Genomic DNA, 86,005 nt, shown 5'->3' with positions numbered 1-86,005 from the left:
TGTCCGAGACCGGGGTCGCCGGTTTTCGCCCTGGCGGTTGCCGCTCATCGACTGGACTATAGTCGATCACCAGCACAGGCCGAGCTTTGCCTCCATGCTGGCGCGCCAGCCCGTCGCGCCAGGACGCGCAAGGTTGGCCGGGGGTCAGTCCACCGGTTTCATCGATATAGATGGGCGCTTCGTGCAGTTTTCCCAGCGCGAACGAGGACCGCGACCATTCGTCATCGGTCGGGCGTCCGCTGCGCACCCGATGCGAATCAGGGCGTCCGATCGACACCAGCATCCCGCATCCCGCCAGTTGCGTGCCCCCATTTCCATCGAGAATATTTCCACCGGCAGACCGAAGTCTCGACCGCCGGTTTTCGGCAATGTTCAGCGCAAAGGCGGTTTTTCCATCGACGGCCTTCCAGCGACGATGATCAGATCGCCCGATTACCGAAGCCGGATGTCATCGGTCAAGATCAACGTAGCCGGTGGGAACACCGGTGATATCCGACAGGTTGTCGCGGTCGATGCAGTTCCTGGATGCGTTCGACGACCTGGGTCAGCAAGGATTACAGTGTGGACGAAACCATCGCTGCTGACCGGCACCGGCTTCGGCAATGGCGAAGATCTTGGATTCCGCCTCGTCGAGCGGGGGTATCAGCATCCCGCCCAAGCGGGTTCGGCGCATCGGCGGCTTAATTTCGTCGGCCGTGGCGACCAGTTGGCGCAGGACAGCCGTTCGCGGACAATCGGCGTAACGCCTGATATTTTGCAGCCGAAGCAGCGTGTTCGCAGCAAGTTCTCCCAAGATAGGCCAGCCCACCGGTCTGATCGCCTTCGCCTGCGGCGTCGAGAGCTTCGGCGACCGACGACGTCCAGCCGGCCTCGACTTTCGAGCAGGTTGCGAATCTGCCGGAAGATACGCCGATGCTCGTCGCGATAGAAATCACTGTCGGTAGCCAGATCGCCCATCAGGTCCCAGGCCTGGTTTGTCGAGCAACAACCACCCGGGACCGGGCTGCTCCACGCCTCAATCAGGTGCGGTGGCACCCGCAACTGGGCAAGCGCAGAGTCGCCCAGCAGAAACACTGCCAGCAAGCGCTGATTCATGTGGCCAAGTTTAAATTAAAAGGCCCCGCGATTTGCGAGGCCTTTGGTCGCAATGGACAGCCTGGATTAGCCGGAAACCACTGCCACGGAGATGTTTGCCACCACGTCGGCGTGCACCACAACATCAAGCAGGAATTCGCCAATCGTCTTCAGTGGGCCCATCCGGCATACGGATGGCCGACTTGTCGACGTCAAAGCCGGCGAGCTTCAGGCGCCTCGGCAATATCGGCATTGCTGACCGACCCGAACAGACGGCCGTCCATGCCGGCCTACGGGCGAGGGAAACCGAGAGACCGGCCATCTTGTCGGCGATGCCTTGTGCCGCGCCCGCTTTTCGGCGGCAACCCGTTCCAGCTCCGCACGCCGGGCCTCGAACTCAGCCAGGGTAGCCGGCGTGGCACGCTTCGCCATGTGCTTAGGGATCAGGAAGTTGCGGGCGTAGCCGTCCCTGACCTTGACGATGTCGCCAAGGTTGCCGAGGTTGATTATCGTCTCGAGCAGAATGATTTGCATGTTTCGTCTCCCCGGGAATTATTGATGGTTGTCGGTGTAGGGCGGCAGTGCCAGAAACCGGGCACGCTTGATCGCGGTGCCCAACTGGCGCTGATAACCCGCCTTGGTGCCCGTCAGCCGTGCCGGCATGATCTTGGCGTTTTCCTGGATGTATTCTTTCAAGACATCCACATCCTTGTAGTCGATCTGTTCGACTTTTTCCGCCGTAAAACGGCAGAACTTGCGGCGCTTGAAGAGACCGCTACCGCGTTTTTTCTTGTCGTCTTCCTTCTTCTTGAAGAATCGAGCCATTTCATTTCCTTCCAAAAATTCGATTGAATTCACTGCAGCACAGGTGTCTTGCTGTTGCGGCTCCTGGCTACCAGAAAGCCAGTCACATTGACTGCCCGCCGATCGATACCGCCTGAAGCCAGCGGGCGGGTTCGCCCATAGCCACTACAGCAATTTCCACCTCGACCAAGCGCTCCGTACCGCTTTCGATCTGCGTCGACCCGTGTTTCAGCAATCCTTCACTGACCGGTACTCCTGCCGGGGTATAGCGCAGGGCTTTGCGCTCGACCAGCCTTCCCGAGGTTCGACGCGGTTCAGCCGTCTTTCCCGTACGAATTGCCGTCAGGCAACAGCCGCTTCGGCCGACTCCGCCGGAGTCGTGTCCCGAGCATCATTGACCTGGACTTCTCATCCTTCATCATCGGGGAGGGGAGTCGTCACCGCAGCCTTCATCTTGACGGTGAGATGGCGCAGGACGGCATCGTTGAACTTGAACGAGTGTTCGAGTTCGTTCAGCGTCTCGCCGTCGCACTCGATGTTCATCAGGACGTAGTGAGCCTTGTGGATTTTCTGGATCAGGTAGGCCAGCTGGCGCCGGCCCCAGTCTTCCAGACGATGAATCCTGCCGCTCTTGGCGGCAATGATGGCGCGATAGCGCTCAACCATGCCGGGCACCTGTTCGCTTTGGTCCGGATGGACGATAAAGCAGATTTCGTAATGACGCATGCAAACTCCTTCTGGGTTAAACCCCCGCCATGCGGATGCGGTGGGGCAAGGTTGAAAAGCCCACGATTATAACAACTATCGCAGGCTTTCACTCAAAACGGGGAATTTGTCCAGAAGCTGTCGTCGGCCATTTCCAGCGCCCTGGCGCGCCGCCGATGATGGATTCCGCTAGGCCGGCTGCCTGGGTCAGGCAATGATCGGCGAAGAAGCGGGTCGTCGCCAACTGGCTGACCAGAACGGGTCGTCGTCGCCGGCCGCGATTCGCGCCCGGGCGATTACCGCCGCCCGCCCCATCTGCCAACCGCCGGCAACGGTGCCGAACAGGTGGAGAAAGGGTACCGCCCCGGCATGAACCACCTTCGGATCACTGGCGAAATTAGCCACAATCCAGAAAACAGCCCTTTCCAGCGCGTCGACCGCGGCAAGCTGGCGGCCTCCGATCATTGCCAGATCACCGTCCAAACCGGCGGCAGCGGTGCGCATTTCGCGGATCACCGCGTTGATGGTGGCCCCCTGCTCCCGGGCAATCTTGCGACCGATCAGATCGTTGGCCTGGATTGCCGTCGTTCCTTCGTAGATCGTCGTGATACGGGCATCGCGCAGGTGTTGGGCAGCGCCGGTTTCCTCAACGTAGCCCATGCCCCCGTGCACCTGGACGCCTAGGGAAGCGATGTCGATCGAACTCTCGGTGCTCCAGCCCTTGACCACCGGAATCATCAGGTCGGCGAATGCATGCGCCTGAGCACGCGCGGCGCCATCCGGATTCTGGTGCGCATTGTCAAGCGCGGCTGCGGTGACGTAGGCCAGCGCCCGCATCGCCTCGATGCGGGCGCGCATCGACATCAGCATGCGACGGACATCAGGGTGACGGATGATCGCTACCTTGGGGCCGCCCCGGACTCCAACTTCGCCGCCCTGGACACGATCCCTGGCATAGCCCACGGCGCGCTGATACGCCCTTTCGGCATCGCCCAGTCCTTCCAGACCGACATTGAAGCGGGCGGCGTTCATCATGATGAACATGTATTCGAGGCCGCGATTCTCTTCGCCAACCAGCGTACCAATGGCACCGCCGTGGTCGCCGAAGGCCAACACCGCCGTCGGGCTGCCATGGATGCCAAGCTTGTGCTCTATCGAAACACGGTGAACGTCATTGCGCTCGCCCAGCTTGCCATCGGCCGTTAGCACAAACTTGGAGACGACGAACAGCGAGATGCCCTTGACGCCTTCCGGTGCATCGGGGTGCGCGCCAGCACGAGATGAACGATGTTTTCCGTCATGTCGTGCTCGCCGTAGGTGATGAAAATCTTCTGGCCGAAAATCCGGTAGGTGCCGTCGCCTACTGGCTCGGCACGACTGCGCACAGCCGCCAGATCGGAACCCGCGGACGGTTCGGTCAGGTTCATCGTTCCAGCCCATTCACCGGATACGAGGTTCGGCAGGTAAGCCGCCTTCTGTTCGTCGCTGCCAGCGATCATCAGCGCCTCGATGGCTCCCTGGGTCAGCATCGGACATAGCGAGAAAGCATGATTGGACGCCTTCCACATCTCGCTGACCGCGGTAGACAACAATCGCGGCAGTCCCTGCCCGCCGAAGTCCGGGTCGCAGCCAAGCGCGTTCCAGCCGTTGTCCTGAACTGCCGATAAGCCTCCTTGAACCCAGCCGGGGTAGTGACGATGGTATCCTTCCATCGGGCACCGTCCCTGTCGCCTACCTGATTGAGAGGAGAAAGAACTCCACCGGCAAACTTCGCGGCTTCTTCGAGAATTGCATCCACGACATCCGGTGTCGCTTCCTCGTAACCCGGCAAGGACACGATCTGGTCAAGACCGGCCAGATCCTGCATGACAAACCGGATGTCCTTCAATGGGGCCTGATACTCACTCATGATGGTGTGGACTCGCTTTCAATATTGTTTGACAATTCTTTCAACTCGACCAGAAACAGGATGTCGCTGATGACCGGCAAAGAGAAGCCCAGGCGCGTCCCGCCCCGGTTGTCGCGCAGCAGTTGATTCATGTATTCGATGACGCTGCCGTCGTTCCAGCGCATGAGAACCTGCTCCGTGATCGCCGGCATGCCCTCGATTCCTTCAATCTTGCCTTCGGCAAGCCGGTTGCCTGTGGCCACCGGCTCGGTATCGAGGATCACGTCAACCGGTCCCTCGCTCTCGGGCTCGACCGTCTGCTCCCACCTCTGCACCTCAACGTTGAAATTCTTGTTGAGGTCACGGGCAACCTTCTCGAATTCCTTGCGCATTCCCGCCATCCGGTAGACTTCCATAAGCCTGATCCATGGCTTGAGGGCTTCCTGCGGATTGCTGTCGATATACTCCTGAAGCGCCTGTGCCGCACCCTTCACACGCCCGAAAGAGAGCATTATTTCAGCCAGTTCCATGACCGGATTGGCCTCGAAATGCTCGTCGACCGTGGCTGCCGAGACCGACATGATCGAGTCCAGCCGCGACGGCGCTTCGGCACCGACATCGAGCTTCATCGGCATCCTCATGGCAGCGGACCCTACCGGCAGGTCAACGCCGCCCCGCTCCTCGCGCTCTTCCTTGCGTTGCGGGTCGACTTCGACATCCACAACATTGCCGTTCGCACCCCGATCATCGCGCTCCCGGGAATTCCTCCAGAACAGCCAGCCAGCAACGGCCACAAGCGCGCCAATCAGCGCCCCCGTAAAGGGTATTGTTCGAACCATCGGAACCTCCGCTGACAGGTGCTGCCGTGACGATCGCTTCAGGCGCCGGGACCGGCGTTACCGGCTTGACCTCGGGCTGAGCCGGTTGCCCCGCGGCCGGGGTAGCAGCCGCCAGTTCCAGTTTCTGCGTCAGCTCGGCCGCGCGCTGCTGCAAGTCGGCAACCGTGGCCTCCATGCTCTTGATCTTGTCGTCTGCCGGCGCCACGTCAGCCTCGGCGACCTGAACCTTCGCCGGCCCGGCCGGTTGACCGGTCACCGGGGCAGGCGCTGATAACGGACGGGTAATCGCTCGTTGCGGAGCCCCCGCAGTGCGAGCCGCTCCAGCCTGCCTTCGCGGCGCCGGCGTCGCCGCCGGCACCCTGCCCCGAGGCGACGTGTCCACAGCGCGGCCGATCGGTGGTGACGCAAAAACGACGTACTCCCGGACGATGTCATGCCCACATGAGACATTCACCACCACCGCAAACACGGGGTCCGCAAGCGGCACACCAGGACGAATCTCGAGTACCGGCGGATAGCCCCTGCGAACCGAGAGCGTCGCCTGCTTCAACCAGGGAAGATCATCGTCGCCGGCGGGCTTCGTGAGCCGGAAACAGCTGGAATCCAGCAAACCCGCCCCCGCACCCAGAATATCGACCTCGAAGCGCGGCTTGTCGCCCAGAGCCGCCTTCCCTCTGAGTTCCCCGAGGCCGATTGCCGCCGCCTCCCCCGCCAGCGCAATCATCGCTGCAATCAGGGAAGAACGGAATATGGAATTTTTCAATACTTTAGACCCCAATGACATGAATTTTTTCGAATTGTAGTACCTATTTGTTGGCGAGATAACTGGAATCGTCAAAAGTCACAACCCACTCCGGACGATAGATTACGAAGAGGGTCATCAACATGCCGCTGAGCCAGGCTTCCGAAAACCCGAGGAGGATAAAATACGGCAGATACTCGCTGGCCAGATGGTCCCAGGGGTAAGCGCCGGCCATCGCCAGCAGGCAAGTCGCCGCGATTCCCACGCCCAGCACCGTCAGGAACGAGCCAAGGAAGCCATTGATGAAGACATAGATGCAGAAGTGCCGTGGCAGGAAGCCCAAGACCAGCCTATGGACGGCTTGACTGATGGTCACCCCGACACCCGCCATCACGAGTGCGTTGATTGCAAAGGCCAAGTACCCGCCATCGCCATTCAGGGTGACACCCAGAAGGACCAGCGAAAGGCCGATGAACGCAAGATGTGGACCGAAGCTGAGGGTAAAGACCGTCGCTCCCAGAAGATGCAGCGACAGACCAGGCTTGACCCCTCCTTGAGACTCCACATCAGCGCCAGCAGCACGATCATGCCGAGCCACACGTTCAACTGCTCGGACTTCTTGAGCAGTGCCCACGGCGCCCTGAACAGACTGCGGGCGAAGAGTGGCAGCCAGACAGCCCAGGCAGCCCAGTACCAACCCTCGCCCAGCAAAGTATCAGGCAGATTCACTCGGCCATTCTAGCCGACGGCTGCCTCGAGCTGCGGAACCACTTCGAACAGATCGCCGACCAGTCCGTAATCTGCCACCTGGAAGATGGGTGCATCGGGATCCTTGTTGATGGCGACGATGACCTTCGAGTCCTTCATCCCGGCCAGGTGCTGTATGGCTCCGGAGATGCCGATCGCCAGATACAGTTGCGGCGCGACGATCTTGCCGGTCTGGCCGACCTGGTAGTCGTTCGGCACGAATCCGGCGTCGACCGCGGCCCTTGAAGCCCCCAGCGCGGCACCGAGTTTGTCGGCAAGCGGTTCGAGCAGCCTGTGATAATTCTCGCCACTGCCCATGCCGCGCCCACCAGCAACGATGATCTTGGCGGCGCCAAGTTCCGGACGTTCGGACTTGGCCAGTTCGCGGTTGATCAGCGTCGTCTGCGCAGTATCGGCTGCGGCGGCGATGTATTCCACCTCGGCCGAGCCGCCACCGGCGACCGCATCGAAGGCAGTGGTGCGGACGGTGATCACCTTGACCGGGTCGGCGCTCTTCACCGTGGCCAGTGCGCTTCCGGCGTAGATCGGGCGGGTGAAGGTATCGGCGGATTCAACAGCGCTAATTTCGGATATCTGGCCAACGTCGAGCAGCGCCGCGACACGCGGCAGGATATTCTTGCCGAAGGGGCTGGCCGCCGTGAGAATATGAGTGTAGCCCGTCGCATTCGCGATAACCAGTGCGGCAAGGTTCTCGGCGGTCTGGGATGCATAGTGAGGCGCATCGGCTACCTTGACTCTGGCGACACCCTGCAGGCCTGCGGCTTCCTGGACGGCGCCGTCGCAGTCAGATCCGGCGACGAGAACATGGATCTCGCCACCGATCTTGCCGGCAGCGGCGACCGCGTTGAGTGTGGCGGCCTTGAGGCCCTGATGGTCATGTTCAGCGATAACGAGAATGGTCATTTAGATCACCTTGGCTTCGTTCTTGAGTTTATTGACGAGTTCGGCGACGTCGGCAACCTTGACGCCGGCCGAGCGCTTGGGCGGCTCGCTGACCTTGAGTACCGTCAGACGTGGAGCAACATCGACGCCAAGTTCGGCTGGCTTGACAGTGTCAAGCTTCTTCTTCTTGGCCTTCATGATGTTCGGCAGCGTTGCATAGCGCGGCTCGTTCAGACGAAGGTCGGAAGTAACCACTGCTGGCAGCAACATCTCGAGGGTTTCGAGACCGCCGTCGATTTCGCGCGTGACCATGGCCTTGCCGTCGGCGATGACGACCTTGGAGGCAAAGGTGGCCTGCGGCCAGCCTGCCAGCGCCGCCAGCATCTGGCCGGTCTGGTTGGCATCGTCGTCGATGGCCTGCTTGCCGCAAATGACGAGTTTCGGCTGTTCCCTGTCGCAGAGGGCTTTCAGCAACTTGGCGACAGCGATCGGTTCCAGTTCGACGTCGGTTTGGACGAGGATCCCGCGGTCGGCGCCGATGGCCATTGCCGTGCGCAGGGTTTCCTGGCAGGCGGCGAGCCCGCAGGAAACGGCGATGACTTCGGTGGCAACGCCCGCCTCCTTGAGCCGGACCGCCTCTTCAATGGCGATTTCGTCAAAGGGGTTCATGCTCATCTTGACGTTGGCCAGATCCACACCCGTGCCATCCGCCTTCAGACGAATCTTGACGTTGTAGTCCACTACCCGTTTCACGGGGACGAGAATCTTCACAAAGCGCTCCTTTCCGGTCAGTTGATTTTGTCAGTGCCTTTTTACTACAGATTGCCACCAGTTTGACAGAGCGCACAACATTGCGCACAATGACCATACCGTCTCGTATGGAGTACATACGGTAGCGTATGGAAACACCTTCTGTCAACCCCCGGATCCAACCGGCCCGCCGCAAACTGGCGAGCCCGCGGGTGCAGCTTGACCGCGGAAACTGGATCGAAGGCGCCATCGACGTACTGGCCCGCGACGGCCTCAGCGGACTCCGCATCGAAGTCCTCGCCAAACGTTGCGGTGTCACCAAGGGCAGCTTCTACTGGCATTTCAAGGACCGCCAGGATCTGCTCACGGCGATGCTCGAATACTGGAAGGAAGGCCGCATCCGTGACATCGAGAAGACCACGTCGGTGACGCCGGGGAGGGAGCGCGAACAGCTTCACTTTGCCGTCGAGGTCTATGGCGCCAGTCGCAATCGCAAGGGAATGGCGATCGAACTCGCGGTTCGCGACTGGGCCCGCCGTGACCCGCAAGCGGCGACATTCGTCGAAGCGGTCGATCTCTATCGACTGGACTGTACCCGCAAGCTTTTCGTCGCCGCCGGCATGACGGATACCGAGGCCAAGAGCCGCAGCCTGCTGCTCTATGCCTGCGTCTTCGGGCTGTCACTGATGCACTGCACCCATTTCGACGACCATCTTGAAGACCTGAAACAGCGGATCGCCGAATACATAGTCTCAGCTTGAACAGTCAGCACCCTTGCCCGCGCTCCAGGCGGACTTTTCCCAGACCGCAAGCTCGCGCGCCAGTTGATCGACCGCCTCGGCCAGGGCGGCAACCCCGCCGCGCGAATCGGCGCTTGGCGCGTAATTCTCGATACTGAACTCGTAGATCATCAGGAGTGCCCGCGTCGAATCGAGGAGTTGCGCCCTGCCCCGCAACTGACCGCGACTCGTCGCTGGATCACTGAAGACCTGAGCAAAGGAATCGACGTCGATTCGCAGCACGCAGCGCGTCCTGCCCTGACCCGATGGCCGCATGCCGAGCTGCTGAATCAGTCGTTGCTGAATGAGCTGTGCCGGCGGGCCAGCCCAGCGTGCCCGAGTGTATTCGCGCAGGCGCGCCGGCTCGTCATAGGCGAGCCGGTACTCGATGCCCATCGAGTCCATCCAGAGGGGCGCCCGCACCTCAAGCGCCAGTTCGCGGCGCTTGAGCATGGCCGCCACGTGAACGGCAGGCGGACCAAGATCGTAGATGGCCAGCGCACTATCGCCTCCCCTCTTCCCGGCCGAATAACAGGCCGCAAGGAGCAGGCAGCAAAAGGCGATCAGCGGACGGCGCACGTCAGCGGCCCCCAGCAGAAGAGAACCCTGGCTCTCCGGGTCCCGGCGTCGCAGCCGGCACCCCGAAGACGAGCCCCTGGGGCGAGTCCTCGAGCAGGCGCAGGACGCGGCTCAACTGCCTGGAGGTCAGCGAGAAATCCGCCGCCAGTTCATTGAGCCGCGGCATCAGCGCCGAGGTCCCGCCAGCGGAGGCGTCGCCGATGGCCACGTCGAGTTTGTCGGCGGTCGCCTGCATCCTGCTCACCAGTTGCCGCGTATCGGCGAGCAACGGGCCGACTTCGCCGGCAGCCTGTGAAAGACCCCGCACATTGCGGTCATCGAGCAGCTTGCGTACCTGGAGCAGCGACGCGTTCATGTTGTCGAGCGCTGGCTTCATGCTGGCCGACGCCGCTTCCAGATTGACCAGGGTCGCCGCGAAGCGCCGGCGGTTTTCCTCGTTCAGCAGATCGCTGGCCGCCGTCATGATTTCCTGCGCCTGGTGCAGCGCCGTGGTGCCACTCTCGCTGACCTCGTCGAACAACGACGGACTCATGGCGATACGCGGCAGATTGCCGTCAATGGCAACCAGCGGTTCGCGATTCTTGCCGTTATCGACCAGCAGAACATGAGCGATTCCGGTGACCCCCTGATATGAAAGCGTGGCGACCGTACCCTTGGTTAGCGGAATGTCGTCGGCGATGGATATCTTGATCAGGATGTCGCTGGGGTTGTCGCGATCGAGCCGGATATCCGTCACCTTGCCGACACGAATCCCGCGATAACGCACCTGGGCCTGGGGATTAAGGCCGCCGATGCTGTGTTTGGTGACCACGACGTAGTCACGCAGATTTTCCTGCGTACCGCGTAACCAGAACAGGGCGAAGATCACCGCCGCACCGAGGACAAGCGCGAAGAGACCGGCGATAAAGGCATGCGACTTGTTTTCCATTGCCGAATCCTACAACAACCTTGACTTATCGCCATCCCGGAAACCGGCAACGACCGGATGATCGCCGGCCATGACTTCCGCAGCGGGGCCAAAATTGACGATATGCTGGTCGGCCAGCACGGCGATATGGGTCGCCAGGCCGGCAAGCGTTTCCGGATCGTGGGTCACCATGATCACCGTCAGGCCAAGTTCGCCCTGCAACTGCCCGAGCAGTTTGATGAAGCTTCTGCTGCGATCCGGATCGAGACCCGCCGTCGGCTCGTCGAGCAGCAGCAATTCAGGTTCGAGCGCCAGGGCACGGGCCAGCGCCACGCGCTTGACCATGCCGCCGGAAAGTTCGGCGGGCATCAGTCGGCCGTGCTCCGCCTCCATCTCGACCAGTGCCAGCTTGAGATTGACCAGGCGGCGAATCCAGTCTGCGTCGAGGAGCTTCAACTCGCGCAAGGGAAAGGCGACGTTGTCGAATACCGGCAACGCCGAGAACAATGCACCAGCCTGGAACAGCATGCCGAGCCGACGCAGGATGGCGGTCTGCTCTTCCGGGCGGGCGGCGACGAGATCCCGCCCGAACAGGCGAACCGTGCCGGCCGCCGGCTGCAGCAGCCCGAGGATCTGGCGCAGCAATGTCGTCTTGCCGCTGCCCGAGCCGCCGACCAGACCGACCACCTGTCCGCGTTCGACCCGCAGGTCGAGATTGCGATGTATGTAACGATCACCAATGCGCGTGCTCAGGCCGCGCATCTCGACAACAGCGGTTGGCAAAGCGTCGCTCATAGTTGCGGGATGCCCATGTTGCGGGTGGCAATCGCAAACACCGCATCGACCAGAATGACCAGGGTGATCGCCGTGACCACAGAGGTGGTCGTGTTGGCCGACAGGCTCTCGGTATTGGGCTTGACGCGCAAGCCGAAATGACAGGCGACCCAAGCGATGATGAAGCCGAAAACCAGTCCTTTGGCCAGGCCGATGACAAGGTTGGCGACCGGGACCGCGCGCTGCAGGTTTTCGACGAAATAGATCAGCGAAATATCGAGTTGCAGCATCGCCGACAGCATGCCGCCGATCAGGGCGATGGCCGAAGCCCACAGCACGAGCAATGGCATTACCACGGTCAACGCCAATAATTTGGGCAAAATGACGCGAATGCTGCGCGAAATTCCCATGGCCGACAAGGCGTCGATTTCCTCGGTCACCCGCATCACGCCGATCTGCGCCGTCATTGCTGAACCCGAACGGCCGGCGACGAGCACCGCGACCAGTACTGGCCCAAGTTCGCGAATGATCGAAATGCCGAGGATATTGATGATGAACAGGTCGGCACCGACGCTGCGCAACTGTAAGGCGGACAGGTAGCTGATCGTCACGCCGATCAGGAAACCGACCAGTCCGGTGACCGGCAAGGCCAGCGCACCGGCCTTGTAGATATTTGCCGCAATTTCCTTCCACGGCATTTGCGCGGGGTGACGAGCGAGATACAAGACATCGAGCAGCATTTGCCCATACAGCGTCACCAGCCCACGGCCGTTGTCGATGACCGCAAGCACGAGGTAGCCGATCCGCTCGACCAGCCCCGACCCCGCGTCCTGCCCGGAATCGGCATCCGCCGGGGCAGCCGCGACGCGTTCAAGGGCATGCCGGCAGCTATCGGAAACGCTCAGTTCGGCCGGCCAGCACTCATTCCACGTCCGCCAGAGGAGCACCGCTGCCGCGCTGTCCAGCCGGTCGACGGCCGAGAGATCCCACGACAAGTCGCCCAGCCCGCCCACCACCAGCCTCGACCGCAATTGCGAAAGCTCAGGAAGCAGCGCGGCTAGCGTCCATTCCCCACTCAGCACGACCTTCCCCGGCTCGATCAGCAGACGGGGCGGGTTGCTCATGCCGGCCCCCTCTCTGCGGTCGACTTCACCGCGTAATCGTGGCCGATTTCCTTCCACACTGCCGCCTCCTCACTAAAGGCCGCCGCCGTCCATGGATTTTCCGCCAGCCATCTCGCCGGCAGATCAAGTCGAAAGCCATCGGATGTTGCCGCCACCCTCCATGCCGGCAGCGCACGATCGTTGCGTGCCCGGTGCAGCAGAACCGCCAGCCGCAGACTGAAAATCAGCTTCCAGATACTGTCGACCGCAGGCAGGGCCCGCAGCTTGTCAAGCGTTCCGCGGTGGGCGAGGACCAGCATCGCCAGACGGGCCTGATCCCGCTTCGAAAAGCCCGGCATGTCAGCGTAGGTCAGAATGTAGGCGCCGTGCTTGTGGTAGGCGCTGTGCGCCACTGAAATACCAATTTCATGGAGACGCGCCGCCCACGACAGAAACTGTAGGTCGCCCGTGCCGGGCGCGGCCTCGTCAAGCTGCGTAAGCGCCGACAGGGCAGTGGCTTCGACCCGCTCGCTCTGGTCAACCTCGACCTGATAACGGCGGCGGAACTGCTCCACCGTCGAATCACGCATGTCGTGGTCGCGATATCGGCCGAGAAGATCGTAGAGAACGCCGAGGCGCAGGGCGCCATCGGCATACGACATCGTCTCGATCCCGATCTCCGCGAAAACCGCCGACATGATGGCAATTCCACCCGCCATGACCGGTATGCGATCCGCCTTGATGCCCTGCAGATCGAGGGCCTCGGCCGAGCCGGCCTCGACCAGCAGGTCACACAACATGTCGAGTCCTTCCCGGGTAATGCCGAACCGGCCACCCGGGTTCAACTGGTTCAGCTCCAGCACATCGGCAATCGCCCGCGCCGACCCGGAAGAACCGACCGCCTCCTTCCACCCAAGCCTCTTGTAGTCATGGGCGATAAGCTCGATTTCCTTTGCTGCGGCGACCTGCGCGTCGCGTAAGCGCTTCCGGTTGACCTTGCCATCCGGGAAAAAGCGCAACGTGTAGCTGACGCAGCCCATGTACAGCGATTCCATCAGTTGCGGTCGATGCCTCTTGCCAATGATGAACTCGGTTGATCCGCCGCCGATATCGACGACCAGTCGCCTGTGCGCGGCAGCCGGGAGCGAATGCGCGGCACCAAGGTAGATCAGGCGCGCCTCTTCGCGGCCGGCGATAATCTCGATGGGAAAGCCGAGCGCCTCCTCGGCCAGCGGCAGAAACTCAGCCGCATTCTTGGCCACGCGCATAGTATTGGTCGCCACCGCCCGTACCGCGCCCTGATCCAGTCCGCGCAGGCGCTCGCCGAAACAGCGCAAAGCCTTGAGGGCGCGCTCCTGCGACTCGAGATCGAGACGCTTGTCCACCATCAGCCCGGACGCCAGACGCACTGGCTCTTTGAGCGAGTCCAGGGCATAGATCTGGTCATCGACCACCCGGCCCAACTGCAGGCGGAAGCTGTTGGAACCTATATCGACAGCAGCAATGGTTTCGTAAATCATTTGCTCGCGATCACTGAATTGTGCATCTGGCCGGCATTCTAACATTCGCCAACGGCGCTCATTCCTACGGCCCAAACACAAAAAACCCGCCGGGTTTCCCCGGCGGGTCCGTGCAGGAAATTGCAGGCGTGATTAGCTGTCCAGCACCCTCTTGATCTGTTCCAGCGTCGACGCATCGTCGATCGTCGGCAGATCACCGACATCGCGGCCTTCAGCCAGCGCCTGCAGCGAACGGCGCAGCATCTTGCCGGAACGGGTCTTGGGCAGACCGCTCACGAAATAGACACGGCCCGGACGCGCAATGGCGCCGAGAATGCCGTCGACCGTTCCCATGACCGCCTTCTCCAGCGCCTTGGTCAGTTCGGGAGTCGCGATCTTCGAGCTATCCTTGACCACGGCGAAGGCCATCGGCATCTGGCCCTTCAACTTGTCCTCGACACCGACCACGGCGACTTCGGCGATGGCCGGATGGTTCTGGATCGCCTCCTCGATTTCACGCGTGCCGAGACGGTGGCCGGCGACGTTGATCACGTCGTCGGTGCGGCCAAGGATCGTGAAGTAACCGTCGTCGTCCCGGATCGCCCAGTCGAAAGACGAGTACACCAGCGGCTCCTTGAACAGGGTGAAATAGGTGCTGACGAAGCGGTCGTCCTGGCCCCAGACGGTGGTCAAGCAGCCCGGTGGCAGCGGCGGGACCACGGCGGCGATGCCCTTCTCGTTCGCATCGCACTCGGAACCGTCCTCACGGTAAATCTTCAGGTTGTATCCATATACCGGGAAACTCGGCGAACCGTACTTGATCGGCGTCTTCTCAACACCAGGCACGCCGGACAGCATCGGCCAGCCAGTTTCGGTCTGCCAGTAGTTGTCGATGATCGGCTTCTGCAACTCGGTCATGAACCACTCGTGTGTCGGCTGATCGAGCGGCTCGCCAGCCATGAAGATGTGTTTGAGCGAGGACAGGTCGTATTTGTGCATGTACGCCGGATCCTGCTTCTTCAGGACGCGCGCCGCAGTCGGCGCCGTGAACATGACATTGACCTTGTACTTCTCGATAATATGCCACCAGATACCGGCGTCCGGACGCAGCGGCGTGCCTTCATACATGACTGTCGCCATGCCGGCGATCAGCGGACCGTAGATGATGTAGGAGTGGCCAACCACCCAGCCGATGTCCGAGGTCGAGAAGTAGGTTTCACCCTCGCCGCCACAATAGATGTTCTTCATCGAAGAGGCCAGAGCCACCGCATAGCCGCCGGTATCGCGCTGCACCCCCTTGGGCTTACCGGTCGTCCCGGAGGTATAAAGAATATAGGACGGCTCGGAGGATTCTATCCACTCGCACGGCACCTGGGCATCCATGAACTGGGCGCGCAGGGTCGCGTAGTCCTGATCACGACCGGCAACCTTGTTGAAGCCCTTGTCGATGCCGCGGTCGATCATCAGGACCTTGGCTGGCTTGTACTCGGCCAGATCAATGCCTTCGTCAAGCAGATGCTTGTAGGGCACGGCCCTGCCGCCGCGCATGCCGGCATCGGAAGAAACGATCAGGGTCGGCTTCGCATCGTCGATACGCGTCGCCAGCGACCCGGACGCGAAACCGCCGAAAACGACTGAGTGAATGGCGCCAATCCGGGCTGACGCGAGGATCGCGAAGCAGGCCTCGGCAATCATCGGCATGTAGATCAGCACGCGGTCACCGCGCTTGACGCCGAGGCTCAGATAGATCGCCGCCATGCGTTCGACTTCGCGCTGCAGCTCGGCAAAGCTGTAAATCTTTTCCTCGTCGGTCTCGGTCGAGACAAAGATCAGCGCCCGATCGTTCGGACGCTTGGCGGCGTGACGGTCAACCGCGTTGTAGCAAAGATTTGTCTTGCCGCCGACGAACCATTTGGCGAACGGCGGGCGCGAATAATCGCACACTTGGGTGAATGGCTCTTTCCAGTCGATGAGTTTGGCTTGCTCGGTCCAGAATTCGTCCGGCTTTTCGATGGAGTATTGATGGAATTCCTTGTATGTCGTCATATGTCATCCTCTAGATTGTTTTCCTGCACATGGAAAGAATGCCGGATTATTTTTTCTCGCTTGCCCGGTCACGAAAGCGGCGTTCAATGTCCGCCAGCGGTAGATTCAACCCCAAATCCTGATTCATCAGATGCAGCAGCGGCAACAGTTCGACGCCAAGGTGACCAAGATGCGGGCGCACGACTTCGCCGCGCCGCGCGGCGATCAGTTCCAGTGCTCTTTGCACCTTTATCTGATGGGGCTTCGCCGGCCCGCCGTCGCCGGCAACGATGCGGTTGCCACCAGCCCGCATGCCTTCGCGCATCCGCCGACCCGCAAGTTCCAGCAATGCCAGCGCCGAATCCACGTTATCGAGCGGCACGCTGGCCACGCCAATACTCACGGTCAGCGAAACCGGTTGCCCCTGAACCGGGACATGAGCGACCTCGACGGCTTCCCGGACGCGCTCGGCGAACGTGGTGAACAGCGGCGGCGAAGTCCCCGGGGCAACGATGGCGAACTGACCGGGCCCGAAATGTCCCAGCGAATCCTCGGTTCGCACCTTGCCGGCGAGCATCTTGGCAAAACGAGCACCGACGCGCTCGGCCAGATCCTGCCCGAGCCGCTCGCACACCCGGTCGAAGGCATCAAAGCCAAGAACCATGATGCAAAGGTCGATCCCCGAGCGCACCGCGTGCGACAGCGCCTGCGAAGCCTGGTGCTCCAGATACTTGCGCGAAAAGAGGCCGGTTGACGGATCCTGAACCATGCTCTCGCGCCCGGCTTCAAGATTCTCGCGGGCAGCCGACAGCGCAAGCAGGTTGTTAAGGCGGGTCAGGATCACCGCGCTGCCGGCACCCTTGGTCACGAAGTCGGAGGCTCCCAGCACCCGTACCCGCTCACGCTCCTCTTCGGTTTCCTCGCCGGAAACGACGATAAAAGGCATCTCCTGCAGGCGGCGCTGCTTGGATGCCCTGACCCTTTGCAGCAGTCCGGCACCATCGAGCTTGGGCATTTGCAGATCGGAGATCACGGCCCGGATCGAATGGTCGAGCAAGAGTTGCTGCCAGGCTGCCTCGCCGTCGCCCTCCTCGTGAACATCGAAAGTTCCCTTAAGGTTTCGGGCAAGCGCCATCCGCACCAGTCGTGAATCATCGACAACCAGAATACGGACCGGATCCGTCATCTCACTCTCCGCCTATCTCCACGACAACCCGCCCCTTGGCACGGCCGGCGATGTATTCATTGAAAGCAGCCGGCAGATCTGCAAAACCGATCCTGCGCGACATCCTGGACAGATGCGGCGGTCGCATGTCGCTGGCCAGGCGCTGCCACACCCCGCTCCGATAGGGTTCTCGAATATACCCCGAATCGATACCGAGCAGCGACACCCCGCGCAGGATGAACGGCGCGACCGTCGTATTCAGACTCATGCTCGCCGCCAGGCCAATGCTGGCGATCGTCCCACCCTGAGCCATCGTACTGGCAATCCACGCCAGAACGTCTCCACCCAGGTTGTCGACCGCGCCAGCCCAGCGCGCCTTGTCGAGCGGACGAATTTTCGCCAGGTCGAGACTGCTGCGCGGCATCACCTCGACGGCACCCAGGCCACGCAGGTAATCCGCCTCGCTCTCCTTGCCAGTCAAGGCGACGACGTGGTACCCGCGCTTGGCCAGAATATCGACGGCCAGACTGCCGACACCACCGGTCGCGCCGGTGACGATCACCGAGCCGTTTTCCGGCGCCAGCCGGTTCTCCTCCATCCGCACGACGGCCAGCGCCGCCGTGAAGCCAGCCGTTCCCAGCGCCATGGCGTCAAACAGCGACAGCCCTACCGGGAGGGGAACGACCCAATCGCCAGGAACCCGGGCAATCTCGGAATAACCCCCATGATGTGCCACGCCGATGTCGAAACTGGTAGCAATCACCGGATCGCCCGCCGCGAAGCGCGAGTCGGTGCTCTCGATGACGGTACCCGAGAGATCGATACCGCCGATGCAGGGGAAGCGCCGGATGATCTTGCCAGCCCCAGTCGCCGCCAGGGCATCCTTGTAGTTCACACTTGAATAGGCGACGCGAATGGTCACGGCGCCAAGGTCGAGGTCCGCCTCTTCCAGTGTCGCGAAGGCACTGGCGACTTTGCCGTCAACTTCCTCGATCAATAGTGCCTTGAAGGATTGCATGGCGTTCCTCGCTCCCGGGAGAGCAAATTGTATTCATAATTATGGGCTATGAACATAGTCCCGCAGCCGGATTCGCCGCGTTTTGATCATCTTAATTCGCCAAACTCGCTTTACAGCCAATGGCATTTCAAATATATTTCGTCGCTATGCTTAAAATTCTCCCCCCCCTTTTTCTCGCCGTAAGCCTAGCGTCTGTCACCCTTACGGCTTCGGCAACTGAGTCGGCCCGCAAGGCTGACGACCCGCAAACCTTCTTCGAACGCTATACTAATGTGGCTCAGGACGTCATCCTGCAAGGCCTGAAACTGGTCGGCGTTCGCTATCGTTTCGGTGGCAATGACGAAGACAGCGGCCTCGACTGCAGCGGATTCGTCCGCCTCGTGTTCAAGAACAGCCTGGGCGCGCAATTGCCGCGTACCGCGCTTGAAATGAGTCAGGTTGGCCAGCGCATCGATTCCAGCCAGCTCAAGCCGGGCGATCTGGTGTTTTTCAACACCATGCGCCGCGCCTTCTCGCACGTCGGCATCTATCTCGGTGACAACCATTTCCTGCACGCCCCGCGTACCGGTTCCGAAGTTCGCGTCGAGAGCATGGAAGACAGCTACTGGACCAAGCGCTACAACGGCGCCCGGCGGATCATCGACGGCAACTGAGCAACAAGGCGGCGTTTGCGCCGCTTTTTTTCCACCTCCATTCAATAACAATTCTCATTTACATAACAATACCGAAGCATTAGAATGGTAGCCGTTCTCATTTGCTTGACGGGGTTTGCCGCATGAAGCCGATTGCCCGCCTGATCGCCACCGCCCTTGCCGCACTCTCCTTCGCGGTTCACGCCGATGACAAGGTGCTCAACCTGTACTCGGCCCGTCACTATCAGATCGACGAAGCGCTTTACGCCAACTTCACGAAGCAGACCGGGATCAAGATCAACCGCATCGAGGGCAAGGAAGACGAACTGCTGGAACGTATCAAGAATGAGGGCAGCAACAGCCCGGCTGATGTGTTCCTGACGGTCGACGCCGCCCGCCTCGCCAAGGCGCATGAACTCGGCCTCTTCGCACCGGTCGCCGCGAAAGCGCTGAACTCGCGCATCCCCGCCCATCTGCATACCAACGACTGGTTTTCCTTTTCGACGCGGGCCCGGGTCATCGTTTTCAACAAGGCAGAGATCAAGGCCGAGGATATCCAGACCTACAGCGATCTCGCCAACCCCCGGCTCAAGGGACGGCTATGTTCGCGCTCGGGCTCTCACCCCTACAATCTGTCGCTGATGGCATCGATCATTGCCCACGAAGGCGAGGCCAAGGCCGAAACCTGGGCTCGCGGCATGGTCGCCAACTTTGCGCGCGCACCAAAAGGCGGCGATACGGACCAGATCAAGGCGGTCGCCGCCGGTGAATGCGGCGTCGCGCTGGCCAACAGCTACTATGTCGCCCGTCTGTTGCGGTCGACCAAGCCGGAAGACATAAAAATGATTGAGAAGGTCGGCATCGTCTGGCCTAACCAGGCCACCACCGGCACCCATATCAATGTTTCCGGCGGCGGCATGCTGAAAACGGCGCCGCACAAAGTAGCCGCTGTCAAGTTCCTCGAATACCTGGCCTCGGACGATGCACAACGCTATTTCGCCGACGGCAACAACGAATGGCCGGTCGTCGAAAGCGTCAAGGTGAGCAACCCGGCGCTCGAAAAAATGGGCAAGTTCAAGGCCGACAATCTGCCGGTCGGCAATCTCGCAATGTACCAGGTCAAGGCGCAGATGATCTTTGATCGCGCCGGTTTCAAGTAAACATCCGCGACAGCCATGACGCCCCGCGCCGCCGGGGCGTTTTCTTATTCTCGGGCCCGCGAAACCTGCCGCGACAGGGCGATCAGCGGCAACAGGCCGACGGCGACGATTGCCAGCGATGCAGTCGACGCCTCGGCCAGGCGTTCATCCGAAGCCAGGGTATAAACCTGTGTTGCCAGCGTGTCGAAATTGAACGGACGCATGACCAGCGTTGCCGGCAGTTCCTTCATCACATCGACAAAGACCAGCAGGCCGGCGGTAAGCAGGCTGCCGCGCAACAAGGGCGCATGCACCCGGCGCAGCGTCGCGACCTCCCCAAGACCCAGACAGCGTGCCGCATCGTCCATATTCGGAGTGATCTTGGCCAGGCTCGATTCGACCGTGTGCAGCGCCACCGCCAAAAAGCGCACCAGATAGGCGTAGACCAGCGCGGCAATGCCGCCGGTCAACAGCAGCCCCGGGTTATTGCCGAACCACTGCGCCCACTGGCCGGCCAGCCAATTGTCGAGGCGCGTCACCGGAATCAGTACGCCGACCGCGATGACCGCACCCGGTACGGCATAGCCGAGGCCGACCAGCCGGTTGAGGCTGGTCGCCAGCGTGCTCTTCGAGAGGCGTGCGCCATACGCCATCAACAACGCCAGCAAAACGCCGATCAGGGCGGTGATTCCGGCGAGCACAAAACTATTGCGCGCCAGCAGCAGGAAATGCTCGCCAAACTGGACGTCGCCCTCGACCAAGGCCATCTTGAGCAGCAGCACCGCCGGCAGCACGAAGCCGAGCAGTAGCGGTAGCAGACAGGCGGTGACGGCGAGAACGGCGGCGAATCCGCGCAGGTGCGCTCCGGCCAGTGGGCGATTGCGCCCGGTCGTGTTGTGGTAGCGCGCCCGGCCGCGCGAGATGCGCTCGGCCATCAACAGAAAAAGAACGAAGGAGAGCAGCATCGCCGCCAGCTGCGCTGCCGCGACCCGGTCGCCCAACGAAAACCAGGCACGGTAAATGCCGGTCGTGAAAGTATTGACACCGAAATAGGCCACCGTGCCGTAATCGGCCAGCGTTTCCATCAGCGCCAGCGCGACGCCGGCAACGATCGCCGGTCGCGCCAGCGGCAGCGACACCGCGAAGAAGGCGCGCCACGGCCCCATGCCCAGGGTTCGCGCCGCCTCGAGCATGCCGCTCGCGCGTTCGAGAAAAGCCGCCCTGGCCAGCAGGTAAACATAAGGATAGAGGACGAAGACGAACATCAACATCGCGCCGGGTAGCGTCCGGATGTCGGGAAACCAGTAGTCGCCGTATTTCAATTCGAATGTCTCACGCAATAGCGTCTGCAACGGCCCGACGAACTGCAGGAAATCGGTATAGACGTAAGCGAGCACGTAGGCTGGCACGGCCAGCGGCAGCACCAGCGCCCATTCGAAAAAGTGCCGGCCGGGAAAATCGTGCATGGCGGTGAGCCAGGCGGTCGCCACGCCGACCAGCGCGACACCAATCCCGACGCCAAGGCACAGCCACAGCGAGTTCAGGATATATTCCGGCAACACCGTCTGCGCCAGATGCGACCATGTCGCGCTGGTTCCGCCGACGAAGATGTTGAGTCCGACACTGGCCACCGGCAAGGCCGCCAGCACCGCGACGAACAAAGCAACAGCGATGAGCGGGAATTGTTTGGCGGCACGCATGACGGTGAATGCGAATTATAATTGACTGCCATGTGGCAACTTGAACTGAATGGCATCGTTCAGCGCTATGGCAAACATACCGTCGTCGATGGTGTCGGTTTTTGTCTGGCACGCGGCCGGATCGCCTGCCTGCTTGGCCCGTCCGGATGCGGCAAGACGACACTGCTGCGCTGCATTGCCGGCTTCGAGGAGATCGCCGCCGGCGAGATTCGCCTGCATGGCAAGATCGTCAGCCAGGCCGGATACCGCGTGGCGCCGGAAAAGCGGCGGGTCGGCATGGTCTTCCAGGATTACGCGCTGTTCCCGCATCTGACGGTTGACCAGAACGTCGCTTTCGGTCTCGGTGGCAAACCCCAGAAAGAAGCCCAACTCCGGGTTCGCCAGTTGCTGGCGACGGTCAGCCTGCATGGCCAGGGCGACAAATTCCCGCACGAACTTTCCGGCGGTCAGCAGCAGCGCGTCGCCCTCGCCCGCGCTTTGGCGCCGCGCCCGGAACTGATCCTGCTCGACGAGCCCTTCTCCAACCTCGATGTCGGCCTGCGCGAACGCCTGTCGCTTGAAGTCAGGGAAATTCTAAAGCGCGAGGGGTCGACCGCAATCCTCGTCACCCACGACCAGAACGAAGCCTTCGCGATCGCCGACGAGATCGGCGTCATGTATGGCGGGCGTATCCAGCAATGGGACACGCCGTACAACCTCTATCACCGCCCGGCCAACCGTTTCGTCGCCGACTTCATCGGCCAGGGCGTGCTGCTACCTGGCACCGTCGCGGCCGGCACCCACGTCGAGACGGAACTCGGCAATCTGGTCTCCGACATTCCAGTCGCATGCAGCGGAACCTGTACCGATTGCCATGACGGCTGCGCGGTCGACGTGCTGCTCCGCCCCGATGACATCGTCCATGACGACCGCAGTCCGCTGCAGGCCGAGGTGGTGCACAAGGCCTTTCGCGGCGCTGATATCCTCTACACCCTGCGCCTGGAGAGCGGCGCCCAGGTCCTGTCGCTGGTACCGTCGCACCACAACCATGCGCTCGGCGAGAAAATCGGCATCCGGCTCGATGCCGACCATGTGATCGCTTTCAAGAGGGCGGCACGGTGAGCCGTTCGATCATTCCCTTTCTCGGACCGCTGGACTCCTTTCCGCCGGTCGCAATGGCCCGTGCGGACATGGGCGGCCTGCTCGCCGTCGGCGCGGATCTCTCACCCGCCCGCATTCTCAACGCTTATCGACACGGTATTTTTCCCTGGGGGACGGTCGAGCACCAGCCGCTGTGGTACAGCCCCGATCCGCGCATGGTGCTGTTTCCCGACGAGTTCCGCCTCACCGCCTCGTTGCGCAAGATGCTGCGCGCCCGGCGCTATGAAATCCGCTTCGACCACGACTTTCCAGCCGTGATCGGCGCCTGCGCCAAGATGCCGCGCCCCGGCCAAGACGGCACCTGGATCACACCGGACATGATGGACGCCTACATCCGCCTGTATGAACTCGGCTGGGCGCACTCGGTCGAAGTTTATGTGGAAGGCGATCTGACTGGCGGATTGTACGGCATCGGGATCGGCCGCATGTTCTATGGCGAGTCGATGTTCTCCCGGCGCAGTAACGCTTCGAAGATCGCCTTCGCCCATCTCGTCCGCCATCTCCTCGCCAATGACTACAGGATGATCGACTGCCAGATGCGCACCGAACACCTCGCCTCGCTGGGCGGAAGGGAAATCCCGCGCGGCGATTTTCTTGCCCGGCTGCAGCAGCTGATCCGACCGGATCAACGGCGCGGCCGCTGGACCGCCGACGCTCCGGGTGTAGACTGGTAGGCATGGCCCTCCCCGACGATTCCGCCCTGCCCTATTCGCTGTTGCAGTTCTACGCGACCTCGCCCTATCCGTGCAGTTATCTGCCCGGCCGTGAGGCGCGTTCGCAGGTCGCCACGCCAACCCACCTGATCGACACCGAGGTCTACAGCACGCTGGTCCGCCGTGGCTTCCGGCGCAGCGGCGCCTTCACCTACCGGCCGCACTGCGACAACTGCACGGCCTGCATCCCCGTCCGTCTGCCGGTGGCCGAGCTGCAATACAGCCGGACCCAGCGCCGCGCGATCCGCAACCATGCCGCGCTGACCATCCGCCAGCAGCCGCTGGCTTTCTTCACCGAGCACTTCGCGCTATACACCCGTTACCAGAATGTCCGCCACGCCGGCGGCGGCATGGACGAAGACGGCGAGGAAAACTACGCGCACTTTCTGCTGCAAAGCCGTGTCGACACACGCCTGATTGAGTTCTCCGAGGGCGACACGCTGCGCATGGTCAGCATCATCGACGTCCTCGAAGACGGCCTGTCGTCGGTCTATACCTTCTACGACCCGGATGTTGCCGGCGCCAGCTTCGGCACCTACAACGTCCTCTGGCAGGCATTGCAGTGCAGCAGCCTCGGCCTGCCCTACCTCTACCTCGGCTACTGGATCGCCAACAGCCGCAAGATGAACTACAAATCGCGTTTCAAGCCCATCGAAGGGCTCGTCGATGGTCACTGGCAACCCCTCGACCTTTCTGCTTGCGACCAATGAAATCAATTCTGCTCCCAGTGCTCTCCCTCTTCATGCTCACCCTGGCGCACGCCGGCAACGAACGCCTCACCTATAAATGCGACGACGGCAGCAGCTTCCAGGCCGAATTCATGGCCTCTGGTGACGGAGTACCACAAGCCACCGTATTCATGGGCATGATGAAAATCGTACTGCCGCAGGTGCCGGCTGCTTCCGGCGCCCTTTACCGGGCCGACGCCATTTCGCTGCACACCAAGGGCGACGACGCCCTCTTCGACGATGGCAGGAATCCCCTGCGCCGCTGCACCAGCGGCGAGCTGCCGACCTCGGCAAACCTCGCCCAGTCGCCGGCTGCATCGGCCAATTTCGTCGAATTCTCGGGCAGCGTCGCCTACGTGGCGCGCGGGGCGCTGCCGCCCGACGCCGTGCTGATCATCCGTATCCAGGACACTGCGCGCGCCGACGGCAAGGCATTGACGCTGGCCGAACAGCGCATCGAACTGGCCGGCCAGCAGGTGCCAATTCCGTTCAAAATGACGGTCGACCGTGACCTTTTGCCCAAACGGGCGCGCATCACCGTCGCCGCCCGCATCCAGCGCGGCAACACCCTGCTGTTCATCAACGACACCGCCTATCCGGCATTGAAGGACGGCAAACCGCAGCATGTCGACATGACCCTCAAGCCGGTCGCCCAAACCAAAAAGCGCTGACCGGCGATCTGTCCTGGATCAAGGCCTCCGCGCGCGCTCTGTGCGACAGTGCATCCTTCACCTGAAAGCCCGAACGCCATGTTCTCTCGCACGCATCCCCTCTGGCTGGTCGGTTTCCGGCCCTTCTTCTCCCTCGCCTGCCTCGCCGGGCTGAGCCTGCCGGTCGCCTGGATCCTGATTTTCAAGGGTGTCCTGCCCGCCCCGTCACAGCATTTCTCACCGGTCCAGTGGCATGCCCACGAAATGTTTTTCGGTTTTGGCTGGGCCGTTCTCGGCGGCTTCCTGCTGACGGCAAGCAAAAACTGGGTCGGCGTGCGCGGCTACCATGGCGGCACCCTGATGTTTCTTGCCGCCGCCTGGATATTCGAGCGCATCGGCATGAGCTTCGGCGGTAGCTGGCCGACTGCGTTGTTCCTGCTCAGCAACAACCTTTTCCTGTTCACCATCGTCGCCCTGCTGCTCGCCACGCTGATCGTCCATCGCGACAAGGATAGCTACCGGCGCGACAACATCCTGTTCCTGTTCGTCCTGCCGCTGTTCTGGATCGCCAAGACCCTGCTCCTTGAGCCGGATCACTTCAATATTGGCTGGACCATGACCCTCGGCCTGTTCCGCGTCGCCTTCCTGATCATGCTCGAACGCACGCAATCGCCGTTCATGCAGTCGGCGTTCAAGGTCGAGATCCTGCGCCAGCCGGTGCTCGACGCAGCGATCAAGGGGCTCGCCGTCGTCCTCGTCTTTGGCGCGCTGCTACCGCCGGAACTGAGCCACAATCTTGAACTGGCGCTCGCCGTGCTGCTGCTCAGCCGCCTCGCCTTCTGGTATCCGCACAAGGCATTCAGGCGCCTCGACATCGGCATCATGTACCTCGGCTACCTGGCCATCGCCGGGCAGTTGCTGATCGACGCCCTGCCGCCGCCAGGCGTTACCGGCTGGGTCGGCACGGTGTCGGTGCACGTGTTCACCTTCGGCGCCATGGGCCTGATCATTCCAGCCATGATGATCCGCATCGCCAACGGCCACACCGGGCGCAAGGTCGTTTTCGGACGCTTCGAAAAGACCGTCCTGTGGATCATGATCGCCGCCTTCTTCCTGCGTCTGGTCGGCCCGCAATTCGCTCCCGGCGCCTACCTGCGCTGGCTCGACCTCGCCGCTACCTGCTGGTTCGTTGCCTTCAGCCTGCTCGCCTGGCGCTTCATTCCCCAGCTTTTGCGCCCGCGCATCGATGGGCGTGAGCACTGAACACCTCCGGCTGGCGGCCATCGTCTCGACGGCGCTGACCTGCTGCCCAGCGCATGCCGATCAAGTCGCCTGCCACGTCACCTACGGTGGTGAAACGCGGGTCATCGGCGCCGCAGCGACGACCCGGCCACTTGCGGTCGCGCCGGTTCCCATCGGGTCCTATTTCCTCTTCCGCATCGTCTTCCGCAAGGAGCCGGCCGACCTCGCCGGTATCAAGCTCTCGACCTACGCCGACCACGACGAAGGCGTGACCATCATTCATCAGGCCACCTACGCCTATCCGCCACCGCCCGCCACACCCAGTGTGCACTTCGCGCCGGGCGCAACCACCGGCTTCACCGGGCTCAATTTTGTCTATGAACCGGTGCGCGACGGCGAACTCCAGTACTGGTGCGAGATGAAGGATTCACCGTGAAAACTGTCCGCTTTTCCCGGTCGACCGCGCCGCACTACAAGTACTCCTGGGGGGCGATTGCCGTTCTGTTCTTCGTGCTCGCCGGAGCCGCCCGCGCCGAACCGCTGACCCTCATCTTCGCCGGCGACATTCTGCTCGACGATGGTCCCGGCCGCACCATCGCCGCCGGCGGCGACCCGCTCGCTCCCTTTTCCGCTATCCTGGCCGAGGCCGACTACCGCATCGGCAATCTCGAATGCCCCGTCGCCAGCGGCGGCCGGCCGCTTCCGGCCAAGATCATCACCTTCCGTGCCGATCCGCGCACCCTGTCCGTCCTGCGCGGCCGCTTCGACGCCGTGTCGCTGGCCAACAACCATTCCGGCGACTACGGCCAGCCGGCATTCGTAGAAACCATGCAGCACCTGGACCGGGCCGGCATCGCCTGGTTCGGTGGAGGCCACGATCTCACCCAGGCGCACGAGCCGCTGTGGGTCGAGCGCAAGGGCCTGAAGCTAGCCATCCTCGGCTACAACGAATTCAAGCCCCGCGTTTTTGAAGCCGGAGCGAACTGGCCAGGGATTGCCTGGAGCGAGGACGATCAGGTCATCGCCGACATCCGCGCCGCCAGGGCTTCCGGCGCCGACCTCGTCATCCCCTTCATGCACTGGGGCTGGGAGAATGAAGCGCAGCCGACCGAGCGCCAGAAAACCTTTGCCCGAAAAATGATCGACGAAGGTGCGGCACTGGTGGTCGGCGGCCACCCGCACGTCACCCAGGGTGCCGAAATCTACAAGGGCAAGCCCATCATCTACAGCCTCGGCAACTTTGTCTTCGACGGCTTCGACTACCCGGAAGCCCAGCGCGGCTGGCTGCTCCGCCTGACGTTTGACAAGTCCGGCGTCCTTTCGTGGGACACGCTGACCGCCCAGATGGATGACGCCGGCACCCCCTGGCCGGTCGTGGGCGACTTCACGCCTTGCGGGCGGGCGGGTGAAGAAGGCGTGCTGGAGTGCCGGAATCCATGATTTCCAGGTTTATTCCAATGCGCCGGATTCCGGCCTGCACCGGGACGACGGTCATGCCGTCCGTCACCCCAGCGCAGGCCGGGATCCTGTAAACGCCGCACTTGAAACAACCCTGCGTCTACATCCTTGCCAGCCGCAGAAACGGTACCCTCTACACCGGCGTCACCTCCAACCTCGTCCAACGCATCTGGCAACACAAGAACGACCTCGTCGAAGGCTTCACGAAAAAATTCGGTGTCCACACTTTGGTCTGGTTCGAACCGCATGGGCCGATGGACTCAGCCATCGGCCGCGAAAAAGCGATCAAGGAATGGCAACGCGCCTGGAAACTGAAGCTGATCGAGTCGGCCAATCCGCAGTGGCGGGATTTGTACGAAGAGATACTTTGAGAGAAAGATGATCTCTGGATTCCGGCCTTCGCCGGAATGACACCTACCCCTTCCGTCACCCCTCTCCGTCACACCGGCGAAGGCCGGTGTCCAGTAAAGCAAACCACCTCACTTCAACCCCGCACCTTGATGACCTTTTGGCACTAGAATTCCGTCATCATGCACATCGACACCTTCCTGACCCGCTGGCGCAACGCCGACGGCTCCGAGCGCGCCAACTATCAGCTTTTCATCGCCGATCTCTGCGAGTTGCTGGAAGTCGACAAACCCCAGCCCGCCAACGAAGACACCCGCGACAATCCCTACGTTTTCGAGCGCCGCGTCGTCTTTCACCACGGCGACGGCAGCACCAGCAACGGCTTCATCGACTGCTACAAGCGCGGCACCTTCATCGGCGAGGCCAAGAAAATCCGCGCCGGCGCCGAAACGCGCAAGTTCGACGACGCCCTGCTGCGCGCCCGTGGCCAAGCCGAGAATTACGCCCGCCATCTGCCCGCCGACGAAGGCCGTCCACCCTTTCTGGTGGTGCTCGATGTCGGCCACGTCATCGAGCTCTATGCCGAATTCACCTGCACCGGCGGCAGCTACACGCCCTTCCCCGATCCGCGCAGCCACCGTATCAAGCTCGACGATCTCGCCAAGCCAGAAATCCGCGCCCGCCTCAAAGCCGTGTGGGCCGACCCGCACAGCCTCGACCCGGCCCGCCGCACGGCCCGCGCCACGCGCCAAATCGCCATTCGCCTTGCCCGCGTCGCCCAATCGCTCGAAGGCCAATACGCCCCCGAGCGCGTCGCCGCCTTCCTCTCGCGCTGCCTGTTCTCGATGTTCGCCGAAGATGTCGGCCTGCTGCCCAAGATCGACAACGACGGCGCCTTCACCAGCCTGCTCAAGAGTTTCCTCCTCTCCTCTCCCCCTGGGAGAGGGGCCGGGGGTGAGGGCGGCGCCGTCCAACAATTCGTCCCGCTCGTCGCCGAACTGTGGACAGCGATGGACGAAGGCCGCTTCTCGGTCGCCATCCGCGCCAACCTGCCGCGCTTCAACGGCAAGCTCTTCAAAAATCCCGAGGTTTTGCCGGTCGACCGCAGCCAGATCGAATTCCTGCTCGAAGCCGCCAAGGCCGACTGGGCCGAAGTCGAACCCGCCATCTTCGGCACCCTGCTCGAAAGCGCCCTCAACCCGCTCGAACGCCACGACCTCGGCGCCCACTACACGCCGCGCGCCTACGTCGACCGCCTCGTCCTGCCCACCGTCATCGAACCGCTACGTGCTGACTGGCACGATACCCAGGCCGCCGCCCTGCTCCTTGCCAACGAAGGCAAGCTCAAAGACGCCGCCGACCTCGTCCGCGCCTGGCACCATAAACTGTGCACCACCCGCGTCCTCGACCCCGCCTGCGGCTCCGGCAACTTTCTCTACGTCACGCTCGAACACATGAAGCGTCTCGAAGGCGAAGTCCTCGACACCCTCGCCCAGCTTGGCGACACGCAGCAACGCCTCGAAGTCGAGGGCCTCAGCGTCGACCCGCACCAGTTCCTCGGCCTCGAAATCAATCCACGCGCCGCCGCCATTGCCGAAATGGTGTTGTGGATCGGCTACCTGCAATGGCACTTCCGCACCCAGGGCAGCGGCCTGCCGCCCAGCCCCATCCTGCGCGACTTCAAAAATATCGAATGCCGCGACGCCGTGCTTGCCTGCGACCGCATCGACTTCGCCACCGATGCCAACGGCAAACCGCTCAGCCGCTGGGACGGCCGTACGACCAAGCCCCACCCCGTCACCGGCGAACAAGTGCCGGACGAAACCGCGCAAACCCCGCGCGAAAGCTACCAAAACCCGCGCCCCGCCGACTGGCCCGCCGCCGACTACATCGTCGGCAACCCGCCCTTCATCGGCGCCGCCAGCATGCGCCAGGCTCTCGGCGACGGCTACACCGAAGCCCTGCGCGCCGCCTGGCCCGAGGTACCCGAATCGGCCGATTTCGTCATGTATTGGTGGCACCACGCCGCCGGCCTCACTCGCCACGGCCAGGTCAAACGCTTCGGCTTCATTACCACCAACAGCCTGAAACAGACCTTCAACCGCCGCATCCTCGAACACCACCTCAACGCCCAGCCGCAGATCTCCCTTGCCTGGGCCATTCCCGACCACCCGTGGGTCGACGCCGCCAGCGGCGCTGCCGTGCGGATTGCCATGACCGTTGGACAACCCGGCGACGCGCCGGGCCTGCTGCAAACGGTCGTTGTCGAAGGCGGCGCCGAGAGTGATGCGGTGCACGTCGAATTGTCGGCAAAAGCTGGGCGCATACATGCCGATCTGAGTATTGGTGCCGATGTCGTCGGAGCCAAGGCTCTGCGAGCAAACGAGAAGCTCTCGCACGAAGGCATAAAGCCGCACGGTATGGGTTTCATCGTCACACCTGACGAAGCCAGCCGCCTGCAACCCTGCAACCGCATCCGCCCCTACCGCAACGGCCGCGACCTAACCGATTCTCCACGAGGCGTTTCGATCATCGATTTCTTCGGCTTAACTGCCGATGAAGCACGCAGCCAGTTTCCGGCCGCCTACCAATGGGCGCTCGAACGGGTCAAACCGGAGCGCGACCAAAACAACCGCGCCATCTATCGCGATAACTGGTGGCTTTTTGGTGAGGCACGAAAAGACTTCCGTGCAGCCATGTCGGGTCAAACACGCTACATCGCAACCGTAAAAACTGCGAAGCACTCGGCTTTCCAAATTCTGGACTCCAACATTCTTCCCGATAGCAAGCTAACCCGAATTTTTCATAAAAGCAGGCGAATCTCGTTTAACCCATTGATATAATAGGGGTTACGCCAATAACGCTTCGTAAGAAGCCTAAACGAGACCGCCTATGGACTATTCTATCCCAACCCAGCTTCACTTTCCCGCCAGCGCCGGATTTACGATCCGGGCAGAGTTTGACGGCGGGGCGATGTCCTCCGACTTTGGCGCACTCCTGTTGCGTGGCATCGACCTGCAAATCGGCCTGATTCCCCGCCTGGTCAGCGCGATTCACGACAAACGCCACGCCTCGTACATTGACCATCCCCTGGCCGACCTGCTTCGTCAGCGGATATTCCAGACCGCCAGCGGTTACGCCGACGGTAATGACGCCAACACGCTGCGGCGCGATCCGCTGTTCAAACTGGCGGTCGGTCGTGCCCCGCTGGACGAGGGAAATGACCTGGCCTCCGGCCCCACGCTCTCCCGGCTCGAAAACAGCGTATCGCGCAAAGACATTTACCGCCTGGCCAAAAGCTTCGTCGACGCCTTCATCGCCAGCTACGCCCAAGCGCCTGCCGTGATCGTGCTCGATATGGATCACTCGGAGGATGCCACTCACGGGCAGCAGGAACTGGCGTTCTATAACCCCCACTACGGGAATCACTGCTACCTGCCGCTGTTTCTCTTCGAAGGACTTTCCGGGAAGTTCATTACTGCCGTCCTGCGTCCGGGCAAACGCCCGACTGGCAAGGAGAACGCGGCCATCATCAAGCGCGTGCTGCGCTTGCTCCGCCAGGCTTGGCCCGAGACCCACATCATTCTGCGCGGGGATGGCCACTTCTCGAATCCCGAACTGATGGCCTTGTGCGCGTCCGATCCGCATCTGGACTTCCTCTTCGGCCTGGCCGGCAACCAGGTGCTCTCGCCCAAGGCCGAGCCGCTGCTGAAGAAAGCCCGTGCGCTGCACCAGACACACAGCGCCAACGCCCAGCGCCTGGGGAACGCCGAGCCTGCGGCGACACGACTGTACGACGATATCGAGTATCAGGCGGGCTCGTGGCCCAAGGCTTACCGCGTGGTGGTCAAGGCCGAGGTGATGGCCTTGGGTGACAACCCGCGGTACGTGGTGACCTCGCTGTCCGACCCGACGCCTGATGTGCTTTACAAAGAGCTGTACTGTGCTCGAGGGCAGGACGAGAACTTCATCAAGGCGGTGAAGAACGACTTGGCCAGTGACCGGACCTCCGATCATGCCTTCCTCGCCAATCACCTGCGGCTGTTCTATTCGTGTGCGGCGTATGGGTTGATTCACGGCTTGCGCGAGAACACGCTGGTGCATACGGAACTGGCCAAGGCGCAACCGCTGTCGATTATCCTGAAACTCTTTAAGTTGGCGGTGCGCGTGGTGCAGTACAAGGATCGGATCAAGCTGTCCTTGCCTACGTCGTGTCCGATGAAGGGGTGCTGGCGCGGGTGACCGAGTTGCTTTACCTCGTCCCGCGCCCGCCGGCACCGGCCTGATCGACTCGGCGACGCCGTCTCATGCTACCGACTCGAATCCGCTTGAGCGGAGGTCAGGTCTCGCCAGCGCTCTGTCCAGGGATCGATGGCGGCAGGGTGTGATGCCCAAAAGTTGGGGTATTTGGCCGATCGTGGCGGGTTGGCAGCAAAATTCGCAGCAAGCTGACTCGCATCACGGCTGGAATGGCACGACATTGACATCGCGCGGCGGGTTTATGAAACATCCGGGCTAATCGATTTCGCATTAGGCGGAGCCTACGAACTAGGCGTTTTATCCTCAAATACACACACCGTTTGGTCGCTTGCGACAGGCAGCAGACTTGGTGTCGGAAACGATCCAACATACGTCAAAACCACCTGCTTCGAGAAATTCCCCTTCCCCGCCGCCAGCCCCGAACAGCAAGCCCGCATCGCCGCCCTGGCCGAACATCTCGACGCCCACCGCAAGCGCCAGCAGGCCGCCCATCCCGAGCTGACGCTGACCGGCATGTACAACGTCCTCGCCAAACTGCGCAGCGGCGAAACCTTAAACGCCAAGGACAAAACCCTCCACGAAATCGGCCTCGTCGCCATCCTGCGTCAACTGCACGACGAACTCGACGCCGCCGTCCTCGCCGCCTACGGCTGGTCCGACCTGCTCCCCTTGCTCCGCAACGCGGGGAGAGGGGCCGGGGGTGAGGGGCTGCTCGAACGCCTCGTCGCCCTCAACGCCGAACGCGCCCGCGAAGAAGCCACCGGCCACATCCGCTGGCTCCGCCCCGACTTCCAGAACCCGTCTGCTATCCCCCAAGGAGACTTCGTACCGGGCGCGGTCAACCCGGAAAAGCCGGCAAAAATTGATTTGCCAGAAGCCGCCGTCGCCACCACCAAACCCGCCGCAAAGCGCCCCTGGCCCTCAACGCTGCCGGAGCAGGTGGCCGCCATCGCGCAAACATTGGCCGATAGCCCGCTCTCGCTCAGCGAACCCGAAATCGCCGAATGCTTCACCGGCAAGGGAGCGTGGAAGAAACGCCTGCCACAACTACTCGAAACCCTCGTCGCCCTCGGCCGCGCCCGCATGAGCGACAACGGCCGTTATGGAGCAAGCCGATGATCCTGCAAATCCTTATTGAAACCATTGGCCTATTGCCACTGTTCGCCCTCGTCGCTGTGGTTGTATGGAAGCGCCGGCAACTGGACAGGGATGATCGCCGCAATCCGATTACTACCGACTTGCGTAACCTGCCAGGGCATAGCCTGCAGGAGCAGTTCGACAAACTTTACGAAGCGCGGATGGACAAACTTGTCTTCGTTCTGTTAGCCGGCTTGATGGTTGCGCTTCTCATCGCGACACGGCGGATTGCCACGGAGTTCAGGCCCTGGGACTGGGTGGACACCACCGCTCTGATTGCCGCGATCGGCCTCGCCTTGTATTTCGGGCGACAGATCGCCCGCGAAATGCCCCGACAGCGCCAGATCAAGCAGGCCATCCGCGCCGAGCAGGCCACAGCACAGGAACTCGCCGCGTCGCTGGCCGGTGGCAACCGTATCATCCATGACGTTCAGGCCAAGGGTTTCAACATCGACCACGTGGTCATCACCCCGGCCGGCGTCTTCGCGGTGGAAACCAAATCACGACTGAAGCCACCGGAAGGCAACGGCGCACCCAAGGTGAAGTACGACGGTAAATCGCTGGCCTTCCCCGGCTGGACGGAAACCAAACCGGTCGAGCAGGCCGACCGTCAGGCCCGCTGGCTGGCCAATTACCTGCGCGAAGCAACCGGCGAAAACTTTTCTGTCGTCGCGGTGCTGGCCCTGCCGGGCTGGTACGTCGAACGCGCCGCACCGATTACGCCGAACATGGTGCAGGTGATCAACCCCAAGAATTCGCGCTGGCTATTATTGCCAGAGAAGAAGGCCCCGCGCCTCGAAGCTCAGGCCATCCAGCGCGCAGCTTTCGCCATCGAAAAGCTGGCGCAGGCGAAGACCGAATAGCCCAGCAGACCTCAATGCGTTTAACGTTTGACGTTAAATTAATCCCAGCATCAAGTTAGCCAGGACGATTCGTTCATTTCGTTGTGCCGATACCGAAGCTTTGTTCGCCGGCCACAGCCCCAAAAATAACAGGCCGCGAATCTAGCGGTCGCGCACCGGCAGCGGCAGGGCGATGCTCTTGTCGCGGCCCCAGAGGTCGAGCGGGTCGCCGACCGAGCGACGGAGTTCTTCCCTGGCCTTGGTGGCGGTAACCGGCTCGTCGAATGAAATAGGCTGGGCGAACGCCTGGCCTCTAAGGCGGTACAACCAAGTACGGCGTTTCACGATCATGGTGTCTCCTCCGTTGCGTCAATTGCGGAAAAGATGCTGTCCGAGAGTTGACGTTGCTACGACTGTACTCCAATTTGCGGGGCCTTGCTGCTTTTACAGCCTCTTCTGCGGCCCGCCGCGCGGCAATTTTCGCGCCCCGCATGCCGCTTCGCTCAGGCATCCGGCAGGTGCTCGAAACTGTTGAAGCTGCCGGAACCCGGGGTAACAACGACGCGCTCGACCCGGGCATGAGCCGGGCCGCGATGCGCGCAGGCGATCAGGTCATCCACGGCAGCCTCGTCGCCGGCCACCATCGCTTCGACGCGCCCGTCACCAAGATTGCGCACCCAGCCGACGAGGCCCAGCCGCCGTGCCTGATCGACCATGAACCAGCGGTAACCGACGCCCTGGACCCGGCCTTCGATCAGCAGATGACGGACGACGCGCTTCATGTGTGCTCCCGATGCCCCCGGCTAGTCAAGTCTGACCCCAGGCAGCACGGCGCCATGGCGCTCATTGGTAACGCAACGCTTCGATCGGGTCGAGGCGCGCCGCCTTGCGCGCCGGGTACCAGCCGAAGAAAATGCCAACGGTGGCGGCGACGGCAAAGGCAACCAGCGCGGCGCTGCCGGATATGACGATGACCATGCCGGTGAAAACGTTGATCGCCAGCGCAATGCCAAGGCCGAGCACCAGGCCGAGCAGGCAGCCGGCGAAGGAGATCATCACCGCTTCGAGCAGAAATTGCGTCAGGATGTCCTTCTGGCGGGCGCCGATAGCCATGCGGATACCGATTTCGCGCGTCCGTTCGGTGACCGAGACGAGCATGATGTTCATGATGCCGATGCCGCCGACCAGCAGCGAGATGGAAGCAATGGCGCCGAGCAGAATGGACATGGTGCGCGTGGTTTCGGCTTCCGACTCGGCGGCGGCCGACAGGTTGCGCATGAAGAAGTCGTTGGGTGTTCCTTCGCGCAGGCGGTGGCGCTGGCGCAACAGCGCCGTCATGTCGGCCTCGACCTTGGGCATCGCCTCGGCCGATTCGGCCTGCACCATGATCATCCGTACCGAGCCCAGAAAGGGCGTACCGAACACCTTGCGTTGGGCTGTGGTGAGCGGAATGATCACGGTATCGTCCTGGTCGCGACCGTCGAGGCTCTGGCCCTTGCTGCCGAGCACGCCGATGACGATGAACGGGTTCTGCTGGATGCGCATGGTCTTGCCGACCGGGTTTTCACCGTTGAACAGATTCTCGACAACAGTCTTGCCAACCAGTGCGACGCGGGTCGCCGAACGGACGTCGGAATCGCCGAAGGAGGCGCCGCTGACGATGGTCCAGGCGCGCGCCTCGAGGTAGGCAGGCGTCGTGCCGACCACCGAAGTGTTCCAGTTCTGCGAGCCGTAGACGAGTTGCCGCGAGCCCTGGTGCGTCGGCGCCACATTGGCGACACCATCGAGTTCGCTAATCGCTTCGGCATCGCCAACGTTAAGTGTCGGTGCCCCGGCCGCGCCGCTGCGCACACCTGCTGTGGTAAACGACCCCGAGAGGACAATGTAGAGATTGGCGCCCATGGTGCCGATCGTCTGCTGCACGGCGTACTGCGCACCCTGGCCAATGGCCATCATGATGACGACGGCGCCGACGCCGATCACCATGCCGAGCATGGTCAGCGCCGTGCGCAACCGGTTGGCGCCCATCGCCATCCAGGCTTCGCCGAGCATCGCCTTCAGCACGGCGCGGCCTCATCATGACTGGAAGTTGCGTGGTCGCTGACGATATGGCCATCGAGAAAGCGCACCTGACGCCTGGCATGCGTCGCGATATCCGGTTCATGAGTGACGAGAACGATGGTGATCCCCTCGCGGTTCAGTTCGTCGAAGAGCACCATGATTTCCTCGCTGGTAAGGCTGTCGAGGTTGCCGGTCGGCTCGTCGGCGAGGATCAGACGCGGCTGGTTGACCAGCGCCCGGGCAATCGCCACGCGCTGCTGCTGGCCGCCGGAAATGCGGCTGGGCAGCGAGTCAGCGTACTTTGCCAGGCCGACCTTGTCGAGCACGGCGCGGGCGGCGGCACGCCGTTCGTCCTTGCCGGTTCCGCCATAGACCAGCGGCAACGCAACATTGTCGAGCAGGTTCATGCGTGGCAGCAGGTTGAAACCCTGGAAGACGAAACCGAGCGTGTGGTTGCGCAGGCGCGCCAGCGCATCCTTGTCCATGTGGGCCACGTTCTTGCCGGCCAGAAAGTAGTCGCCGCTGGTCGGCGTATCGAGACAGCCGAGCAGGTTCATGAAGGTCGACTTGCCCGAACCTGAGGGGCCCATGATGGCGATGAAGTCGCCGGGCTGGATTTCCAGGTCGACACCCTTCAGCGCCGGGAAAAGCCCGGCCGCCGTCTCGTAGGACTTGCCCAGCCCGACCACGCGGATCACCGGCTCGGTCATAAGGGCGCGCTCACCGTGATCACGCCCTAAAACATCCGCATGCCGACGCTCGAGGGCTTGCTGCCGGCGTTGGTGTTTTCGCCGGTGACAACGCGGTCGCCCGCCTTCAGGTCGCCACTGACGATCTCGGTATTGCGGTTGTCGGTGATGCCAAGCTGCACGCTGACCGGCCTGATCTCGCCGCCGTCGAGCACGTAGACCGTGCCGCTCTGGCCGTCGCGCTTCTTGCCCTTCTTGTCGCCCGCTCCCGTGCCGCCCATACCACCCATGCCTCCACCCATGCCGCCCATACCCGGTCCGGGACCGGAGGTTGGCCCTGCACTCCCTACGGTCGCGGTCGACGGCGAATTTTGCCCGTTTTCTGCCTTCTTCTCGGCGGCGTCGGCCGGCTTGAAACGCAGCGCGGCGTTGGGCACCAGCAACACGTCCTCGCGTATCTGCACGCCGATATTGACGTAGGCCGTCATGCCCGGCAGCAAGGTCAGGTCGGGGTTATCGACCCGGATCCGCACGTTGTAGGTGACGACGTTCTGCTGGTTGGTCGGATTGAGGCGTATCTGCTGTACCTCGCCCTGGAAATTGCGATTGGGAAAGGCGTCGACGGTGAAGCGTACCGGCAGGCCTTCCTTGATGTTGCCGATATCGGCCTCGGCAAAACTGGTGTCGATGGCCATCTTGGACAGATCCTGGGCGATCTGGATCAGCACCGGCGTCTGGAAGCTGGCCGCTACCGTCTGGCCAATGTCAACCAGACGCGCGACGACGACGCCCGACACCGGCGAGGTAATGATTGAATAGCTCAGGTTGACCTGATCCTTGTCAGCCGCCGCCTTGGCCTGTGACAGTTGCGCCTGCGCCGATTTGAGGCCTTGCAGGGCCAGATCATAATCTTGGCGCGACACGTACTCCTTGTCCAGGAGGGCTTTCATCCGCGCTTCGTTGGCCTTGGCCAGATCGAGCGCCGCCTGCTGGTTAACCACGTTGGCCGCGCTCTGGCGCACGATGGTCTGCAGCAGGGACTGATCCAGTTCAAGCAGTTTCTGCCCGGACGCCACCTTGTCGTTGAAATCGACATAAAGTTTCTTGACCGTCCCCGACACCTGGGTGCCGACGTTAACCAGGACCAGCGGGTTGAGCGTGCCGTTGGCCGACACCGTCTGCGTCACGTTGCCTTTTTCGACCGCCACCAGCTTGTAACGCTGCTCGGGGTTCATCGCCGCGCGCTGATTGGCGTACCAGACGCCACCGGCCAGGCCGGCCACCACCGTCACGCCGAGGAGAATCTTGCCGATGTGTTTCATCATCTTCCTTCCGCCGGTTGCAGCAGCGTGTAATCGAGGGCGCCGACCGCCTGCGCCAGCGTGGCGCGGAATACGAACCAGTCAAGCGCCGCCTGGATTCGTTGCAGGCGGGCGCTGGCCAGCGCGCTCTGAGCAACCAGCAAATCGAGAACGGTGCCGACACCGGCCTTGTAGCGGCCGAGCGCGACGCGCTCCGACTGCTCGGCGCTGGCCACCAGATCGAGCGTCGTCATGAGGCTCTGGGTGGCCGTCGTCAGGCTCTGGTAGGCGCGCCAGACATCAAGCGCCACCTGATTTTTCAGGCGGTCGAGCTGCGCCGTCCGGGCATCGACCTGCGCCTCGGCGGCACGTACCCGGTAGGTCGTGTCGAAACCGGAGAAAATCGGCAGGTCGACCGTGACACCGATGATTCCGCCATTCGTCGCGATGCGGTCAACCTCGGCCCACGTCTGCCCCGTCGATATACTGACCGTCGGCCTCCCCTGCGCGCGGGCCAGATCGACACCGGCCTCGGCGGCCCTGACCTGGGCTTCGGCGGCCTTGAGATCGGGCCGCCGCACCTCGGCTTCGGCGATCAGCGCCGCGACCTCCTGCGTGAAGGCAGCATCCGGGAGCGTGGCGGGTGGCGGGGTCAGCGTCAGCTTCTGCCCGGCCGTGAAGCCGAGCGCATTGGCCAGCGTACCGAGGGCGTTGCGCGCCTCGCCCTCGGCCCGTATGCGGTTCAGCGTCGCCTGCGACAGAGCCGTCTGTGCCAGCAGGCGGTCGCTCGGGGTCGCGACACCGACCTTGTAGCGCGCTTCGGCAGCGTTGAATCCTTCGCGCGCCGCGCGCTCTGCTTCAGCGGTCGAGACCACGGCAGCCTGCGTCGCCTGCGCCGTGTAGAAGCTCTGCAAAGCAGATAGGAATAGCGACTGGACAGTGGAATCCTGAGTCGCGGCGGCAGCTTCGAGCAATTGCCGGGCACTCTCGCCAGTCGCCGAGCGCGCCCCGGAATCGAAAACCAGCCAGGACAGTGTCAGCGCAGCGCTGCTCGAGTTGTAGTTGCGCTGTTGGCTCCACAGGCGGCTGGCGCCCAGCCGGCCATCGAGATTCGGCAGCCAGGCGGCCTCGGCGACCCCGACCTGCGCCGCCTGATAACGCGCCGCGGCCCATACCTCGCGGGTCTGCGGATTGTTGCAGAGCGCCAGGTCGACCGCATCGATCGCTGTCAGCGCCGCCGCCGGCAGCTCGCGAGAGCACGGCACATCGGCGCTGCGCCCGGCCGACTGCGGTGACGGCCGCGGCGGCGTCAAGGCGTCGGTACCAAACGGATCGCTCAAGCCCGCCGCGCCGGCCGGCAGGGCCAGGCAGAGTGCGACGGCGACGATCGGGAGTAACGGCTTTGTCATGGGCACATAGTTTAGCGCTCCTTGATCCATTCAAGCTGTTACAGATTGTTGCCACCGGTCGATGCCAGGAGATAGCGGCCACTGAAAAATTGCTGCATTGCGGTAAAATCGCCGCACCATGCTCTATCCACTCATCCGCAAGTTCTTCTTCGCCCTCGACGCCGAGACCGCCCACGGCATCGGCATGCACGGTATCGCCTTTCTCGGTGCCACCGGCCTCGCCGGCTGTCTCGCCAAGCCGGTAACGCCCTGCCCGGTCGAGGTCATGGGCCTGAAATTCCCGAATCCGGTCGGACTCGCCGCCGGACTGGACAAGAATGGCGACCATATCGACGGCCTGGCCGGCCTCGGTTTCGGCTTTCTGGAAATCGGCACCATCACGCCGCGCCCGCAGGACGGCAACCCGAAGCCGCGCCTGTTCCGCATCCTGGAAGCGCAGGGCATCATCAACCGCATGGGTTTCAACAACGCCGGCGTCGACAAACTTCTGGAAAATATCCGGGCGGCTGAATTTCCGAAAAAAGGTGGCATCCTCGGCATCAATATCGGCAAGAACGCGACGACGCCGATCGAGCATGCCGTCGACGATTACCTGATCTGCCTGAACAAGGTCTACAACGACGCCAGCTACATCGCGGTCAATATTTCGTCGCCCAACACCAAGAACCTGCGCGAACTGCAAAACGACGACGCGCTCGAAGACTTGCTCTCGCAACTCAAGGCGCGTCAGAAGCAGCTTGCCGACAAGCACGGGCATTACGTGCCGATGGCGCTCAAAATCGCGCCTGACCTCGACGACGCGCAGATCACGGCGATTGCCGTCGCCCTGCGCCGCCACCGCATGGATGGCGTCATCGCCACCAACACCACGGTGTCGCGCGCGGGCGTCGCGGGGCTGCCCAACGCCAACGAAACCGGTGGGCTGTCCGGGGCGCCGGTTTTCCGCAAATCCACCGATGTCCTGAAAAAGCTGGCGACCGCGCTCGGCGGCGAACTGCCGATCATCGGCGTCGGCGGCATCATGAGCGGCGCCGATGCGGCCAAAAAGGTCCGCGCCGGAGCGAGCCTGGTGCAGTTCTACAGCGGTTTCATCTATCGCGGCCCGGATCTGGTCGGCGAAGTGGCTGAAACGCTCGCCAATGTGCTGAAGAAACGGGGCTAAACCCTTATTTTCATTGCGGTTGTTCGCACTGCGGCAAAATCGGATAATACGAGCCTCAACTCCCCCCCAACTCATGAGCCACTACCTTTTCATCCTCGTCGGCGCGGTGCTGGTCAACAACGTCGTGCTGGTGAAAATTCTCGGTCTTTGCCCCTTCATGGGCGTTTCCAAGAAACTGGAGACTGCTTACGGCATGGGCGCCGCCACGACTTTCGTGCTGACCATGGCGACCGGGGCCAGCTACATCATCGACCATTACCTGCTCCTGCCCTTCGGGCTCGAGTATCTGCGCACCCTGTCCTTCATCGTCACCATCGCCGCCATCGTCCAGCTCACCGAAATGGTCATCGCCAAAACGTCGCCGATGCTGCAGCAGACGCTGGGCATCTACCTGCCGCTGATCACGACCAATTGCGCGGTGCTTGGCGTGCCGCTGCTCAACATCGCCAACGGCCATAATTTCGTTGAATCGCTGCTCTTCGGCGCCGGTAGCGCGGTCGGCTTCTCGCTGGTGCTGATCCTCTTTTCCGGCATCCGCGAACGCATCGAAGGCGCCGACGTGCCGGTGCATTTCCGCGGCGTCGCCATCGCCATGGTCACCGCCGGCCTGATGGCGCTGGCCTTCATGGGCTTCGCCGGTCTGGACCGGTACCAGTAATGGAAATCGCGCTCGCCATCGCCATCATGGCCCTCGGCGCCGTCGTGCTCGGCGCCGCGCTCGGCTTCGCGTCGATCAAGTTCAAGGTCGAGGGCAACCCGCTGGTCGAGAAGATCGAGGGCATATTGCCGCAGACGCAATGCGGCCAGTGCGGTTTCCCCGGCTGCAAGCCCTACGCCGAAGCGATCGCCAAGGGCGAGGCCGACATCAACCTGTGCCCGCCGGGCGGCATGGAAGGCGTGCAGAAGCTGGCCGACCTGCTCGGCCGCGAGGTCAAGGACCTGGAAGCCGAGGAAAAGCCCAAGCAGGTCGCAATCATCGACGAGAACACCTGCATCGGCTGCACGCTGTGCATCCAGGCCTGCCCGGTCGATGCCATCGTCGGCGCCGCCAAGCAGATGCACACCATCATCGGCCCGCTGTGCACCGGTTGCGAACTGTGCCTGCCGCCGTGTCCGGTCGAGTGCATCCGCATGGAGCCGATCGGCGAGAACATCGACAACTGGAAATGGAAATACCCGGTCATCGAAATCAAGCCTGCATCGGGCAAGCGCCCGCCGCTGCAAGAGGCCGCCTGATGTTGATGAACCTGTTCAAGTTCAAGGGCGGCGTCAAGCCGCCAACCAACAAGACACAATCGACCGGCCTGCCAATAGCCCTGGCGCCATTGCCGTCGCGCCTCGTCGTGCCGCTGCACCAGAGCATCGGCGGCATGCCGCGCCCGGTCGTCGGGGCTGGCGACAAGGTGCTCAAAGGCCAGTTGATCGGTGAAGCCGACGGCTGGATCTCGGCCGCCGTTCATGCGCCGACCTCGGGCACCGTGACCGAAGTGGCAATGCACGTCCAGCCGCACCCCTCCGGCCTCGATGCTTTGTGCGTCGTTATCGAACCCGACGGCAAAGAAGAATGGATCGAACACGGCCCGCTCGACTACGCCGCCATGACCCCGGAAGCGGTGCGCGAGCACTTGCGCCAGGCCGGTGTCGTTGGCCTCGGCGGCGCGGTCTTCCCGACTCACGGCAAGCTGACGCCGGCAAAAACGGTGCCGATGGAGGAGTTGGTCATCAACGGCGCCGAGTGCGAGCCCTTCATCACCTGCGACGACCTGCTGATGCGCGAACGCGCCGAGGAAATCGTGCGCGGCAGCGGCATCTTCCGCGACCTGCTGCAGCCGAAAAAAGTCCTGATCGGTATCGAGGACAACAAGCCGGAAGCCGCCGCCGCGATGCGCGCCGCGGTCGACGCGCTAAACGAGCCGTTCCTCGTCGTCCAGGTGCCGACGTGCTACCCGGCCGGCGGCGCCAAGCAGTTGATCCGCTCGCTGACTGGCAAGGAAGTGCCGGCCTCCAAACGCTCGACTGATCTCGGGGTCCAGTGCTTCAACGTCGCCACCGCCTACACCGCCTGGCGCGCCATCGCTCATGGCGAACCTGTGGTCTCGCGCATCGTCACGGTCAGCGGCAACGTCCACGCACCACGCAACTATGAAGTCCTGTTCGGTACGCCGATGAACGAATTGCTCGATCTGGCCCAGCCGTATCCGGACACCGACGGCATCATCATGGGCGGGCCGATGATGGGCTTTCTTGTCCCCGACAAGCATGCCCCGGTGGTCAAGGCGACCAATTGCCTGATCGCCCACACCGAGCGCCTGTTCCCACCCAAGGCGCCGGAAATGCCGTGCATCCGCTGCGGCGCCTGTGCCGAGGCCTGTCCGCACGAACTGCAGCCGTTCGAGATGTACTGGTTTTCCCGCGCGAAAAATTTCGGCAAGACGCAGGAGTACCACATCTTCGACTGCATCGAATGCGGCTGCTGCTCCTACGTCTGCCCGTCGCGCATCCCGCTGGTCCAGTATTTCCGCTTTGCCAAGAGCGAGATCTGGGCGCGCGAACGTGAAAAGAATGCCTCCGAGGGTGCCAAGGCGCGCTTCGAATTCAAGCAATTGCGCGACGAGCGCGAAAAAGCGGAAAAGGCCGAGAAGCTGGCCAAGGCGGCCGCCGCGCAGGCCGCCAGGAAGGCCGCCGATGCTGCCGCGGCGGCGGTCGTAGCCGACACCGCGCCAGCCGCGTCGGGCGGAACTGGCGAACCCGCGCCGCAAGCCGCGCCTGCCCCGGTCGACGCCGAAAAAGAGGCAAAAATGGCTATCATCCAGGCCGCGATGGAGCGTGCCAGGGCACAACGCGAAGCCGCCCGGCCAAAGAACACCGACAATCTCAGCCCCGAACAGGGAAAGGTCGCGGCAGAGATCGAGGCCCGCCGCGCCGCCGCTCACCTGATTGACGCCGAGCCGGCTGCCACGCCCGCCAGCGGGAAACCCGTGTAATGTTCGCCCCCGCCCCATTCCTGCTCAAGGATATCAGCGTCAGCCGGGTGATGACCCAGGTCTGCATCGCGTTGCTGCCCGGTATCGCCGCCTATGTGTGGCTGATCGGCCCGGCGATCCTGGCGCAACTGGTCATTGCGTCGCTGGCGGCGCTGCTCGCCGAAGCACTTATGCTGAGAGCGCGCGGCAAGCCACTGGAGATGTTCCTTTCCGATGGTTCGGCGATCGTCACCGCCTGGCTGATCGCCCTGGCTTTTCCGCCGCTCGCGCCGTGGTGGCTGGTGGCGCTCGGCACGGTATTCGCCATCGTCGTCGCCAAGCACCTCTACGGCGGCCTTGGCCAGAACCCTTTCAACCCGGCGATGATCGCCTTCGCCGTCTGCATCGTTTCCTTCCCGGCACTGATGTCGCAGTGGCCGAGCGCCGGGCTGCAACTGAGCTTCAGGGAGCAGGTCGACGTCATCCTCGGCCTGGCGCCACGCGTAGACGCGCTGACCGGCGCGACGCCGCTCGATGCGCTGAAGACCGCACTCAAGCTCGACGATGCCCATGTCAACGTCGGCCAACTGCTGGCCAACCAAGACATTTTCGGCAACTTCGCCGGGCGCGGCTGGGAATGGGTGGCCGGCGGCTACCTGCTCGGCGGTCTCTGGCTGTGGCAGCGCCGGATCATCACCTGGCACATCCCCCTCGCCTTCGTCGGCGGTCTGACGGCAGTCTCCGGCGCGCTCTGGCTGGCCAACCCGGCGCAGTTTGCCAGCCCGCTGTTCCACATGTTCTCGGGCGGCGCCATGCTCGGTGCCTTCTTCATCGCCACCGATCCCGTTTCCGGGTGCGCAACGCCGCGCGGCAAGCTGATCTTTGGCGCCGGCGCCGGGCTGCTCACCTACATCATCCGCGTTTTCGGCGGTTACCCGGATGGCGTCGCCTTCGCCGTGCTGTTGATGAACCTTGGCGCGCCACTGATCGACCTGCTCTGCCAGCCGCCGATCTTCGGCCTCAAGGACAAGTCATGACCGCCGGCAAGAAGGATATCTCCGCCCCAGGCATGGCGCTGCGCACGGCCGCCATTCTTTTCGTTTTCGTCATCCTGTTCACCGGCCTGCTGTCGGCCGCCTACCTGTGGACAAAGCCGGCGATCGAAGCCTCGGCCGCCGAGGAAAAGATGAAGCTGGTCGACGAAGTGCTGCCGCGCTCGGAATATGACAACGCCCTGCTCAGCGACACGCTGACCCTGCCACCGACGCCCGAGCTCGGCCTCGACGAGCCGACGACGCTGTATCGGGCACGAATGGACGGCCAGCCGGTGGCGCTGGTGTTCGAGGCGGTCGCCCCCGATGGCTACGCCGGCAAGATCAGGCTGCTGATCGCCCTGCGCGCCGACGGCACGGTCGCCGGCGTGCGCGTCACCCAGCACAAGGAGACGCCGGGCCTCGGCGATTATGTCGACCCGAAGAAGGACAAGAACAAGGTCGCGCCGTGGATAGGCCAGTTCGCCGGACTGTCGCTGGCCACCGTCAGCGACCCCGGCTGGCGGGTCAAGAAGGACCACGGCCGTTTCGATTACTACGCCGGCGCCACGGTCACCCCGCGCGCCGTCGTCAAGGCGGTGCACAAAGCTGTCAAATGGGCCGACCTGCAACGCGACAGGCTGCTCGCCGAAACTGGAGGCAAGCCATGATCACTCGTGAAGAACTGAGGAATATCGCCGGCAACGGCATCTGGAAGCAGAACTCGTCGATTGTCCAGATTCTCGGCCTCTGTCCACTGCTGGCGGTGACCACCAACGCGGTCAACGGTATCATGCTGTCGCTGGCGACGATCATCGTCATGGCCGTCGCCAACGTGGCCGTCGCCTCGCTGCGCAACTTCATCCCGCACGAGATCCGCATCCCGGTCTTCATTCTGATCATCGCCGCGCTGGTCACCGTCGTCGACCTGATGTTCAACGCCAATTTGCACGAACTTTATCTGGTGCTCGGCATCTTCATCCCGCTGATCGTCACCAACTGCATCGTGCTGGCGCGCGTCGAGGCCTTCGCCGCCAAGAACCCACCGCTGCAATCGACGCTCGACGGTGTCTTCATGGGTGTCGGCATGTTGTGGACTTTGGCCCTGCTCGGCGCCATGCGCGAACTACTGGGCGGCGGCACGCTGTTCAGCGGCGTCGACATGGTCTTCCCCGACCTGCAGCCGATCCAGTTGCTGCCCGAGAGCTATCCTGGCTTCCTGCTGGCGATGCTGCCCCCGGGCGCCTTCATCCTGCTCGGCTGCATGATTGCCTGGAAGAACTGGATGGACGCCCGCGCCGCCCGGCGCGTCCAGCGCAAGCCGCGGCAAACAGCGGCAGTAGCCGGCGTGCATTAGCTCCGCACACAAATCACAAAATTTTTGAGTTGTCTGACAACCAAAACGAGATCCATGCGTTAGTTCACTCCAGATTCGATCATATTGGAGAATTCGCAGTGCGTTGGTTGATGGTCGCGGCTCTGACCGCGCTAACTTCTTTGGTTGTCAATGCTGCCGAGCCGGCGGCCGCCGAGGCTCTGGCGGCGGACGTCGCGGTCGCGGATCAGGCGGTTACGGTGACCCCGGTCCCGATGCCTGTCCGCGTGACCGAATTGCGAGTCGGCGTGGAGCGCGTCGCCTATATGCGACCGGCCAAACAGTCGAAGGGAGCCACAGCCAGGAGGATCGAGAAATCGATGCTCTCCCGTACGGAACGTCGCCAAGTCGCGTTGCTGGCGACAAGACCAATAGTCGGCACGCCCGTGCCGTACACCCTGGTGGACGACAGCGACGTCGACTACGGTGCCGAGGACCTCGATCTCCACCGCTCCTTCAGCCGCCCGAGGGTGGCCAAGGTGTCCGACCAAGACGACGAGGACGCCATTCTGCCCATCCCGGAGACCGTGAAACTCCGGTTGTACATTGCCCGCATGAAGGCGGTCGAGGCGCTCGTGATGGCCAGGGCGGCTGATCAACGGAGCGCCGGCGACGGCGACCTCCCGGATACGGTCAGGCAGAGGCTGCTGCTGGCTCGCACACAGGCCGTGCAGGCGCACCGGAAAAAGTTCTCGTAAGCCGGGGCGGATCAGCCGAACTGTTTCAGAAGTCCGTGGTGATCAGGACAGGTCCACCTTCATGACCAGACTGCGCTGCTGCTGTCGGTTGACTGCTCAACCGAATCAGCGCCGCGCATCCTCAATACCAGACCGTCATTCACCACCGACGCTTCCCCTTGCCGGGATTCCGATGCCGTGCCACACCATGAGGCTCCTCAAGGGCGCCTGATCACCCGGGAATCGGCTTTCCGGTCTCCCGGCGAAGATCGCTTGTCGCCCGCGTGAGCGACAAGGAACTCGAGCAGACAACATTTCATCTCCCGGCTATGCGAACAACTGTCAGCGACAATTGTTCAAATGCGAATGTTTCCTATTTACAAAACATCAAACCAGCTCTAAGATGCGAATCATTCTCAACTAAAGGAATGACCATGCGCTCACTGGTATTCAATGTCTCCATCGCCGGCACCCTGCTCTGGTGCCTCCTGGTCGCTGTCGCGCGCTGATGATGTCGACATCCGAACTCTGGGCCGGCGCCCTCAGCCTGATCCTGATCCACGACGAAAGCGGCTGCCCACACTCCGCACTCAACGCAGCCCGCATCCTCGATCGCCTGTGCGATTCGCCGGCTCTTGATAACGAAACCCGCGCGCTGTGCGAACGGGCCAGCAATCGCCTGATTCAGGGCGAATATCGGCAGGAGCGTTGAGTGTCCGAGCCACCGTTTCGCTTCGCTACCACCGCCCTGGCCACTGCGCCGAAACCTCCGGAATTGTCTCGAATGACGTCATGCCCTCAACTGGCATCTGAAATTCAGGGATCGCGGCGGCGCAAACTATGGGAAATCAGCACCAAGGCCCACTGCCCGATTATCGGTGTCTGTTTCAGCACCGAAGACCTGCGGGCACTGATTTCCAAAGTGATGAATTTTCCGCGCGGGACCAGCGATTACACGCTGCACACGACAGCCGTCAGTGCCTGCGACGAACGCAGCCAGCTCGCCGAGTTGTTGCACAAGGCATTGGAGAAGCGCTTTCAGTTGACCATCCGGCGCTTTTCAGCCGCCCGGGATGGAAACGCACTGCGGGCGCTCTGGTTGCAAGCAACTAGCAGCGGCTGCGAAATTCCTGCTGCGCTCTGGGCCAGTTGGACACATCCCGCCTGCGACGCCCAACTCGAGCAGGAAATATACGGCGATATCCATATGATCCAGCATCAAATTGGCTCGGGTATGCGTGCCGATTTGCATGCTCTGCAAGCACTGCGCGCCGACAATGAGCAATTGCGCCAGGAACTCGCTGCGGCACGGCGTGCGAACGAATCCCTGCGCAATGAAAAATCACGGGAAACGCAGGCACTTGGCCAGCGTGTCGCCGAACTCCGCGCCGAACTGGCCGGAAAAGACGCCCAGGGCGAGCGACTCGCCAGCGAAATCGGCAGTCTGCGCCAGGCCCTGGCCAGTCTTCGAGATCAGAAAACTCTCGCCCGCCGGGCAAGTGACGCCGAGGACAGAGCCAATGCACTGAGTGTTCATTCGAAAACGCTGGAAGACGAAGTATTGAATCTGCGGCGACTACTGACGCATGCCAATGTCGCCCTTAAGCAACTGACTGCCACAGACGAAAACTGCCTGCTTTCCGAGGTTGACCGCAAGCCTCCATCAATGCTTGACGGCAAGTGCGTTCTTTGTGTCGGGGGCCGCACTGGCGCCGTCGATGCCTACCGGCAGCTCATCGAAAACCGGGGCGGCCGCTTCCTGCATCACGATGGCGGACTTGAAGAAAGCCTGCACCGCATCGACTCGGCACTCGCCGCGGCCGATCTGGTCATCTGCCAGGCCGGCTGCATCAGCCACAACGCCTATTGGCGCGTGAAGGAACAATGCAAGCGCAGCGGAAAGCGCTGCATTTACATGAAATCGGCCGGTGTATCAGGTCTTTCCCGACTGATTGACAGCAATGCCTCGCTGACGGTCGAGGATTGAAAGACCAACACAATTTCTAATTGACAACTGCTCGCATTAATTGTTTAATGCGATCCATTCTCATTCGCATTAGTAGCAGTATGAACGCCACGATCAAATCTGCCGAGCCGCGTCGTACCCCCGCTTCCAAAGCGACAAGACCGCATGCCTCCAGCGCGGAACTATTGCGTGGCGCAAGCATGCTGGAGATCGAACATGCCGGCCAAATTTACATCTTGCGCGTCACCCGCGAAAACAAACTGATCCTGACCAAATAATGGCCCCGCCACTCGTTTTTCCATTCCACAGCCAGCCAGCCTCCCGGGCAAGCCAGCCACAATCATTCTGGAGTCTCGCCTTGTTCAACACCAAAAAACTCGCCGCGCTGCTGGCCCTTTCCGCAACCCTCGCCACCCCGGCATTCGCCCTCGAATACCCGATTGGCGTACCCCAACAAAAGGCTGGGATGGAAATCGCCGCCGTCTATCTGCAGGCCGTCGAGATGGAACCGGACGGCATAATGAGGAAGGTCTCCGAATCGGACATCCACATCGAGGCCGACATCCACGCGCTGGCCAACAACCCGAACGGTTTCCCGGAAGGCGCCTGGGTTCCCTACCTTGTCATCAAATACGAAGTCTCGAAGATCGGTGGCGACTACAAGGCGTCCGGCGATTTCATGCCAATGGTCGCCAACGATGGTCCACATTACGGCGACAACATCAAGCTGGCCGGCCCCGGCAAGTACAAGGTGAAATACAGCATACAGCCGCCGTCGGCCAACCCGCACGCCCATTTCGGCCGCCATACCGACCGCGCTACTGGCGTCCGTCCGTGGTTCAAGCCTTTCGAAGTCGAGTACGAATTTACCTATGTCGGGATCGGCAAAAAAGGCGGTTACTGATCATGCGCCTTGCCAATTTGACCGCCGCGCTGGTCGCGGCGGGCCTGACCATGCCCGCGTTCGCTGCCAGCGACAGCGCGACACTGGAAAAACTGGCCGCCCGCCTGGAAAAACTGGAAGCGCGCAACGCCGAACTGGAGAAGGAAGTGAAGATGCTCAAGGCTGAAAGCGAACAGGTCGCCAAAAGCCTCGACAACGACCGGATCTCCGAAAACGAACCGGAACTGACCACGCGCCTAAAGGCCACCGAGAACGACGTTCTGGCGATGAAAAAACCAATCAAGGTCACCGAGTCGCTCGAAGGGATCAAGGCAACCGCCGCCCTCGCCACTGTCGTCCAGGGTGCCAGCGGCCTGCCTTCAGGCACCGCAGATGCCAGCACCCAGCTCAATTATCGGGTCGACGTTAGCGTCGAATTACCGCTAGAGCCAATCGGCGACATCGAGCACAAGCTGTTCGGCGGTTTTCGCATCGGTCAGGGACAAGGCCTCAACACTGCCTTCGCCCGCCTCGGGTACTTCGCCAGCGCGCCCAATGCCCTGGCCTTCCGCGCCAGCGGCGCCAACCCGGACGACTCGGTGGTGATTCTCGGGCAGGCCTGGTATCAGGCCGCCATTCCCCTGCCCTTCGGCGGCTTCAAGCCCGATTCGCGGGAAAAGCTGGAGATCACTTTCGGCAAGATGGATATCTTCGGATTCTTCGACCAGAACGTCGCGGCTAGCGACGAAGCGAAGCAGTTCCTGAATTCGGCATTCGTGCACAACCCGCTGCTCGATGCCGGCGGCGAAGCCGGGGTCGATGCCAACGGCTTCCAGCCGGGATTCATCGTCGCCTACGCCAACGAGAGCGACAAGACGCAACCGTGGCGGCTCTCGGTCGGCGCCTTCGGGGCCGGCGAATATGGTTCCAACTACCAGAAGAGCTTCAATTCGCCGCTCTACATGGCGCAGGCGGAAACACAACTCAATCTGTTCGGCGGCTTGACCGGCCACTATCGCGCTTATGGCTGGACGCGCGCCGAGGCGTTTGATTACAACGGCACGACGGCAAGACACTCGGGCATCGGCATCTCCGTCGACCAGCGCATCGACGACGGCATCACGCTGTTCGGTCGCTACGGGAAGCTGGTACAGGGGGAAGCGCCGTTCAATCAGGCCGTTACGCTGGGCGCCGAGTTCAACGGTAGTTACTGGGGCCGTGCTGCCGACACGCTCGGCATCGCCGGTGGCTGGCTGCAGGCGGGCAGTGGCTACAAGAGTACCAGCGCCGAAATCGACATCAACGGCGACGGCATCGCGGACTTCGCGTTCATCCCGAGCGGCGCCGAGACGGTGGCCGAAATCTATTATCGCTACCACATTTCGCCACAGTTCGAACTCAGCCCGGACTTCCAGTGGCTGACCCAGGGCGGCGCCAACCCGGACGCCAAGTCGGCCTACGTGTTCGGCTTGCGCGCCAACATCGTCTATTGAGGCATTCATGAAGCACGCTCTCCTTTCCGCAGTTTTCGGCCTTTTTCTGGCGTCGACCGCGGCCGTAGGAAGTGCAGGGCCGGCATTCGCCGACGACATGCCGACCATCAAGCTGTTGATGAAGGACGGCCGCCTCATCCCTGAAACGCTGGAGGTTCCTGCCAATATGCGTTTCCGGCTGGAGGTGACGAACGAGGGGCCGGGGGCTGCGGAATTCGAGAGCCTGGAATTGCGCAAGGAACTGGTGATGGCGCCCGGCGTCACCCGCAACCTGATTTTTCACCCGATGAAAGCGGGCACCTACAAGTTCTTCGACGATTTCCACCCGGCCACCGGCCAGGGCCGGATCATCGCCAAATAAGCGGAGCGCAGCATGGGTAACGCCCTTTTCGTAGTCTGGCGCGAAAGCCTCGAAGCCTTCCTGATCGCCGGCATTCTCTACGCCTGGCTGAAGGGCAACGACGCTACCGGGCGCGGCCGGCGGGCGCTGTTCATCGGCCTCGCCGCCGGTGTCGGGCTGGCCGTGTTGCTCGGCTGGGCATTGCTGAGCGTTCAGGACGAGTTGACCGGCAACGCGCTCGAAGTTTTCCAGATCGCCACGCTGTTCATCGCTTCCGGGCTGATTACCCAGATGGTACTGTGGATGAAGAAGAACGGCCGCCACATGAAGGCACGTCTGCACGCCGACCTTTCGGCCGCCGCGCAGCGTTCGGGCTTCGTCGGCGTCGCCGTCGTCGCCGCGCTGGCGGTGGCCCGCGAAGGGGCGGAAACGGTGATCTTCCTCTACGGCATGTCGCAGGAGAGTTCACTCGGCGCCGTGTTGCTCGGCGCGCTGGGCGGCATCGCCGGCGCCGCGGCGACCGCCTGGCTGGCTGCCAAAAGTCTGGCTCGGCTCAATATCGGCCTGCTGCTGCGCCTGTCGTCGATTCTCTTGCTGATCCTCGCCTCGGCGCTGCTGGTCATGGCGGTGGACCGGATGATCGGCAGCGGCTGGCTGCCGGCGCTGGTCGATCCGGTCTGGGATACCTCGCGGCTGATCGCCGACACGACCAAAGGCGGCAAGCTGTTGGCCGACTTCTCCGGCTATCGCGCCCGACCGGCGCTGAGCACGCTGCTCGCCTACCTCGCCTACTGGAGCGTCGTCGCCCTAGCCTATTGGAAAATATCACGTGACTGAACACGTTCTCCACTTCCAGCCGCGGGTCGAGCGAAAACAGGCTGGCCGGATCGCCCGGATCGGCCTTTTCCTGCGCCGCAACCGGCGCACGATCATCGCCGTGCAATGGCTGATCGTCGTCGTTTATGCGGCGATGGTCATCATCCCCGCCTTCCTGCCGCTGCCGCCGGAAGATGCCCATATCTGGAACAACCTGCGCCTCTTCGCGCAATTCGCCTTCTGGGGTCTGTGGTGGCCAGGGGTCATGATCGCCACGGTGACCATGGGCCGCGTCTGGTGCGGCCTGTTCTGCCCGGAGGGTGCGCTGTCCGAATGGGTCAGTCAGTACGGGCGCGGCAAGGCGCTGCCGCGCTGGCTCAAGTGGACCGGCTGGCCCTTCGTCGCCTTCGTCGCCACCACCGTCTACGGCCAACTGGTCAGCGTTTATGAATATCCGCAGGCAGCGCTGCTGGTCCTTGGCGGCTCGACCGTCGCCGCACTCGGCATCGGCCTGCTCTACGGCCGCGAAAAACGCATCTGGTGCCGCTACCTGTGCCCTGCTTCCGGCGTCTTCGCCGTACTGGCCAAGATCGCTCCGTTGCATTACAAGGTCGACCGCGCCGCCTGGGATCGTTATAGCGGAGAAGTCGAACCGGTCAATTGCGCACCGCTGCTCGACATCCGACGCATGACCAGCGCCTCTGAATGCCATTCCTGCGGGCGCTGCGCCGGCCAGCGCGATGCTGTCACCTACAGCGCCCGCTCGCCGTTCGCCGAAGTGCTCGACCTCGACGCGCCAGCCCGCACGCCGGATGCACTGACGCTGATCTACGGCGTCCTCGGTGTCGCCACCGCCGCCTTCCAGTGGACCCTCAGCCCGTGGCTGCGCAGCGCCAAGATGGCGCTCGCCGACTGGCTGGTCGAGCACAACCATTTCGCGCTGCTCGACAACAACGCACCGTGGTGGCTGCTGACCCACTACCCGGATGCCGGCGACCTGTTCACCTGGCTCGACGGCGCGCTAGTCCTCGCCTACCTGCTCGGCGGCGGCTTCGTGCTCGGCAGCCTGCTGCTGATCGGGCCGCTACTCGCCGCCCGCCTGCTCAAGGACGAAGCCCTCACCTGGCAACGCTTCGCGCTGGCGCTGACGCCGCTCGCTGCGGCCAGCGTCATCCTCGGGCTGTCGATGCTGACCGTCACCCACCTCAAGGCCGAACACCTGTGGCTCGGCTGGCTGCCCGGATTGCGCATCGCGCTGCTTGGCGCCGGGTGTTTCGGCAGCCTGTGGCTGGCATTTCAGCTAACGTCACGGTCGACGGCAAAAAATGGCCGAAAACTACTGGCTGGCGTTGCGATGTTGCTGCCGGTCGGCCTGATGGCCACCGTCTGGACTTTGGTCTTCTTCTTCTGGTGAGGCTTTCCAAAACGTGGAGCGACGCGTAGTCGTTATTGACGCACCAATTCGCCGTACCGGGCATTTGAAAGGTTTGATTCAATGGGAAAAAGTAGTCTGTTGCCGCTGGCCTTGATCGCTATCGTCGTGGGCCTCATCTACTATTTATTGATGCCGGACCAGCAAGCCCCCGAACCGACGGTTGTCGCGCAGACGCTGGGTCCGGCCGCGGAACCAGCACCACCAGCGCCGGATCCCGAAGTCGAACGCTATCCGATCATCGCGGCAACCCCTCCAGCCGAACCCGCGCCACCTATCAATCTCGACGACGACACCGCCTATCGTGACGGCTTGCGGCAACTGGTCGGTCCGGAAGCGCTGGCCTATTTCTACCCCGACCGGATGATTCACCGCTTTGTCGCGACCATCGACAATCTGCCGCGCGAGGAAGCACAGGCCAAAATGATGCCGATCAAGCCCGTTAGCGGGCCGTTTATGGTTGAACGTCACGCTGGCACAATGACCGTCGACCCGGCCAATGACCAGCGTTACCTGCGTTATCTGAACGTGCTGGCGGCAGTCGACAAGCAGCGCCTGGTCGACCTTTATGTCAGCCTCTACCCCGTATTCCAGCAGGCCTACCGCGAACTCGGCTATCCCGGCAGACATTTCAACGACCGCCTCGTCGATGCCATCGACAACCTGCTGGCGACGCCGGCAATCGTGCCGCCGCTTGCTGTGGTGCAGCCGAAAGTACTCTACAAATTTGCCGATCCGGCACTCGAGAAGCGTTCCGCCGGGCAGAAAATCATGCTACGCCTAGGCGCCGACAACATGGCGCGTGCCAAGATTTTGCTGATCGCCATTCGCGGTGAACTGCTGCGCCGCTCGCCGACCAAATGAATCCCGGTCACAGCAAGCACTTACGATGAGTCGAAGCCGGGCAGGTCATTTTCGGGCCATTTTCCCGGTTGACCGTGACAGTGCCCAGCCACCATCCGATCACATGAAAACTTGCCACATATCATCAAAAGCTGATTCACAAAGGCGTAAAGTGTGGCCCTGTACGGCGCCAGGCGCACTGGCCGCGACGCACCAGGAACATTAGAAGCTAAAACATCCGTGACTACCTCCCTAACCCCAAGCAACGCAATCCTCCTCGTTGGCCATCCCAACGTCGGCAAGTCGGTCCTCTTTCACCGTCTGACCGGCGCCTACGTCAACGTTTCCAACTACCCCGGCACCACCGTCGAAGTCACGCGCGCCAGCGCCCGCTTCGACCGCGAGGCGGTGTTGCTCGACACGCCGGGCGTACTCGCCCTGCCCTCGCGCAGCGACGACGAACGCGCCACCATGCGCGCGCTGCTCAACGAGCAAACGCGCTGCCTCGTCCAGGTCGGCGACGCCAAGAACCTGCGCCGCACGCTGACCCTGACCGCGCTGCTCGCCGAACTCGGCGTGCCGATGGTGCTGGCGCTCAACATGCACGACGAGGCCGCGGCGCGCGGGGTCACCGTCGACATTCCGGCGCTTGCCGAGGAACTCGGCATCCCGGTCATGGCCACCGTCGCCACCGGCGGCGAAGGCATCGGCGAACTGACCAGCAGCCTCGGTCAAGCCCGCCGGCCGGACGCGCTCCTGCACTACGACGCCGACAGCGAGGCCGACATCACCCGCGTCGGCGAGGCCATCGCTCGCCTTGCCCCGCACCCGCACCTGGCGGCGCGCGGGCTGGCGATCCTCTATCTCGGCGGCGATGCCGAAGTCGCCGCCTGGCTGGAAGAGCACACCGGCGACAAGTTCCCGGAAATCAAGGCGCTGCGCCAGGCCGCCTCGCACCGCACCGCGAACAAGCTGTCGGCGCTGCTCGCCCGCGAGCGCAGCGAAGCCGCCGATACCCTGGCGACCAGCGTCATCCAGCGCGCCGCGCGCAGCAGCCCGCTGCTCGCCCAGCGCATCGGCCAGTACGTCGTGCATCCGCTGTGGGGCATCCCGATCCTGCTCGGCGTGCTCTACGTGGTCTACGAATTCGTCGGGGTCTTCGGCGCGACGACGCTGGTCGGGCTGCTGGAAAAGGATATCTTCGAAAGCATCCTCAACCCGGCGTTCACCGATTTCGTGACTGCCGCGGTCAACGTTCCGTGGATCACGGAATTGCTGGTCGGCAAGTACGGGCTGTGGACCATGGGCATGACATACGCCCTGGCCCTCATTCTCCCCATCGTCACCACCTTCTTCATCGCCTTCGGCGTGCTCGAGGATTCCGGCTACCTGCCGCGCCTGTCGGTCATCGCCAACCGGCTGTTCGCGCTGATCGGCCTCAATGGCCGCGCCGTGCTGCCGATGGTGCTCGGCCTTGGCTGCGTGACGATGGCGACGCTGACCACGCGCATCCTGCACAGCCCGCGCGAGCGCATGATCACCATCCTGTTGCTGGCGCTCGCCATTCCCTGCTCGGCGCAACTCGGCGTCGTCCTCGGCATGCTCGGCAGCGTCTCGTTCACCGCCGTGCTGATCTGGGCGCTGGCCATGGTCGGCGTCCTGCTGCTGGTCGGCTTCCTTGCCAGCAAGCTGATCCCTGGCCGGCGCATCCCGCTGGTCACCGAACTGCCGCCGATGCGCATGCCGATCCTCGGCAACGTGCTCAAGAAGACCGCCGGCCGCCTCCAGTGGTACCTGGTCGAGGTCATTCCGCTCTTCCTGCTCGGCACCTTCATCATGTTCGTGCTCGACAAGACCGGCGCCCTGCCCGGCATCATCAAGGTCGGCGAACCGCTGGTTACCGGCTGGCTCGGTCTGCCGCCGGAAGCCAGCGCCGCCTTCGTCATGGGCTTCCTGCGTCGTGATTTCGGCGCCACCGGCCTCTTCGCCATGGCGCACAGCCTGAGCCCGATCCAGGCGGTGGTTGGCATGATCACGATCACGCTGTTCATTCCCTGTTTCGCCAGCCTGATGATGATGGTCAAGGAACAGGGCCTGAAGATCGCGCTGGCCATGGTCGCCGTCATCGTCCCCTTCGCCTTCCTCGTCGGCGGCCTGTTCAACCTGTTGCTGCACGCCGTCTGGTCCTGACATGAGCCCGAAACCCGACATCCGCAAGGCGGCCCGCCTGCCGCTCGCCTTCATTCCGCCCGGCCAGGAAGTCCGCCTCGCCGGATTCGGCGACGAAATCGACGCGCTCCAGCGCGAACAACTCACCGCCTACGGCCTCGCCGAATCGCGCCCGCTCAAGGTGCTGCAACAGCGGCCGATGACCGTCATCCTCGCCGACGAAGTCGAACTCGCGCTCGAACACGCCGTCGCCCGGCATATCTGGGTGGAGAAGGACGTTGGCGAGGTTTTTGGGTAGGCTGATTCACGCGGGCCTGGTCATTGACGGGGTGAGTGTTGCCACTCCTGATCGGCGAGAGAATGCCCGGCGAGACGAGGCGATCACCCCCCACGTTGAACGCCGTCTCGGATATATTGAATCCGCCAATCCTTTCGAGGGCCTCAAGGCTTGAAAAAAATTTGGGGTAAAGCAAATGTCGCTGACCCCTTTGGGTTCGAGCACCACTCCCAAGTCGCTTGAGGTATGATTCTTACGCTCATGAACCTTAGCTCGCTCCTTCACCGTCTTGCTTCAGATACGGTCGCGTCCCCGGTTGGCGCGGCGATTCGTTGTGTGGTAGCCAACTTCCGCTGGGAGCATGCAGTCTCGGACGGGCGTGCGGCCGAGTACAACGCCTATGTCGGTGATGTTGCCGCGCACAAGGATTGGAAGGCGGAGCACAAGGGCTACTTGAGTTCATTCGTCCATGTCCCCAAGGATCTGCCGAGAAGCTCTGAATGCTTTATGGCCGTAAACGGCAGCGCGCATTTGAATGAGCAATTGGACAACACTTTTTTGTTGCGTCTGGAGTCTGTAGGTCAATTGTTCGACCATCCACTAACTTTTGACGCCGCCAACAACTTTTGGCAGCGCTTCTTCAATTCACAGAAAGACTTGCGCAAGAACAAGTTGTCCGACACCGATGAGGCATTGCGCACCGAGTTTGTAGCGCAATGGAATGCCCAACGCACGCAAGCTCGTCCCTTGTTCGCCACCTTCCTCAACGATTTTGGTGGCGACCTGGCGGCATTGGTCAAGACCGACTGGTCCCATATCCTGCGCGACCGCCTGGGTTTGACGCATTGGCCCAGCACGGCGGGGAAACCGCTCCCTGTCGCCTTGATGTGCTACACGGTGGACGAGGTGCGCCAGGCACGGTTGATGGCCACCAAGAAAGGGGCCGTTGCCAGCTTCAGCCGACCCACGGTGCTGGACGCGGAAATGTCCGGCGCCTTCATCCCCGCGCCGCTGCTACCCGGAGGTGAAAGCTACGGCTACACGCTGGATTTGGCGAACCCCGAGGTTCCCGCTGCCTTTACCCCGGAACTGCTGACGCTTCCCATCGAATACCAAGCCAGACACATCAAGGCCCTCGGTTTCATCACCCGTGAACATGCGCTCAAGGACGATGCAGCCGTGCTCGCGGCCCGCAACCGCCATGTGCAGGGGCTGAAAGCCTTGCCCGGCTGTTCCGACTTTGGCGAGGTGCTGACATGAGTTGGCAGCAATGGGCCGACGAACTGCGCCAGGATCCTCAGCAGGCCATCGCGGATTTGCTGCGTGGCGCTGCGGACATCGGCCCCTTTGAGCGCGCGGCGCCCCACCAATTCTTGTTGGCGGTGTTGCCTCTGGGCAGCCGCATTGTGTCGCGCACATTGCTCGGTGAGCCCCGTTCTGCCGCGCCGGAATTTGACCCCACGGCCGATTTGCCGGGATATTTGGATAGCGGCCTAGCGGCTTGGCTCTTGGCACAACGCCAGGCTCCCCAACCGCCCGCAAGAAAACTCGGCGCCTACGCCGCCCAAGTATGCGAAGCGCTGCAATGGCCGCTGTACTTTGCACTGCCGCAAGCCCGCGCCGCGTTGCGTGCCGAGCGCGCACTATGGCTTACTTGGCTGGGCTCACTAGCCCTTTCGGCCTATCGCGACCCGGAGTACGACTACTGGCAGTTGCTGGCCGCGCAACAGGCCGACGACCAGTTGCAGTTCTTCTGGCAATCCATTGTGGTTGAGGCAGGGCGCACCCGCTCCGCGCGTTACCTCAACCTGGGCCTGCTGGCCCTGGCCCAGCTGCCCCTGTCGGATGAGGACAGTCTGCGTAACCCGCGGCTGCAAGTGCAGGCCCTCGTCAACCGCTACCAACGCCGCAAGGGCTGGGGCACCCCGGCCCTGGAAGAACTGGCGGATGCATTGCGCGGCGTCATGGCGCGCAACCCCAGCATGAATGCCGACAACTACCGGGCGTTCCTGACCGACTTGCTCTCTCCCCTGGGCGACGACAAGACCGCGTCGGTGCTGAGCTTGTTGGGGCTTGCCACGCAGCGCTACGGTGCCCCCATCTCAAGCTCAGTCTACAAACTCAAACCGCCGGGCTTGGCTAACGAGACTGACCAAGCCGTCCGGGCCGTGCGCCAATCCGACAGCCTGGCACAAGCCTGGAAAGCTATCCGTCCCCTGCTCGGCGCCCACGAAGACTTCTTGCACAAGTCGGGCGATGCCTACTACTTCGTGCGCAATCTGGACCGGTGCGCCCGTGCCCTGTGCGAGGAATACTCCATTCGTGACCCGGAAATCCAGTCCCGCCTGTTCCAATGGATCCACTTGGCCTTGCCCATGGACGCAGATAACCCCAGGCTGTGGATGCTGTGGGAGTTGGCTTTACGCCAGGCCAGCCAGCCGCAACGCGCGCAGTGGGTGCTGTGGGAAATGACCCGGCGCTTTCCAGACCAACTGCACTGCCGCGTAGATCTGGCGCGCCTGCTGGCCGCCTCCAGCGCCCCCGACGATCAGGCCCAGGCCTACCGCCTGTTGCGGCAAGTGTTGCAGTTGGACCCCGACGACCTGTATGCCCATTCCACCCTGGCCCAATTGGCCATTCGTCGCGAGGACTGGGCCGAGGCCCTGGCCCACGCCCAACACGGTTTGCGGGTTGACCCTGGCAATGAGGCTTGCGCGGTGCTGTTGGCCACCGCCTATGCCCGGCGCAACGGGCCGGACGACTTGCAGACGGCCATTGATCATTTGCAGCGCTTTGTGACCCGCCACCATGGGAAAGTGCGCGCCGAAGACTATCTGCGCAATCTCCTGCAACGCCAGCAGTTGGCGGCGCAAGGCCGGCTGCCAGCCCACAAAGACGACGAGGCACCCGCCAGCGTCGGCACCATCAGCCCCGAAAGCGATCCCGCTTGGCGCGCCTTCGCCGAGTCGATTCGCTCCTGGGTGGCCGCATCGACCTCAGGGGATGCAACTGCCCCCAGCATCGAAGATGTGAACTTGGTTGATCGGGTGCTGCCCCTGCCGTCAGCCTTGCGGCAGGCCGTGACGCGACAACAATGGGATGCCGACGTGCTTGACCGTTACGACCCCGCCGCCCGGCAGGAATTTCCGCTGGAAACGCGGCTGTGGCGTTATTTGCAGACCTTGCAGTCCAGTTCCGCCGGAGCCGGCGAGCGCGATCAAGCCAGACAAGCGGTGCAAGCATGGCTTGATGTTGAAACTCGATCCCCGGCCCACGACAGCCCGTCGTGGCTGCCCTACTTGAAACAGCACTGGGAAGCCTTGAATGCCCGCACCGATTCAGCATTGGCTACCGGCACGGAATGGCTCAAGGACTTGCTGGATCGCTATCAGCCTTTGCCCGCGCCCTTGCTGGTGTGAGGCACTCTGGTTCAAGGCGCACTGCCAAGTTGCCCTGTCCGCAACTGGAGCAGCGTAGTCAACGGGGTCGGAGTGAATAGCTGCGGTCGACCGCAATAACAAGCCAAAAACCAGAATGGTCGCCTCCAAGGCGAAGCCTGATCAAATGTGCCAAGCTCCGATTTAGCGCGCATCGGCGGCCCTCTAAACATCACACTGCAAACTTTCTGGACACCGGCCTGACGTCCGACCCCGGCCCATTTTGATTGTTCCGTGCTTCGTTGTTGGGCATCATGTTCAGCAGTGCCAAAAGGGTCAGAGTGAATTGAAAAATCTAATTTACTCTGACCCTTTTGGCCCCTCGTTACTGCCCCTGATCGAAATGTCTCTGACCCTTTTGGGCTCTGCTTCACCAAGCATTCATCGCGTTTGTCGTGCTCGGCGCCGTGCTGACCTGGCGCTTCCCGCAACTGCGCTGGCTGCACTTTGCCACGCTGGCTTAGGTAGCGTTTATCGAATTCAGCGGCGGCATCTGCCCGCTGACCCCGCTGGAAAACCGCTTACGCTGGAGGGCGGGCGACGATGGGTATCACAGCGGATTCATCGCACATTACCTGATACCCATCATCTACCCGGAAGGGCTGACGCGCGACTGGCAAATGGTTCTGGGGGTCGCCGGGCACTGCGGTCGGCGCCAGTCGGGAGTTTCCGCCCAATTCTCCCCGGCACCCCGCAAAACCCGCCACCATTTCCAGCCTGAGGCCCGCAAAACGTTGGCTGGTTGGCGTTTCGCGAGCCTCAGGCATAAGCGCTCCCACCGAACGACTCCAGAAGTGCTTGTCTACCAACCGATCCGTTGATCGACTTCGAGCGCCGGTATCGGCTGCGCAAGTGGATCGACGTTCTCTTCCCAACCCACTTCTTAGAGCAGCAGGCCACGCGCCGGCGCCAAGCGGGACAGCCCAAGGGCTCAAAGTCATTCCATTATCTGAGCCACGGGAAAATACCCCTGCCCTTTTCGACTGAAAAACACAGCTTGTTGCGGTCGACGGAAAAAACAGGCGGAAAACCAGATAAACCTGACCCTGTTGGCTCGAAGGAAGGTCTCGCGCTTAGGTCGGAAGATTCCAATTCACTGAATCGAAGTCTACTCTGCTGTTTGAGCGGGTCATCCCGGCGAGCTGTCCCAGGACTTTCTTGCAGCGCCCCGCGACAAAGCCCTCTATTCCATCGACTCGAATCCCATTTAGGGGTTCCTGTTCAGAAATGAGGGTTTGATTGAGAACGGCGGCCCGATAGATCTGATCATTCGTCCACGGTCGGTTGGTGTGTGGAGCGCCGAAGGGAGTGTCCGCCTCCAAGTACACGGATTGCTCCAAAATGGACCAGCGCGCCGCTTGAATGAGGCGCAGACGCTCAACGTTGAAATGTTTATCTACAAACCACTCCATGAAATCGACATAGTAATTCCTAAAATGATCGTTCGCCAGCAGCTTCGTGATCAACGGGATTTTGCCGATCTCCCTGCCTCGGTAAAGCAGGTCCTTGTCCTGCCAGTTGCGCTTCTGGCCTGGCCAGCTAACTCCCAGCAGACTATCCAGGTCATTGAGGAAAAATGTGGCAAATGGCGGCTGATTCGACGAATCATCAACTGCCAAATGAAGGAAGTAGTTCTGGCTGTTGAGATAGTAGGTATCCCAGGAGCCGAGCAGGTTGACCACAGCCATAGTGCGCAGGAAACCTTCGACATCCAGTATCTTGCGTGCAGTATCGAAAAAAGAGGCACTTGCCGGCTTATTCGAGTGAAAGGCCGTCAGAAAGCTGGCCAAGGCAGCATAGTCGCTGTCAGGTGTGTCGAGACGGGGTTCATAGGTACGGCTTTCAGGACGGGAGTTGGGCGCAAAGTAATCTGTCGCCTGGACTCCGCGCAGCTCAAGGGAAGCGCCACCGGGAAGATCATCCCCATAGTTGCCTTTGAAGATCGCCCGGTGCTTGACGCCTGGAAGATAGGTTTTGAAGTGATAATCATCCATCGGCGGCATGGCCACATAGGTACCATAGCACTTTCCATTCAAGGTGAGTTCTGCGTACATATTTGGACGTACCGGACACCTTGCCAGACCCAGAAGGTCAAAGGCGAGCCGGACTCTATGGTACGAAGGATCGCGGAGTGCGTTGAGCAGGTTGAGCTGGCGGGGAATACCGGATTCTTCATCATTATCAAGATAGACCGAGATATTGACCTTTGAATCCCACCGGCTTGTATTTCCACGGCGCTTGACGGATACCTGCTCGCCCCGCTCAGCGATGATCACGCCGTTATCGGGGTCGGGCTGTTTCGGGAGGAAAAGCGCAGGCTGCGTTTCAAAAACACGCACGGAAGCGTCTGCGTTTCCATTCGCTTTCAGTGCCTCGCCGAACTCATCATCTTTCCAGAGTGTGTTCAGATCGACTCCATCGACCTGCACAACCATGATGGTGGAGCCCAGTGCGCCTGTGCCAGAAAAAATGGTCGTCCGATCTTCGGCAGCCTTTTGCCAAAGGGCAACTACCATTCCCGCCTGCGTCAAAGTTTCCTGGTCGGCCAACCGAAAACGGATCTTGCCATTCTCGGATGAATCTGCAAGCAGTTTCAGCGCGGCAGCCGCCCGCTCAAATTCAGCTTTGCCTCGCAGGAATGAATCTGCATTGGCGGGATCATCCGCTTCCTCAGCGATCTTTCGCGCTCTTGAATCTTTCGGGAGTGCCGGAATGAAAACGGATTTGACTAAATTTCGGATGTCTTTCGTTGTTCCGGAATCAGGAATGCGATCCATGGCTGGTTTCTCCTGGTTTACCGGCAGCTTGCCGGTACTTTCGATAGGGAAAAATGGGAAATTCAAGCGCCATTGCGCGAGTATTTCCGCTCTTGCCGCCTGTCGTCAACGGGAAGTTTCCGGAATTTCCGCCAAATTCTCCCCTGCACTCCCCAAAACCCGCCATAATTTTCTGCCTGAATGCGGTGAAAGGGATCAGAGTAATTTCCAGTTTCTGGCCAGTTTTTCCGGTCGACCGCAGCAACTCGGATTCTTCTTCAACCAAAAGAACACAGGAAATGTCTCTGACCCCTTTGGGGTGAATTCCTATCCTTAGGGGGAGCTATAACCATGCGGCGAATGTTATCCATCGTGCTTGCTGCGGCCTTGCTGTGGGCTCCATCCGCTCTGGCGATAGCCGCCAAAGCCAAGTGCCCAGAGCTTTCGGTCTACCTCGAAGGGAACTCGACCACCATGGGTGTCGTTTACACAGAACGGCTCACCATGCACAAGGTCTCGGACGGGGGAGGTTACGGTGGCAAGTGGCTGATCGACGAGTTCGAGCAGCAGATGGACTACCCCTGGGAACTTCGCCCCACGGCGCCACCCACCTCCGGCCGGGTAGACATGGGGCTCGGCATGTGGATGAACAACGTCTCGCGCCAGTTGGGGCCGCGAACCCTGCTCATCACCTCGACAGCGGGTAATTAGCAGAACTGCTGGTCGGCAAGTACGGGTTGTGGACCATGGGCATGACCTACGCCCTGGCGCTCATTCTCCCCATCGTCACCACCTTCTTCATCGCCTTCGGCGTGCTCGAGGATTCCGGCTACCTGCCGCGCCTGTCGGTCATCGCCAACCGGCTGTTCGCGCTGATCGGCCTCAATGGCCGCGCCGTGCTGCCGATGGTGCTCGGCCTCGGCTGCGTGACAATGGCGACGCTGACCACGCGCATCCTGCACAGCCCGCGCGAGCGCATGATCACCATCCTGTTGCTGGCGCTCGCCATTCCCTGTTCGGCGCAACTCGGCGTCGCCCTCGGCAACGTGCTCAAGAAGACCGCCGGCCGCCTCCAGTGGTACCTGGTCGAGGTCATTCCGCTCTTCCTGCTCGGCACCTTCATCATGTTCGTGCTCGACAAGACCGGCGCCTTGCCCGGCATCATCAAGGTCGGCGAACCGCTGGTCACCGGCTGGCTCGGCCTGCCGCCGGAAGCCAGCGCCGCCTTCGTCATGGGCTTCCTGCGTCGTGATTTCGGCGCCACCGGCCTCTTCGCCATGGCGCACAGCCTGAGCCCGATCCAGGCGGTGGTTGGCATGATCACGATCACGCTGTTCATTCCCTGTTTCGCCAGCCTGATGATGATGGTCAAGGAACAGGGCCTGAAGATCGCGCTGGCCATGGTCGCCGTCATCGTCCCCTTCGCCTTCCTCGTCGGCGGCCTGTTCAACCTGTTGCTGCACGCCGTCTGGTCCTGACATGAGCCCGAAACCCGACATCCGCAAGGCGGCCCGCCTGCCGCTCGCCTTCATTCCGCCCGGCCAGGAAGTCCGCCTCGCCGGATTCGGCGACGAAATCGACGCGCTCCAGCGCGAACAACTCACCGCCTACGGCCTCGCCGAATCGCGCCCGCTCAAGGTGCTGCAACAGCGGCCGATGACCGTCATCCTCGCCGACGAAGTCGAACTCGCGCTCGAACACGCCGTCTCCCGGCATATCTGGGTGGAGAAGGACGTTGGCGAGAGCCGGGGATAGCCGGAGCAGCGGCAGCGCGATGATGCCTTGACGACTTTCCGCCCGGGGCCGGAAACACGGAGCCAGCGCCGGGCGCGTACCGTCGGGGTCGGCGCCGATGAGTATTACGGCAGGCCGGTTAGCAACGACCAACAACTCGATGGCCTGCCCATCAGCCAAGTTCATGGATCACCCCGGGAGGCAAATCTGGTAACCGGCGGCCACTTGTGTCAACGAAATGCCGAGTACCGCGTTAACCGTTCAAGGCAATCTGCCTTTCATACTCAAAGGAGAAGGTTATGCGTAAATTGTTCACCGCTGCAATGGCCATGATGCTCGCGCTAGGTGTCGCGCACGCTCAGGCACCGTCGCCCGCCCAACCCGGAAAGCCGGCCACCCCGGCGGCCGCCATGCCGGCGCCTGCCGCCGTTCCCGCCGCTCCTGTCGCCCCCGCCATGCCGGCGGCAACTCCGGCAGCAACTCCGGCAGCAACTCCGGCAGCAACTCCGGCGGCCGCCGCGGCACCAGCCGCTGCCAGTTGCGAAGCCAAGGCTGTCGACAAGAACGGCAAACCCCTCCACGGCGCAGCCAAGACCTCATTCATGAAGAAGTGCAGTGGCGGCAGTTCCCCGTCGGGCTGCGAAGCCAAGGCGGTGGACAAGAACGGCAAACCCCTCCACGGTGCAGCCAAGACCTCGTTCATGAAGAAGTGCGACGCCGGCAACTGATTAGTCACGGCAAGGGGCGGCACCGATCGACCGCCCATGATCGACCCGAGCCCGGCTGAAGCCGGGCTCGGCGTTTCCGGACGGGGGCGGTCGCCCCGCTGCAGCGCGCACAATCCGCCGCCTGCGGCGTAGCCGAAAATCGCCTGATCTAGGTGCAGCAGAAACGATCAATGACGGTCGCCCTCGCCGACGAAGTCGAACTCGCGCTCGAACACGCTGTCGCCTGTCACATCGGGGTGGTGAAGGCTGTCTGCGAAATTCCGGGATAGGCTGAGGCGCGCGGCCTTGTCATTTGCGGGAAGATTTTCGCTGGCCCTGATCGCAGTCCAGCGTTGCTGTCGCACAAGTTGGATTCCGGGGCATGATTCCATTCTGGGCCCTTCGGGTTTCAAGCGAATCCATTCGTGAACGCTATCCAGCAGGTTCTGGGGATAGTCATGCCGGGGTATGATGCGCTTAAAATGAGAGGCACAATTCCATCGCTTCCCGATAATTTGTGGTTGATAGTTCGTTCTTGTTTGATACAAACGCCTCTGGATTTGGGAGGCTTACCTAATAGTTCGCGGCCGCTGCGCGCCCGCGAACGGGGGTCCCACCTTTCAATTTTCACTCGCAATCGCCGGCCAACCAGCACCGACTTATACTGACGCCTGATCACGCTGTTGTCGAAGCGCCGCCCATCAGCGAAATCGATCCTGAGGAACTGCCATGATCAATGAGAAAGAGCGAGCGAAGCGAAGGGCTGCGTATGAGCTTGCAAAAGAAAACTCGATAAAACGTGGTGTCGAGTTAACGCCGGAAACAGAGAAACTGATGGCGCAATACATCAATGGTGAAATCGGCGACCAAGTGTTCTTTGCCGAGATATGGAGACTTCTTGGCATTTCTCAACAGGTGCATTAGCACCTCTTGGCCGCTAGCGTGTGGCCCAACGCTGCGCGATATAGCCGCGCAGCGGCGGTTACAAGAATCGCAAGAATCGGGGACAGACCAGAATGGTACTAAGTTACGGACGTATTGCGTCCGTTTTTGCAGCCACAATGCTAGCGCTGGGCATGCTGGACAGCCTTAACTTAGTGCCATTCGGGACAGACCACGATTTCCACTCATTGCCACGGTCAACCGCGAAAAACAGCCAAAAACCGTGGGCTGTCCCCGGTTGTTCTCCCATAGTTAGGTTCCAGTATTTTGGTGGCGAACTGGAAATGTTTGAACAGCCACCCTATTTCAAAATCAAGGAGCAATCGTATGCCAGCAGTAGCAAGTTACAGTATTTTATTTTATGGTAGCCCAGATGGTTACCAAACGAACCGCGCTCAGATCCAACTGAGCGATGCGGCGGGCAAAACCCTAGCTTGGGTTCGATTCAACGATCCTGGAATGGTCTTTGAAGCCGATGCAAACGATAACGGGATTATCAAAATGCATCTCCCTTCCGCTATGTTTCAAAGCGTCCTTGACGTTCTCCGTAACGAGAACCCCATTAACATCTACTTTGCGCAAGGGCGCGGGTTCTTGGGGACATCAAGTGAACCTGTTGGTGAAGGTGAGTAGAATCTAACCCGTAACTCAATCCGGATTGGCGCGATAAAGCCGCGCCCAACCAAGAGGGTCAGAGTGTATTGAAAAATCTAATTTACTCTGACTCTTTTGGCCCCGGCTTGCGGCTCCTGATCGAAATGTCTTTGACCCATTTGGGCTCATCAAATACCCGAAAGGACTGACGCGCGAATGGCAAATGGTTCTGGGGGTCGCCGTGATTGTCATCAACTTCGCGGCCTATGCCGCCGGCCAGCGCCGTGAGTCCGGGACTTAGGCGGATGATACTGAGCGTAATGGCTGGCGCCGCGTTGATTTGGGGAGGGCTATTCATGTTTCAGGACCACCTGCTTTATTTCCCCACCAGCGCGCCGCTTGCCGAGGTTGTCGCCGAAGCCCGGCGCGGCGGACTCGAACCCTGGCCGGACGCCAACGACTTTCGCGGTCTGTTGCGCAAACCGCGCGCGGAGGCACGCGGCACCCTTGTGTTTTTTCATGGCAACGCTGGTCACGCCGGTCACCGGGGCTGGGTTGCCGAAGCGCTTGCCAACGCCGGCCTGCGCGTCATCCTGGCCGAGTATCCGGGCTACGGTCCGCGCCCCGGTCAACCGGGAGAGGCTGCGCTGGTGCGCGATGCGGCGGAAACACTCGCCCGCGTCCGCGAACAGTTTCCCGGCCCCTTGCTGGTGGCTGGTGAATCGTTGGGCGCCGGCGTCGCGGCGGCGGTTGCCAAAAATTCTCCGGACGATCTTTCCGGCCTGCTGCTGATTACCCCCTGGGATAGCCTCAAACAGGTAGCGCACCACCACTACCCTTGGGCACCCGTCGATTTACTGTTGCACGACCGCTACGACAACATCGCCAACCTGGCCGGTTTTCGTGGCCCGGTTGCGGTGGTCATAGCGGCCCAGGACAGCATCGTGCCAGCGCCCTTTGGCGAGGCCTTGTTCGCCTCACTGCCCGGCCCCAAAAGACTATGGGCAATCCCGGCCAGCGATCACAATGACTGGATGATGCAGGTCGACGGCAAATGGTGGGCGGCGGTGACCAGCTTCCTGCTCGGCGGGTAGCGCGCCGGCTTGGCCAACAGAATAGTCGAAGGGGTCGATATATTTGGCTGGAGTTTCCTCAAGCAAGCAAGTCATTACGCCCTGACTTGCAGATTGCAAACCGGCCTAGAATTACGCTCACGCGCAACTGCGCAACCTGCCGCGCAGCCCTCTTCGCTCCGAGTTGATCACCAACCTCAATCGCCAAGGAAAGCCCATGTTCGAGACGATCATCCACTGGACTACCGCCGCCCTGGAACTCGCGGGCATATTCGTCATGGCGCTCGGAACCCTGTTCGCCTCGCTCGTGGCGCTCACCCGCGCGGCGCGCGGAATGGCTGGCAGCCACCTGTACGAGTGGTATCGCCAGACGCTGGCGCGCGCCATCCTGCTCGGCCTCGAGTTCCTCGTCGCGGCCGACATCATCAACACCGTGGCCGTCGACCCCAGTTTCAGCAGCGTCGGCGTTCTCGGGCTGATCGTCGTCGTCCGCACCTTCCTCAGTTTCACCCTCGAACTCGAAATCACCGGCCGCTGGCCCTGGCAGGCCAGGCCTGAAGCCGCCGCGCCGGTGGCCGCGACAGATTCGCGCGGGCAACCGGAAACCACGGGCCAGCGCTCCTGAACGTCACCTCTTTCCAAGTGCTGGCCTGCCCGCTCGACGGCGCTCCGCTGACATGCACGGGGTCGACATGGCGCTGCCCCGGTGGTCACAGTTTCGATGTGGCCGCTCATGGCTACACGAACCTGCTGCCGGTGCAGAAAAAGCGCTCGCTCGATCCCGGTGACAGCAAGGCGATGGTTGCCGCCCGGCGGCGCTTTCTGGCGGCCGGTCACTACCAGCCGATTGCCGACGCCGTCGCCCGCGCGCTGCTCGCCGGTCTGCCGGCCACTGCCAGCTGCCTCGATGCCGGTTGCGGCGAAGGCTATTACCTGCGCCGACTGGCCACTGTGGCGGGCGCCGGGCAAAGCCTGGCCATCGTCGGGCTGGACATTTCCAAGTGGGCCGTGCTCACCGCCACGAAACAGGACAAGCGGCCGAACTGGGTGGTCGCCAGCAACGCCAACCTGCCGGTGCTGACGGGAACGCTGGACCGCGTGCTGTGCCTGTTCGGCTTCCCGGTCTATGCCGAGTTCGCCCGGGTGCTCAAGGCGGGCGGCGAACTCCTGCAGGTCGAATCCGGACCGGGTCACCTGCGGGAGCTGCGCGAAATCATCTACCCCGCGCTGAAGCCGGAGCGTGCCGGCAACGCGCCAGCCCCGGCCGGTTTCAGGCATCTTGGAACGGAAACGCTCGGCTATTCCTTCGCGCTTGCCGGCACCGAGCAAATCGCCGACCTGCTGACCATGACCCCGCACTTCTACCGCGCCAGTGCCGAGGGCCGCGCCAGAGCCGCCGCGCTCACCGCGCTGACGCTGACCGTTGATGTGCACCTCGCCCGTTTCGCGCGGGTTGCCGCCTGAACGCCTGCCCGACCACCGTTTGAATCTTGGCCATTTTTCACGGTCGACCGCAGCAGGCACAAGAATTTTGCCTGCGTCTTCAGGCCAGCCGGGACGGCTACCCCGCTTGCAAATCGACATTTTGTGAGGGTATCGTCAACTGGGTGCAATGTGGCCAATCGCCAGACCCAGCCGCAACGGAGGAGGTTGATGGCACGCACAATGACAGAAAGGAGGACGAAAGAATGAGCGACAATCAGTTTTTCCTTCAAGGAGCACAACCATGGAACTGACAGCGGTACTCAGCCCCGCTGAAGAAGGAGGCTACGTAGCCTTGAATCCTGAAACGGGCACCACTACTCAGGGTGAAACCGTCGAGGAGGCTCTCGCCAACTTGCAGGAGGCCACGGCACTTTATCTGTCGGAGTTTCCCCTGCTCGTGCCTGGGCATCCGCTGGTGACGATGTTCAGTGTTCCTGCCCATGCCTAAGCTGCCGCACGTTGCGGGAGCGACCGTAGCACGGGCGCTGGAGCGCCTGGGTTTCCAGAAACTTCTGGCAATCGGGGAGCCACGTCATCATGCGCCGTGGATCGAAAGGCTGTGTCGTCCCCCTGCACAGCGAAGTCAAAGTCGGCACGTTGGCTGGCATCTTGCGTCAAGCCGACGTAACGCCGGACGAATTCATCGCGGCCTTGTAGCCGCAGTACCCAACCTCAATTTTGAGGCTGTAGATATCCCCCTACTCCACCGGATATCCTGCAAACGAAAGGCGCAAAAGGTCTCTGCCTGATCTCCTGCCCCACCGCCGGTTTGAATCTTGACTGCTTTTCGCGGTCGACCGCAGCAGGCACAAAAATTCCGCCTGTGCCTTCAGGCCAGCCGCAACGGCCGTTAGAATGGGCATCCAGGCAAGCAAGCCACCCGTTTCCAACAACCTCCGGAGAACGCCATGAAGGGCGACAAGAAAATCATCGACATCCTCAACGACCTGCTGGCGGGCGAGTTGACCGCCGTCGACCAGTACCTGATCCACGGCGAAATGTATGCCGACATGGGCTTTGCCCAACTGGCTGAAAAGGCGCTGCACGAGTCCGAGCATGAGCGCCAGCACGCCCGCGCACTGATCCAGCGCATCCTCTTCCTCGAAGGCACGCCCGATCTCGCGAAACGCGAGGAACTGAATGTCGGCAAGAACGTGCCGGACATGCTGAAGTCCGACCTCGCCGTCGAATACAAGGTGGTCGGCGAACTGAAGAAGGCGATGGCCGCCTGTGAACTGGCTCAGGATTACGTCAGTCGCGACATGCTCGGTATCCAGCTCGAAGACACCGAGATGGACCACGCCTATTACCTCGAAAAGCAGTTGCGCCTGATCGACCAGATCGGCCTCGAAAACTATCAGCAGAGCCAGATCGGCTCCAGCAACCCGGCTTGAGGAGCGCACGATGAACGGCGACAAGAAGGTCATCGACTCCCTGAACAAGGTGCTGAAAAACGAGTTGACCGCGATCAACCAGTATTTCCTGCATGCCCGCATGTTCCGCCACTGGGGTCTGGAAAAGCTCAACGACTACCAGTACCGGCAGTCGATCCGCGTCATGAAGGAGGCCGACGAGCTGATCGAGCGCGTTCTCTTTCTCGAAGGCCTGCCCAACCTCCAGAACCTCGGCAAGCTGATGATCGGCGAGGATGTCGTCGAATGCCTGCAGAGCGACCTCAAATTCGAGCGCGAAATCCAGCGCCCGCTGCTGGTCGAGGGCATTGCCCTCTGCGAGCAACTCCAGGACTACGTCAGCCGCGACCTGCTGGAAGACCTGCTCGAACACTGCGAGGAAGCGATCGACTGGCTGGAGACGCAGCACAGCCTGATCGAGAATGTGACGTTGCCAAATTACTTGCAGGCCCATATGGAGCCTGGCGACGACTGATTCAATGCACCCCGGCGGCGCACGCGAAAGCCACGGTTTTCCACCGTGGCCTTTCTTCGACTGCGCCACGAATGTTATTGACAGTCATTCGCATTCATATAAAATGAGAACTATTCTCATTAAAGGCCTCGTCGTCGTTCATGGAGACCGCCGATGTATGTTTGTGTCTGCCAGGCTGTAACTGATCGCCAGATTCGCGAAGCGGTCGCAGGCGGCGCGCGTACGCTGGATGACTTGCGTCGGGAACTCGGCGTCGCCAACCAGTGTGGTCAATGCGCATCGTGTGCCCGTGCCTGCCTGCGCGAAGCGCTTGCGGCGCCGGTGAAGCCGGGCAAGGCAATACACACTGCCACCGCCTAACAGCGGCGCTGCCCGCCCGAATATTCACGACACCCGTTATCGGATTCAGATCGCCAGCCATCACGGCGCATTCCTGCTGCATTGCTGCATTCACCTGATTTGAGTTTTCCGCTAATTCGCCTATAGTGAAACTCCCTTCGCCCAATGCCTGCTCCAAGATTGGCCAAACAGGCAAGCAAGCCTGCGCAACGAGGAGAATCTGATGACCATCTTTATCGGTAGCGAGGAGAAGCGCGTTGGCCTGGCGCTTTCGGGCGGCGGCTTCCGGGCGGCAGCTTTTCATCTGGGTGCATTCCGCAAGCTGAATGAACTCGGCCTGCTCTGGAAACTCGACCTGCTGACCTGCGTCAGCGGCGGCAGCATCGCCGGCGCCTTTCTGGCCTGCCACTGGGGCGAGGATGATGCCCTCGACAAGCTCGATGACTATCTGCGCACCAGGTCGATAGCCGTCTCGTCGGTCATCGGTGGCGTCCTCGATCCTTTCCACAGCCGGCTCGACAAGCTGGCTGCCACCTACGAACGCGACCTTTACGGCCAGCGCACGCTGGGCTCGCTGCACAACGGGCCGCGTCTGTATCTTAATTCCACCAACCTCGCCACCGGCAACATGTTCTTTTTCGTTGGTGGCGGCGCCGGCAAGGCCGAGATGGGCGAATGGGAACTGGGCACCACCGACGCCACCGACTTCTCCGTCAGTCGCGCGGTTGCCGCATCGTCGGCATTCCCGCCGGTCTTCCCGCCGCTCAGGGTCGATCAGTCCCAGTACCCGGCGGCCGGGGTTGACTATGTCACCCTCACCGATGGCGGCGTCTATGACAACCTTGGCGTCAATCCCCTGTTCCGCAAACGCAACGCGCTCGATTACCTGATCGTCAGCGATGCCGGCAAACCCTTCGCAATCGACGAACGGCCGACCGAATCCGGCGCCGCCGTGCTGGTGGCGGCCATCGACATTCTCATGGAACAGGTTCGCGGCCTGCAGTTCAAGCGGCTCGAACTGAATGCCGGCACCGAGGGGGGAGCACGCCCGGTGTGGTTCTCCATTGACAGCAAGGTCGGCGAGGAACGTGAAGGCGACTCTGCCTTCGCTTCCGCCATCCGCACCAACCTGACGCGACTATCGGCACCCGAGATGAGCGTGCTCGCCCGCCACGCCGGCGCCCTGCTCACCCACCGGCTACGGACCTACATGCCCGAACTTCTCGGCGCATGAAACATTGACCGGCGAGGCATCCAGAATGACGGACAACGCTTCCGGAACTTTCTCCGACGAATGGGTGCGGCCGCTGCTTGAAGTCGGCCGCACCGACCCGGCCCCCGAAGTCCGTCTCGCCGCCCTGATGGCGGCCGCGCACTTCCCGCTCGGCCGCATGGCCTGGCGGGATCTGGCCGAGGCCGGGTGGCGGATCGTCGCGACGACGCCCGGGGGTTCGCAAGTCCGGCGGGCGGCTCTGGCCTTTGTGGCCAATGTTCCTCTGCTCTCGGTACGACAAGAGATCCGCCGCATGGCCGAGGATCCGGCCGAACCGGACCGCGATGCCATCGCCGCAGCCCTCGAGGAAGCAGGTGACCCGTCGCGCATCCGTGCCCTGGTCGAACGCGCGGCTGGCGGCGATCAGGATGCCTTCCGCCTGCTGGCTATCGCCCCTCTTGAAGATACCGCGCTGACCCCAGACGATCTGCCGCCCGGCGCCGAGGCTGCATTCTGGCGCGCCCTGGCGATCGGTCGACTCGGCAACTTCACTGCGCTCGAGGATGTTTTCAAACCCGAAGCCCCGTGCCCAGACCTGTTCTGGGGCAGCCCCTGGGTCGCCCATGACCAAATCGCGACGATTCGCCCGATCCCCGAGCCGCTGGGTAATGCGCTCGGGATCATGCTTTCCCGTCTCGACGATGCGCAATTCGCCGAGCGCATTGGACACGATCTGGCGCGCGCGCTGCGCCTGACCGTCTGGGCCGCCACCGGCATGGCCGATGCGCAAGGCAACCCCATGGCGCCGCCGCGACCCTTCGCTTCGGTCGCCCCCCCGGAGCCGTTCCGTACCACAAAAGGCATCACGAGCGTATTGACGGCACAGATCAGCGCCCGCCAACCCGAACACGACGATGGCCAGGTCGCCTGGATGATTGCCGATACGCCCGGCGACCGCCTGATCCGCGAGGTCGTCGCGCTACTCCGCCGCGACTGGACGCCGGCGGCGCGCCTGCGCCTGCTCGACATCCTCGGTCTGGCAGCCGACTGCCAGGCCGGCTGCGCCCCCACGCCCTTCCGCGGAGCGGGAGGCAGCGCGACACGCACCCTCCGGCACGACCTGATCGACGACAGGATACGCCTTAGCGCCCGCCCACCGGCAATGCCGCCGCCCCCCGCGCCGGTATCCGTTGCGCGCGGCGCGCCGGCGAGGCGGCCCGACATTGTTGACCGTTCCTTCGGAGCGCCTGAATCAGCCGGCGCCGCACCCGACGACGGCCTCACCGCAACGACAATCGCCGTACCGGAAGCGGATGAAAGGCGCGTCCGCGCCGAGATCCGTCATGATGGCCAACCCCGCAAGACCTTTGTCGCCGGCGCTGCGAACATCCTCCGCTGCTGGATCGGCCTGCCCGAGGACGACGGCGCGACGACCGCTGACAGCGCCATCCCCACCGTCGCCATTCCGCAGGAAGGTCTCCTGTTGACCGTTGAGTTGTGCTGGGGTGACCAGCGCGACAGCACCTCGATGCTCCTGCCCGCCGGGCGCTCCGCCCGCAGTGGTGACTGCGACCTGCATATCGATGTCCCAGCCGACGAGCGCTATGTCAGTGCCGAGATCATGTTCCGCTATCGCGGACGCTGCTTCGAAGCGGTCAGGATTGAAGCGGCAGCGCTCGCCCCGGGTGAAGCGGAAAATCCGCGCGACGCCCTGCGCGTGCGGGTGCAACTCAGCCGCCGTGAAGTGATCGCGATCGACGATGCACAGCCGTGCACCTCGACGCTGGTTTTCGGCAGCGAGCAAGCGGCCGAGGCGGGAGGCGCGCCAGGCAGCCAGCCGACGCTGCGGGTATTCGACGGCACCGGTGGACGAAATTACACGCTCAATTCCCCGGGCAAGGCGATCGAAGCCCTCAACAGCGTCCTCTTCTCGACTGAAAAGTCGCTCGTCCGCCGTTTCGCCGCCGCGCCCGGCGCCGAGGCGATGCTCGACGCCAACGACGAGGAAGTCCGCGTGCTGCTGCGCGACATGGCGCGCTTCGGCGCCGGCCTCTTCAACCAGCTCGAGCAGCAGGGCTTCGCTGACGCCGGCGACCGCATCCAGTTGCTGAGTCTCGATCCTGACGTGATCCTGCCCCTCGAATTCGTTTATGACCGCGGCTTCCCGGTCGAGGCGGCCCGCCTCTGTGATGGTTGGCAGGCCGCACTGGCGGCGGATGCCAAGGCCTGCCCGGCCTGCGGCGAAGCGCCGCCCAACGCCGATGCCCGCCGCCACGCCCCGACCATCTGTCCCCTCGGCTTCTGGTCACTGCGCAAGGTCATCGAACGCATGGCCCCCGGGGGCGCGGCCAGCGCCTCGGCGCCCAGGCCGGAGCGGCGCAGCCTGCCACCCATCGAATCGGCCGTCTTTGCCAGCAGCGACAAGGTTCCCGAGGATGAACGGACAGCCACGTGGACGACCATCCACGAGCGCATCGGCAACGCCACCCTCGCCCACGATTGGGACGAATGGTATGAGGCGGTCAAGCAGCATCCGCGACTGCTGATCGCGCTGCCGCATCATGACGAGGAGAATCTGGAGGACTTTCTCGAAATTGGCGATGAGACCCTGGGCCGCGACCTTGTCCGGCTGCGGCGCGGCCAGATTCGCCCCGAGTACGTAAACCCGGACGGACGCGACCCCGGCCCCATCCTGTTGCTGCTCGGCTGCCGCACCGGGGCCGAGTCGGAACTCGGCTACGTGCAACTGGTTCGCGAGTTCCAGAAACTCAAGACCGCTATCGTCCTTGGCACCCTCGCCCAGATCCTCGGCCGCCATGCGGCGCCGCTGGCCCGCGAACTGGTGACGCAACTGCTCGAGGTCAACGACCCGGACGCCGATTTCGGCACGCTGATGCGCCGCGTCCGCCGCCGCATGCTCGCCCGGGGCTACCTGCTCGCCCTCTGTCTCGTCGCCCTCGGCGACGCCGAATGGCGGCTGACGCCAACACCCCGACCGGCCGCCACCACGCCGACACCGTAGCTTGCCCCACCCCGAAAGGTCCAGCCCATGTTCCGCATCGAGATGCTCCCCGCCGCGCACGGCGACTGCCTGTGGCTTGAATACGGTAGCGGCCGCGAAATCCATCGCATCCTGATCGACGGCGGCCCGGCCCATGCCTATCCTGCCCTGCGCGAGCGCATCCTGCACCTCCCCGCCGATGAGCGCCACTTCGACCTGCTCGTCATCACCCACATCGATGCCGACCACATCGAAGGCATCATCCGGCTCCTGCTCGACGCCGAAGCCCTCGATTGCCGCTTCGACCGCATCTGGTTCAATGGCCGCGACCAGATCAATGCCGTCCCCGACCCTGCTGGCGAAGCCCTCGGCGGCGTCCAGGGCGAGATTCTCGGCATGTTGATCGCCGACTACGAGCAACGCACCAACACAAAGGTCTGGAACCTCGGCTTCGACCAAGCGCTTGCCGCCATCGACCGGAGCAACCCCGCCCTGCCGGAGGTGGAACTCCCCGGCGCCTGCCGTCTGACCCTGCTTTCACCCGACCACGAGCGCCTGCTGGACCTGAAGGACAACTGGGCCAAGGAACTGAAGGCAGCCCGGGTCAAGTCCGGCGATACGGCGCAACTGCGTGAACTGCTCGCCGACAGCCGCAGCCTGCGCCCCCTCGGCGACGTTCTCGGGTCCGAGGACAGCATCGACCTCGATACACCACCAGGTGCCGCCGAGGATTTCGACTTCGCCGATGTGCTCGGCGGCACCGGCGAACCCGGCGCCGATGCCCCGTTCGGCGGCGACGCCAGTCGTGCCAACGGCAGCAGTATCGCGCTGCTGCTCGAATACCCGGCGGCGAAACCGGAGGTCCGCTTCCTGCTCACCGGCGACGCCTGGGCTTCGGTGCTCGAAGCCTCGCTCGACCGCCTGCTCGCACCGGGCGCGCGCCTCGCCGTCGATGGCTTCAAACTGGCCCACCATGGCAGCGTCGCCAATATCAGCGAGTCGCTGCTCGGCAAGCTACGTTGTCCAAACTACCTGATTTCGACCAACGGCGCGATCTTCAAGCATCCGCACGCCCGTTGTGTCGAACTGTTACTCAAGACTCACGGCGGCCCCGGCAAGCCCCGGCTGCACTTCAACTATCTTGTCCCGTCCACCGAGGCCTGGAGCGTCGAAACCGACCAGATCGCCCGTGGCTACCTGGCATTCCACCCCAAGGGTCTGTCGCTGGCCTTCTGAGTACGGGCACATCGGCCGCATTTTCGCCGTCGACCGGAACAGGCGCCTGTTCCGGCAACCCGGCGCGGATACGCCGCGGCGGCTCAGCGCTCGCCGCTGCCTCACCCATCGCCAGGCCTCCACCGGAAAACATGCGTTATCGAACAACGCTACCTTCGCAACCTTTGGCCGCGGCGTGTTCGCAACGAGGTTGAAGGCTAGAATATCGGAATCGAGGGAGATTCCTGATGGGTATGATGGAGCATTTTGAAGTCATTATCGTCGGCGCCGGAATCTCCGGTATCGGCGCTGCCGTGCATCTGCGGCGCCAGTGCCCGGCGCGCAGCGTCGTCATCCTCGAGGGGCGAACGAACATCGGCGGCACCTGGGATCTGTTCCGCTATCCGGGCATCCGCTCGGACAGCGACATGTACACGCTTGGCTACAGCTTCAAGCCGTGGACGCTGGCGAAGGCGATTGCCGACGGCCCGTCGATTCTGAAATACCTCAACGAAGCGGCGCGTGAGGAGGGTATCCACGACAAGATACGCTTCGGCCACCATGTCACCGCCGCGGCGTGGGATTCAGGCGCCGCGCGCTGGCTGGTGACGATGCAGCACGACGGAAAGGATCTGCGGCTGAGCTGCAATTTTCTCCACATGTGCTCGGGCTATTACGACTACGCGGCGGGGTTCACGCCCGAATTCGCCGGCCGCGAACGCTTTGCCGGCCGCATCGTGCATCCGCAGCACTGGCCAGCCGACCTCGACTACCGCGGCAAGCGCGTTGTCGTCATCGGCAGCGGCGCCACGGCGATGACCCTGGTGCCGACGCTGACCCGCGATGCCGGGCAGGTCACCATGCTGCAGCGCTCGCCGACCTATGTCATCTCGCGACCGGCCGAAGACCGCTTCGCCAACACGCTGAAGCGCCTGCTGCCGCCGATGCTCGCCTACGGCATCATCCGCTGGCGCAACACGTTCTTTCACCAACTGGTTTTCGGGCTGGCGCGCACCTGGCCCGGAGTGGTCAGAAAATACCTGCTCGCCAGAGTGCGCGATCAACTCGACCCCGGCTACGACACGGCGAGCCACTTCACGCCGCGCTACAAACCGTGGGAACAGCGGCTGTGCCTTGTCCCCGATGGCGATCTGTTCGCGGCGATCCGCTCGGGGCAGGCCAGCGTCGTCACGGCAACCGGGCTCAAACTCCTCTTTCTTGCCGGGATGGCGGTTACGGTCGACGGCCGAAAGGTCGATTTTTCAAGAACATTCGGCTACAAGGGCATGATGTTCTCGGGGGTGCCGAACCTGTCCTGCGTCTTCGGTTACACCAATTCGTCGTGGACCCTGAAGGCCGATCTGGAAAGCGACTATCTCTGCCGGCTGCTGAACCACATGCAGGCCAGCGGCGAGCAGATCGTCACGCCGGTCGCCGATCCGGGGATCAAGCCCGAACGCTGGATCGATTTCTCTTCCAGCTACTTCGAGCGGGCGCTCGGCAGCTTCCCGAAACAAGGCTCAAAGGCGCCGTGGAAGCTCTACCAGAACTATTTCAAGGACATCCTGCTGTTCAGGTTCGCGCGGCTCGCGGATGACTCGCTGCGTTTCTCGAAGGCAGGCCAGGCGGTCGACATCGCATAGCGTCCGGACCCGTTCGCCCCGCCCGCCGCTGCCGCCGGGCAACTGGGCGGGCTCAATCGATGCGGTTGGAACGAGTCTCCAGCATCATCCCAGTGCTTCGTGTCCCGGAGCATCGGTGGCGAAGACGTATATTCGAGACCGCCGATGTTGGCTGAAACGAAGCGGACACGGCACTGGACCTTGAGTTCCCGGAAGTTGCCACCCCGGCGCAACATGAAGGTCAGGATGGCTGGCGTGCCGACGGTCGCCGGCCGGGCACCCCCGTCATCGATTCGCTCGTCTCGAACTCGGCCCCACCACGGGAAATGTTCCTGGTAATGTCCGAATAGCGCTCGCCGGTCGCCGCGATCATCAGGTCGCAGTGAATGCGGGCGCGAAAGCGAAGGTCCTCGCGGCGGTCGTCCATTCGCGCATTATCGGCCCGACAACCGATCCGGCAAAGCCTCGCCGTTCAGGCTCATACCTCGTTGGATGAGGCTCCAGATTGATAACGATTTCCAAGAACGGGGGTATGCTAGTAAATGACATTGAATTTCCTATCTTCCACCCTGGAGAGGTCGACGATGAACTCACGTGCCCGCAACATCATCTTGCTGTCCGACGGCACCGGAAACAGCCGGAGCAAGCAGCAAAAGACCAACGTCTGGCACGTCTACGAGGCACTGGATATGGCCAACACGCCCGACCCGCTTACCCCACGCCAGTTGGCCTTCTACGACGACGGCATCGGCAGTTCATCCTTCAAGCTCGCTGCTTTGCTCGGCGGCACATTCGGCTGGGGTTTGGCGCGCAACGTGCGTGACTTGTATGGCTTTCTGTGCCGCACCTACCGTCCGGACGATCCGAAGTATCCGAATCGCCCGAAAGACCGCATCTACGCGTTTGGTTTCAGCCGCGGCGCATTCACGATCCGTGTGCTGGTCGGCTTGATTGTCAACCAGGGCATCGTGGAGTACAAGGGTGATGAGGCCGAACTCGATCGTCTGGTGCGAGGCGCCTATCGGGCCTACCGGCGCAGATACAAAATGTGGTACCTAGAGCCATTGCGCGACATGCGCGACGCAGGGCTCGCCGCTTGGGCGCGCCTGCGCGGCCGGACACCGTATGCAAAAGTAAAGAAGATTGGTGCCCCCGAATCCGAATGTCCGGTCGAGATCGAGTTCCTCGGTCTGTGGGACACCGTGGCTGCGTATGGCATGCCGGTCGACGAGCTCACGGATGTGTTCGACAAGTTTGTTTGGCCAATCAAGATGCCCAACCACTCCCTTGACCCCCGGGTCAAGCGGGCGGTACACGCAATGGCGCTTGACGACGAGCGCAACGCCTTCCATCCGTTGCTGTGGGATGCCCCACTACCCCAGCCCCCCGACAGCAACGGCGAGCCGCAGCCGCCCAAGGAGCGCATCAGCCAGGTGTGGTTCGCGGGCATGCACTCCGATGTCGGCGGTGGATACGCTGACCAGGGCCTGTCACATGTGACCCTCGATTGGGTAATAAAAGCCGCGCCCAAAGAATTGCGGTTCGTCAAAGACGTGCGTGTTCAGCAACACGCCTTGAGCGACGAGAACGGCCCGATGAACGACTCGCGACGGGGGCTCGCCGGCTACTACAGTTACAACCCGCGCCGCCTCGAGCAGTTGTTCGCCGCAGAGGGAGGCGCCCGGCCGAAGGCCCACGAAAGTGTGGTGCGGCGCATCAAGCGCGGTCAGGATGCCTATGCGCCGATTGTGCTGCCAGTCGAGTTCGACGTCGAGTGCTTCGACGGCACCACCCAGGACGGGGCCGACTTCCTCGGTATCGACAAAGCACAACAGCAGGACTACGCGGCCGGCCGCGAGCGGGTGTTCAATCTCGTCTGGTGCAAGCGCGTGATCTACTTCGCAACGCTCTTGGCCACGCTCGTGCTCTTGGCCCTGCCGTACCTGTCCGCCACTGACGGCGGGGCATGCACCTCGTGGGCGTGCTTCATTTCCCCGATCATCCGTGCTCTCGATCTGGTAGTGCCCGACATGTTCTCGGGCTGGACGCGCTGGTACGTGACGCATCCGGGCCACTTTATCGTGCTGGCAGGGCTGGCCTTGTTCGGCCTATGGCTGGGGGCCTTCCTGGAGTTGCGGATCGGCGATGCGATGCGCCGGGTTTGGTACTTGATCGACAAGGCCCGACCAGCCAAGTTGGCCAGGGCGCCCGCCGTCGCGCCGGTCCGCGTCGTCGAGCAAGCATTGCAAGCAGTGCAATGGCTGCGCACGCGCCCCCTTTACCAAACCGTGTTCGAGTTATTGCGCGAGCGTATCCTGCCGGCGGGGTTCCTGGTCGGGTTGCTCTATGGCGTTGCCGTACTCGGCAGCGTGGTGCCCTTTGCCATGCGGGCCGCCAGCGGTCATGTCTGCAAGGCCAGCCCGTCACTCGAGGACTTGGGTGCTGCAGTGCACACCTACGAACTCGACACGCGCAAGCTTTGTGCAGGTACCGGCCTCCGCCTCGAGGCTGGAGGCACTTATCGCCTGCTGCTCACGCTGCCGTCGGCGGCCGATGGCCAGCCGATCGGGTGGAAGGACTCACACCTCGATGCCGATCTGCGCGGTGTGCGGCCGGCACAGGTCTCGTGGGCGATGCGCCTGGCCACGCCGCTGCGGCGCGAGTTCACACATCCTTGGTTGATGCCAATGGCCCGGATCGGCAGCAGCGGCGCCGACCTGTACCCACTGGTGCCGGATCCGTCAGTGCCCGTCGACCCGGGTCTGACGGTGCTCGAGGCGCGTATCGTGGCGCGATCGAGCGGCGAGTTGTTCCTGTATGTCAACGATGCCGTTGGACCGCCAGGGCAGTACGATTTCTTTTACTCAAACAACCAGGGTACGGCGCAAGTCACGGTGACGCAGGTGGCATCCGCCTCCGCCCCGATGTGACCACCAGCGCTATGTGCCAAGCCGGTGCCAACCCCTGAGCCGGCGCGTCGCGGGTGGGCTTTTCTTCAAAGGCACCGGGGCTATCAAGCGCTTAGAACAGATCGTCCAGGTCGGCCGACAAGTCCTTGTACGATGGCCAGGCGTCGCGATAGAGGTCGTGATCGGGATGAAGGCCGAGCACGATGCCCGTGACGCAGACTGCCAGCCGCGTAACCACTCGATCCCTCCCCCATGAAACGAAGTGAAGCAGGTGCGCTTTACGAAGTAAAGCTGGGACTTTGCAGATTGATTATTATGGCGCCGGTGCCAAATTCGTGCAATCAGACGGATCAAACCACAAGGCTCGCGGCAGCAAAAGCCTTGGTGAAGCGAGGTGGCGTCCGGCCGATACCATGCGTGCCACAATGGCGCACCACGCTGACCACATTTCTTTTCAGATCACTGATGAAGCGACAGAGCAGACCTTCGTTCCATCGCCGATTGCGATCAGTGGTGTCGCCTTGAGGCGGCGCAAACGCCAGCCATTCGAGCAGCCCAAATGGCGGATTTCGGCTTGCAGGGAGGAGCGAGTCTGCACTTGCCTTGCCCGAAGTGCGGCGGCGAGATGAGAATCATCTGCTTTTTCGCCGAAGCGGTGGTGTCCGGGAACTTCTCGGCCATCTGGGCGAACCGACTTCACCGCCCGCCACCTCTACGGCCGGCGCGGGGCCGCCACTTTGAGAGATGTCGGGCAGCGAGCTACTTCTGCTCCCGACTTAGCCGCGAGAGCGGAAGCGCTAGATACCAAGGCCGCTCCCGGCCAGCTTGGTGGCCAAGACTGGGACTGTTCGCGAAACGCTCGGATCATAAAATCCGACGCTTCGGCCCATGGCGGTGGCTGCGTCGGTATCTGTGGGGCTGTCATGAATGATGGTGGCAGATAGTTGCCGTGGCCGTATGTGAGTCGGTCAGGAATCTGATTGCGGCTCACATTGCCGGGCGTGGCGCCTTTCGGCCCGCTGAGGCCCAGCGCGCCTACCCAGGGGCTGTCATCGTCGCCGAATAGATCGCTGAAGAAGTCACCGGCCGGATAGGCATACTTGAGGACGCGATCCTTGCGTGACGCGAGATTGACAAAGCTGACGCATTGCCCGGGTACAGCAGCGTACTGGCGCAACAGGCAGTCATTGTCGACAGCGGCCACAGTCAAATATACGATGCACGCGGGCTTGTCGCGGCCGGGCACGGGCTTCAGCCACTTGACCGCCCGCCCGCCCAGAGAATGCGACAGGAAGGAGATGCTGCGCGCCTGCTTAAAGCGATCGCTGCAGAGGTCGGCCAGATACTTGCCGGCCTGGACCATGTCCGATGCCTCGGCCGAATAGTTGATTGCGGGAATCCACCAATCTCCCGGCGATAGGACACCAAAGAAGAACTCGTTGTTGCGTGCCTACAGGCGCTGGTCGAGCCAGCCCAAGGCGTTGATCCGCTCCTGGCCCGTCACGTTGAAGCCATGCGTTGCCAGCAGGATGTCCTTGCCGCGGAACTTGCTGCTCAAGTCCCGCTCTTTGTCACGTGGTCTGAGGGTATCGCTGCCTGGCCTTCCGCCACCCACGCCGGCGAACCAGGGCCGGCGCGCATGTCGTGGCGCAGGCATATGTAATAGGTCATGGCTCAGCCTTTGGCCGCCTTGAGGGCTTTCACGGCGGCGCCGATCGCCGAGACCAGATCCTTGCTGACCGGGGCAAGAGGCACGGCGATCGCCCCTACCAAAAGCGCCAGGGCAAAATGCCGGTCCTGTAGATAGGCAGCGATAAAGATGAAGGGGTCGGCAATATTGTCTCCATTACTAAGGTTCGCAGCGAAGAGAAAGGCGCCGGCGAAGACGGCCAACAACACGACGAACAAGGCGCCGATATTGCGCGTAAAGCTCCGATAGCGCCGATCGGGCCCGTTCATAGGCGGCATCAATACGCGCGTCGACGATGGCATCAAAGCGTCCGAGCAAGTTAATCTGGTCGGACGTCAGGTCATGGCCCGCATTGAGGGCCGCGACGGCGTTGGCGAAGGCTTTCGGGGCGACCTGAACAGTCTTCCCAATCGCATGGGCATTGTGTGGTGACAGACCCCGCCGGATGAGGGATTTCGCGACGCCCTTCTGATCGCTCTTTTCCCACCCGTCGAGCCAGTGCGCCCCCAGGGCTTCCTCCCAACCCTGGCCTTCGCCGACCGCCTTCGTCAAAGCCGGCTCGAAGGGTGACAGCGATTGCTTGATGAAAGTGAAGCCGCTCACATCGACATTGATCCAAAAGCCTTTTGTCACGTCGACCAGGCCTTGGGCCGCGGCACCTAGTGCCGCCACCGCGCCGATGATGGTTCCGATTTGGCCAATGCTGCCGTCGCAGTATGGTCGGCAGGTCTGCCATGGTTCCCTCACTGAAGTCCCGCGCAAGAGAAAAATTAGCTTGCGTATCAACAGTCAAGGAGTGTTTGAGTCACGGTTTTTTCTACCGGCTCGGGTGCGTCCGGCGCATTCGTTGAGCATATCACTCTTGGCCATGCGCAGCACTACTTACTCTATTTCAACTCCATTTCAACTGCCTCTCCGCTCTCAACTCCCGACGGGTGCCACGGTGGCCGCAGCGGCCGCGTCGCCCGGCAATTTTTGGAGTAACCTGACGGCGGAACCCGATTGACCATGTCCCCGGACCATGCACATCGCAAATCTTTCGATTGCCGATGCTCTGCGCAGCCTCAGAACATCCGAACAAGGCTTGAGCGCAGCCGAAGCCGAGAGACGCCTGGGCGAATACGGTGCCAATCGTCTCGACGAAATCGGTCACGAGGCAGAGTGGCAGCGGTTTTTCGCCGAATTTACGCATTTCTTCGCGCTGATCCTCTGGGTCGCCGCCGGGCTGGCATTCTTCGCCGAACCGCGTAGCCCGGGCGAAGGCATGTGGCAACTCGGCGTCGCCATCGTCGCCGTCATCCTGATCAACGGTTCGTTTTCCTTCTGGCAGGAATATCGCGCCGAACGGGCAATCGCCGCCCTGCGCAAGCTGCTGCCACAGACGGTCAAGGTCATGCGCGACAGCCAGTTGTTCACGCTGCCCGCCAAAGCCCTGGTGCCCGGCGACGTGATCCTCCTTGCCGAGGGCGACAACGTCCCGGCCGATTGCCGGCTGATCGCCGGGGCTGTCCGGGTCAACATGTCGACCATCACCGGCGAAGCGCTGCCCAAGGCGCGCAGCCCGGAGAGCGTGGCAGGTGAGACGCCGCTCGATACGAAGAACCTGCTGCTAGCCGGCACCTCGCTGGTTTCCGGCGAGGGCCGCGCCATCGTCTTTGCCACCGGCATGCAAACCGAATTCGGCAGGATCGCCCACCTGACCCAGACCGCGGAAAAGACCGTTTCCCATCTGCAGATCGAAATTGCCCGCCTCTCGAAACTGGTCGCCATCTTCGCCAGCACGCTCGGCATCGTGTTTTTCGCCATCGGCACACTGATCGGCCTACCCTTCTGGGCCAACCTGATGTTCGCCATCGGCATCATCGTCGCCAATGTGCCGGAAGGCCTGCTACCGACCGTCACCCTGTCGCTGGCCATGGCGACGCAGCGCATGGCGCGGCGGAACGCGCTGGTGCGCCATCTGCCGGCGGTGGAAACGCTGGGGGCCACCACTGTCATCTGCAGCGACAAGACCGGCACCCTGACCGAGAACCGGATGAGTGTGCGCCAGGTTTTCCGCGACGGCGCGCTGCTGGACGCGCAACAACTTCCGGAAGGTTTTCCGGCGGGGCGCCTGCTACGCAATGCCGCGAATTGCCACAATCTCAAGCGCAGCCAGCGTGACGGCGGCGAGGTCTGGCTGGGCGACCCGATGGAAGCGGCGCTACGCGATTTCGCTGGACGA

82 protein-coding genes and 8 pseudogenes (1 of these 90 running past the window's edge) are annotated in these 86,005 nt (G+C 62.4%); 58 read left to right on the top strand and 32 right to left on the bottom strand.

The annotated features are described in order from the left end of the window. From IPP03_19535 to IPP03_19485, 11 genes and pseudogenes are all read right to left on the bottom strand, one after another. The coding region (locus tag IPP03_19535) for a hypothetical protein (GenBank protein MBL0354736.1) at nucleotides 1-433 on the bottom strand (433 nt) is incomplete at its 3' end. Nucleotides 434-642: 209 nt separating this feature from the next. Then, entirely contained in the window at nucleotides 643-1,083 is a 441-nt protein-coding gene (locus IPP03_19530; GenBank protein ID MBL0354735.1) for a hypothetical protein, read from the bottom strand. Between the two features lie 78 nt (nucleotides 1,084-1,161). Further along, nucleotides 1,162-1,608: pseudogene (locus IPP03_19525) on the bottom strand (50S ribosomal protein L9). Nucleotides 1,609-1,626: 18 nt separating this feature from the next. Next, nucleotides 1,627-1,899, bottom strand: a complete 273-nt coding sequence (rpsR, locus tag IPP03_19520; protein MBL0354734.1) for a 30S ribosomal protein S18 — start codon at nucleotides 1,897-1,899, stop codon at nucleotides 1,627-1,629. Between the two features lie 321 nt (nucleotides 1,900-2,220). Continuing rightward, nucleotides 2,221-2,604 (bottom strand): annotated as a pseudogene (gene rpsF, locus IPP03_19515) (30S ribosomal protein S6). A gap of 88 nt (nucleotides 2,605-2,692) precedes the next feature. Continuing rightward, nucleotides 2,693-4,492: pseudogene (locus tag IPP03_19510) on the bottom strand (acyl-CoA dehydrogenase). Then, nucleotides 4,489-5,193 (bottom strand): hypothetical protein, encoded by a 705-nt coding sequence (locus tag IPP03_19505; protein MBL0354733.1) that lies wholly within the window; start codon nucleotides 5,191-5,193, stop codon nucleotides 4,489-4,491. The pseudogene IPP03_19510 and the gene IPP03_19505 overlap by 4 nt, the downstream one beginning before the upstream one ends. Nucleotides 5,194-5,215: 22 nt before the next feature. Then, nucleotides 5,216-6,073, bottom strand: a complete 858-nt coding sequence (locus tag IPP03_19500; GenBank protein MBL0354732.1) for a hypothetical protein — start codon at nucleotides 6,071-6,073, stop codon at nucleotides 5,216-5,218. Between the two features lie 43 nt (nucleotides 6,074-6,116). Further along, a pseudogene (locus IPP03_19495) lies at nucleotides 6,117-6,781 on the bottom strand (energy-coupling factor ABC transporter permease). Nucleotides 6,782-6,790: 9 nt separating this feature from the next. Further along, entirely contained in the window at nucleotides 6,791-7,723 is a 933-nt protein-coding gene (locus IPP03_19490; GenBank protein ID MBL0354731.1) for an electron transfer flavoprotein subunit alpha/FixB family protein, read from the bottom strand. After that, entirely contained in the window at nucleotides 7,724-8,473 is a 750-nt protein-coding gene (locus IPP03_19485) for an electron transfer flavoprotein subunit beta/FixA family protein (protein MBL0354730.1), read from the bottom strand. A 128-nt stretch (nucleotides 8,474-8,601) separates the two neighbouring features. Here IPP03_19485 and IPP03_19480 point away from each other — a divergent pair, with 128 nt between their 5' ends. Then, nucleotides 8,602-9,213 (top strand): TetR/AcrR family transcriptional regulator, encoded by a 612-nt coding sequence (locus IPP03_19480; protein MBL0354729.1) that lies wholly within the window; start codon nucleotides 8,602-8,604, stop codon nucleotides 9,211-9,213. Here IPP03_19480 and IPP03_19475 read toward each other — a convergent pair. The 8 genes from IPP03_19475 to IPP03_19440 form a co-directional block, all read right to left on the bottom strand. Next, nucleotides 9,205-9,810 carry a membrane integrity-associated transporter subunit PqiC gene (locus IPP03_19475; protein MBL0354728.1) on the bottom strand — a complete coding sequence of 202 codons (606 nt, stop codon included), beginning with the start codon at nucleotides 9,808-9,810 and terminating at the stop codon, nucleotides 9,205-9,207. The genes IPP03_19480 and IPP03_19475 overlap by 9 nt on opposite strands. A gap of 1 nt (nucleotide 9,811) precedes the next feature. After that, nucleotides 9,812-10,738 (bottom strand): MCE family protein, encoded by a 927-nt coding sequence (locus IPP03_19470; GenBank protein ID MBL0354727.1) that lies wholly within the window; start codon nucleotides 10,736-10,738, stop codon nucleotides 9,812-9,814. A gap of 9 nt (nucleotides 10,739-10,747) precedes the next feature. Continuing rightward, nucleotides 10,748-11,512, bottom strand: coding sequence for an ATP-binding cassette domain-containing protein (locus tag IPP03_19465; protein MBL0354726.1), 765 nt, complete (start codon nucleotides 11,510-11,512; stop codon nucleotides 10,748-10,750). After that, nucleotides 11,509-12,615: an ABC transporter permease gene (locus tag IPP03_19460; protein MBL0354725.1), complete on the bottom strand. Its 1,107-nt coding sequence runs from the start codon at nucleotides 12,613-12,615 to the stop codon at nucleotides 11,509-11,511. The genes IPP03_19465 and IPP03_19460 overlap by 4 nt, the downstream gene beginning before the upstream one ends. Beyond that, nucleotides 12,612-14,114, bottom strand: a complete 1,503-nt coding sequence (gene ppx, locus IPP03_19455; GenBank protein ID MBL0354724.1) for an exopolyphosphatase — start codon at nucleotides 14,112-14,114, stop codon at nucleotides 12,612-12,614. Before ppx ends, IPP03_19460 begins: the two co-directional genes overlap by 4 nt. Before the next feature lie 132 nt (nucleotides 14,115-14,246). Continuing rightward, nucleotides 14,247-16,139 (bottom strand): propionate--CoA ligase, encoded by a 1,893-nt coding sequence (locus IPP03_19450; GenBank protein ID MBL0354723.1) that lies wholly within the window; start codon nucleotides 16,137-16,139, stop codon nucleotides 14,247-14,249. Between the two features lie 46 nt (nucleotides 16,140-16,185). Next, nucleotides 16,186-17,304, bottom strand: coding sequence for a diguanylate cyclase (locus IPP03_19445; protein MBL0354722.1), 1,119 nt, complete (start codon nucleotides 17,302-17,304; stop codon nucleotides 16,186-16,188). Between the two features lies 1 nt (nucleotide 17,305). After that, the gene (locus IPP03_19440; protein ID MBL0354721.1) at nucleotides 17,306-18,301 is read right to left on the bottom strand and encodes an oxidoreductase; all 996 of its coding nucleotides are present in this window, start codon (nucleotides 18,299-18,301) and stop codon (nucleotides 17,306-17,308) included. Between the two features lie 146 nt (nucleotides 18,302-18,447). Here IPP03_19440 and IPP03_19435 point away from each other — a divergent pair, with 146 nt between their 5' ends. Together IPP03_19435 and IPP03_19430 are read left to right on the top strand one after the other, a co-directional pair. Beyond that, nucleotides 18,448-18,954, top strand: coding sequence for a C40 family peptidase (locus IPP03_19435; GenBank protein MBL0354720.1), 507 nt, complete (start codon nucleotides 18,448-18,450; stop codon nucleotides 18,952-18,954). A 122-nt stretch (nucleotides 18,955-19,076) separates the two neighbouring features. After that, entirely contained in the window at nucleotides 19,077-20,093 is a 1,017-nt protein-coding gene (locus IPP03_19430; GenBank protein ID MBL0354719.1) for a Fe(3+) ABC transporter substrate-binding protein, read from the top strand. Between the two features lie 44 nt (nucleotides 20,094-20,137). On the opposite strand, the gene IPP03_19425 is transcribed toward IPP03_19430, so the two are convergent. Continuing rightward, entirely contained in the window at nucleotides 20,138-21,772 is a 1,635-nt protein-coding gene (locus IPP03_19425) for an iron ABC transporter permease (GenBank protein MBL0354718.1), read from the bottom strand. A 30-nt stretch (nucleotides 21,773-21,802) separates the two neighbouring features. Between IPP03_19425 and IPP03_19420 the strand changes: the two genes are divergently transcribed. The 10 genes and pseudogenes from IPP03_19420 to IPP03_19375 all read left to right on the top strand — a co-directional run bounded on the left by IPP03_19420 (nucleotide 21,803) and on the right by IPP03_19375 (nucleotide 32,337). Next, the gene (locus tag IPP03_19420) at nucleotides 21,803-22,873 is read left to right on the top strand and encodes an ABC transporter ATP-binding protein (protein MBL0354717.1); all 1,071 of its coding nucleotides are present in this window, start codon (nucleotides 21,803-21,805) and stop codon (nucleotides 22,871-22,873) included. An 8-nt stretch (nucleotides 22,874-22,881) separates the two neighbouring features. After that, nucleotides 22,882-23,586 (top strand): leucyl/phenylalanyl-tRNA--protein transferase, encoded by a 705-nt coding sequence (locus IPP03_19415; GenBank protein ID MBL0354716.1) that lies wholly within the window; start codon nucleotides 22,882-22,884, stop codon nucleotides 23,584-23,586. A 2-nt stretch (nucleotides 23,587-23,588) separates the two neighbouring features. Then, nucleotides 23,589-24,335 (top strand): arginyltransferase, encoded by a 747-nt coding sequence (locus IPP03_19410; protein MBL0354715.1) that lies wholly within the window; start codon nucleotides 23,589-23,591, stop codon nucleotides 24,333-24,335. Continuing rightward, entirely contained in the window at nucleotides 24,332-25,024 is a 693-nt protein-coding gene (locus IPP03_19405; GenBank protein ID MBL0354714.1) for a YbaY family lipoprotein, read from the top strand. The genes IPP03_19410 and IPP03_19405 overlap by 4 nt, the downstream gene beginning before the upstream one ends. Nucleotides 25,025-25,102: 78 nt before the next feature. Then, nucleotides 25,103-26,266, top strand: coding sequence for an NnrS family protein (locus IPP03_19400; GenBank protein ID MBL0354713.1), 1,164 nt, complete (start codon nucleotides 25,103-25,105; stop codon nucleotides 26,264-26,266). A 10-nt stretch (nucleotides 26,267-26,276) separates the two neighbouring features. Beyond that, nucleotides 26,277-26,681 carry a hypothetical protein gene (locus tag IPP03_19395; protein MBL0354712.1) on the top strand — a complete coding sequence of 135 codons (405 nt, stop codon included), beginning with the start codon at nucleotides 26,277-26,279 and terminating at the stop codon, nucleotides 26,679-26,681. A 56-nt stretch (nucleotides 26,682-26,737) separates the two neighbouring features. Then, on the top strand, nucleotides 26,738-27,685 hold the full coding sequence (locus IPP03_19390) for a CapA family protein (GenBank protein ID MBL0354711.1): 948 nt from the start codon (nucleotides 26,738-26,740) through the stop codon (nucleotides 27,683-27,685). A gap of 101 nt (nucleotides 27,686-27,786) precedes the next feature. Then, nucleotides 27,787-28,074 carry a GIY-YIG nuclease family protein gene (locus IPP03_19385; protein MBL0354710.1) on the top strand — a complete coding sequence of 96 codons (288 nt, stop codon included), beginning with the start codon at nucleotides 27,787-27,789 and terminating at the stop codon, nucleotides 28,072-28,074. Nucleotides 28,075-28,233: 159 nt separating this feature from the next. After that, the gene (locus IPP03_19380) at nucleotides 28,234-30,894 is read left to right on the top strand and encodes a class I SAM-dependent DNA methyltransferase (GenBank protein MBL0354709.1); all 2,661 of its coding nucleotides are present in this window, start codon (nucleotides 28,234-28,236) and stop codon (nucleotides 30,892-30,894) included. Nucleotides 30,895-30,943: 49 nt separating this feature from the next. Continuing rightward, nucleotides 30,944-32,337 (top strand): annotated as a pseudogene (locus IPP03_19375) (IS1380 family transposase). Nucleotides 32,338-32,614: 277 nt separating this feature from the next. Here the strand turns inward: IPP03_19375 and IPP03_19370 are convergent. Beyond that, complete coding sequence (locus tag IPP03_19370) at nucleotides 32,615-32,803, bottom strand: hypothetical protein (GenBank protein MBL0354708.1); 189 nt, start codon at nucleotides 32,801-32,803, stop codon at nucleotides 32,615-32,617. 21 nt (nucleotides 32,804-32,824) lie between these two features. Here IPP03_19370 and IPP03_19365 point away from each other — a divergent pair, with 21 nt between their 5' ends. Continuing rightward, nucleotides 32,825-33,430 carry a hypothetical protein gene (locus IPP03_19365; GenBank protein MBL0354707.1) on the top strand — a complete coding sequence of 202 codons (606 nt, stop codon included), beginning with the start codon at nucleotides 32,825-32,827 and terminating at the stop codon, nucleotides 33,428-33,430. After that, nucleotides 33,427-34,311 (top strand): NERD domain-containing protein, encoded by an 885-nt coding sequence (locus tag IPP03_19360; GenBank protein MBL0354706.1) that lies wholly within the window; start codon nucleotides 33,427-33,429, stop codon nucleotides 34,309-34,311. The genes IPP03_19365 and IPP03_19360 overlap by 4 nt, the downstream gene beginning before the upstream one ends. Before the next feature lie 141 nt (nucleotides 34,312-34,452). On the opposite strand, the gene IPP03_19355 is transcribed toward IPP03_19360, so the two are convergent. From IPP03_19355 to IPP03_19330, 6 genes are all read right to left on the bottom strand, one after another. Continuing rightward, a complete protein-coding gene (locus IPP03_19355) occupies nucleotides 34,453-34,641 on the bottom strand; it encodes a hypothetical protein (protein ID MBL0354705.1) in 189 nt (62 codons plus the stop codon). 152 nt (nucleotides 34,642-34,793) lie between these two features. Continuing rightward, on the bottom strand, nucleotides 34,794-35,072 hold the full coding sequence (locus tag IPP03_19350; protein MBL0354704.1) for an acylphosphatase: 279 nt from the start codon (nucleotides 35,070-35,072) through the stop codon (nucleotides 34,794-34,796). Nucleotides 35,073-35,133: 61 nt separating this feature from the next. Further along, nucleotides 35,134-36,354, bottom strand: coding sequence for an ABC transporter permease (locus IPP03_19345; GenBank protein ID MBL0354703.1), 1,221 nt, complete (start codon nucleotides 36,352-36,354; stop codon nucleotides 35,134-35,136). Further along, nucleotides 36,348-37,061: an ABC transporter ATP-binding protein gene (locus IPP03_19340; protein ID MBL0354702.1), complete on the bottom strand. Its 714-nt coding sequence runs from the start codon at nucleotides 37,059-37,061 to the stop codon at nucleotides 36,348-36,350. The genes IPP03_19345 and IPP03_19340 overlap by 7 nt, the downstream gene beginning before the upstream one ends. A gap of 26 nt (nucleotides 37,062-37,087) precedes the next feature. Next, a complete protein-coding gene (locus IPP03_19335; GenBank protein ID MBL0354701.1) occupies nucleotides 37,088-38,362 on the bottom strand; it encodes an efflux RND transporter periplasmic adaptor subunit in 1,275 nt (424 codons plus the stop codon). Continuing rightward, complete coding sequence (locus tag IPP03_19330) at nucleotides 38,362-39,780, bottom strand: TolC family protein (GenBank protein ID MBL0354700.1); 1,419 nt, start codon at nucleotides 39,778-39,780, stop codon at nucleotides 38,362-38,364. The genes IPP03_19335 and IPP03_19330 overlap by 1 nt, the downstream gene beginning before the upstream one ends. A gap of 88 nt (nucleotides 39,781-39,868) precedes the next feature. On the opposite strand from IPP03_19330, the gene IPP03_19325 reads away from it, so the two are divergent. From IPP03_19325 to IPP03_19220, 22 genes and pseudogenes are all read left to right on the top strand, one after another. After that, complete coding sequence (locus IPP03_19325; protein ID MBL0354699.1) at nucleotides 39,869-40,912, top strand: quinone-dependent dihydroorotate dehydrogenase; 1,044 nt, start codon at nucleotides 39,869-39,871, stop codon at nucleotides 40,910-40,912. A 73-nt stretch (nucleotides 40,913-40,985) separates the two neighbouring features. Then, on the top strand, nucleotides 40,986-41,570 hold the full coding sequence (rsxA, locus tag IPP03_19320; GenBank protein MBL0354698.1) for an electron transport complex subunit RsxA: 585 nt from the start codon (nucleotides 40,986-40,988) through the stop codon (nucleotides 41,568-41,570). Between the two features lie 5 nt (nucleotides 41,571-41,575). Further along, nucleotides 41,576-42,148: an electron transport complex subunit RsxB gene (rsxB, locus tag IPP03_19315; protein MBL0354697.1), complete on the top strand. Its 573-nt coding sequence runs from the start codon at nucleotides 41,576-41,578 to the stop codon at nucleotides 42,146-42,148. After that, the gene (rsxC, locus tag IPP03_19310; protein ID MBL0354696.1) at nucleotides 42,148-43,896 is read left to right on the top strand and encodes an electron transport complex subunit RsxC; all 1,749 of its coding nucleotides are present in this window, start codon (nucleotides 42,148-42,150) and stop codon (nucleotides 43,894-43,896) included. The genes rsxB and rsxC overlap by 1 nt, the downstream gene beginning before the upstream one ends. Continuing rightward, complete coding sequence (locus IPP03_19305; GenBank protein ID MBL0354695.1) at nucleotides 43,896-44,912, top strand: RnfABCDGE type electron transport complex subunit D; 1,017 nt, start codon at nucleotides 43,896-43,898, stop codon at nucleotides 44,910-44,912. Before rsxC ends, IPP03_19305 begins: the two co-directional genes overlap by 1 nt. Then, a complete protein-coding gene (gene rsxG / locus IPP03_19300; GenBank protein MBL0354694.1) occupies nucleotides 44,909-45,577 on the top strand; it encodes an electron transport complex subunit RsxG in 669 nt (222 codons plus the stop codon). Before IPP03_19305 ends, rsxG begins: the two co-directional genes overlap by 4 nt. Next, complete coding sequence (locus IPP03_19295; protein MBL0354693.1) at nucleotides 45,574-46,263, top strand: electron transport complex subunit E; 690 nt, start codon at nucleotides 45,574-45,576, stop codon at nucleotides 46,261-46,263. The genes rsxG and IPP03_19295 overlap by 4 nt, the downstream gene beginning before the upstream one ends. 29 nt (nucleotides 46,264-46,292) lie before the next feature. Further along, nucleotides 46,293-46,979 carry a hypothetical protein gene (locus tag IPP03_19290; GenBank protein MBL0354692.1) on the top strand — a complete coding sequence of 229 codons (687 nt, stop codon included), beginning with the start codon at nucleotides 46,293-46,295 and terminating at the stop codon, nucleotides 46,977-46,979. A gap of 490 nt (nucleotides 46,980-47,469) precedes the next feature. After that, complete coding sequence (locus tag IPP03_19285) at nucleotides 47,470-47,670, top strand: hypothetical protein (protein ID MBL0354691.1); 201 nt, start codon at nucleotides 47,470-47,472, stop codon at nucleotides 47,668-47,670. 72 nt (nucleotides 47,671-47,742) lie between these two features. Next, complete coding sequence (locus tag IPP03_19280) at nucleotides 47,743-48,945, top strand: DUF2325 domain-containing protein (GenBank protein ID MBL0354690.1); 1,203 nt, start codon at nucleotides 47,743-47,745, stop codon at nucleotides 48,943-48,945. Between the two features lie 80 nt (nucleotides 48,946-49,025). Further along, entirely contained in the window at nucleotides 49,026-49,202 is a 177-nt protein-coding gene (locus IPP03_19275) for a hemin uptake protein HemP (protein MBL0354689.1), read from the top strand. Beyond that, on the top strand, nucleotides 49,202-49,828 hold the full coding sequence (locus IPP03_19270) for an iron transporter (protein MBL0354688.1): 627 nt from the start codon (nucleotides 49,202-49,204) through the stop codon (nucleotides 49,826-49,828). Before IPP03_19275 ends, IPP03_19270 begins: the two co-directional genes overlap by 1 nt. A gap of 2 nt (nucleotides 49,829-49,830) precedes the next feature. Next, entirely contained in the window at nucleotides 49,831-51,300 is a 1,470-nt protein-coding gene (locus IPP03_19265) for a carbohydrate porin (protein MBL0354687.1), read from the top strand. Nucleotides 51,301-51,307: 7 nt separating this feature from the next. Further along, nucleotides 51,308-51,661 carry a cupredoxin domain-containing protein gene (locus IPP03_19260; protein MBL0354686.1) on the top strand — a complete coding sequence of 118 codons (354 nt, stop codon included), beginning with the start codon at nucleotides 51,308-51,310 and terminating at the stop codon, nucleotides 51,659-51,661. A 12-nt stretch (nucleotides 51,662-51,673) separates the two neighbouring features. Continuing rightward, nucleotides 51,674-52,477 (top strand): FTR1 family protein, encoded by an 804-nt coding sequence (locus IPP03_19255; protein MBL0354685.1) that lies wholly within the window; start codon nucleotides 51,674-51,676, stop codon nucleotides 52,475-52,477. After that, nucleotides 52,470-53,870, top strand: a complete 1,401-nt coding sequence (locus tag IPP03_19250; protein MBL0354684.1) for a 4Fe-4S binding protein — start codon at nucleotides 52,470-52,472, stop codon at nucleotides 53,868-53,870. The genes IPP03_19255 and IPP03_19250 overlap by 8 nt, the downstream gene beginning before the upstream one ends. An 81-nt stretch (nucleotides 53,871-53,951) precedes the next feature. After that, nucleotides 53,952-54,752, top strand: coding sequence for a DUF3014 domain-containing protein (locus IPP03_19245; GenBank protein ID MBL0354683.1), 801 nt, complete (start codon nucleotides 53,952-53,954; stop codon nucleotides 54,750-54,752). A 219-nt stretch (nucleotides 54,753-54,971) separates the two neighbouring features. After that, on the top strand, nucleotides 54,972-56,921 hold the full coding sequence (gene feoB / locus IPP03_19240) for a ferrous iron transport protein B (GenBank protein MBL0354682.1): 1,950 nt from the start codon (nucleotides 54,972-54,974) through the stop codon (nucleotides 56,919-56,921). 1 nt (nucleotide 56,922) lies between these two features. After that, on the top strand, nucleotides 56,923-57,198 hold the full coding sequence (locus tag IPP03_19235; GenBank protein MBL0354681.1) for a ferrous iron transport protein A: 276 nt from the start codon (nucleotides 56,923-56,925) through the stop codon (nucleotides 57,196-57,198). A 240-nt stretch (nucleotides 57,199-57,438) separates the two neighbouring features. After that, a complete protein-coding gene (locus tag IPP03_19230) occupies nucleotides 57,439-58,437 on the top strand; it encodes a hypothetical protein (GenBank protein MBL0354680.1) in 999 nt (332 codons plus the stop codon). Further along, the gene (locus tag IPP03_19225) at nucleotides 58,434-60,596 is read left to right on the top strand and encodes a hypothetical protein (GenBank protein MBL0354679.1); all 2,163 of its coding nucleotides are present in this window, start codon (nucleotides 58,434-58,436) and stop codon (nucleotides 60,594-60,596) included. Before IPP03_19230 ends, IPP03_19225 begins: the two co-directional genes overlap by 4 nt. A gap of 383 nt (nucleotides 60,597-60,979) precedes the next feature. Next, nucleotides 60,980-61,435: pseudogene (locus IPP03_19220) on the top strand (DUF2784 domain-containing protein). Between the two features lie 252 nt (nucleotides 61,436-61,687). Here IPP03_19220 and IPP03_19215 read toward each other — a convergent pair. Continuing rightward, on the bottom strand, nucleotides 61,688-63,391 hold the full coding sequence (locus IPP03_19215) for a CotH kinase family protein (GenBank protein MBL0354678.1): 1,704 nt from the start codon (nucleotides 63,389-63,391) through the stop codon (nucleotides 61,688-61,690). Here IPP03_19215 and IPP03_19210 point away from each other — a divergent pair. The 19 genes and pseudogenes from IPP03_19210 (at nucleotide 63,390) to IPP03_19120 (ending at nucleotide 79,203) form a co-directional block, all read left to right on the top strand. Then, complete coding sequence (locus IPP03_19210) at nucleotides 63,390-63,707, top strand: hypothetical protein (GenBank protein ID MBL0354677.1); 318 nt, start codon at nucleotides 63,390-63,392, stop codon at nucleotides 63,705-63,707. The genes IPP03_19215 and IPP03_19210 overlap by 2 nt on opposite strands. A gap of 14 nt (nucleotides 63,708-63,721) precedes the next feature. Continuing rightward, nucleotides 63,722-64,081, top strand: a complete 360-nt coding sequence (locus tag IPP03_19205) for a hypothetical protein (protein ID MBL0354676.1) — start codon at nucleotides 63,722-63,724, stop codon at nucleotides 64,079-64,081. Beyond that, nucleotides 64,078-64,848: pseudogene (locus IPP03_19200) on the top strand (ferrous iron transporter B). Before IPP03_19205 ends, IPP03_19200 begins: the two are co-directional and overlap by 4 nt. Nucleotide 64,849: 1 nt before the next feature. Next, a complete protein-coding gene (locus IPP03_19195) occupies nucleotides 64,850-65,125 on the top strand; it encodes a ferrous iron transport protein A (GenBank protein ID MBL0354675.1) in 276 nt (91 codons plus the stop codon). Nucleotides 65,126-65,559: 434 nt separating this feature from the next. Beyond that, entirely contained in the window at nucleotides 65,560-65,832 is a 273-nt protein-coding gene (locus IPP03_19190) for a hypothetical protein (GenBank protein MBL0354674.1), read from the top strand. Nucleotides 65,833-66,540: 708 nt separating this feature from the next. After that, complete coding sequence (locus IPP03_19185; protein MBL0354673.1) at nucleotides 66,541-66,735, top strand: antitoxin VbhA family protein; 195 nt, start codon at nucleotides 66,541-66,543, stop codon at nucleotides 66,733-66,735. A 345-nt stretch (nucleotides 66,736-67,080) separates the two neighbouring features. After that, complete coding sequence (locus IPP03_19180; protein ID MBL0354672.1) at nucleotides 67,081-67,386, top strand: hypothetical protein; 306 nt, start codon at nucleotides 67,081-67,083, stop codon at nucleotides 67,384-67,386. A 266-nt stretch (nucleotides 67,387-67,652) separates the two neighbouring features. Continuing rightward, the gene (locus tag IPP03_19175) at nucleotides 67,653-68,441 is read left to right on the top strand and encodes an alpha/beta fold hydrolase (GenBank protein ID MBL0354671.1); all 789 of its coding nucleotides are present in this window, start codon (nucleotides 67,653-67,655) and stop codon (nucleotides 68,439-68,441) included. 196 nt (nucleotides 68,442-68,637) lie between these two features. After that, nucleotides 68,638-69,045, top strand: a complete 408-nt coding sequence (locus IPP03_19170) for a DUF1622 domain-containing protein (protein ID MBL0354670.1) — start codon at nucleotides 68,638-68,640, stop codon at nucleotides 69,043-69,045. Beyond that, complete coding sequence (locus tag IPP03_19165) at nucleotides 69,042-69,884, top strand: methyltransferase domain-containing protein (GenBank protein ID MBL0354669.1); 843 nt, start codon at nucleotides 69,042-69,044, stop codon at nucleotides 69,882-69,884. Before IPP03_19170 ends, IPP03_19165 begins: the two co-directional genes overlap by 4 nt. A 262-nt stretch (nucleotides 69,885-70,146) precedes the next feature. After that, nucleotides 70,147-70,353, top strand: a complete 207-nt coding sequence (locus IPP03_19160) for a type II toxin-antitoxin system HicB family antitoxin (GenBank protein ID MBL0354668.1) — start codon at nucleotides 70,147-70,149, stop codon at nucleotides 70,351-70,353. Beyond that, a pseudogene (locus tag IPP03_19155) lies at nucleotides 70,346-70,562 on the top strand (type II toxin-antitoxin system HicA family toxin). The gene IPP03_19160 and the pseudogene IPP03_19155 overlap by 8 nt, the downstream one beginning before the upstream one ends. 251 nt (nucleotides 70,563-70,813) lie before the next feature. Next, a complete protein-coding gene (bfr, locus tag IPP03_19150; protein ID MBL0354667.1) occupies nucleotides 70,814-71,299 on the top strand; it encodes a bacterioferritin in 486 nt (161 codons plus the stop codon). A 10-nt stretch (nucleotides 71,300-71,309) separates the two neighbouring features. Next, nucleotides 71,310-71,792 (top strand): bacterioferritin, encoded by a 483-nt coding sequence (gene bfr / locus IPP03_19145; GenBank protein MBL0354666.1) that lies wholly within the window; start codon nucleotides 71,310-71,312, stop codon nucleotides 71,790-71,792. Nucleotides 71,793-71,945: 153 nt separating this feature from the next. Beyond that, nucleotides 71,946-72,152 carry a (2Fe-2S)-binding protein gene (locus IPP03_19140; GenBank protein MBL0354665.1) on the top strand — a complete coding sequence of 69 codons (207 nt, stop codon included), beginning with the start codon at nucleotides 71,946-71,948 and terminating at the stop codon, nucleotides 72,150-72,152. 202 nt (nucleotides 72,153-72,354) lie between these two features. Continuing rightward, nucleotides 72,355-73,365 carry a patatin-like phospholipase family protein gene (locus IPP03_19135; GenBank protein MBL0354664.1) on the top strand — a complete coding sequence of 337 codons (1,011 nt, stop codon included), beginning with the start codon at nucleotides 72,355-72,357 and terminating at the stop codon, nucleotides 73,363-73,365. A gap of 25 nt (nucleotides 73,366-73,390) precedes the next feature. Then, nucleotides 73,391-76,366 (top strand): hypothetical protein, encoded by a 2,976-nt coding sequence (locus tag IPP03_19130; protein MBL0354663.1) that lies wholly within the window; start codon nucleotides 73,391-73,393, stop codon nucleotides 76,364-76,366. A 27-nt stretch (nucleotides 76,367-76,393) separates the two neighbouring features. After that, nucleotides 76,394-77,581, top strand: a complete 1,188-nt coding sequence (locus IPP03_19125; GenBank protein ID MBL0354662.1) for a hypothetical protein — start codon at nucleotides 76,394-76,396, stop codon at nucleotides 77,579-77,581. 233 nt (nucleotides 77,582-77,814) lie between these two features. Beyond that, nucleotides 77,815-79,203 (top strand): NAD(P)/FAD-dependent oxidoreductase, encoded by a 1,389-nt coding sequence (locus IPP03_19120; protein ID MBL0354661.1) that lies wholly within the window; start codon nucleotides 77,815-77,817, stop codon nucleotides 79,201-79,203. Nucleotides 79,204-79,423: 220 nt separating this feature from the next. Here the strand turns inward: IPP03_19120 and IPP03_19115 are convergent, their stop codons facing one another. After that, on the bottom strand, nucleotides 79,424-79,609 hold the full coding sequence (locus tag IPP03_19115) for a PilZ domain-containing protein (protein ID MBL0354660.1): 186 nt from the start codon (nucleotides 79,607-79,609) through the stop codon (nucleotides 79,424-79,426). Between the two features lie 157 nt (nucleotides 79,610-79,766). Here IPP03_19115 and IPP03_19110 point away from each other — a divergent pair, with 157 nt between their 5' ends. Then, nucleotides 79,767-82,112 carry a DUF2235 domain-containing protein gene (locus IPP03_19110; GenBank protein ID MBL0354659.1) on the top strand — a complete coding sequence of 782 codons (2,346 nt, stop codon included), beginning with the start codon at nucleotides 79,767-79,769 and terminating at the stop codon, nucleotides 82,110-82,112. 691 nt (nucleotides 82,113-82,803) lie between these two features. Here the strand turns inward: IPP03_19110 and IPP03_19105 are convergent. The 3 genes from IPP03_19105 to IPP03_19095 form a co-directional block, all read right to left on the bottom strand. Next, nucleotides 82,804-83,454: a hypothetical protein gene (locus IPP03_19105; protein MBL0354658.1), complete on the bottom strand. Its 651-nt coding sequence runs from the start codon at nucleotides 83,452-83,454 to the stop codon at nucleotides 82,804-82,806. 311 nt (nucleotides 83,455-83,765) lie between these two features. Next, nucleotides 83,766-83,984 carry a hypothetical protein gene (locus IPP03_19100; GenBank protein MBL0354657.1) on the bottom strand — a complete coding sequence of 73 codons (219 nt, stop codon included), beginning with the start codon at nucleotides 83,982-83,984 and terminating at the stop codon, nucleotides 83,766-83,768. After that, nucleotides 83,941-84,567, bottom strand: a complete 627-nt coding sequence (locus tag IPP03_19095; protein MBL0354656.1) for a hypothetical protein — start codon at nucleotides 84,565-84,567, stop codon at nucleotides 83,941-83,943. Before IPP03_19095 ends, IPP03_19100 begins: the two co-directional genes overlap by 44 nt. A 235-nt stretch (nucleotides 84,568-84,802) precedes the next feature. Between IPP03_19095 and IPP03_19090 the strand changes: the two genes are divergently transcribed. After that, nucleotides 84,803-86,005, top strand: partial view of a cation-transporting P-type ATPase gene (locus IPP03_19090; GenBank protein ID MBL0354655.1) — the 5' portion only. The gene runs 1,449 nt beyond the window's last position; the window shows 1,203 of its 2,652 coding nt (coding positions 1-1,203); the start codon lies at nucleotides 84,803-84,805; its stop codon lies beyond the right edge, outside the window.

The organism is Candidatus Dechloromonas phosphoritropha, from assembly GCA_016722705.1.
In the GTDB taxonomy this organism is placed as follows: Bacteria; Pseudomonadota; Gammaproteobacteria; order Burkholderiales; family Rhodocyclaceae; genus Azonexus; species Azonexus phosphoritrophus.
Note: the sequence above shows the minus strand (reverse complement) of the source record. Positions and strands in the feature narration are given on the sequence as shown.

Excerpts from the sequence above, each read along its gene's own strand:
- rpsR (MBL0354734.1), bottom strand. The coding sequence starts at position 1,899 with ATGGCTCGATTCTTCAAGAAGAAGGAAGACGACAAGAAAAAACGCGGT.
- IPP03_19490 (MBL0354731.1), bottom strand. The coding sequence starts at position 7,723 with ATGACCATTCTCGTTATCGCTGAACATGACCATCAGGGCCTCAAGGCC.
- IPP03_19480 (MBL0354729.1), top strand. The coding sequence starts at position 8,602 with ATGGAAACACCTTCTGTCAACCCCCGGATCCAACCGGCCCGCCGCAAA.
- IPP03_19470 (MBL0354727.1), bottom strand. The coding sequence starts at position 10,738 with ATGGAAAACAAGTCGCATGCCTTTATCGCCGGTCTCTTCGCGCTTGTC.
- IPP03_19465 (MBL0354726.1), bottom strand. The coding sequence starts at position 11,512 with ATGAGCGACGCTTTGCCAACCGCTGTTGTCGAGATGCGCGGCCTGAGC.
- IPP03_19460 (MBL0354725.1), bottom strand. The coding sequence starts at position 12,615 with ATGAGCAACCCGCCCCGTCTGCTGATCGAGCCGGGGAAGGTCGTGCTG.
- ppx (MBL0354724.1), bottom strand. The coding sequence starts at position 14,114 with ATGATTTACGAAACCATTGCTGCTGTCGATATAGGTTCCAACAGCTTC.
- IPP03_19450 (MBL0354723.1), bottom strand. The coding sequence starts at position 16,139 with ATGACGACATACAAGGAATTCCATCAATACTCCATCGAAAAGCCGGAC.
- IPP03_19445 (MBL0354722.1), bottom strand. The coding sequence starts at position 17,304 with ATGACGGATCCGGTCCGTATTCTGGTTGTCGATGATTCACGACTGGTG.
- IPP03_19440 (MBL0354721.1), bottom strand. The coding sequence starts at position 18,301 with ATGCAATCCTTCAAGGCACTATTGATCGAGGAAGTTGACGGCAAAGTC.
- IPP03_19435 (MBL0354720.1), top strand. The coding sequence starts at position 18,448 with ATGCTTAAAATTCTCCCCCCCCTTTTTCTCGCCGTAAGCCTAGCGTCT.
- IPP03_19430 (MBL0354719.1), top strand. The coding sequence starts at position 19,077 with ATGAAGCCGATTGCCCGCCTGATCGCCACCGCCCTTGCCGCACTCTCC.
- IPP03_19425 (MBL0354718.1), bottom strand. The coding sequence starts at position 21,772 with ATGCGTGCCGCCAAACAATTCCCGCTCATCGCTGTTGCTTTGTTCGTC.
- IPP03_19420 (MBL0354717.1), top strand. The coding sequence starts at position 21,803 with ATGTGGCAACTTGAACTGAATGGCATCGTTCAGCGCTATGGCAAACAT.
- IPP03_19410 (MBL0354715.1), top strand. The coding sequence starts at position 23,589 with ATGGCCCTCCCCGACGATTCCGCCCTGCCCTATTCGCTGTTGCAGTTC.
- IPP03_19405 (MBL0354714.1), top strand. The coding sequence starts at position 24,332 with ATGAAATCAATTCTGCTCCCAGTGCTCTCCCTCTTCATGCTCACCCTG.
- IPP03_19400 (MBL0354713.1), top strand. The coding sequence starts at position 25,103 with ATGTTCTCTCGCACGCATCCCCTCTGGCTGGTCGGTTTCCGGCCCTTC.
- IPP03_19380 (MBL0354709.1), top strand. The coding sequence starts at position 28,234 with ATGCACATCGACACCTTCCTGACCCGCTGGCGCAACGCCGACGGCTCC.
- IPP03_19370 (MBL0354708.1), bottom strand. The coding sequence starts at position 32,803 with ATGGGCGGCCTGCTGGCGCTTGCGGTGGGCGTCGAGATGTTCGGCCAG.
- IPP03_19365 (MBL0354707.1), top strand. The coding sequence starts at position 32,825 with ATGTACAACGTCCTCGCCAAACTGCGCAGCGGCGAAACCTTAAACGCC.
- IPP03_19360 (MBL0354706.1), top strand. The coding sequence starts at position 33,427 with ATGATCCTGCAAATCCTTATTGAAACCATTGGCCTATTGCCACTGTTC.
- IPP03_19355 (MBL0354705.1), bottom strand. The coding sequence starts at position 34,641 with ATGATCGTGAAACGCCGTACTTGGTTGTACCGCCTTAGAGGCCAGGCG.
- IPP03_19350 (MBL0354704.1), bottom strand. The coding sequence starts at position 35,072 with ATGAAGCGCGTCGTCCGTCATCTGCTGATCGAAGGCCGGGTCCAGGGC.
- IPP03_19340 (MBL0354702.1), bottom strand. The coding sequence starts at position 37,061 with ATGACCGAGCCGGTGATCCGCGTGGTCGGGCTGGGCAAGTCCTACGAG.
- IPP03_19335 (MBL0354701.1), bottom strand. The coding sequence starts at position 38,362 with ATGAAACACATCGGCAAGATTCTCCTCGGCGTGACGGTGGTGGCCGGC.
- IPP03_19330 (MBL0354700.1), bottom strand. The coding sequence starts at position 39,780 with ATGGATCAAGGAGCGCTAAACTATGTGCCCATGACAAAGCCGTTACTC.
- IPP03_19325 (MBL0354699.1), top strand. The coding sequence starts at position 39,869 with ATGCTCTATCCACTCATCCGCAAGTTCTTCTTCGCCCTCGACGCCGAG.
- rsxA (MBL0354698.1), top strand. The coding sequence starts at position 40,986 with ATGAGCCACTACCTTTTCATCCTCGTCGGCGCGGTGCTGGTCAACAAC.
- rsxC (MBL0354696.1), top strand. The coding sequence starts at position 42,148 with ATGTTGATGAACCTGTTCAAGTTCAAGGGCGGCGTCAAGCCGCCAACC.
- IPP03_19305 (MBL0354695.1), top strand. The coding sequence starts at position 43,896 with ATGTTCGCCCCCGCCCCATTCCTGCTCAAGGATATCAGCGTCAGCCGG.
- rsxG (MBL0354694.1), top strand. The coding sequence starts at position 44,909 with ATGACCGCCGGCAAGAAGGATATCTCCGCCCCAGGCATGGCGCTGCGC.
- IPP03_19295 (MBL0354693.1), top strand. The coding sequence starts at position 45,574 with ATGATCACTCGTGAAGAACTGAGGAATATCGCCGGCAACGGCATCTGG.
- IPP03_19285 (MBL0354691.1), top strand. The coding sequence starts at position 47,470 with ATGTCGACATCCGAACTCTGGGCCGGCGCCCTCAGCCTGATCCTGATC.
- IPP03_19280 (MBL0354690.1), top strand. The coding sequence starts at position 47,743 with ATGACGTCATGCCCTCAACTGGCATCTGAAATTCAGGGATCGCGGCGG.
- IPP03_19275 (MBL0354689.1), top strand. The coding sequence starts at position 49,026 with ATGAACGCCACGATCAAATCTGCCGAGCCGCGTCGTACCCCCGCTTCC.
- IPP03_19270 (MBL0354688.1), top strand. The coding sequence starts at position 49,202 with ATGGCCCCGCCACTCGTTTTTCCATTCCACAGCCAGCCAGCCTCCCGG.
- IPP03_19265 (MBL0354687.1), top strand. The coding sequence starts at position 49,831 with ATGCGCCTTGCCAATTTGACCGCCGCGCTGGTCGCGGCGGGCCTGACC.
- IPP03_19260 (MBL0354686.1), top strand. The coding sequence starts at position 51,308 with ATGAAGCACGCTCTCCTTTCCGCAGTTTTCGGCCTTTTTCTGGCGTCG.
- IPP03_19255 (MBL0354685.1), top strand. The coding sequence starts at position 51,674 with ATGGGTAACGCCCTTTTCGTAGTCTGGCGCGAAAGCCTCGAAGCCTTC.
- IPP03_19245 (MBL0354683.1), top strand. The coding sequence starts at position 53,952 with ATGGGAAAAAGTAGTCTGTTGCCGCTGGCCTTGATCGCTATCGTCGTG.
- IPP03_19235 (MBL0354681.1), top strand. The coding sequence starts at position 56,923 with ATGAGCCCGAAACCCGACATCCGCAAGGCGGCCCGCCTGCCGCTCGCC.
- IPP03_19230 (MBL0354680.1), top strand. The coding sequence starts at position 57,439 with ATGAACCTTAGCTCGCTCCTTCACCGTCTTGCTTCAGATACGGTCGCG.
- IPP03_19225 (MBL0354679.1), top strand. The coding sequence starts at position 58,434 with ATGAGTTGGCAGCAATGGGCCGACGAACTGCGCCAGGATCCTCAGCAG.
- IPP03_19210 (MBL0354677.1), top strand. The coding sequence starts at position 63,390 with ATGGCTGGTTTCTCCTGGTTTACCGGCAGCTTGCCGGTACTTTCGATA.
- IPP03_19215 (MBL0354678.1), bottom strand. The coding sequence starts at position 63,391 with ATGGATCGCATTCCTGATTCCGGAACAACGAAAGACATCCGAAATTTA.
- IPP03_19205 (MBL0354676.1), top strand. The coding sequence starts at position 63,722 with ATGCGGCGAATGTTATCCATCGTGCTTGCTGCGGCCTTGCTGTGGGCT.
- IPP03_19195 (MBL0354675.1), top strand. The coding sequence starts at position 64,850 with ATGAGCCCGAAACCCGACATCCGCAAGGCGGCCCGCCTGCCGCTCGCC.
- IPP03_19190 (MBL0354674.1), top strand. The coding sequence starts at position 65,560 with ATGCCGGCGGCAACTCCGGCAGCAACTCCGGCAGCAACTCCGGCAGCA.
- IPP03_19185 (MBL0354673.1), top strand. The coding sequence starts at position 66,541 with ATGATCAATGAGAAAGAGCGAGCGAAGCGAAGGGCTGCGTATGAGCTT.
- IPP03_19180 (MBL0354672.1), top strand. The coding sequence starts at position 67,081 with ATGCCAGCAGTAGCAAGTTACAGTATTTTATTTTATGGTAGCCCAGAT.
- IPP03_19175 (MBL0354671.1), top strand. The coding sequence starts at position 67,653 with ATGATACTGAGCGTAATGGCTGGCGCCGCGTTGATTTGGGGAGGGCTA.
- IPP03_19170 (MBL0354670.1), top strand. The coding sequence starts at position 68,638 with ATGTTCGAGACGATCATCCACTGGACTACCGCCGCCCTGGAACTCGCG.
- IPP03_19160 (MBL0354668.1), top strand. The coding sequence starts at position 70,147 with ATGGAACTGACAGCGGTACTCAGCCCCGCTGAAGAAGGAGGCTACGTA.
- bfr (MBL0354667.1), top strand. The coding sequence starts at position 70,814 with ATGAAGGGCGACAAGAAAATCATCGACATCCTCAACGACCTGCTGGCG.
- bfr (MBL0354666.1), top strand. The coding sequence starts at position 71,310 with ATGAACGGCGACAAGAAGGTCATCGACTCCCTGAACAAGGTGCTGAAA.
- IPP03_19140 (MBL0354665.1), top strand. The coding sequence starts at position 71,946 with ATGTATGTTTGTGTCTGCCAGGCTGTAACTGATCGCCAGATTCGCGAA.
- IPP03_19135 (MBL0354664.1), top strand. The coding sequence starts at position 72,355 with ATGACCATCTTTATCGGTAGCGAGGAGAAGCGCGTTGGCCTGGCGCTT.
- IPP03_19130 (MBL0354663.1), top strand. The coding sequence starts at position 73,391 with ATGACGGACAACGCTTCCGGAACTTTCTCCGACGAATGGGTGCGGCCG.
- IPP03_19125 (MBL0354662.1), top strand. The coding sequence starts at position 76,394 with ATGTTCCGCATCGAGATGCTCCCCGCCGCGCACGGCGACTGCCTGTGG.
- IPP03_19120 (MBL0354661.1), top strand. The coding sequence starts at position 77,815 with ATGATGGAGCATTTTGAAGTCATTATCGTCGGCGCCGGAATCTCCGGT.
- IPP03_19115 (MBL0354660.1), bottom strand. The coding sequence starts at position 79,609 with ATGGACGACCGCCGCGAGGACCTTCGCTTTCGCGCCCGCATTCACTGC.
- IPP03_19110 (MBL0354659.1), top strand. The coding sequence starts at position 79,767 with ATGAACTCACGTGCCCGCAACATCATCTTGCTGTCCGACGGCACCGGA.
- IPP03_19105 (MBL0354658.1), bottom strand. The coding sequence starts at position 83,454 with ATGGTCCAGGCCGGCAAGTATCTGGCCGACCTCTGCAGCGATCGCTTT.